This window comes from Gemmata obscuriglobus, from assembly GCF_008065095.1.
In the GTDB taxonomy this organism is placed as follows: Bacteria; Planctomycetota; Planctomycetia; order Gemmatales; family Gemmataceae; genus Gemmata; species Gemmata obscuriglobus.
Genome location: NZ_CP042911.1, coordinates 5400237 through 5515579, shown reverse-complemented (window position 1 = coordinate 5515579; position 115343 = coordinate 5400237). Strand labels below are relative to the sequence as shown.

General features: G+C 68.0%; 81 protein-coding genes and 1 pseudogene (1 of these 82 only partly in view). 53 read left to right on the top strand and 29 right to left on the bottom strand.

The window, feature by feature from the left end; all coding sequences use genetic code 11:
* A protein-coding gene (locus GobsT_RS23155; protein ID WP_010047208.1) for a hypothetical protein crosses the window boundary here: on the top strand, window positions 1-234 show its final stretch. 879 nt of this gene lie to the left of the window's left edge; only the last 234 of its 1113 coding nucleotides appear in the window; its start codon lies off the left edge, out of view; its stop codon occupies window positions 232-234.
* A gap of 109 nt (window positions 235-343) precedes the next feature.
* Here GobsT_RS23155 and GobsT_RS23150 read toward each other — a convergent pair whose 3' ends face one another.
* The 4 genes from GobsT_RS23150 to GobsT_RS23130 all read right to left on the bottom strand — a co-directional run bounded on the left by GobsT_RS23150 (window position 344) and on the right by GobsT_RS23130 (window position 4479).
* A complete protein-coding gene (locus GobsT_RS23150; protein ID WP_081471904.1) occupies window positions 344-637 on the bottom strand; it encodes a transposase in 294 nt (97 codons plus the stop codon).
* A gap of 121 nt (window positions 638-758) precedes the next feature.
* Window positions 759-2054 (bottom strand): IS66 family transposase, encoded by a 1296-nt coding sequence (gene tnpC, locus GobsT_RS23145; RefSeq protein WP_232068487.1) that lies wholly within the window; start codon window positions 2052-2054, stop codon window positions 759-761.
* Between the two features lie 84 nt (window positions 2055-2138).
* Complete coding sequence (locus GobsT_RS23140; RefSeq protein WP_232068452.1) at window positions 2139-3371, bottom strand: ISKra4-like element ISGob7 family transposase; 1233 nt, start codon at window positions 3369-3371, stop codon at window positions 2139-2141.
* A 175-nt stretch (window positions 3372-3546) separates the two neighbouring features.
* Window positions 3547-4479: a winged helix-turn-helix domain-containing protein gene (locus GobsT_RS23130; protein ID WP_010048226.1), complete on the bottom strand. Its 933-nt coding sequence runs from the start codon at window positions 4477-4479 to the stop codon at window positions 3547-3549.
* A gap of 263 nt (window positions 4480-4742) precedes the next feature.
* Here GobsT_RS23130 and GobsT_RS23125 point away from each other — a divergent pair, with 263 nt between their 5' ends.
* The 18 genes and pseudogenes from GobsT_RS23125 to GobsT_RS22930 all read left to right on the top strand — a co-directional run.
* Complete coding sequence (locus GobsT_RS23125; RefSeq protein WP_010048225.1) at window positions 4743-5030, top strand: hypothetical protein; 288 nt, start codon at window positions 4743-4745, stop codon at window positions 5028-5030.
* Between the two features lie 2178 nt (window positions 5031-7208).
* On the top strand, window positions 7209-7391 hold the full coding sequence (locus GobsT_RS38920; RefSeq protein WP_197905140.1) for a hypothetical protein: 183 nt from the start codon (window positions 7209-7211) through the stop codon (window positions 7389-7391).
* Window positions 7392-7818: 427 nt separating this feature from the next.
* Window positions 7819-8199 carry a hypothetical protein gene (locus GobsT_RS38075; RefSeq protein ID WP_157507002.1) on the top strand — a complete coding sequence of 127 codons (381 nt, stop codon included), beginning with the start codon at window positions 7819-7821 and terminating at the stop codon, window positions 8197-8199.
* A gap of 207 nt (window positions 8200-8406) precedes the next feature.
* Window positions 8407-8676: a hypothetical protein gene (locus GobsT_RS23105; protein ID WP_010036191.1), complete on the top strand. Its 270-nt coding sequence runs from the start codon at window positions 8407-8409 to the stop codon at window positions 8674-8676.
* 1372 nt (window positions 8677-10048) lie between these two features.
* Window positions 10049-10492 (top strand): SMI1/KNR4 family protein, encoded by a 444-nt coding sequence (locus tag GobsT_RS23090; protein WP_010036179.1) that lies wholly within the window; start codon window positions 10049-10051, stop codon window positions 10490-10492.
* Window positions 10493-11024: 532 nt separating this feature from the next.
* Window positions 11025-11369 carry a hypothetical protein gene (locus GobsT_RS23080; RefSeq protein WP_148087845.1) on the top strand — a complete coding sequence of 115 codons (345 nt, stop codon included), beginning with the start codon at window positions 11025-11027 and terminating at the stop codon, window positions 11367-11369.
* A gap of 900 nt (window positions 11370-12269) precedes the next feature.
* Window positions 12270-12641 (top strand): hypothetical protein, encoded by a 372-nt coding sequence (locus GobsT_RS23070; protein ID WP_109571479.1) that lies wholly within the window; start codon window positions 12270-12272, stop codon window positions 12639-12641.
* Between the two features lie 517 nt (window positions 12642-13158).
* On the top strand, window positions 13159-13527 hold the full coding sequence (locus tag GobsT_RS23055; protein WP_010043916.1) for a hypothetical protein: 369 nt from the start codon (window positions 13159-13161) through the stop codon (window positions 13525-13527).
* A 137-nt stretch (window positions 13528-13664) separates the two neighbouring features.
* A complete protein-coding gene (locus tag GobsT_RS23050) occupies window positions 13665-14108 on the top strand; it encodes an SMI1/KNR4 family protein (protein ID WP_010036179.1) in 444 nt (147 codons plus the stop codon).
* 494 nt (window positions 14109-14602) lie between these two features.
* On the top strand, window positions 14603-14983 hold the full coding sequence (locus GobsT_RS23040; RefSeq protein WP_010043914.1) for a hypothetical protein: 381 nt from the start codon (window positions 14603-14605) through the stop codon (window positions 14981-14983).
* 461 nt (window positions 14984-15444) lie between these two features.
* Window positions 15445-15603 carry a hypothetical protein gene (locus tag GobsT_RS38915; protein ID WP_197905139.1) on the top strand — a complete coding sequence of 53 codons (159 nt, stop codon included), beginning with the start codon at window positions 15445-15447 and terminating at the stop codon, window positions 15601-15603.
* Between the two features lie 899 nt (window positions 15604-16502).
* Window positions 16503-16952 (top strand): hypothetical protein, encoded by a 450-nt coding sequence (locus tag GobsT_RS23025; RefSeq protein ID WP_010038110.1) that lies wholly within the window; start codon window positions 16503-16505, stop codon window positions 16950-16952.
* A gap of 558 nt (window positions 16953-17510) precedes the next feature.
* The gene (locus GobsT_RS23015) at window positions 17511-17954 is read left to right on the top strand and encodes an SMI1/KNR4 family protein (RefSeq protein ID WP_010036179.1); all 444 of its coding nucleotides are present in this window, start codon (window positions 17511-17513) and stop codon (window positions 17952-17954) included.
* Window positions 17955-18034: 80 nt separating this feature from the next.
* A complete protein-coding gene (locus tag GobsT_RS38070) occupies window positions 18035-18301 on the top strand; it encodes a hypothetical protein (protein WP_010043908.1) in 267 nt (88 codons plus the stop codon).
* Window positions 18302-21880: 3579 nt separating this feature from the next.
* Entirely contained in the window at window positions 21881-22036 is a 156-nt protein-coding gene (locus GobsT_RS22970) for a hypothetical protein (protein WP_232068411.1), read from the top strand.
* Window positions 22037-22100: 64 nt separating this feature from the next.
* A complete protein-coding gene (locus GobsT_RS22965) occupies window positions 22101-22505 on the top strand; it encodes a hypothetical protein (protein WP_010043904.1) in 405 nt (134 codons plus the stop codon).
* 1044 nt (window positions 22506-23549) lie between these two features.
* Window positions 23550-23891, top strand: coding sequence for a hypothetical protein (locus GobsT_RS22955; protein WP_010043902.1), 342 nt, complete (start codon window positions 23550-23552; stop codon window positions 23889-23891).
* A 2926-nt stretch (window positions 23892-26817) separates the two neighbouring features.
* Window positions 26818-26919, top strand: a pseudogene (locus tag GobsT_RS22930) (IS5 family transposase); the annotation flags it as partial.
* Between the two features lie 288 nt (window positions 26920-27207).
* On the opposite strand, the gene mutS reads toward GobsT_RS22930, so the two are convergent.
* Together mutS and GobsT_RS22920 are read right to left on the bottom strand one after the other, a co-directional pair.
* Window positions 27208-29793 (bottom strand): DNA mismatch repair protein MutS, encoded by a 2586-nt coding sequence (gene mutS / locus GobsT_RS22925; protein WP_010043898.1) that lies wholly within the window; start codon window positions 29791-29793, stop codon window positions 27208-27210.
* A gap of 353 nt (window positions 29794-30146) precedes the next feature.
* Window positions 30147-32249, bottom strand: a complete 2103-nt coding sequence (locus GobsT_RS22920) for a tetratricopeptide repeat protein (RefSeq protein WP_010052579.1) — start codon at window positions 32247-32249, stop codon at window positions 30147-30149.
* 173 nt (window positions 32250-32422) lie between these two features.
* Between GobsT_RS22920 and GobsT_RS22915 the strand changes: the two genes are divergently transcribed.
* From GobsT_RS22915 to GobsT_RS22825, 19 genes are all read left to right on the top strand, one after another.
* Window positions 32423-32710, top strand: a complete 288-nt coding sequence (locus GobsT_RS22915) for a hypothetical protein (RefSeq protein WP_010052577.1) — start codon at window positions 32423-32425, stop codon at window positions 32708-32710.
* A 220-nt stretch (window positions 32711-32930) separates the two neighbouring features.
* Complete coding sequence (locus GobsT_RS22910) at window positions 32931-34772, top strand: flagellin N-terminal helical domain-containing protein (protein ID WP_010050844.1); 1842 nt, start codon at window positions 32931-32933, stop codon at window positions 34770-34772.
* Window positions 34773-34925: 153 nt separating this feature from the next.
* Window positions 34926-36926 (top strand): flagellar filament capping protein FliD, encoded by a 2001-nt coding sequence (gene fliD / locus GobsT_RS22905; protein ID WP_010050843.1) that lies wholly within the window; start codon window positions 34926-34928, stop codon window positions 36924-36926.
* 24 nt (window positions 36927-36950) lie between these two features.
* Window positions 36951-37376, top strand: a complete 426-nt coding sequence (locus GobsT_RS22900) for a flagellar export chaperone FliS (protein ID WP_010050842.1) — start codon at window positions 36951-36953, stop codon at window positions 37374-37376.
* Between the two features lie 183 nt (window positions 37377-37559).
* Window positions 37560-38285: a flagellar hook-basal body protein gene (locus GobsT_RS22895; RefSeq protein ID WP_109570913.1), complete on the top strand. Its 726-nt coding sequence runs from the start codon at window positions 37560-37562 to the stop codon at window positions 38283-38285.
* Window positions 38286-38343: 58 nt separating this feature from the next.
* Window positions 38344-39135: a flagellar basal-body rod protein FlgG gene (flgG, locus tag GobsT_RS22890; RefSeq protein WP_010037640.1), complete on the top strand. Its 792-nt coding sequence runs from the start codon at window positions 38344-38346 to the stop codon at window positions 39133-39135.
* Window positions 39136-39220: 85 nt separating this feature from the next.
* Window positions 39221-40069 (top strand): flagella basal body P-ring formation protein FlgA, encoded by an 849-nt coding sequence (locus GobsT_RS22885; protein ID WP_010037638.1) that lies wholly within the window; start codon window positions 39221-39223, stop codon window positions 40067-40069.
* On the top strand, window positions 40066-40719 hold the full coding sequence (locus tag GobsT_RS22880) for a flagellar basal body L-ring protein FlgH (protein WP_081471552.1): 654 nt from the start codon (window positions 40066-40068) through the stop codon (window positions 40717-40719). The genes GobsT_RS22885 and GobsT_RS22880 overlap by 4 nt, the downstream gene beginning before the upstream one ends.
* 190 nt (window positions 40720-40909) lie before the next feature.
* Window positions 40910-42016, top strand: coding sequence for a flagellar basal body P-ring protein FlgI (locus GobsT_RS22875; RefSeq protein WP_010037636.1), 1107 nt, complete (start codon window positions 40910-40912; stop codon window positions 42014-42016).
* 82 nt (window positions 42017-42098) lie between these two features.
* Window positions 42099-42503: a rod-binding protein gene (locus GobsT_RS22870; RefSeq protein ID WP_010037634.1), complete on the top strand. Its 405-nt coding sequence runs from the start codon at window positions 42099-42101 to the stop codon at window positions 42501-42503.
* Window positions 42442-42963 carry a flagellar export chaperone FlgN gene (flgN, locus tag GobsT_RS22865; protein WP_010037632.1) on the top strand — a complete coding sequence of 174 codons (522 nt, stop codon included), beginning with the start codon at window positions 42442-42444 and terminating at the stop codon, window positions 42961-42963. Before GobsT_RS22870 ends, flgN begins: the two co-directional genes overlap by 62 nt.
* Complete coding sequence (flgK, locus tag GobsT_RS22860) at window positions 42960-44648, top strand: flagellar hook-associated protein FlgK (protein WP_010037630.1); 1689 nt, start codon at window positions 42960-42962, stop codon at window positions 44646-44648. The genes flgN and flgK overlap by 4 nt, the downstream gene beginning before the upstream one ends.
* A 91-nt stretch (window positions 44649-44739) precedes the next feature.
* Window positions 44740-45675 carry a flagellin N-terminal helical domain-containing protein gene (locus tag GobsT_RS22855; protein WP_010037627.1) on the top strand — a complete coding sequence of 312 codons (936 nt, stop codon included), beginning with the start codon at window positions 44740-44742 and terminating at the stop codon, window positions 45673-45675.
* A 120-nt stretch (window positions 45676-45795) separates the two neighbouring features.
* Window positions 45796-46005: a hypothetical protein gene (locus GobsT_RS22850; RefSeq protein WP_010037624.1), complete on the top strand. Its 210-nt coding sequence runs from the start codon at window positions 45796-45798 to the stop codon at window positions 46003-46005.
* Between the two features lie 37 nt (window positions 46006-46042).
* The gene (locus tag GobsT_RS22845) at window positions 46043-46861 is read left to right on the top strand and encodes a hypothetical protein (RefSeq protein WP_010037622.1); all 819 of its coding nucleotides are present in this window, start codon (window positions 46043-46045) and stop codon (window positions 46859-46861) included.
* Window positions 46858-47769: a hypothetical protein gene (locus tag GobsT_RS22840; RefSeq protein ID WP_010037620.1), complete on the top strand. Its 912-nt coding sequence runs from the start codon at window positions 46858-46860 to the stop codon at window positions 47767-47769. The genes GobsT_RS22845 and GobsT_RS22840 overlap by 4 nt, the downstream gene beginning before the upstream one ends.
* 211 nt (window positions 47770-47980) lie before the next feature.
* Complete coding sequence (locus GobsT_RS22835) at window positions 47981-48493, top strand: flagellar basal body-associated FliL family protein (RefSeq protein WP_010037616.1); 513 nt, start codon at window positions 47981-47983, stop codon at window positions 48491-48493.
* The gene (locus tag GobsT_RS22830; protein ID WP_010037615.1) at window positions 48490-49341 is read left to right on the top strand and encodes a FliM/FliN family flagellar motor switch protein; all 852 of its coding nucleotides are present in this window, start codon (window positions 48490-48492) and stop codon (window positions 49339-49341) included. The genes GobsT_RS22835 and GobsT_RS22830 overlap by 4 nt, the downstream gene beginning before the upstream one ends.
* A 23-nt stretch (window positions 49342-49364) precedes the next feature.
* Window positions 49365-49718, top strand: coding sequence for a FliM/FliN family flagellar motor switch protein (locus GobsT_RS22825; RefSeq protein ID WP_010037614.1), 354 nt, complete (start codon window positions 49365-49367; stop codon window positions 49716-49718).
* 199 nt (window positions 49719-49917) lie between these two features.
* On the opposite strand, the gene GobsT_RS22820 is transcribed toward GobsT_RS22825, so the two are convergent.
* The 5 genes from GobsT_RS22820 to GobsT_RS22800 form a co-directional block, all read right to left on the bottom strand.
* Window positions 49918-50403: a hypothetical protein gene (locus GobsT_RS22820; RefSeq protein WP_010037613.1), complete on the bottom strand. Its 486-nt coding sequence runs from the start codon at window positions 50401-50403 to the stop codon at window positions 49918-49920.
* A complete protein-coding gene (locus GobsT_RS22815; protein WP_010037612.1) occupies window positions 50400-50939 on the bottom strand; it encodes a PepSY domain-containing protein in 540 nt (179 codons plus the stop codon). The genes GobsT_RS22820 and GobsT_RS22815 overlap by 4 nt, the downstream gene beginning before the upstream one ends.
* Window positions 50940-50954: 15 nt before the next feature.
* A complete protein-coding gene (locus tag GobsT_RS22810; protein ID WP_010037609.1) occupies window positions 50955-52454 on the bottom strand; it encodes a sulfatase family protein in 1500 nt (499 codons plus the stop codon).
* Window positions 52455-52795: 341 nt separating this feature from the next.
* Complete coding sequence (locus tag GobsT_RS22805) at window positions 52796-57589, bottom strand: DUF4347 domain-containing protein (RefSeq protein WP_162542140.1); 4794 nt, start codon at window positions 57587-57589, stop codon at window positions 52796-52798.
* 346 nt (window positions 57590-57935) lie between these two features.
* A complete protein-coding gene (locus tag GobsT_RS22800) occupies window positions 57936-60458 on the bottom strand; it encodes a DUF1549 and DUF1553 domain-containing protein (RefSeq protein ID WP_010037606.1) in 2523 nt (840 codons plus the stop codon).
* A 160-nt stretch (window positions 60459-60618) separates the two neighbouring features.
* Between GobsT_RS22800 and GobsT_RS22795 the strand changes: the two genes are divergently transcribed.
* Both GobsT_RS22795 and GobsT_RS22790 read left to right on the top strand, forming a co-directional pair.
* Window positions 60619-60936, top strand: a complete 318-nt coding sequence (locus GobsT_RS22795; protein WP_010037603.1) for a hypothetical protein — start codon at window positions 60619-60621, stop codon at window positions 60934-60936.
* Window positions 60937-61091: 155 nt separating this feature from the next.
* On the top strand, window positions 61092-63125 hold the full coding sequence (locus tag GobsT_RS22790) for a bifunctional serine/threonine-protein kinase/formylglycine-generating enzyme family protein (protein WP_010037601.1): 2034 nt from the start codon (window positions 61092-61094) through the stop codon (window positions 63123-63125).
* Between the two features lie 14 nt (window positions 63126-63139).
* Here GobsT_RS22790 and GobsT_RS22785 read toward each other — a convergent pair whose 3' ends face one another.
* Window positions 63140-64588 (bottom strand): DMP19 family protein, encoded by a 1449-nt coding sequence (locus GobsT_RS22785; RefSeq protein ID WP_010037599.1) that lies wholly within the window; start codon window positions 64586-64588, stop codon window positions 63140-63142.
* 207 nt (window positions 64589-64795) lie between these two features.
* On the opposite strand from GobsT_RS22785, the gene GobsT_RS22780 reads away from it, so the two are divergent.
* Both GobsT_RS22780 and GobsT_RS22775 read left to right on the top strand, forming a co-directional pair.
* On the top strand, window positions 64796-65941 hold the full coding sequence (locus GobsT_RS22780) for a serine/threonine-protein kinase (RefSeq protein WP_010037595.1): 1146 nt from the start codon (window positions 64796-64798) through the stop codon (window positions 65939-65941).
* Window positions 65942-66065: 124 nt separating this feature from the next.
* On the top strand, window positions 66066-67544 hold the full coding sequence (locus GobsT_RS22775; RefSeq protein WP_010037591.1) for a serine/threonine-protein kinase: 1479 nt from the start codon (window positions 66066-66068) through the stop codon (window positions 67542-67544).
* A 19-nt stretch (window positions 67545-67563) separates the two neighbouring features.
* Here GobsT_RS22775 and GobsT_RS22770 read toward each other — a convergent pair whose 3' ends face one another.
* The gene (locus GobsT_RS22770; protein ID WP_010037534.1) at window positions 67564-69456 is read right to left on the bottom strand and encodes a UbiD family decarboxylase; all 1893 of its coding nucleotides are present in this window, start codon (window positions 69454-69456) and stop codon (window positions 67564-67566) included.
* Between the two features lie 318 nt (window positions 69457-69774).
* Here GobsT_RS22770 and GobsT_RS22765 point away from each other — a divergent pair, with 318 nt between their 5' ends.
* The gene (locus tag GobsT_RS22765) at window positions 69775-72669 is read left to right on the top strand and encodes a hybrid sensor histidine kinase/response regulator (protein WP_010037530.1); all 2895 of its coding nucleotides are present in this window, start codon (window positions 69775-69777) and stop codon (window positions 72667-72669) included.
* A gap of 55 nt (window positions 72670-72724) precedes the next feature.
* Here GobsT_RS22765 and GobsT_RS22760 read toward each other — a convergent pair whose 3' ends face one another.
* From GobsT_RS22760 to GobsT_RS22745, 4 genes are all read right to left on the bottom strand, one after another.
* Complete coding sequence (locus GobsT_RS22760) at window positions 72725-73654, bottom strand: glycosyltransferase family 2 protein (RefSeq protein ID WP_063744575.1); 930 nt, start codon at window positions 73652-73654, stop codon at window positions 72725-72727.
* Window positions 73655-73709: 55 nt separating this feature from the next.
* Window positions 73710-74798: a glycosyltransferase family 2 protein gene (locus tag GobsT_RS22755; RefSeq protein ID WP_010037526.1), complete on the bottom strand. Its 1089-nt coding sequence runs from the start codon at window positions 74796-74798 to the stop codon at window positions 73710-73712.
* A gap of 842 nt (window positions 74799-75640) precedes the next feature.
* The gene (locus GobsT_RS22750) at window positions 75641-76225 is read right to left on the bottom strand and encodes a dual specificity protein phosphatase family protein (protein WP_010037523.1); all 585 of its coding nucleotides are present in this window, start codon (window positions 76223-76225) and stop codon (window positions 75641-75643) included.
* A 61-nt stretch (window positions 76226-76286) separates the two neighbouring features.
* On the bottom strand, window positions 76287-77651 hold the full coding sequence (locus GobsT_RS22745; RefSeq protein WP_010037521.1) for a hypothetical protein: 1365 nt from the start codon (window positions 77649-77651) through the stop codon (window positions 76287-76289).
* Between the two features lie 224 nt (window positions 77652-77875).
* On the opposite strand from GobsT_RS22745, the gene surE reads away from it, so the two are divergent.
* A complete protein-coding gene (gene surE, locus GobsT_RS22740) occupies window positions 77876-78649 on the top strand; it encodes a 5'/3'-nucleotidase SurE (protein WP_010037518.1) in 774 nt (257 codons plus the stop codon).
* Window positions 78650-78909: 260 nt separating this feature from the next.
* The gene (locus GobsT_RS22735; protein WP_010037511.1) at window positions 78910-79371 is read left to right on the top strand and encodes an NADAR family protein; all 462 of its coding nucleotides are present in this window, start codon (window positions 78910-78912) and stop codon (window positions 79369-79371) included.
* 75 nt (window positions 79372-79446) lie between these two features.
* On the opposite strand, the gene GobsT_RS22730 is transcribed toward GobsT_RS22735, so the two are convergent.
* On the bottom strand, window positions 79447-80718 hold the full coding sequence (locus GobsT_RS22730) for a hypothetical protein (RefSeq protein WP_029601288.1): 1272 nt from the start codon (window positions 80716-80718) through the stop codon (window positions 79447-79449).
* 478 nt (window positions 80719-81196) lie between these two features.
* On the opposite strand from GobsT_RS22730, the gene GobsT_RS22725 reads away from it, so the two are divergent.
* Entirely contained in the window at window positions 81197-83353 is a 2157-nt protein-coding gene (locus GobsT_RS22725; protein ID WP_109570915.1) for a S8 family serine peptidase, read from the top strand.
* 130 nt (window positions 83354-83483) lie between these two features.
* Here GobsT_RS22725 and GobsT_RS22720 read toward each other — a convergent pair whose 3' ends face one another.
* On the bottom strand, window positions 83484-84044 hold the full coding sequence (locus GobsT_RS22720; RefSeq protein ID WP_010050036.1) for an inorganic diphosphatase: 561 nt from the start codon (window positions 84042-84044) through the stop codon (window positions 83484-83486).
* A 231-nt stretch (window positions 84045-84275) separates the two neighbouring features.
* Between GobsT_RS22720 and GobsT_RS22715 the strand changes: the two genes are divergently transcribed.
* The gene (locus GobsT_RS22715) at window positions 84276-87623 is read left to right on the top strand and encodes a protein kinase domain-containing protein (RefSeq protein ID WP_109570916.1); all 3348 of its coding nucleotides are present in this window, start codon (window positions 84276-84278) and stop codon (window positions 87621-87623) included.
* Window positions 87624-87723: 100 nt separating this feature from the next.
* On the opposite strand, the gene GobsT_RS22710 is transcribed toward GobsT_RS22715, so the two are convergent.
* From GobsT_RS22710 to GobsT_RS22690, 5 genes are all read right to left on the bottom strand, one after another.
* Window positions 87724-88080 carry an Hsp20/alpha crystallin family protein gene (locus tag GobsT_RS22710; protein ID WP_029601024.1) on the bottom strand — a complete coding sequence of 119 codons (357 nt, stop codon included), beginning with the start codon at window positions 88078-88080 and terminating at the stop codon, window positions 87724-87726.
* Window positions 88081-88134: 54 nt separating this feature from the next.
* The gene (locus GobsT_RS22705) at window positions 88135-88569 is read right to left on the bottom strand and encodes an Hsp20/alpha crystallin family protein (protein WP_010043057.1); all 435 of its coding nucleotides are present in this window, start codon (window positions 88567-88569) and stop codon (window positions 88135-88137) included.
* 601 nt (window positions 88570-89170) lie between these two features.
* Window positions 89171-89593 carry an ATP-binding protein gene (locus GobsT_RS22700; protein WP_010043056.1) on the bottom strand — a complete coding sequence of 141 codons (423 nt, stop codon included), beginning with the start codon at window positions 89591-89593 and terminating at the stop codon, window positions 89171-89173.
* A gap of 75 nt (window positions 89594-89668) precedes the next feature.
* Window positions 89669-90034, bottom strand: coding sequence for an STAS domain-containing protein (locus GobsT_RS22695; protein ID WP_010043054.1), 366 nt, complete (start codon window positions 90032-90034; stop codon window positions 89669-89671).
* A gap of 594 nt (window positions 90035-90628) precedes the next feature.
* Window positions 90629-91948, bottom strand: a complete 1320-nt coding sequence (locus GobsT_RS22690; protein WP_010043049.1) for a PQQ-binding-like beta-propeller repeat protein — start codon at window positions 91946-91948, stop codon at window positions 90629-90631.
* A 128-nt stretch (window positions 91949-92076) separates the two neighbouring features.
* On the opposite strand from GobsT_RS22690, the gene GobsT_RS22685 reads away from it, so the two are divergent.
* From GobsT_RS22685 to GobsT_RS22675, 3 genes are read left to right on the top strand one after another with little or no spacing between them, the layout of a single operon-like run.
* On the top strand, window positions 92077-92697 hold the full coding sequence (locus GobsT_RS22685) for an ATPase (protein ID WP_010043048.1): 621 nt from the start codon (window positions 92077-92079) through the stop codon (window positions 92695-92697).
* Entirely contained in the window at window positions 92666-92878 is a 213-nt protein-coding gene (locus tag GobsT_RS22680; protein WP_148087841.1) for a hypothetical protein, read from the top strand. Before GobsT_RS22685 ends, GobsT_RS22680 begins: the two co-directional genes overlap by 32 nt.
* Window positions 92879-92920: 42 nt before the next feature.
* Entirely contained in the window at window positions 92921-95302 is a 2382-nt protein-coding gene (locus tag GobsT_RS22675; RefSeq protein WP_010043045.1) for a BatA domain-containing protein, read from the top strand.
* Window positions 95303-95350: 48 nt separating this feature from the next.
* Here the strand turns inward: GobsT_RS22675 and GobsT_RS22670 are convergent, their stop codons facing one another.
* Together GobsT_RS22670 and GobsT_RS22665 are read right to left on the bottom strand one after the other, a co-directional pair.
* On the bottom strand, window positions 95351-98485 hold the full coding sequence (locus GobsT_RS22670) for an AAA family ATPase (protein ID WP_010043043.1): 3135 nt from the start codon (window positions 98483-98485) through the stop codon (window positions 95351-95353).
* Between the two features lie 130 nt (window positions 98486-98615).
* A complete protein-coding gene (locus tag GobsT_RS22665) occupies window positions 98616-99851 on the bottom strand; it encodes a metallophosphoesterase family protein (RefSeq protein WP_010043040.1) in 1236 nt (411 codons plus the stop codon).
* A 126-nt stretch (window positions 99852-99977) separates the two neighbouring features.
* Here GobsT_RS22665 and GobsT_RS22660 point away from each other — a divergent pair, with 126 nt between their 5' ends.
* The 3 genes from GobsT_RS22660 (at window position 99978) to GobsT_RS22650 (ending at window position 106694) form a co-directional block, all read left to right on the top strand.
* Entirely contained in the window at window positions 99978-101357 is a 1380-nt protein-coding gene (locus GobsT_RS22660) for an OprO/OprP family phosphate-selective porin (RefSeq protein ID WP_010043038.1), read from the top strand.
* 167 nt (window positions 101358-101524) lie between these two features.
* On the top strand, window positions 101525-102835 hold the full coding sequence (locus tag GobsT_RS22655; RefSeq protein WP_010043035.1) for an efflux RND transporter periplasmic adaptor subunit: 1311 nt from the start codon (window positions 101525-101527) through the stop codon (window positions 102833-102835).
* Between the two features lie 100 nt (window positions 102836-102935).
* The gene (locus GobsT_RS22650; protein WP_010043032.1) at window positions 102936-106694 is read left to right on the top strand and encodes an efflux RND transporter permease subunit; all 3759 of its coding nucleotides are present in this window, start codon (window positions 102936-102938) and stop codon (window positions 106692-106694) included.
* A 108-nt stretch (window positions 106695-106802) separates the two neighbouring features.
* Here GobsT_RS22650 and GobsT_RS22645 read toward each other — a convergent pair whose 3' ends face one another.
* The 3 genes from GobsT_RS22645 to GobsT_RS22635 form a co-directional block, all read right to left on the bottom strand.
* Window positions 106803-111398, bottom strand: coding sequence for a beta strand repeat-containing protein (locus tag GobsT_RS22645; RefSeq protein WP_010038699.1), 4596 nt, complete (start codon window positions 111396-111398; stop codon window positions 106803-106805).
* Between the two features lie 832 nt (window positions 111399-112230).
* Window positions 112231-113601: a type IV secretory system conjugative DNA transfer family protein gene (locus GobsT_RS22640; protein WP_148087840.1), complete on the bottom strand. Its 1371-nt coding sequence runs from the start codon at window positions 113599-113601 to the stop codon at window positions 112231-112233.
* A 256-nt stretch (window positions 113602-113857) separates the two neighbouring features.
* A complete protein-coding gene (locus GobsT_RS22635) occupies window positions 113858-114283 on the bottom strand; it encodes a hypothetical protein (RefSeq protein WP_010038695.1) in 426 nt (141 codons plus the stop codon).
* Between the last annotated feature and the right edge of the window lie 1060 nt (window positions 114284-115343).

The window sequence follows — 115343 nt, the reverse complement described above, 5'->3', positions numbered from 1 at the left end:
ACCAGCAGTTTGGTCGAGTCGTTGGTGGGCGAGGCCAACGCACGGGTGAAGAGCACGCAGAAGCACTGGAACCGTCCCGACGGTGCCGAATCGATCCTCCAACTGCGGGCCGCGGTGCTCAGCCAAGACGACCGGCTCCCACGGTTCTTCACCGAACGGCCGGGATGCCCGTTCCGCAAACGAGATACATGCTGCCATAAACCAGAGGATGTCACGGCGCAAACCGTGGCGTGACCTCCAAAGCACCGACGCTCATCCCGGGCCAGGCCCAACAGTCACCGATCGTGAGCCCACTCCTCGCCAACTGTTGATATGCACCTGCATCACTTGTGAACGCTTACCTTTACGCGGTCAGAAATGAGTCACTGTCGAACGTCTGGAACTTCCGCGTCATGAGTGAGGCGAGAGCCTCGCGGTGGTCCGTTGGGATGCGATCGAGGCACTCGTCGATGGCCGCCCGGAAGGTCGCGAAGTCGGCGTAGTGCTTACCCCGCATGGCCTTCTTCTTGGTGAACCGCCACAGCTGCTCGATCACGTTCAGGTTGGGCGAGTACGAGGGCAGGGACAGCAACACGATCCCCAACCGCTTGGCTTCGGCCTCTACCGCCGCGCACCGCTGATACCGCGCGTTATACAGTAGACTCGTTGCGCATTAGGCAGCAAGCCCTTGTCCAGAAAGAGTTTGCGGCGAATTCACATTCAATGTCGCAACTCGTTTTCAAGCAAGGGCCTACGGCGAAAACCGGCCCGGTACTTGTTTAGCGCGCCGGTAGTAGCACAGGGCGAGGTAGGAGCCGGTTTCCGAAGCATCGCAACGTGTGGCTGACGTGATCCACGACCGAGAGGGTCCGGCGGCGGCACGTCTCGAACACGGACATCAACACGCCTTGCGCCTTCGCGCCCGCGGCGGTCCGGTTCCCGCCCCACACCTTGCGGTTCACAACCGCGGGGCGAATCGCCTGCTCGGCCTTCCAGTTGGTGGGCTCGACCCGCGGGTCGAACACGAACGTAAACCACTGCTCGAAATGGTTCCACAGGTGCTTCGCCAGCGTCACGTACGCCGGCACCGCCCGCGGTCGCGTCACCAACTCCAGCAGGCGGTCGTCGAACTGCGACCGGTGCGCGTCCCGTTGGTCGTCGGTCCACGTCCCCGGCGCGTACTCATTCCGCCAGTGGATCGCCTCGGTGAACCGCGCGATCACCTGGCGCGGGAACCGCACGGCCCCGCGGGTCGCCCGCTCCAGCAGTTCCCGCGCGCGGCGGAGCACATGGGCCAGGCACTGCTGGTGGATCGCCCCCTCGAATCGCTCGTAGGAGGCGAACCCGTCGTGGCTCAGGACGCCCGACCAGTCCGCCCCGATCACCCGCTCCAGGGCGTCGGCACTGCGTTTCGAGTCGACGCCGTAAGCCGTGGCCCGGTCGGCGACCCACGCGTGGAGCCAGGCCGGGTGCCCTCCGATCCGCCAACCCGTCTCGTCGGCCGCAATCTGCTCGGACGCCCGCACCTCGCCGAGGATCAGGTGGTAGTCCGGCTCCAGCCGCGTGGCGGCCCGTAGGCCGATCTGGGCGCTGGCCCCGCGCGTCAGCGTGATGCCGAACAGGGTCTCGAAGACCGACGCGACCTTGCCGTGCGACAGCCCCATCTGGGTGTGCAGGAGCGCCGCCGCGGTCTGAGCGTCCGGGCCGACCTGGCTGGCCGCCGCGCCCAGGGCGTCGGACGTCTGGAGCGGGTGCCGGCCCTGGGTCCGCTTCCCGCACGCCTCACAGTGCCCGATGTGGATACGGAACTTGCGGATCAGCGGCTGGCGTGGGATCTCGGTCTGGAACTGTTCGGCCGTGCCGGTCTCGACGAGCCGGCCCCGGCAGTGCGGGCACGCGTCGGGGAGGTCGGCCTCGTGGCACTCGGCGACCTGTTCGGGTGGGGGCGGCGAGCGGTGACCGTGCTTGCCGTGGACATCGCCCGACTTGCGGCCGGGTGGCTTCGGGTTCGGCTTGGGCGGGCCCTTGCGGAACGGAGCGGCCTGCCGCTTGCCGGCGCGCGTGGCCTCGTCCAGCCGCCGGGTCAGTTCGGCGACCTGGGCCGTGAGTTCGGCGACTTGCTTGGAGAGGTCCCGGGTGCCCCTCTGGATTTTGGCCCGTTATTGGTTTTCCCAAAACCCCTTCCACTCCGGCCCCGCTGCTAATGCCCCCAGTTCGACAAACGGTGCCACATGCCCCAGATTCCATCTCGCCCCAGTTTGTTTCATTCTGATGTTGAGCAATTGCTTAACCGTTCCCTCCACCAACCCGCTTCCAATCGACTGCCCCCGCCGCAAACGCACCGCATAATTCAACCGCCCCTGTTGGCCACAAAAGTAATTCAATACGCCGCCCAAGGCGGCTCCGTCGCCTCCGGCGGGCATCTGCCCGGTCAGTTCTCCGATCCAGTCCACCAACCCGGGATATCCGTCTTCCAGCAGCTTCGACTTGCCCCGGACAAACGCCGTCGCGGCTTGGACCCCGGGACCGAACACCGCCTTCGCCCCGCTGGCGAGGTACTCCGCCCCATGCCAGAAGTCGAGGACCTGGGTCGCGTCACGGAAGTGCTGCTCGGACACGTTCCACAACCACTCGGCCCCATCCCCCAGTACCGTCATTTGGCTCGAATCGGTCCACTCCAGTCGCGTGGCCTCGTCGTGACACCGCTTCCCGAACAGGCTCGCCTCCTCCACGGCCGCGATCACCGACCGCGCCAACGGGGTTGGCAGGTCGCGTCCCTCCCAGTCCATCGCCGTGGTCGGCGCACTTCGCTCGCGCCGGGCAAAAACGGCCATCTTGAGATCCCGCCAACCGTCCTCCACAGTGTTGACCTTGCCCGCGTCGATGTGCAACTCGCTGTCCACCGGCCGCTCGGTCCTGGCCGCGGCTTGGGCTCGGGTGAAGACTTCAGCGGTCGAGCGGTGTTGCCGGGTGGCGGTGGCCTGGGCCGCCGTGGCGTGGCAGAGTTGCCGGATGGTGTTGTCGTCCAATTCCCAGCCGACCACCTCGGCCAGAGTCACTTCGGCTTTGGCGAAGGACTGTTGGACGCCCAGCAAGACGGCCATCCGACAGGCGCCCGGGGTGACGTAGCCGCTGAGGCCCAGCCCGCGATCGGCTCCGAACTCGCCTTGCCCGCAAGTGGGGCAGTGGAAATACCTCCGCTCCAGCTCAATCGGACCAACGGCGGTCACAACCGTTCGGGTGTGCGGTCCTTTGGAGCGCCCGGGGTGCGTCTTCGCGCAGGTGCGGGCGCGCCCCCTTTTTGCTCGTCCTTCTCGATCCGTGAACCCAAGGCGGCACCGAGTGTGGTCCGCAACAGTTTGCGCCCTTGATCGAGTGCATGCTTCTCGCAGGCGGCCAGGACCGTGCCGTCGGGAGCTTCTTGGGCCAGACGATTCAGGTCCGTGAAATAGCCCAGCAGTTGTTCCAAGGCCAACCGTTCGGATTCGGTACTGTATTCTATAGTCAGCGTCGGCATCAGTATCCCTCCCAGATTGCCACGGCTTCCCCAGCCGGCTCCCATACCGTTCACAAATGCCAAAATCCAGAGGGGCACCCGGCAGGCGGTGCAGTAGGCCGACGGTTCGCTCCACTCCGCTTCCCCGACCCGCGTGGTGAGGATGCGTGGTTCGGGATCACCGGGTGATGGCGTCTGTCGGCACCCCGGGCATTGTTGTCTCTCGGCGGGTATGGTGCCGGCCGCTTGTTTCTGGAGAGCTTGGCGGAGCAGTTCGCGTGACACCGTTTGGCCCAACTGGACGACCAGTTCTTCGAGTTCCTCGAACGTCGTGCCCCACGGCGGCCCATCGGGTCCGAACAGCCTCTCGACCAACGTTTTGGCCACCCCGTCCAGGTACGCCTTATTCGCTGCGACTTCGGGACGAGCGTTATTGGGGCGTGCCATACCTGATCTCCACCAACGACTTGTGTGGCTCGCACGGCCGTTATTTCTTCGAGCCGCGGTCTATCATGATACCCCAACTTGCAAACCGTGTCGTGGACCCAGGGGCACCCCTCGTCACCGACCCACCTCGCCACCTCCTTGTCGTTTCGCTCCCGGGCCTTCCGGCGGGGCTTCTGGCTGGTCCACCCGAGCCGCCGCTTGAGGATCTCCCGGACGTGTTCCGGGTGGTACCGGATGTGGAACTCGTGCTCGATCAACCGGGCAACCCGTGCCGCCGTCCAGAGCTGGTTGTGCCACCCGTGGGCCTTGGCCCCTTGGAGCAGCAACTCGGCCAATCGCTTGAGGTCGTCGTCCGTCAGGCCTGGGGTCGGACCCGGGTGGACCTTGGCCGCCACGCCGCCGGGCGTGCGTGCGGCCCGGACCCAGCGGGACACGGTCTTGACGTGAACCCCCAGGACCGTCGCGACCGTCTGGCGGGCCGGACCGTCCGCAACAGCTTGTACCGCCTGCTGACGGCGGCGTTCCAGTTCGACAGGCGTTCCGATGGGTCTGCTCATACCAGTTAGAGAGCATCCGTGACCAAAGGGTGCGTTAACTACCCGGGACGCAGTATTGTGCGAGCCATGAAGGGCGAGTCGAAGTTTCGCACGGCCCATTACCGTGTTATTGCGCATATTGTGAAGGCGACCTTCACACGGTAACGATAAGGCCGGTCAGGAGTTCGGTCCCCGGCGCGCGGTGCGGCGGGTGAAATCATCCCGTGTTATTGCGCGAAGCCTCGCACACTAAACACTGGTTCGGCAACCCGAGGGCGCAAAGGATGGCGGAGCCGAAGCTGACCCCGGTGTTCATGCCCGCTCTCGTCGTTCTGCTCGTCCACTCCGAGCGGGAGAAGGGTCGCCCGCTGACCGAGGCCGAGGTGCTGGCCATCCGGGACAACGGGGTATGCATGATGATGCGGGAGGAGCACGCCATCGCGCTGGACGAGAAGCGGGGGTACAACGACCTCGACCCAGAGCGGGTCTGGCCCCAATGGCAGGAGGCGCGGGTGCAACTCGCCCAGCAAAGGCCGGCCGAACCCGGCGCTGCACCTGACACCGCCCGCTAGTTTGTGACGCATCGCTCTTCCGATGATGGCGGTGCAGGTGAGCTTTTCGTTCGGCAACCCCGAGGGCATGAGGGCGCGTGCGGCGGCGCTGAGCGTGTGGTCCGCGGTGGTGAGTCTCGCGTGTCGGGCTTCGCGTGGTGCCGGTCGGTGCTGGCGCGGCTCGTCGCCGCGAGGTGCGGTTGGGCGTGGCCGGCGGTGTGTGGGGACACGGCGGTTCGGGTCGGTGGCGCTCCGCGTGGTGCCCGTGGGTAGGGGCGCGGCTCGTCGCCGCGTGTAGCGGTGGGCGTGGCCCTCGATGGGCCGGGACACGGCGCATCGAGTCGGTAGCACTCCGCCCGGTCGCACCGGTGCCGCGGGCATCCGCAGATGCGCGGCGCTCGGCGTGTCGCCCGGAACCGCGGACGGCAGCGAGCCGAACCCGGCGCTGCACCTGACACCGCCCGCTGTATTGTGACGCACCGCTCATCGTGTGATGGCGGTGCAGGTGAGCTGTTCGTTCGGCCGCCGCCGTGAGGTGGTTGCAAGCGCCGCGGATCGGCGGGCGGTCGTAAGGTTGTCGCCACCTCCCCCCTGGTGAAGGCGACCGGCGAGGGCCCGCCGATCCGAGCGGCCCGAGGTCGCATGGTGTTCTCCCGCCGTGCGATGTCCCCGGTGGGCTGAGCTCATCCGGCGGCGGCCGAACCAGGAGCTGAGCTGCAACGCTCACTCACCCTCTGGCGGAAGGAGGCGGCCGTCGGCCGAACCCCCCGCTGGAGCTGACAAGCCGCCGCGGGAGCAAGGGGAGACCGTCCTGAGAGGGGCGGCTTGCAGCTCAGCTCCTGGTTCGGCAACCCGAGCGTGCATGAATGCGCGTGCGGCGGAGCTGGGCGTGTGGTCCGCGACGGTGACCCCCGCGCATCGGGCTCCGCGTGGTGCCGGTGGTCGCGGGCGCGGCTCACCGCCGCGAGGTGCGGTTGGGCGTGGCCGGGGTGCGGGTGGGGACACGGCGGTTCGGGTCGGTAGTGCTCCGCCGAGACCGATCGGTTGCGGGCGCGGCTCATCGCCGCGGGTGGCGGTGGGTGGGTGGCCTCCGATGTGTCGCGACACGGCGCGCGGGGTCGGTGGTGCTCCGCCCGCCCGCACCGGTGGGCGGGCTTCCGCGGATGCGCAGCGCTCGGCGTGTGCCCCGGACCCGCGGACGTGAGCGAGCCGAACCCGGCGCTGCACCTGACACCGCCATCGGGTTTGTGACGCACCGCTGACTGTATGATGGCGGTGCAGGTGAGCTGTTCGTTCGGCCACCCGAGTTGCTCGATCGCGCGTGCGGCGGTGGGCGTGTGGTCCGCGAAGGTGAATCCCGAGGGTCGGGCTCCGCGTGGTGCCCGTGGGTGTGTGGCGCGGCTCGTCGCCGCGAGGTGCGGTGGGCGCGGCCGGTGGCGGGTGCGGACACGGCGTGTCGGTTCGGTGGCGCTCCGCGTGGTGCCGATCGGGTCTGGCGCGGCTCGCCGCCGCGAGGTGTGGTTGGGCGTGGCCGGGCGCGGGTGGGGACACGGCGGTTCGTGTCGGTGGTGCTCCGCGTGGCGCCCGTGGGTGGCGGGCGCGGCTCATCGCCGCGGGTGGCGGTGGTGGGTGGCCTCCGATGTGTCGCGACACGGCGCATCGGGTTGGGGGTGCTCCGCCCGGCCGCACCGGTGGCACGGGCTCCGCGGAGCCGCGGTGCGGCGCGTGTCGCCCGGAACCGCGGAGGTCAGTGAGCCGAACCCGGCGCTGCACCTGACACCGCCCGCTGATTCGGGACGCACCGCTCCCTGGGAAGGGGCGGTGCAGGTGAGCTGTTCGTTCGGCCACCCCAAGCCGCTCGATCGCGCGTGCGGCGGTGCGGGGCGTGTTGTCCGCGTGGGTGCCCCCGCGTGTCGGTAGTGCTCCGCGTGGTGCCGGTCGGTGGTGGGCGCGGCTCGTCGCCGCGAGGTGCAGTGGTGCGTGGCCTCCGGTGTGCGACGGCACGGTGGTTCGGGTCGGTGGTGCTCCGCGTGGCCCCCGCCGGTGGCGGGCGCGGCTCATCGCCGCGAGGTGCGGTGGTGGGTGGCCTGCGGTGGGCCGGGACACGGCGGGTGGGGTCGGTGGTGCTCCGCTCGGCCGCGACGGTGGGCGGGCTTCCGCGGATGCGTGGCGCTCGGCGTGTGGCCCGGAACCGCGGACGTGAGCGAGCCGAACCCGGCGCTGCACCTGACACCGCCCGCTGATTCGGGACGCACCGCATCCTGCATCATGGCGGTGCAGGTGAGCTTTATGTTCGGCCGCCATCGCGTGCATGATCGCGCGGGCGGCGGTGCTGGGCGTGTGGTCCGCATGGGTGAACTCCGCGTGTCGGGCTCCGCATGATGCCGGTGGTCGCGGGCGCGGCTCATCGCCGCGAGCTTGCGGTGAGCGCGGCCAGCCGCGCATGGGGACACGGCGGTTCGGGTTGGTGGTGCTCCGCGTGGTGCCGTGGGTGGGCGGCGCGGCTCGTCGCCGCGCGGTGCGACGGTGCCGGCCTCCGCTGGGCCGCGACACGGCGCGTCGGGTCGGTGGTGCTCCGCTCGGCCGCACCGGTGGCCCGGGCTCTGCGGATCCGCGGTGCGGAGCGTGTCGCCCGGAACCGCCGAGGGCAGCGAGCCGAACCCGGCGCTGCACCTGACACCGCCGGCTGATTCGGGAACGCACCGCTCATCCGGTGATGGCGGTGCAGGTGAGCTGTATGTTCGGCGGGGAAAGCGAAGGGGGCCGGGGCGGCGTGCTACAGTTGGGTGCGCACCGCCGAGGGTACATTGTGCTGACCGGACTGTTCTGCGCCGCCCTCGGGGCGGTCAACATCGTACTTTCCCTGCCACTGATCCCCCGGTGGGTGCGCGCCCGCCGCGGGGTCCGGGCGACCGGGACGGTGACCGGGGCGACGCGGGCCTCGTGGTGGGGCGGGCGGGCCGCGGTCGTCCGGTTGGAGACGGAGGGGCGGTCGGTCGAGGTCGAGGCGCTGCCCGCCTCGGCCGATGAGTGGCCGGTCGGGGAGGTCGCATCCATCCGCTACCCGCCCGGGCGGCCCGAGTGTGGCGTCCTGTGGACCCCCGGTGAGGCATTCCGGACGTGGGGCGGGCTCGCGGTCGGGGGCACCCTAGTCGGGTTCGCGGCCGCGATTGTCGTACAGGTCCGGTAGTGGGTGTGGGCCCGCCGAACCCGGCGCTGCACCGGACTTGCCCCTGCTGATTACATCCGCGGAACTCACCTGAGCGGGGGCAAGCCGGTGAGCTTCATTGTTCGGCTACAGAGGCGCAGACTTCAGATGTGCCGTTCGCCACGAAGTCGCGGTAAGGGCGCCCGACGTTGGCCCGGCCGCCCCGGCGGAGCCCGCAAGAAGAGGCCGGTGGGCGCGTGGCAGCGCCGCGCGCAACACATGGTCGGGTCGGTCGCTGAGTTGCCCCAGCCGGTTGGGGCTGTCGAGTACGCAGGCGTGTTCCGCGAGACCGCAGAGCACAACATCTACCTGTTCGACCAAGAGATGGCCCGTATTGGGGTGCGATACTTCGCTGAGTTCCGCGGGCGGAGATATCGCACCACGCGGTTCACCATCTTCGTACCCACGGAGCAGGTCGGCGCGGTTGCGGCCATCGCGGCTCGCCTCTTCCGGGTGTAGGTGGCGAGGCCGAACCCGGCGCTGCACCTGACACCGCCCGCTTAACTGCGACGCACCGCATCCTGCATCATGGCGGTGCAGGTGAGCTTTATGTTCGGCCACCATCGCGTGCATGAGCGCGGGGGCGGCGGTGCGGGGCGTGTGGTCCGCGGTGGTGGCGCCGGTGTATCGGGCTCCGCGTGGTGCCCCGCCGGTGGCCCGCGCGGCTCGTCGCCGCGAGTGGCGGTGGGCGTGGCCGGCGGCGCGAGGGGACACGGTGCATCGGGTCGGTGGTGCTCCGCGTGGTGCCGGTGGGTGGCGGGCGCGGCTCGTCGCCGCGCGGTCCAGTGGTGGGTGGCCTCCGGTGTGCCGCGACACGGTGCGTGGGGCCGGTGGTGCTCCGCCCGCCCGCACCGGTGGCACGGGCTCCGCGGATGCGCGGTGCTGGGCGCATGGCTCGGAACCGCGGACGTGAGCGCGCCGAACCCGGCGCTGCACCTGACACCGCCATCGGCCATAGTTGTGGTGCTCACTTCACCCTGGCGGTGCAGGTGAGCTGTTCGTTCGGCCACCCGACCGTGCATGAGGGCGCGTGCGGCGGTGGTGGGCGCGTGGTCCGCGTGGGTGAACCCCGCGCGTCGGGCTCCGCGTCGGGCTCCGCGTGGTGCCCGTGGGTGTGTGGCGCGGCTCACCGCCGCGAGCTTGCGGTGAGCGTGGCGGGTGGTGCATCGGGACACGGCGGTGCGGGTCGGTGGTGCTCCGCGTGGTGCCCGTGGGTGGCGGGCGCGGCTCACCGCCGCGGGTGGCCGTGGTGGGTGGCCACGGTGGGCCGCGACACGGCGCGCGGAGTCGGTGATGCTCCGCAGGGCCGCACCGGTGCCGCGGGCATCCGCAGATGCGCGGCGCCGAGCGTGTGGCCCGGAACCGCGGACGGCCGCGAGCCGAACCCGGCGCTGCACCTGACACCGCCCGCTGATTTGTGACGCACCGCTCATCCGGTGATGGCGGTGCAGGTGAGCTGTTCGTTCGGCCGCCCTCGCGTGCATGAGTGTGCGTGCGGCGGTAGGCGTGTGGTCCGCAGGGCATCAAGCGGCGGTGTGGCGCTCCGCGTGGTGCCCGTGGTAGCTGGCGCGGCTCATCGCCGCGAGGTACGGTTGGGCGTGGCCGGAGGCGCGTGGGGACACGGCGCGCGGAGTCGGTGGTGCTCCGCGTGTGGTCCGTGGGTGGCCCGGGCTCCGCGGAGCCGCGGTGCGGGGCGTGCCGCCCGGAACCGCGGACGTGAGCGAGCCGAACCCGGCGCTGCACCTGACACCGCCCGCTGCATTGTGACGCACTGCTGATCCGATGATGGCGGTGCAGGTGAGCTTTATGTTCGGCCACAGAGGGCTTGCATGTGAACGAGCGACTGCGGCAACTCCTTGTCGCGGCGTGGCACGCCTGCCCTGAGGAGGAACGCCACCCGCCGGCCGCCGAGGGCGACCTGCGGGCGTTCGAGGTCGAGTTCGGGACGATCCCGCCAGCGTTCCGCGAGTACCTGACGGTGTGCGGCGGGCGCGTGGGCGGTGACGGCGAGTGGATCGACGGGCTGCCCGAGTTGGCCGATTCGCACCGCCAGTTCCGAGCGGACAACGAGTTCTGGCACATGCGAGGAGTGTTCATCATCGGTTGGGATGGCGGCGGCAACCCGTTCGGCATCGAGCTCTCGTCCGGGCGAGTGCTGGTCGAGGATCACGACTTTGGCGGCATCCACGAGATGGCCCCTTCGTTCCCCGCGTTCCTGGCCGCCGGGTTATCCCCAAACGCCGAACCCGGCGCTGCACCTGACACCGCCGGCTGATTCGGGACGCACCGCTCATCCGGTGAGGGCGGTGCAGGTGAGCTTTATGTTCGGCAACCCCAAGGCGCTCGATCGCGCGTGCGGCGGCGCTGAACGTATGGTCCGCAAAGGTGAACAGTGCGTGTCGGGCTCCGCGTGGTGCCCGCGAGTGGCCGGCGCGGCTCATCGCCGCGAGGTGCGGTTGGGCGTGGCGGGCAGTGAGTGGGGACACGGTGGCGCGAGTCGGTGGGGCTCCGCGTGGTGCCGATCAGGGCTGGCGCGGCTCGTCGCCGCGGGTGGCGGTTGGTGCCGGCCTCCGGTGGGCCGCGGCACGGTACGTCGGATCGGTGGTGCTCCGCACGCTCGCATTGGTGGCACGCGCACAGCGGATGCGCGGCGCTCAGCGTGAGGCCCGGAACCGCCGAGGTAAGCGAGCCGAACCCGGCGCTGCACCTGACACCGCCATCTGATTCGGGACGCACCGCTCACTGTATCATGGCGGTGCAGGTGAGCTTTCTGTTCGGCCACCCGAGGGCGCACGGTGGGCGAGGCGGTGATCGGCCCCTGTGACCAGTTACCCGCCGGGGCGGAATTGATCCTCACTGCCGAGCACGTGATGCGGGCGAAGGGCACCATCCTCGTCGGCCGCGTCGAGTGCGAGGTGCTGCGGGTCGGCGATCGTGTCGTCGCGGTGGCAGACCGCCTGATCTGCCGGGGCGTCGCGGTTGCAATCGAGCGGTGGATGCAGACCCTAGATGAGGTGCGCCGGGGCGACGAGGTTGGAGTACTGGTGCGAGGGTGGGCCGATTTTCCGATCACCCCTGGGACACGCCTCTACCGCGTGCCCCGGCCGCAAGACGCCGAACCAGGTAGCGAGTCGCCCGACCGGGTAGTATAGCCGCGCCGAACCCGGCGCTGCACCTGACACCGCCGGCTAATTTGGAACGCATCGCTCATCCGATGGTGGCGGTGCAGGTGAGCTGTTCGTTCGGCCGCCGCCGTGAGGTGGTTGCAAGCGCCGCGGATCGGCGGGCGGTCGTAAGGTTGTCGCCACCTCCCCCCTGGTGAAGGCGACCGACGAGGGCCCGCCGATCCGAGCGGCCTGAGGTCGCATGGTGATCTCCCGCCGTGCGATGTCCCCGGTGGGCTGAGCTCATCCGGCGGCGGCCGAACCAGGAGCTGAGCTGCAACGCTCACTCATCCTCTGGCGGAAGGAGGCGGCCGTCGGCCGAACCCCCCGCTGGAGCTGACCAGCCGTCGCGGGAGCAAGGGGAGACCGCCCTGAGAGGGGCGGCTTGCAGCTCAGCTCCTGGTTCGGCCACCCTCGCGTTCTGGATCGCGCGTGCGGCGGTGTGCGTGTGGTCCGCGTGGGTGAACCCTACGTGTCGGGCTCCGCGTGGTGCCCGAGTGCGACGGGCGCGGCTCGTCGCCGCGAGCTTGCGGTGAGCGTGGCTGGTGGTATCGTGGGACACGGTGGTTCGGGTCGGTGGTGCTCCGCGTGGTGCCCGTGGGTGGTGGGCGCGGCTCATCGCCGCGAGGTGCGGTGGTGGGTGGCCCTCGGTGTGCCGGGACACGGCGCGGGGAGCCGGTGGTGCTCCGCCGGGTCGCACCGGTGGCCCGGGCTCCGCGGAGCCGCATCGCTCGGCGCGTGACCCGGAACCGCGGACGTGAGCGAGCCGAACCCGGCGCTGCACCTGACACCGCCCGCTGCTCTGTAACGCATTGCGGCTTGCATCATGGCGGTGCAGGTGAGCTTTATGTTCGGCGGCGGAAGGCAGACATCAGCGGAGGCTCGTCCATGAGCGATGCGGCTCCCGGCAATCACCCAGCTATGTGCTGCGGGATCGTGGAGGGGTTCCACCGGGACGACCTCGTCGCCCCCATCCTGCAGCGGCGCCCCGAGCAGCGCGGCGAGTGGCTGCTCTCGGACGAGCCGCCGGCCGTGCGGCACCGCGTCAAGGTCCAGGTGTGGACGGAGGACGGCGGATGGGCCATCCTGACGGGGCGCGTGGTCGAGGTCGGCGACGGCGTCGTGGTGGCGACCGCCGAACGCACCACCGACGACGAGGACGCGTTGCCGGGCGGCCCGTACCGGCTCACGCTCCGTCACGATGCACGGATGGAGTGCTCCTGGGTGCTGACCCATGCCGAGCTGTCCAGTTTCCCCTGATGTTCGTCGTCGCCGGGAGTAAAGGCACGCCGAACCCGGCGCTGCACCTGACACCGCCGGCTGATTCGGAGCGCATCGCTCATCCGATGATGGCGGTGCAGGTGAGCTTTATGTTCGGCAACCCGAGGTCGCAGGAGCGCGCGTGCGGCGGCAGTAGGCGTGTGGCCCGCGGTGGTGAAACCCGTGTGTCGGGCTCCGCCTGGTGCCGGTCGGTGCTGGCGCGGCTCATCGCCGCGAGGTGCAGTGGTGGGTGGCCCTCGGTGGGCCGCGACACGGCGCATCGAGGCGGTGATGCTCCGCCCGCACGCACCGGTGCCGCGGGCTCCGCGGAGGCGCGGCGCTCGGCGTGCAACCCGGAAACGCCGAGGGCATCGAGCCGAACCCAGCGCTGCACCTGACACCGCCATCGGACTTGGGACGCACCGCTCATCCGGTGATGGCGGTGCAGGTGAGCTCATTGTTCGGCGGCGGAAGCCTGCGGGAGTGAACCGGCAGATTTCGCTTCCTGAGGTCGTCCATGAGCGACGTTGATGCCGACCCACCCCCAACGATGGCGTGCGGAATCGTCGAGGGGTTCCATAGGGACGACCTCGTCGCCCACATCCTCCAAGTGCGCCCCGAGCAGCGCGGCGAGTGGCTACTGCCAGGCGAACCGCCGGCCGTGCGGCACCGCGTCAAGGTGCAGGTGTGGACAGAGGACGGGGGATGGGCCATCCTCACGGGGCGCGTCGTCGAAGTCGGCGACGGCTTCGTGGTCGCAACCGCCGAGCGCACGACCGAGAGCGACACGTTGCCCGGCGGCCCATACCGGCTCACGCTCCGTCACGACGCGAGCATGGAGTGCCCGTGGGTGCTGACCCACGCCGAGTTGTCCGGTTCCACTTGATGCTTACGGAGTCACAGTGCCCGAAGGCAAGCCGAACCCGGCGCTGCACCTGACACCGCCCGCTGATCTGGAACGCATCGCTTGTCCGATGATGGCGGTGCAGGTGAGCTTTATGTTCGGCCACAGAGGGCTTGCATGTGAACGAGCGACTGCGGCAACTCCTTGTCGCGGCGTGGCACGCCTGCCCTGAGGAGGAACGCCACCCGCCGGCCGCCGAGGGCGACCTGCGGGCGTTCGAGGTCGAGTTCGGGACGATCCCGCCAGCGTTCCGCGAGTACCTGACGGTGTGCGGCGGGCGCGTGGGCGGTGACGGCGAGTGGATCGACGGGCTGCCCGAGTTGGCCGATTCGCACCGCCAGTTCCGAGCGGACAACGAGTTCTGGCACATGCGAGGAGTGTTCATCATCGGTTGGGATGGCGGCGGCAACCCGTTCGGCATCGAGCTCTCGTCCGGGCGAGTGCTGGTCGAGGATCACGACTTTGGCGGCATCCACGAGATGGCCCCTTCGTTCCCCGCGTTCCTGGCCGCCGGGTTATCCCCAAACGCCGAACCCGGCGCTGCACCTGACACCGCCGGCTGATTGGGGGCGCACCGCTCATCCGGTGATGGCGGTGCAGGTGAGCTTTATGTTCGGCAACCATCGCGTGCAGGAGCGCGCGTGCGGCGGTAGTGGGCGTGTGGTCCGCGTGGGTGAACCCCGGGTGTCGGGCTCCGCGTGTGGCCTGCTGGTGGTTGGCGCGGCTCGCCGCCGCGAGGTGCGGGTGGTCGTGGCCCGGTGTGGGTGGGGACACGGTGGTGCGGGTCGGTGGTGCTCCGCGTGGTGCCCGTGGTTGGCGGGCGCGGCTCACCGCCGCGGGTGTCGGTGGTGGGCGGCCACCGGTGTGCCGCGGCACGGTGGTGCGGGTCGGTGGTGGCTCCGCGGATGCGCGGCGCGGGCGCGGGCTCCGCGGAACCGCGACGGTGGGCGCAGAAGCCGAACCCGGCGCTGCACCTGACACCGCCGGCTGATTCGGGAGGCATCGCTCATCGGGACGGGCGGTGCAGGTGAGCTGTTTGTTCGGCGGCGGAGGCGCGATGCTGTTTCCTCTCGCAACGCTGAAGTCGGACGTGGCGCGGCGTGTGAGCCTGTGGGAGCGCGAGGTGGTGACCGCGACCGAGACAAGCGGCTGGCTGCTGGATCGGTTTGCCTTCGCGGTGCTGGACTTTCCCACCGATCTGCCGTCGGTGGTAGAGGCGTTGGACGCCGTTCCTCAGGCACTCATGGCCGGCTTGTCCGGGCGGCTGACCGGCTGCCGGATCGCGGGCGGAGGGTGGCATTGGCCGCCGAGCGGCATGGGCCTGCCCAACCCCGGCCCCATCCCTCCGTGGGGCGTGGCCGACTCAGCCCAGGCGTCTGCCCTGGAGGTGTTGGACGGCTGGATTCGCGATCGGGCCGGCACAGGCTGGGACGGGTAGGTGATTGGCAGCGCCAAGACGCCGAACCCGGCGCTGCACCTGACACCGCCATCGGACTTGGGACGCATCGCTCATCGTGTGATGGCGGTGCAGGTGAGCTTGTTGTTCGGCACGCCCGAGCGTGCAGGAGCGCGCGTGCGGCGGTGGTGTGCGTGTGGTCCGCGTGAGTGAATCTCGCGTGTCGGGCTCCGCGTGGTGCCGGTCGGGTCTGGCGCGGCTCGCCGCCGCGAGGTGCGGTTGAGCGCGGCTGGCGGTGCGTGGGGACACGGCGGGTCGGGTCGGTGGTGCTCCGCGTGGTGCGCGTCAGGGCGGGCGCGGCTCGTCGCCGCGAAGTGCGGTGGTGGGTGGCCTCCGGCGTGCCGCGACACGGCGCGTGGGGTCGGTGGTGGCTCCGCTCGGCCGCACCGGTGGGCGGGCTCCGCGGATGCGCGGCGTGGGGCGTGTGCCCCGGAACCGCGGACGTGAGCGAGCCGAACCCGGCGCTGCACCTGACACCGCCATCTGACTTGGGGCGCACCGCTGATCCGGTGATGGCGTTGCAGGTGAGCTCATTGTTCGGCCACCCCGAGGCGCTCGATCACGCGTGCGGCGGCGGTGTGCGTGTGGTCCGCGGCGCGTGAGACGGTGCAGTGGGGCTTCGCGTGGTGCCGGTTGGGTCTGGCGCGGCTCGTCGCCGCGAGGTGCGGGTGGGCGCGGCCCGGTGCGGATAGGGACACGGTGGTGCGGGTCGGTGGTGCTCCGCGTGGCGCCCGCCGGTGGTCGGCGCGGCTCACCGCCGCGTGTGGCGGTGGTGGGTGGCCTCCGGTGGGCCGGGACACGGCGCGCGGAGTCGGTGGTGCTCCGCCCGGTCGCACCGGTGGCCCGGGCTCCGCGGATGCGCGGCGCGGAGCGTGTCGCCCGGAACCGCGGACGGCAGCGAGCCGAACCCGGCGCTGCACCTGACACCGCCCGCTGTATTGTGACGCACCGCTCGTCCGATGATGGCGGTGCAGGTGAGCTTGTTGTTCGGCAACCAGAGGGGCGCGCGGCGAATGTCGAAACACCTCCTGACCCGAGACTGTGGTTTGCTCGTCGGGCGAACGGTCGGCGAAGTGCTGGTGGCACTGGGCCTGGAGCCCAACGAGTGTCAAGTGTTTGACGAACCGCCCGCGGTCGGGCGTGGGTTGCGGTGGAACGGGTTGGGCGGTCCGAGCGTTCAAGTCTGGGTCACCAGACAGGCGGGCATCTTTCGGTCATCCCGGAACTGGGCCACGACGGAGTTCCTCTCCTTTCGCGCCGTGGGTATCATCGTGGTTCAGAACCAAGCACCGTGCCCGGGAGCCGCCTCCGGTCAACCGCCCAACGTTGTACCGCCTCAGTTCCGTGAGTGGTGGGCGGGAGGCAGTCGGTTCAGTCCAGACTCCCAGCGCGAAGCCGCCGAACCCGGCGCTGCACCTGACACCGCCGGCTGATTCGGAACGCACTGCTCATCGAGACGGGCGGTGCAGGTGAGCTCATTGTTCGGCCGCCCGAGGTAAGCGTGGACGATAGCCTGATCCGCGACGGAACGCTCGGGCCGGTCCTCTGGGATGAGGAATGGCGGTGGTGGAGATTTCGTGTCGGGGCATTTGGTGGGCGGCGTGTGATGGGGTACATCTTCCCCACCGATCAGGCGGTGCCGATGTCCGGCGTCGAGTTCGAAACGATTCGAGGGCACGTCGCGTGGATCTGCGAGAACGAGCCCACAATGCTGAAACTCGTAGTAGATCGGATGTACTCTTGGTGGGAGCGGACAGAATGGGCTGAGGAGTTAAGATCGTCCATCACCAACCCGGAATTGTTCCGAGAGCAGCTCCAATTGGAATGCGTCCACTTCAAAGGTGACGTGGCCGAGGTGGGTTATGGCACGGGCGACCTGATGAATGCGCACTCGTTCTGGATCATCTTCAACCAGCCCGGCTTGCTGCCAGAAAAAGTAATGTGGGGTTAAAGCGCGCCGAACCCGGCGCTGCACCTGACACCGCCATCTGATCTGCGTTGTGTTGCTCACTCGATCCTGGCAGTGCAGGTGAGCTTTATGTTCGGCCACCCGGGCGTTCAGGAACACGCGGGCGGCGGTGCGAGGCGTGTGGTCCGCGTGGGTGAACCGTGCGTGTGGTGCTCCGCGTGGTGCCGTGGGTAGCGGTCGCGGCTCGTCGCCGCGAGGTGCGGTTGGGCGCGGCCAGCCGCGCATGGGGACACGGCGGTTCGGATCGGTGGTGCTCCGCGTGGCGCCCGCCGGTGGCGGGCGCGGCTCGTCGCCGCGTGTGGCGGTGGTACGCGGCCTCCGGTGTGCCGCGACACGGCGCATCGGGTCGGTGCTCCGCACGCCCGCACCGGTGGCCCGGGCTCTGCGGAGCCGCGGTGCGAGGCGGGTCGCCCGGAACCGCCGAGGTCAGCGAGCCGAACCCGGCGCTGCACCTGACACCGCCGGCTGATCCGGAACGCACCGCTCATCCGATGATGGCGGTGCAGGTGAGCTTTATGTTCGGCCACAGAGGGCTTGCATGTGAACGAGCGACTGCGGCAACTCCTTGTCGCGGCGTGGCACGCCTGCCCTGAGGAGGAACGCCACCCGCCGGCCGCCGAGGGCGACCTGCGGGCGTTCGAGGTCGAGTTCGGGACGATCCCGCCAGCGTTCCGCGAGTACCTGACGGTGTGCGGCGGGCGCGTGGGCGGTGACGGCGAGTGGATCGACGGGCTGCCCGAGTTGGCCGATTCGCACCGCCAGTTCCGAGCGGACAACGAGTTCTGGCACATGCGAGGAGTGTTCATCATCGGTTGGGATGGCGGCGGCAACCCGTTCGGCATCGAGCTCTCGTCCGGGCGAGTGCTGGTCGAGGATCACGACTTTGGCGGCATCCACGAGATGGCCCCTTCGTTCCCCGCGTTCCTGGCCGCCGGGTTATCCCCAAACGCCGAACCCGGCGCTGCACCTGACACCGCCGGCTGATTGGGGGCGCACCGCTCATCCGGTGATGGCGGTGCAGGTGAGCTTTATGTTCGGCGGCAGAAGGAGACGGAGGCGCGAAGGTGGCGATAGACGGCAACCTCTTATCTCTCCTGCACGAGTTAGATCGCTCATCCGCGGATGCAGTGATCCGCTTCTACGACGGCGAGGCGTATGGGGTGCGGGTCATCTCGACGGCTCACGCGGATGCCGGCGGCGATGTCATTGCCGAGATCCTGACTGTCGCGGCGGGTTCCATCCCGGTTGGGGCGTTCATGAACTTCGCGCTCACGGATGTGGCCGAGGTCAGGGTGGGTGGGACCTGTGCATTCGCTGCTCCGAGCGGCTGAGTTATTATGGCCGGGGACTCACACCGGCGTGCCGGTCCCGCTCCGCGGATGCGCGGCGGTGGGCGCGGTCGCTGCGGATGCGCCATGCGGGCGCGGGCTACGCAGATGCGCGACGGTGAGCGAAGAAGCCGAACCCGGCGCTGCACCGGACCGCGGTCAAATACGTACTTTCCCGACCGTGTCGCGTGGTCCCGCGGCCGGTGAGCTGTATGTTCGGCCACCCTCGCGTGCATGAGTGCGCGTGCGGCGCGCGTGCGTGTGGTCCGCGGGGCACCAGACGGTGGTGGCTCCGCGTGCTGCCGGTCGGTGGTTGGCGCGGCTCACCGCCGCGAGTTGCGGTTGGGCGTGGCCGGGGGCGCGTGGGGACACGGCCGTTCGGGTCGGTGGCGCTCCGCCGAGACCGGTCGGTGGTCGGCGCGGCTCATCGCCGCGAGGTGCCGTGTTGGGTGGCCCCCGATGTGCCGCGGCACGGTGGTGCGTGTCGGTGGTGGCTCCGCGGATGCGCGGTGCGGGTGCGGGCTCCGCGGAACCGCAAATGCCAGCGCAGAAGCCGAACCCGGCGCTGCACCTGACACCGCCCGCGGGTTTGTGACGCACCCCTCATCCGGTGGTGGCGGTGCAGGTGAGCTGTTCGTTCGGCCACCCTCGCGTTCTGGAGCGCGCGTGCGGCGGCGCTGAGCGTGTGGTCCGCATGGGTGAACCTCGCGTGTGGTGCTCCGCGTGGTGCCGGTCGTGTCTGGCGCGGCTCATCGCCGCGAGGTGCGGTTGGGCGTGGGCGGAGGCGCGTGGGGACACGGCGCGTCGAATCGGTGGTGCTCCGCCGATACCGGTCGGTGGGCGGCGCGGCTCATCGCCGCGCGGTGCCGTGGTGGGTGGCCCCCGGTGTGCCGCGGCATGGTGGTGCGGGTCGGTGGTGGCTCCGCGGATGCGCGGTGCAAGCGCGGGCTCCGCGGAACCGCACATGCCAGCGCAGAAGCCGAACCCGGCGCTGCACCTGACACCGCCATCGGCCGCAGTTGTGATGCTCACTTCATCCTGGCGGTGCAGGTGAGCTGTTCGTTCGGCCACCCAAAGCCGCGCGAGCGCCCGTGCGGTGGTGCTGGGCGTGTGGTCCGCGTGGGTGACGCCCGCGCGCCGGGCTCCGCGTGGTGCTCGTGGGTGTCTGGCGCGGCTCGCCGCCGCGAGTGGCGGTTGGGCGTGGCCGGGTGCGGGTGGGGACACGGTGGTGCGGGTCGGTGGCGCTCCGCGTGGTGCCCGTGGGTGGTTGGCGCGGCTCGTCGCCGCGTGTGGCGGTGGGCGTGGCCTCCGGTGTGCCGGGACACGGCGGGTCGTGTCGGTGGTGCTCCGCGTGGCGCCGTTGGTGGCGGGCGCGGCTCACCGCCGCGAGGTGTCGGTGGTGGGTGGCCCTCGGTGGGCCGGGACACGGGGCGCGGAGTCGGTGATGCTCCGCAGGGCCGCACCGGTGCCGCGGGCATCCACGGAGCCGCGGTGCTCGGCGTGTGCCCCCGAACCGCGGTGGTCAGGGAGCCGAACCCGGCGCTGCACCTGACACCGCCGGCTGATTGGGGGCGCACCGCTCATCCGGTGATGGCGGTGCAGGTGAGCTTTATGTTCGGCAACCATCGCGTGCAGGAGCGCGCGTGCGGCGGTAGTGGGCGTGTGGTCCGCGTGGGTGAACCCCGGGTGTCGGGCTCCGCGTGTGGCCTGCTGGTGGTTGGCGCGGCTCGCCGCCGCGAGGTGCGGGTGGTCGTGGCCCGGTGTGGGTGGGGACACGGTGGTGCGGGTCGGTGGTGCTCCGCGTGGTGCCCGTGGTTGGCGGGCGCGGCTCACCGCCGCGGGTGTCGGTGGTGGGCGGCCACCGGTGTGCCGCGGCACGGTGGTGCGGGTCGGTGGTGGCTCCGCGGATGCGCGGCGCGGGCGCGGGCTCCGCGGAACCGCGACGGTGGGCGCAGAAGCCGAACCCGGCGCTGCACCTGACACCGCCGGCTGATTCGGGAGGCATCGCTCATCGGGACGGGCGGTGCAGGTGAGCTGTTTGTTCGGCTACCATCGCGTGCCGTGAGCGCACGTGCGGCGGTGGTGGGCGTGTGGTCCGCGTGGGTGAACCGCGCGCGTCGGGCTCCGCGTGGTGCCCGTGGGTGCGGGCGCGGCTCACCGCCGCGAGGTGCGAGTGGGCGTGGCCGGCAGCGCGTGGGGACACGGTGGTGCGTGTCAGTGGTGGCTTCGCGTGTGGCCCGTGGGTGGGTGGCGCGGCTCACCGCCGCGAGGTGCGGTGGTGGGTGGCCACCGGTGTGCCGCGGCCCGGTGGCGCGTGTCGGTGGCGGAACCGCGACGCGGGCGCGGGCTCCGCGGAACCGCACATGCCCGCGCAGAAGCCGAACCGGGCGCTGCACCGGACCGCTGTATAATGCGCTGTTTGTAGACCGTGTCGCTCACACCGCGGCCGGTGAGCTATTTGTTCGGCCGCCCTCGCGTGCAGGAGCGCGCGTGCGGCGGTGGGTGTGTGGTCCGCGTGGGTGAACGGCGCGTGTGGTGCTCCGCGTGGTGCCGGCGGTGGCGGGCGCGGCTCGTCGCCGCGAGCTTGCGGTGAGCGTGGCCGGCGGTGTCGTGGGACACGGCGGTTCGGGTCGGTGGCGCTCCGCGTGGTGCCCGGGGGGGGGCGGCGCGGCTCGTCGCCGCGAGGTGCGGTGGTGGGTGGCCCCCGATGTGTCGGGACACGGCGCCGTGGTTCGGTGGTGCTCCGCCCGGTCGCACCGGTGGGCGGGCATCCGCGGATGCGCGGCGCGGATGTGAGCGAGCCGAACCCGGCGCTGCACCTGACACCGCCGGCTGATCAGGAGCGCATCGCTCATCCGGTGATGGCGGTGCAGGTGAGCTTTACGTTCGGCAACCCCAAGGCGCTCGATCGCGCGTGCGGCGGCGCTGAACGTATGGTCCGCAAAGGTGAACAGTGCGTGTCGGGCTCCGCGTGGTGCCCGCGAGTGGCCGGCGCGGCTCATCGCCGCGAGGTGCGGTTGGGCGTGGCGGGCAGTGAGTGGGGACACGGTGGCGCGAGTCGGTGGGGCTCCGCGTGGTGCCGATCAGGGCTGGCGCGGCTCGTCGCCGCGGGTGGCGGTTGGTGCCGGCCTCCGGTGGGCCGCGGCACGGTACGTCGGATCGGTGGTGCTCCGCACGCTCGCATTGGTGGCACGCGCACAGCGGATGCGCGGCGCTCAGCGTGAGGCCCGGAACCGCCGAGGTAAGCGAGCTGAACCCGGCGCTGCACCTGACACCGCCGGCTGACTTGTGACGCATCGCTCCTCGGGACGGGCGGTGCAGGTGAGCTTTATGTTCGGCAACCATCGCGTGCATGATCGCCCGTGCGGCGGCGCTGACGGTATGGTCCGCGTGGGTGAACCCCGTGCGTCGTGCTCCGCGTGGTGCCGGTCGGGGCGGGCGCGGCTCATCGCCGCGAGCTGCGGTTGGGCGTGGCTGGTGGTATCGTGGGACACGGCGGTTCGGGTCGGTGGTGCTCCGCGTGGCGCCCGCCGGTGGTGGGCGCGGCTCATCGCCGCGAGGTGCGGTGTTGGGCGGCCTCCGATGGGTCGGGATACGGTGGTGCGGGTCGGTGGTGCTCCGCTCGGCCGCACCGGTGCCGCGGGCATCCGCAGATGCGCGACACTGAGCGCGCCCGGAACCGCCGAGGGCATTGAGCCGAACCCGGCGCTGCACCTGACACCGCCGGCTGCTCTGTAACGCATTGCGGCCTGCATCATGGCGGTGCAGGTGAGCTTTATGTTCGGCACAAGAGGGTTCACGGATGGCGAAGCCCACCAAGCAAGACCTCCTCCGGCTTCGGAAGGCTGCCATTGACGGCATGGTCAGTTACATGAAGTTCGGCGCGGCCGAGAGCGAGGCCGACCCGGACTTCGACGAGGATTTCGACGCGGGGTACACGCAGGCCGACATCGACAGGTGTGCAAAGATCGTCGATGAGTTGCTTGCCGCGCTGGAGGGAGTGCCGGAAACCAAGAAGAACGAGGCCATCCTCAAGGCTGTGAAGACGGCGGTCATCAAGCTGAACAAGTTGAACGACCGATGCGATGGCTCTCTCATCGAGACCGACCAGCGTGAGCAGCTCTGCGAGTTAATCATTGCTGCGGCACAACGAGCCGGGCTGGTTTCGAGCGTGCATGACATCACGGAGGAATGGCGAGAGTGGTGAGTATCGGCGTCGCGCGCAACTGATTGTGCAGCAGAGTCACGCCGAACCCGGCGCTGCACCGGACCCGGCCATCTGCCCGGTTTTTCAGTGCTCATCCGTTTGTCGTTCAGGCCGCGGGTGTCGCGGCCGGGCCGGTGAGCTTCATCGTTCGGCAACCATCGCGTGCATGAGTGCGCGTGCGGCGCTGAACGTGTGGTCCGCGGTGGTAAACGGCGAGTGTCGGGCTCCGCGTGGTGCCCGAGTGCGACGGGCGCGGCTCACCGCCGCGAGTGGTGGGTGGGCGTGGCCGGGAGCGGGTGCGGACACGGTGATTGCGGGTCGGTGGTGCTCCGCGTGGTGCCGGTGGTAACGGGCGCGGCTCATCGCCGCGAGTGGCGGTGGTGGGCGGCCTCCAGTGAGCCGCGACACGGCGGTGCGTGTCGGTGGTGCTCCGCGTAGTGCCCGGGTGTGGTCGGCGCGGCTCGTCGCCGCGAGGTGCGGTGGTGGGCGGCCCTCGGTGGGCCGGGACACGGCGGTTCGGGTCGGTGGTGCTCCGCCTGCCCGCACCGGTGGCCCGGGCTCCGCGGATGCGCGGTGCGGGGCGCGTGCCCCGGAACCGCAGAGGTCAGCGAGCCGAACCCGGCGCTGCACCTGACACCGCCCGCTGATTTATGACGCATCGCTGCTCGGGATGTGGCGGTGCAGGTGAGCTATTTGTTCGGCCGCCGCCGTGAGGTGGTTGCAAGCGCCGCGGATCGGCGGGCGGTCGTAAGGTTGTCGCCACCTCCCCCCTGGTGAAGGCGACCGACGAGGGCCCGCCGATCCGAGCGGCCTGAGGTCGCATGGTGATCTCCCGCCGTGCGATGTCCCCGGTGGGCTGAGCTCATCCGGCGGCGGCCGAACCAGGAGCTGAGCTGCAACGCTCACTCATCCTCTGGCGGAAGGAGGCGGCCGTCGGCCGAACCCCCCGCTGGAGCTGACCAGCCGTCGCGGGAGCAAGGGGAGACCGCCCTGAGAGGGGCGGCTTGCAGCTCAGCTCCTGGTTCGGCCAACCGAGGGCTTCGGATGGCGCTTGGCCTTCTCAACTGCGTAGACGTTCGGAACCTTGGCGACCTCGCTGCGAGCCTCGCCGGGGCTGAGTTCCTGTTCGCAGCGTTCGCCGAGTCCCACGGCGACGCTGTTCGGTACTCTCTGACGGTCATTAAGAGCCGTGGCCAGTTGGCGGACGAACTGTGCGATGGGGACAAGTTGGCGGCCGTCACAGGAGGCGTGTACACCGTGGTGTGGGTCCAGGTCCGCTATGATCCCGTGCGGACATCGGCCGAGGCGCTCACCCGACTCGTCGAGGGGCATGGCTGGTCTGTGTTCGAGCAGATAGTGAGCCAACGGCACCGGTTGATCGCGTGAGGGCCGAGGCCGAACCCGGCGCTGCACCTGACACCGCCATCGGCCATAGTTGTGGTGCTCACGTCACCCAGGCGGTGCAGGTGAGCTCATTGTTCGGCCACCAGAAGGGCGCGGGGTGCGCGTGCGGCGGTAGGCGTGTGGTCCGCGTGGGTGAACGGCGCGTGTGGTGCTCCGCGTGGTGCCGGTCTGTGGCGGGCGCGGCTCGCCGCCGCGAGGTGCGGTTGGGCATGGCCAGCGGTGCATGGGGACACGATAGTGCGTATCGGTGTTGGCTTCGCTGATACGGGTCGGGGCTGGCGCGGCTCATCGCCGCGAGGGGCGGTGGTGGGTGGCCTCCAGTGGGCCGCGACACGGCGCGTCGGGTCGGTGCTGCTCCGCAGAGCCGCACCGGTGCCGCGGGCTCCGCGGACGCGCGGCGCGGGGCGCGTGCCCCGGAACCGCCGAGGTCAGCGAGCCGAACCCGGCGCTGCACCTGACACCGCCATGCGATATTGCGACGCACCGCTCATCCGATGATGGCGGTGCAGGTGAGCTGTATGTTCGGCAACCCGAGCGTGCATGAATGCGCGTGCGGCGGAGCTGGGCGTGTGGTCCGCGACGGTGACCCCCGCGCATCGGGCTCCGCGTGGTGCCGGTGGTCGCGGGCGCGGCTCACCGCCGCGAGGTGCGGTTGGGCGTGGCCGGGGTGCGGGTGGGGACACGGCGGTTCGGGTCGGTAGTGCTCCGCCGAGACCGATCGGTTGCGGGCGCGGCTCATCGCCGCGGGTGGCGGTGGGTGGGTGGCCTCCGATGTGTCGCGACACGGTGCTCCGGGTCGGCGGTGCTCCGCGTGGCCGCACCGGTGGGCGGGCTTCCGCGGATGCGCAGCGCTCGGCGTGTGCCCCGGACCCGCGGACGTGAGCGAGCCGAACCCGGCGCTGCACCTGACACCGCCATCGGGTTTGTGACGCACCGCTGACGGTATGATGGCGGTGCAGGTGAGCTGTTCGTTCGGCAACCATCGCGTGCATGAGTGCGCGTGCGGCGGTGCGAGGCGTGTGGTCCGCGGTGGTGAAACCCTTGTGTCGGGTTCCGCGGGGTGCCGGTCGTGTCTGGCGCGGCTCGCCGCCGCGAGGTGCGGGTGCGCGTGGCCGGCGGCGCGTGGGGACACGGTGGTTCGGGTCGGTGGTGCTCCGCGTGGCGCCCGCTGGTGGTTGGCGCGGCTCGTCGCCGCCAGGTGCGGTTGGTGCCAGCCTCCAATGGGCCGGGACACGGCGGGTGGGTCGGTGGTGCTCCGCTCGGCCGCGACGGTGGGCGGGCTTCCGCGGAGCCGCGATGCTGAGCGTGCCACCTCGGAACCGCCGAGGGCATCGAGCCGAACCCGGCGCTGCACCTGACACCGCCCGCGAGTTTGTGACGCATCGCTCCCTGGGAGGGGGCGGTGCAGGTGAGCTTTATGTTCGGTCACCCTCGCGTTCTGGAGCGCGCGTGCGGTGGCGGTGTGCGTGTGGTCCGCGTGGGTGACGCCCGCGGGTCGGGCTCCGCGTGGTGCCGGTGGTCGCTGGCGCGGCTCACCGCCGCGAGGTGCGGTTGGGCGTGGCGGGCGGCGGGTGGGGATACGGCGGTTCGGGTCGGTTGCGCTCCGCCAACACCGGTCGGTGGTCGGCGCGGCTCGTCGCCGCGAGTGGGGGTGGTGGGTGGCCTCCGACGTGCGGCGACACGGTGCTCCGGGTCGGCGGTGCTCCGCGTGGCCGCATCGGTGGCGCGGGCATCCGCGGATGCGCGGCGCGGACGTGAGCGAGCCGAACCCGGCGCTGCACCTGACACCGCCATCGGCCACCGTTGTCATGCGCACTTCATCCTGGCGGTGCAGGTGAGCTATTTGTTCGGCCACCCGAGTTGCTCGATCGCGCGTGCGGCGGTGGGCGTGTGGTCCGCGAAGGTGAATCCCGAGGGTCGGGCTCCGCGTGGTGCCCGTGGGTGTGTGGCGCGGCTCGTCGCCGCGAGGTGCGGTGGGCGCGGCCGGTGGCGGGTGCGGACACGGCGTGTCGGTTCGGTGGCGCTCCGCGTGGTGCCGATCGGGTCTGGCGCGGCTCGCCGCCGCGAGGTGTGGTTGGGCGTGGCCGGGCGCGGGTGGGGACACGGCGGTTCGTGTCGGTGGTGCTCCGCGTGGCGCCCGTGGGTGGCGGGCGCGGCTCATCGCCGCGGGTGGCGGTGGTGGGTGGCCTCCGATGTGTCGCGACACGGCGCATCGGGTTGGGGGTGCTCCGCCCGGCCGCACCGGTGGCACGGGCTCCGCGGAGCCGCGGTGCGGCGCGTGTCGCCCGGAACCGCGGAGGTCAGTGAGCCGAACCCGGCGCTGCACCTGACACCGCCCGCGGATTCGGGACGCACCGCTCATCGTGTGATGGCGGTGCAGGTGAGCTTTACGTTCGGCCAGGGAGGGCGCCAGGGTGTATGTCGTAGCTTGTGCGGTCGTCGTACTGGTGGCGGTTCCGAACGTTCGCGAGAACCGGGAACTCGAAGAGCTGTGGGTACGAGAGGTGGCAACTCACTTCCTTGATGCCGCACTTGCCGAGAACTTCAAGGAGGCACTTGCGTCGGCAACCGGCGAGTTTCGCCAGCGACTCAAGCAATCATCGAAGTTGTTTTACCCCGAGGACGAATTCTCTGGGCTTAATACTACTCCGTTACCTCGCCACAACTGCTTATTTTACGACGTGTTATGCACACGCCTCTGGAATGCACCTTGACGGAACATCTTGTAGGATCTGGACTTGAGTCAAATGGAATGCTCACTGCCAAGGCGGAATGTTTGCTGCTCTCGTGAACGGACTAGCCAGAATCGCTGGGATTTGAACCCATTGCGGGGGCACGGACCTGTAGGTGTAGCTCGCCATAAATCGCGACAATTTAATTAGTTGTGGCGAAGTAACGGAGTAGTACTAAGGCCAAACAATACCGACGGGTTGCGACACGGTACGACAAAACCGCGCGCAACTCCCTCGCATTCGTTCACATTGCATCCATTATGATCTTGCTACGGTAACTGTCCACACGCCCTAAAGACTCTTGAAAACGTTGCTTTCCGCGAGAGCCCGGCCGGTTACACCCTTTTGAAATTGCGCCACCCAGTAGGCGAGCGGCTTCCCCTCGTACTTCGGTTCGGGTCGATCTCCCGCGAAGACTGGCGCCACTGTAAGTACAACCAGTGGGAGCAGAGAAACGCGCACCGGCCATCCTCCGAACACAGGATCGGGCTGAGGCGGCATTGTGTGATACCGGCACCATCGTTGTCAATCACAACTGGACACCGGTTCGCCGCTCACGGCGCCGATCAGAACGGCACGTCGTCGCCGTCCCCGAACAGGCTCGGGCCGGTCGCCGCTTGGGGCTTGGACTTGCGCCGCGGCGCCTCGGGCGGCTGAACGATCTTCGGCTTCGGCGGCTCGATCCGCGGCGGTGTCGCCGGGGTCGGTAGGGGGATAGGTCTCGTCACATCGGGCGCGGCGACGGGCGCTGCCGGCACGTTCGACAGGTCGTGGCCTTTCTCCAGCGTTCCGAGCACGGCGGTCGCGCGGGCGAGTACGCTCCCCGGAACTCCCGCCAGCCGCGCGACGTGGATGCCGTAGCTGCGCTCCGCGTTCCCCGGCGCGATCTTGTGCAAGAAGACGATCTCGTCGGCCAGCTCGCGCACCAGCACGTTGTAGTTCCGGAGCCGGGGCAGCGACGCCGCGAGCTGAGCCAGTTCGTGGTAGTGCGTCGCGAACAGTGTGCGGCACGCGAGCGTGTCGTGCAGGTACTCGGTCATCGCCCACGCCAGCGAAACGCCGTCGTATGTACTCGTCCCGCGGCCGATCTCGTCGAGAATGACCAGGCTCCGCGCCGTCGCGTTGTTCAGGATGTTGGCGGCTTCGGTCATTTCCACCATGAACGTGGACTGCCCGCGGCTCAACTCGTCGCTCGCGCCGACGCGGGTGAAGATGCGGTCGGTCAGCCCCACCTTCGCGCTCTTCGCGGGTACGAAGCTCCCGACGTGCGCCATCAAGGTGATGAGCGCCGCCTGGCGTAGGAACGTCGATTTGCCGGCCATGTTCGGCCCGGTGACGAGCCAGAACATGCCGTCGTCGGGGCCGAACGCGACGTCGTTGGGCACGAACGTGCCAGGCGGCAGGATCTGGTCAAGAACCGGGTGCCGGCCGTCCCGAATGTCGAGAACGGGTTCCTCCACGAACGCCGGGCGCACGTAGTTCCGAGCCGCCGCCAGTTCCGCCAGCGCCGCCAGCATGTCGAGCGCCGCGAGCACCTCTGCGGTGTTCAGCAACCGCGGCGTCTGGACCGCGACTTGGTCCCGCAGCGTCACGAAGAGCTGGAGTTCCAGCGCGCGGCTCTTGTCCTGCGCGGTGACGACCTTCTCCTCGTACTCGCGGAGGGCCGGCGTGTAGTACCGCTTCGCGTTCTTGAGCGTCTTCTGGTGCTTGTACTCCGGCGGCGTTTTCGTCTCGTTCGCGTTGGTGATTTCGAGGTAGTAGCCGTCGATCTCGTTGTAGCCGACCTTCAGGCTGCCGATGCCCGTGCGTGTGATCTCCTGCGCCTGGTAGCGGGCGATCCAGTTCTTCCCGTCTGTGGTGAGGGCGCGAAGCTCGTCGAGTTCGGCGCTGAACCCGGGGCGGATCACGCCGCCCTCTTTGGCGATGTGCGGCGGATCGTCCTCAATCGCCTTATCCAGCAACTCGCGGATGTCGGGGCACAGCTCGAGTCGCTTTTCGAGGTCTTGCAGCAGCTTCGACCGCCGGCCGGTGAGCTTGGCCTTCACCGCGGGGAGGTGGCGCAGGGTGCGGGCGATCGCGGCCAGGTCGCGCGGCCCCGCCTTCGCCGTGGATACGCGCGTGGTGAGGCGCTGCATGTCGGAGCACGCGTCGAGCTGGTCGCGCACGGACTGCCGGAGCGCGTGATCCTTCAGAAGTTCTTCCACCGCATCAAGGCGGGCGCTGATTGCGGTCGCGTCCGTGAGGGGGGCCAGAACGCTGTCGTGCAGGAGCCGGGCGCCCATCGGGGTGACGGTCCGGTCGAGCACCGAGAGCAGGGAGCCGTCGCGCTGGTTGTCGCGCAGGGTGCGGGTCAGCTCCAGGCTGCGCCGGGTGACCTCGTCGAGGGTGAGCAGGGCATCGGGGCGGTGCGGGCGCAGCCGGCGGATGTGTTGGAGGCTCGCCTTGAGCGTTTCCTGAAGGTAGATCACGACCGCACCCGCAGCGACGAGGCATGACTGTGCGTCGTCGAAGCCGAAGCCGGTGAGCGTGCCGACCGCGAAATGCGTTTTGAGCGCCGCCAGCGCGGTAGCCGGGTCGAACGTCCAGTCCGGACGGGCCACGCGACTCTTCGGCAGGTACGTGCCCGCCGCCTGCGAGACGGCGTTCGTCAGCCCTTCGGCGTACAGGCACTCGACGGCACTTAGCCGGGACAGTTCGTCTTGGAGGCGCGGCGCCGGAACGTCGGTAGCCGCAAAATGGCCGGTGGAGAGATCCACCCACGCGAGGCCAAAGAACCCGGGCTTGCCGGGCGCAACGGCAACAAGATGGTTCGGCGCGCGGGGGTCGAGCAACCCGTCGTCGGTCACCGTACCGGGGGTGACGATCCGGTTCACCTCGCGGTGGATGATCTTCTTCTTGGGGTCCGGGTCCTCCATCTGCTCGCACACCGCGACGCGGTGGCCGGCCCGGAGCAGCAGCCCGAGGTAGTGTTCGAGCTTGTGGACCGGCACCCCGGCCATCGGGATCGAGCCGTCGCGCTTGGTGAGCGTGATGCCGAGCACCCGCGACCCCAGTTCCGCGTCGTCCTCGAACAGTTCGTAGAAGTCGCCGTTGCGGAACAGGACGATCATGCCCGGGTGCTGGTTCTTCGCGTCGTGGTACTGCTGCATCATGCGGGACATGGCATCGCCCGGTCGGGGGTCGGAAGTCCGGCGTCGGAACGTAACAGGGGCCGCTCAGAAGTTTATCGGACCGCGCTGCGGATGGGAATCAACGAAGTGGGCGCCGTGCGCCGAAGTGTGTGCGGTTCTTCCGGTTGAACCCGCCGCTGGGACGTGAGTGACGATAACCGGCCACGCACCCTAGGAATCACACGGGGCGGGGGAAAGCACCTTCTCGCGCACCAACGCGGGCGGTTATCACACGTGCCCACTCCCATCGGCAAAAGCTATCACCACACCCCACGCGGAAAACGGAACGGGCCGCGACCGTTGTTGGTCGCGGCCCGTTCCGTTCGTGCGTTCGGTTACTCCGGCAGTCGCCCGGCGAAGCAGTCCGCCGCGGCGCGGTACATGCCTTGCAACTCGTACCCGTGCCCCATGACACGGAGCACATCCTCGAGCGGCACGTCCTTGCTCTTCGTCAGCACCCAGCAGCGGCGGACGGCGTCTTCCCCGTTCCCGTCGCGGGCGTCGAGCGCGGCCAGCCGCAACTCGGCCCGCGCGCGCAGGCCGTACTGGTCCACTGCGGCCACCGAAAGGTACCGAGCACGGGCTGCGGACCGGGCGTCGAGCCGGTCGTACCGCTCCGCCACTTCGTACAGCATCCGGAGTGCGAGCGGGCCGCGGGCCGTTTCGACCTCGCGCTCGTACAGCGAGCACATTTCCCGTGTGAGCCCGAGTTCGGTGTACACGCGGCCCGTGAGGTACACCCCGCCCGGCCCCAAGGCACGACCCTCGTCCGCGGCATCGATCGCCCGGAACAACAGCTCTTTGCGGCTCTCGCTCGGGGCGGTGCGGTACCGGAGCAGCGCCGTGTAGTAGTTCGTGATCATCGCGTGCGGCTCGCGGGTGCTGAGCTTGGCGTCCGCCATCAGCTCCCGCACCGCGCCCTCGTTGCCGGTGAGCAGGTCGCACATACACACGCCCAGCGCGGCCGCGGAAACGGCCTCCTTGTTGTTGCCGTTGTACGCCGTCACGTAAGCCCGGCGGGCCGCCTCGGGGGCATCGTCCTCAAGGTGCGAGCGGCCGATCCAGCACCACGCGAACTCCGCGAAGGTCGTGCCGGGAGCCCGGTCGATCACCTCAAAGAACCGGGCCACCGCGCTCTTACGGTTCCCGGCCTTCATTTCCATCAGCCCGAGGTTGTACGCCGCGTGCGGGGCCGCGGGCGCGTGCCCGACGGTCTCGAACACCTGTCGGTACCCCAGGGTCGCGACCCGGAACCGGCCCGCCCGAGCGTCCAAGTTGGCGAGCGTCACCCGCATCGGGGCCGCGGCCGGGTGCTCCGCCGCCACTTCAAGTGCTTGGCGCAGCGCCTGCACGGTGAGTTCCGGCCCAGTACCGTACGGCGCCGGCGCGAGGAGCAGTTCGCGCCCTTTAATCTCCCATTTCACGCGCGCCCGCTCGGTCAGCGCGGTCAGCACGACACCGAGCGGCAACCGCTCGACCTCGACCGGGCCGACCGGATCGGCGAGCAGTTTTGCAACCGTGTCATCTTCCGACACTTCCAGTTGTGCGGCCGACGCCAGCGCGTGGACCGCGTCCAGGGCGGGTTGCTTCGCGAGCCGCAGCGTGACGGTCGGGTTTTGCGGGTCCTTGTCGGCGTGGACCTCGACCACGTCGCGCCCGGTGTCCGGACTCGGGCTGGCGGCCGACTCCGCGCTGGCGAGCCAATCGAGGTACACATCGGGTTCCACCTGCATGGCCGGCCAGGCGAGCGCGCCGGCGTTGAGCGGGTCCAGCGGGGCAGGGGACCCGAGTTCCAGAACGCACACGCGGGCACGCAGGTAAGCGACCTCTTCGCGGAACTTGCTGCCCCGGCACTCCTGGTGGCCGGAGCGGAGCAGCACGCGGTCCATCAGCGCGCGCGCTTCGGTCAGCGTGCCCGCGTCGATCGCGCAGCGGGCGCGGCCGAGCGTGGCCCGCGCCCACCCGCCCACGTTGGGGTCCTGTTCGGCCTTCTGGTACGCCGCGTCGGCCTCCTTTAACCGGTTGAGCCCTTCCAGGCACAGCCCCTCGCGATACGCGGCCTGGTGCTCGTCGCCGAACGCGCCCGGTGCCGCACCCCGGATCAGCTTGAGCGCGTATGAGTAGCTCGCGGCGCGGATGCTGTTGTTGACCCGACCCGCGGTTGCCCGATCCGCCGGGGTGGGGGGCGCGTTCGGGGCGGGATGCGCGTCCGGGGCGGGGGGCGCGTCCGCGTCGGTGTGCGGCTCCGCGGTTTCGGGGGCCGGTTTGGGGCGGAGCTGCTGGCTCAGGGCCGCGCCACCGGTGACGCACGCCAGTACGATGGCCGGAGTCACGAGCCGACGGATCAAACCGCGGCGCGGTCGCGGGGCGGCGGGCTGGGCGCTGGCGCCGTCGGCCGGCACTTCGGGGGAGGGGAGGGAGGCGGAGGAGTCGCTCATGACGGTGTCCAGCCCGGTTGAGGTGGGGTAGCAGATTCCAACCGTATGATCGAAAATGTCTCCGCGCGGTTGCGGGCGCTTTTTTGACGCAATTTTATTTGAATCCGCTCGATACATATTCTCGTAGGCCGCGAACATCGGCCCCAACACCTGAAAACTGTGAGTACCGAGCCATGCGTATCGAACCTACAGGAGTCCAGCCGCCCGCTCCGCAAACCCCGGCCACCCGCTCCACCCCGGCACCGGCCGTCGAATCGGGCAGCGCGAAAGAGTTCGTCCTGACCGGCAAACTGGCCACCCTGCTGGCCGGCGTCCGCCAGGCTCCTGACGTCCGCCCGAACGTGGTTTCCGAAGCCGCGGCCCGGCTCGCGGCCGGCGACTTCAACACCGCCGAGGCGGCCGCCGCTGCCGCCGCCGCCGCCGCTCAAACGCTCCCGGATAACGACGGCCCGGTAAGCTGACACCTTAAGTCCGATAATAACGCCCGCGGCCCCCGCCGAGCACCAGCTCGGCGGGGGCCGCGGGCGTTTTGGGGCCGCGCGGCGTGCACCCACTGTGGGCCGCGCGGCGCCGCAAAGTCGCTGAAAACGCAGGCAAATCTCCCCCACCCAGTTCGATAACCTCAGCAGACGGGAAGGACTCACCGACCCGCAAACTGAACCCTAAGCTGGAGTGCTCGCAATGGCTCTGTCCGTCGTCAACAACGGCGCCTCTCTCAACGCCCAGGCGAACCTGAGCAAGACCAACTCGGCCCTGTCGAAGTCGCTCGAGCGGCTCTCGACCGGTCTGAAAATCAACCGCGGTGCGGACGGCCCCGCCGGCCTCGTGATCTCCGAGCAGCAGCGTGCCCAGATCGCCGGTCTCCAGACCGCGATCGCCAACACCAACAAGGCCGTGTCCCTGGTGCAGACCGGCGAAGGCGCGCTGAACGAAATCAGCTCGCTGCTCACCAAGATCCGCAGCCTGGCCCTCGACTCGGCCAACGCCGGCGTGAACGACGCGACCGCCCTGGCCGCGAACCAGGCCGAAATCGCGAACGCCCTCGGGACCATCACCCAGATCGCCACGACCACCCAGTTCGGTAGCAAGAAGCTGCTCGACGGCAGCGCGTCGCTGGGGGCTAGCACCGCGGTCGCGAACATCGGCGTGGCGGTCGACCCGACCGCGGTCGCCGGCGACTACAACATCAACATCACCCAGTCGGCCCGCCGGGCCAACGTGGTGGGTAGTGCGAACTTCACCGCCTTCACGAACGGCACCCTGAACGGCGTCGTGGCGGCGGCCGACGTGACCGCGGTCACCGGCGGGTTCACCGTTGACGCCCGCGACAACGTGGGTGCGGCGTCCGCGGCCGGCGACGACCTTCAGGTGACCGGGAACTACACCGGGGTCACCAACCGCACCTACACGGTCGAAGTCCTCTCCGGCGGTGACATCGGGACCAACGTCGTCAACCTCAAGGTGACCGACACCTCGACCAACACGTTCAAGAACATCTCGATCCCGACGACCTACACGTCGGGCGACCTGATCACCGATCCGGTCCTCCAGGGCCTGCAACTGAAGTTCACGACCGGCGACACGTACACCGCCAACGACGTGTACACGTTCGAGGCACAGGGGACCGGCAAGCTGACGCTCAACGGGACCGACATCGCCCTGAACGGTAACAACGCCGGCAGCCTGACCGACGCGATCGCCACGATCAACTCGTACACCGGCACGACCGGGGTGCGGGCCTCGGTGGACCCGACCAACTCCGCCCGGATCGCGTTCTCCTCGGCCACCTACGGGACCGGCGGCGACTTCACGATCCGCACCGACACGTTCACGGAGACGAAGCTCGGGTTGAACTCCGCCGGGAACTTCGACACCACCACGGTGTCCACGACCGGGGCCGCGGCGAACGGGGTGACGGGCGGGCGGGAAGCGACCGGCACGATCTCCAACGACGGCGGGATCACCACCAGCACGTTGCAGATCGACGGCAACGTCGCCAGCGGGTTCGGCCTGGCGATCACCCTCAAGGACGACCCGGCGTCCACGACCTTCACGTCGGCCGCCCCGACCACGGGCACCATCACGGTGGCCGACAACGGCCTGGTGTTCCAGATCGGTGCGAACGCGGGCCAGACTTCGAACCTGCGGTTCAGCGACGTGCGGGCCACGGCCCTGGCCCAGAACTTGGTCGGCAACCAGTTCAGCAGCTTGGCAGCGGTTGATGTGACCACCGCGTCGGGCGCCCAGGACACGCTCAAGGCGGTCGACCAAGCGATCGCGGACATCTCGGCCCTTCGCGGTAAGCTGGGTGCGTTCCAGACCAACACCCTGGAGTCGAACGCCAACAACCTCCAGAGCACCCTGGAGAACACGACGGCGGCCGAGTCGGTGGTCCGTGACACCGACTTCGCGGAAGAGATCGCGACCTTCACCCGCCTCCAGACCCAGCTCCAGGCCGGGGCGACGGTGCTCGGCAACGCCAACCAGACGACCCAGCTCGTCGCCCAGCTCCTCCGGGGCTAATCGCGAGCGAGTCCTTCGATAATACCTGAGGGGCGCGGGCAGAGGAGATCTCTGCCCGCGCCCGCTCCCGCACTCACGGCGGGTCGCACCACCCCACAACCGGAATCCTAACCCCTTCAAGCGTATGAGCTTGGAACACTCGGAGGTGCTCTGATGGCTGTCAGCGGCGTTAGCACGAGCGGCTTGAACTTCACCGGCCTGGCCACGGGCATCGACACCCAGAAGGTCATCGACGGGCTGAACAAAATCAACCAGCAGCGGATCGACCGGCTGAACAGCCAGAAAACCGCGCTCACCACCAAGCAGACGGCGTTCGTCACCCTCCAGGCGCAACTGTTCGACCTCCAATCCAAGACGAACGCCCTCGCCCGCTCGGCCGGCAGCGCGTTCGACGGCCGCACCGCGACCTCGTCCGACAGCACCGCGGCGACCGCCGTGGCCGGGACGGCCGCGGTCCCCGGCACATACACGGTTAACGTGGTCAAACTGGCCCGGGGCGCCCAGGTGGCGTCGGCCGGGTTCGCCGACCCGAACACCGCCCTCAAAACGGGCACCCTCAAGATCACCGTCGGCAGCGGCACGACCACGACCGTCACGGTCGGGAGCCAGAACAACACGCTCCAAGGGGTCGCCGACAGCATCAACGCGGCCGGCGGCGACGTGCGCGCGACCGTCGTCACCGACAGCGGCACGTCGGAAGCGAAGCTGCTGGTCACGTCGAGCAAGACGGGCGCGGCGAACGCGATCAGCGTGGACGCCAGCGGGCTCACCGGCGGCTCCGGGCAGGACCTGTTCACCGGCGGCGTGCCGACCGTCCTTCAGGCGGCCCAGGACGCCCAGGTGACCGTCGGGGGCGGCGCGCTGAGCGTGTCCAGCCCGACCAACCAGATCAACAACGTGATCGCCGGGGTCAGCCTGAACCTCCTCAAAGAGGGACAGACGGTCACCGTGTCGGTAGCCGCCGACACCAGCGGGGCGGTCAAAGCGGTGCAAGACTTTGTCACCTCGTACAACGCGGTGAAGGACCTCATCGCCTCCCAGACGCAGTACAACTCCGAGACGCAAACGGCCGGTACGCTGCTCGGGAACCGCGACGTGACCGCCCTGTCGGACGCGCTCGCCAGCGCCCTGACCGACGCGGTCCCGGGCCTCACCGGCAGCACCAACCGGTTGTCGGTGGCCGGCCTGTCGTTCAACGACTCCGGGAAGCTGGTGTTCGATTCCAGCAAACTGACCTCCGCCCTCAACGACCCGTCGGGCACCGCCGCGGCCGGGTTCAAGAAGCTGTTCGGGCTGTCCGGCTCCACGAGCAACGCCGACATCACCTTCCTCGCCGGCGGGACCAAGACCCAGTCGACGGCCGGGAAGTCCGTGCAGGTGAACGTCACGGCGGCGGCCACGCAGGCGGTGGTGGTGGCGTCCGCCACCCCCGGGTCCGTCGCGCTCATCCCCGCGAACCCGACCCTCCAATTCAAACTGAACAGCCTGCTCAGCAGCAGCGTGAGCCTGCCGGCCGGTCCGTACAACAGCACCGGCGAACTGCTCGCCGCGGTCCAAAAGGCGATCAACTCTGCGCAGAGTTCGAGCGATAATTATGTGACGGTTGGTCTAGACGGTGGCGGCAAGGTCCAAATCTCCACCCAGAAGTACGGTTCGGGGGCCAACATCGCGATCACCGGCGGCTCGGCGGAGGTGCTCGCGGCTCTCGGGTTCAACGGCGCGGAAAGCTCCGTCGGCACCAACGTGGCCGGCAACTTCGTGGTGAACGGGACGACGGAAACCGCCATCGGCAGCGGGCAGATCCTCACCGGCGCGAGCGGGAACGCCACCACCGCCGGGCTCCAACTGACCTCCAAACTGACCGCCCCCGGGACGGGCACCGTGACGGTCACCCAGGGGGTCGCGAGCCGCCTGTCGCAGGTGCTGAACAGCTACCTGGATCCGGTCGCCGGCCGGTTCAAGGCGATCACCGACACGTACAACCAGCAGACCGCGAACATCGACAAGACGATCGTCAAGCAGCAGGCGGTCCTGGACGATAAGACGGCCCAGCTCCAGAAGCAGTTCGCCGCGATGGAAACGGCCGTGAACAACCTGAAGGGCCTTCAGACGCAGCTCGCGTCGCTGGCCACTTCGACGAACAGCAACAACTAACTTTCAGACATTCAAGGTGCACCGATGAACCCGTACCGCCGCTACCAGCAGCAGTCCGAACCCGCGACCGGGTGGACTCGCATGGACCTGCTCCTCGCGCTGTACGACAAGGCTCTGGAGCGGCTCGATAAGGCGGAGGCCGCGCTGCAGGCACGCGACCAGGCCGGGGCGGTGACGCTGCTGCTCAAAGCCCAGCAGATCGTGATGGCGCTGGCCGAAGGGGTACGGGTAGAGGTGAACCCGGAGGTGAACGGCAACATCCTCCGGTTGTACGAGTACGCCGCCCACGAACTGGCCCGCGCCGATCTGGAGGGTGTGGGTAACGTGCGGAAGGTGCTGCGCACCCTCCGGGAAGGGTTCGAGGCGGTCCGCGCGGAGGGGAACGCAATGGAGCGCGACGGGCGCCTCACGCCTATGAGTCACGCGGCGGTGGTGGCGGCTACTGCCTGAGCCCAACCGGCCCCGGAAACGCGCGGCGGCCCGGCGACCTTCGCCGGGCCGCCGCGCGTTTCCGGGGCCGGTTGTGTGCATCCGGGCGGCGGGGCCGGATTCGCAAGAACGGGCAAAAGGAGTGAACGCGCCGGTTGTGCCGGGTCGATGAATCCTCCGGTCTCAAACCGGGGGCGATAGCTCATGATCCGCGGCCTCTACAGCGCCGGTTCCGCGCTGGTCATCGCGTCGGAACAGCAGGAAGTGACAGCGCACAACCTGGCCCACTCCACCACACCCGGGTATCGCGAGCGCGGGCTGGTGTTCGAGAGCCTGGACCGCCACATCGGCCACGCCGAGGAGCCGACCGGCGACATCACCGGGGCTCGCACGGTCCAGGCTTACAACGACTTCCGCCCGGGACCGATCCAACAGACCGGACACCCCTACGACCTCGCGATCGGCGAGGCCGACCGGTTCTTCGTCCTCAACGGCCCCAACGGGCCGCTCTACACGCGCAACGGCTGCTTCCGCGTCGACCCCCAGGGGCGTCTGGTAAGCCAGGCCGGCTACGCGCTTCAGACCGACCAGGGTAACGTTACCATTCCCGAAGGCACCAGCCGCGTGGTGATCGCCAGCGACGGCAGCATCACCGCCGACGGCCAGCCCCTCGGGACGGTTCGGCTCGCGCGGTTCGCCGACACGAAGCAGCTCACCGCCGCAGGGCCGACGCTATACACCGCCTCCCCGCAGGCGGGCCGCCAGGACGCCCCGGGGCGCGTGATCCAGGGCTCGCGCGAGGGCTCCAACGTCGAGCCCGCGGCGGCGATGGTCCGGCTCATCATCGGCGCCCGGTACTACGACGCCGCCCAGCGCGCGCTCCGCGCCCAGGCCGAATCGCTGCAACTGAACACCCGGCCGCAGACCTGAGGCGCTCGGGCACGAGGCCCGGGACGCCGGCCGCCGCTTTCTCTCACGGAGGGGACCCATGATCAAGGCACTGTTCACCAGCGCCACCGGGATGAACGTCCAGACCACCGCGATCGACAATACGTCGAACAACATCGCGAACGTCAACACCAACGGGTTCAAGAAAGGGCAGGCCGACTTCCAGGACCTGTTGTACGTGAGCCAGCGGGCGCCGGGGTCCGACGCGGCCGCCGGGCTCCAGGTGCCCACGGGGCTCCAGATCGGCAGCGGGGCGCGGGTCGCGGGCATCACGAAGGTGTTCACGCCGGGCGCGCTGGTCAACACCCAGAACCCGTTCGACGTGGCCGTCGAGGGGGAGGGGTTCTTCCAGGTGACGCTCCCGAGCGGCGAACTCCGCTACACCCGCGACGGCGCGCTGCGGCTGAACGCGCAGGGGAACCTGGTCACCAGCGACGGGTTCCTGATCTCCCCGCAGGTGACCATCCCGACCCAGGCCGTGTCCGTGTCGGTCGGCTCCGACGGCACGATCTCGGTGCAGAACGCAGGCGCGCTGAACGCCTCGACGGTGCTGGGCCAGCTCACCCTGGTGCGGTTCCAGAACCCCGCCGGGTTGAGCGCCGAGGGGCGCAACCTGTTCGCCGAAACGGCGTCGTCGGGCACCCCGCTCATCGCCACCCCGGGCCAGAACGGCGTCGGGTTCACCCGCCAGGGGTTTCTGGAGCGGTCGAACGTGGATGTGGTGACGGAACTGATCAACCTGATCCTGGCGCAGCGGGCCTACGAGTTCAACACCCGGGCCGTGCGCACCGCCGACAACATGCTGGCCTCGACTACGGACCTGATCCGTTAACGGCTTCTCCCTGCGGGGCACTCGGTGCGGCCGCCAGGGCGGCCGCGCCCCTCGCACGCCCTTCACGTTCCTGCGGAGCGCACGGATGCGGAGCTTCCGATACCTGCTGGCGGCCGCCGTTGCGGCCCTCGCGCCGCTCGCGGCGCGGGCCGGCGATCCGGTGGTGGTCGAATTGAACCCGTCCGCGACCGTCGGCACGAACCTCATCACCGTGGGGGACGTGGCGCTCATTTCCGGCGGCGACGCCGGCACCCGGGCGCGGGTGGCGAAGGTGGACCTCTTCGAACTCAAAGCCCGCAGCGCGGGTACCGTGGTGGGAAGGCTGTCCGTCTGCTACCGGCTGGAACTGGCCGGCTTCGACGCGGGCGCGGTGCGAGTGACCGGTGCGGACCGCGTCACGGTCACACCGGCCCGGCGCTCGGTTACGGCCGACGAGGTGCTCGCCGCGGCCCGGGCCGAACTGCTCCGCCAACTGCCCCCGGGCTCGGGGGCCACGGTCGAACTCGCGCAGCCGGTCGTGGTGAAGCTCCCGGAGGTGCCCGCGGACGAGCGGGTGACGATCACCGCGAAGCCGCGCGGGCGCACCACCGGCCGGGTGCAGATGGACGTGACGATCGCGTGCGGGGGCGAGACCCTGCTCGGCATGGCCCTGCACGTGAACGTGACGGACGGCCCGCGGGCCGACCCGCAGGTGCAACAGGCAGGGGGCACGACCCCCGCCAACCCGAACGAGGTGCTGGTGCGGGCCCGGCAGCGGGTCGAGGTGAGCGTCAGCAGCGTCGGGCTGAAGATGATCATGACCGGCGAGGCCCAGAGCGACGGGCTCCTCGGCCAGACCGTGATGGTGCAGAACAGCGAGTCGAAGAAACTGGTGCCCGCGAAGGTCACCGGGGCCGGGAAGCTCGTGATCGAACTGGGAGGTACCACGCCGTGAGGCGATTAGCACTGGCAGCGCTCCTTGCGGCGGTGGCGGCGGTCGCCACCAGCCGGGCGGACTCCCTGTGGGAGCGCCGCGACCCGCGGTACGCCTACCTGTTCCAGGACAACCGGGCCCGCGCCGTCGGCGACGTGCTCGTCGTGACCATCACCGAGAACACGGTGTCCAACGAGCAGGACGCGCGACAGCTCAACCGCACGGCCACGTCGGGCGGCAACGTGCAGTTCTTCGGCGGCGGCAACGTCACCCCGAACAACAACGGCGGGGGCGGCGGCACCGGGCTGGGCACGGTGAACTCCAGCGGCGTCGGGTTCACGCTCCCCGGCGGCTCGACCAGCCTGAACTTCAACGGCGCCGCCCAGAGCACCGTGACCCACACGTTCACCGACCGCATGGCGGTGACGGTGGTGGACATCATGCCGAACGGGAACCTGGTGGTCGAGGGGTACAAGAGCCGGGTGGTGCAGGGCGAGGAGCGGGTGCTCCGCCTCACCGGGATCGTGCGCCAGCAGGACATCGGCGTGGGCAACGTGGTCGGGTCCGGGAACGTGGCCAACTTCCGCGTCAGCTACCTGGGCCGAGGCCCCGGCAGCCGCACCACGCGGCAGAGCTACCTCGGGCGGCTCGGCAACCTGCTGCGCCCGTAAGGTCAGAACACAGGGGTCAGAAGACAGAGGTCAGAGGACAGAGGCCGGGGGCAAAAGACGGCGGCCGGGGCGGACCAGGTGGCGAACAGGTGCCGAGTGCCCTTCGATTCGGGCAGCTCCCCCTGTGCTTCCGTCTTCCGCCCTCTGACCGCCGCCCTCCGTTCGCTGCCCTCTTCTTCCTGGGGGACACATGTACCGGCTTCTCATCGCGGCGGTGGTCTCGCTGGCGGCGGTCTCGCAGGCGTCCGCGCAGGCGCGGATCAAGGACATCACCGACGTGTCCGGCGCGCGGGCAAACCAGTTGTACGGGTTCGGCCTGGTGGTCGGCCTCGACGGCACCGGGAGCCGCAGCACCTTCACGCAGCAGGTGGCGGTCGACCTGCTCCAGCGCATGGGCACCAGCACGCAGATCTTCAGCCAGCTCCCGGCCGAGTCGGTGATCCGCTCCACCAGCATCTCGGCGGTGCTGGTGACGGCCGAGATCGGGCCGTTCGCGCGGAAGGGGTCGCGGGTGGACGTGACCGTGTCCGCGATCGACGACGCCCGCAGCCTCCAGGGCGGCACCCTGATCTTCACGCCCCTGCGCGGGGCGGACGGGAACGTGTACGCGCTGGCCCAGGGGCCGCTGTCGGTCGGCGGGTTCTCGGTCACCGTCGGCGGCGGCGGCGTGCAGAAGAACCACGTCAACGTCGGCCGGGTCCCGAGCGGCGGGATCATCGAGAAGGAGGCGCCGGGCGAACTCGTTCGCGACGGCAAGGCCACCCTCCTGCTGAAGGACCCCGACCCGAACACGGCGCGGATGATCGCGAAGACGATCAACGACCGGTACCCGGGCACCGCGGTCGCCACCGACCCGGGGGCCGTGGCCTTGTGCCAGCCGACCGACCTGAGTAAGACCGCGACCCAGTTCATCGCCGAGGTGGGGCTGTTCGAGGTGCGCCCCGACACGACCGCCCGGGTGGTCATCAACGAGCGCACCGGGACGGTGGTGGCGGGCGAGAACGTGACCATCTCCCCGACGGCCATCGCGCACGGGAACCTGTACATCGGGGTGTCGATCACGCCGCTGATCTCGCAGCCCCCGCCGTTCTCGGGCGGCGGCACGGTGGTGGTGCCGCGGACCCAGGTGACCGGCAGCGAGCAGCAGGCCCGCCTGCTGCCGCTGCCGAAATCGACCACCGTAGCGGACGTGGCCCGCTCGATGAACGCGCTGGGGGTCACACCGCGCGACCTGATAGCCGTGTTCCAGATGATGAAGAAGGCCGGCGCGCTGCACGCGGAAGTGGTCATCGAGTGAGCCCGCGCCGGGTCCGGGGCGGCCCCGCGGCGCGCCCCGAACCCGGCACCCCGGAACGCACTTAAACCCGCGGAGGAAAACTATGATCGGGGCGGAAAGTATTGTGTCCTCGGCCTCAATTTCGGCCCCCGCGCTGGGCAAGCCGGGTGCTACGGTTACGGACAAGGCCGTCGCGCGTGTCAAGGACATGGCCGGCGAGATGGAAGCCACCTTCCTCTCGATGTTGCTCAAAGAGATGCGCCAGACCCTGGACGAGGGCGAGGGCGGGGGGATGTTCCCCGGCGACACCGGCGACGTGCAGGGCGGCCTGTTCGACCTTTACCTGGGGCGCCACCTCGCGGGGGCCGGCGGGATCGGCCTCGCGTCCGCGCTCGTTCGCCAGATGCAGGAGACCGGCGCCGCACCCAAGCCGGTAACGCACACCGATGCTCACGCTCTCAGCGCCGTCGGCTCCGGTCGAGCCGTTTCTGCACCACCTGGCGGCTGAGGAACAGCTCCTCACCGCCGCCATTGAAAAGGGCCAGGAGCTGTACGCCGCGCTGCGGCGCGGCGCGGTCCCCGAGGCCCACGGGCTGGGTGCCGAACAGGAGCGGATCGCGGCCGGGCTGAGGGCCGCGTCCGCGGCCCGGCTCGGGGCGACCGGCGCCCTGGCCGCGGCCCTGGAACTCGCGCCCGAACAGGTCACCCTCGCGGCCCTCGCCGAGCGGCTCCCGGAGCCCCAGGCGGAACCGGTCCGGGCCGCCCGCGCGAGGCTCGCGGCGCTCGCCGCCGAGCTGAACCGGATTCAGACGCGGAACGCAAATCTTCTCGGTCACCTCCGATCATTCTTTCGGGACGTGCTCGCCGAATGCGGCGCGGACGACACCCCAATCCGGTACGGCCCCTCTGGTCAGTGGCTGCCGCCGGCGCCGAATCAGCCCCTCCTGAGACGCGGAACCATCACATGACGAACAGCTACGCCATCGGCACCTCGGCGATCGCCACGGCGCAAAAGGCGCTCGACCTGATCGGCCAGAACGTCGCGAACGCGACCACCCCCGGGTACCACCGCGTGGACCCGCAACTCGTGAGCCGCACCACCGGCCCGAACGTGACCGGTGTCGACATCGGCTCGGTCACCCGGTACTCGCTCCCCGCGGTGCGGACCGCGGTCCTGACCGGCAACGGTGATCAGGGGCGGTACACCGCGCTGCTTGACACCAACCGGCAGATCGAGACCGCGCTGGCCACCGGCCAGGGCGGGGTCGGCGACAAACTGGAGAGCTTCTTCAACCAGGTCGAGGAGCTGACCGCCCGCCCGGACAGCCTCGCCTCCCGCCGGACCATCCTCACCGCCGCGACCGACCTGTCGAACCAACTCAACGCGACCGCCGGAGACATCGACCGGCTCCGGTCCGACCTCGGCCGTAAGATCGGGGCCACGGTGGACCAGGTGAACACCCTGGCCACCCGCATCGCGAGCCTGAACACGCAGATCCTCACGAAAGAGAACCGGGGCCTGACGGCCAACGACCTCCGCGACCAGCGTGACGTGGCCATCGACGACCTGTCGAAGCTCATCGATGTCAAAATCGTCGAGGTGCCGAACGGGCAGATCAACGTCATCTCGGGCGACTCCGCGGTGGTGGTCGGCGAGTTCGCGAACCGGTTCACGGTGTCGCAGAACGCCAACGACGACATCGTCATCACCGACACGAGTGCGGCCGCCACCCGCACGTTCCGCTCCGGCTCGCTGGCGGGGGACGTGCAGTCCTTTAACACCGACATCCCGGCCCTGCGGGCCCGGCTCGACACGCTCGCCGGTCAACTGATCCAAAAGGTGAACCAGGTGCAGGCGACCGGGCTCGGCTCGACGCCGATCACCAGCCTGAGCGGCACCAACCAGGCGTCGTCGGTGACCGCGCCGCTGAACGCGGCCGGGCTGCCGTTCTCGGTCCAGGCCGGGACGCTCACGGTGAGCGTGACGAACAACAACGTCTCCCCCGCGACCCGCACCAACACGGCCGTCGCCATCAACCCCGCCACGCAGAGCCTGACGGACATCGCCACCGCGCTGAGCGCGGTGCCCGGGCTGACGGCGACGGTCAACGCGACCTCCAACACGCTGGACATCCAGGCCCAGGCCGGGTTCTCGTTCGACTTCGCCGGGCGCGACACGCTGCCGGCCGGGCCGGGGGCTGTGGCGAACACCGACACCTCGGGGCTGCTCGTCGCCCTGGGGGTCAACGGGCTGTTCGTCGGGAGCAGTGCGGCCAGCATCCGGGTCAGCCCCACGATCTCCGCCGACCCGACGCTGCTGGCGGCCGGGCGGACCGGCGAGGTGGGCGACGGCACGAACCTCGAGCGGCTCGGCGCGGTCCGCGACGTCCAGGCGGTCGCCACCCGCACGCTCACCCAGGATTTCGCGGACATCGCGGCCACCTTGGGGAGCAGCATCAACTCGTTCGACGACCTGCAGACCACCCAGACCAGCGCGCTCCGCGAACTGGCCACTCAGGAGCAGGCTACCGTCGGCGTGGACACGAACGAGGAGCTGCTCAAGCTGCTCGCGTTCCAGCGCATGATCCAGGGCGCGTCCAAGTACCTGTCCGTCGTGAACACCTCGATGGACGCCCTGTTCAACATCATCTAACTGTCACGGCCCGCACCCCTGGCCCCGCCGGCGCGACCGGCACCGGGGCCTGATGCGCCGGCCCGCGCCCCAAACTAAGAGGAACTTCCCAATGAACCTGCGCGTCACGGCCCTTACCCAAAACAGCAACGCGATCGCGAACATCCGGCTCCGCAGCGCCGACCTGGCCAAGTTCTACGACCAGGTGTCCTCCGGCGTGCGGATCGAGAAGGCGTCCGACGACCCGAGCAAGTACCCCGCGCTGACGGAGGCGAAGGCCGCGTCGAACCGGCTCAAGAGCTATGCGGGTACGGTCAGCGAGTCGACCGCGGTTCTGAACTCGGGCGTCTCCACCCTTCAGGACGTGAACGACATCCTGGTGCGGGCCAAGAACATCGCCCTGGAGGCGAACGACGCGAGCACCCAACCGGAGAGCCGCGAGGCGCTCGCCTCCGAGGTCGACAGCCTCATCTCCCGCGCCCTGATCACGGTCAACAGCCGGCCCGACGGCTCCTCCCTGTTCTCGGGCACCGCGCTGGACACCAACGCGTTCCGGGTGGCGACCACCGACGCCCAGGGGCGCCCCGCGACGGTCGTGTACGACGGCGCCGACCAGCGCGCCCGGGTGGTGACCGGGCGCGGCACCACCGTCGACACCCGCTACGTCGGCAGCGAGGTGTTCCAGCAGCCCGGGGCGGACGTGTTCGCGAGCCTGATCGCACTGCGGGACGACTTGCGCGGCACGTCCGGTTCGAGCGCCACGTTCAACCAGGCCCTGGACCAGCGGATCACGGACCTGACCGCGGCCCGCGACTCGATCAGCGCGACGATCGGCGAGCAGGCCGGGAACCTGGCCACGCTGAGCACTCTGTCCAACGTGATCAGCGATTCGAAGCTGGACTTCGACAGCCGGGTGGGCGACCTGGAGGGGACCGATTACGCCGAGGCGGTCGTGAAGATGCAAGAGGCGAGCACCGCGCTGCAAGCGATTTACGCGGTGACCGCGCAGCTCGCCGACCCGGGCCTGCTCGACTTCATCGGCCGCTGAGCCGGCCCGTTCGCGCCCCGCGGCAACAGCCGTTGACACGGCGCGGGCGCCCGCTTATAGCACGTGCCTTCAACGCACAAGGGATCGCGTCTTCGCGGGCGCAGTTCGCAGGAGGCAGGCATGGACGAGGGACCAGCCGGGGGCGGCGGCCCGGTCGTGCGGGCCGCCCGCGTTCGGGTCACGGGGGAGCCGGTTCGGATCGGCGCCCCCGCCCCGACGGGCGGGGGCCACGAGCCGACGGTGCGGGTCGTCCGCGAGGGCGACCTGATCCAGGCGCTAGAGGTAACTTGCACCTGTGGGGAACGGATCCGCATCCGGTGCGAGTACTGACGGCCGATTCCAGAATTTTTGCTCCAGGGAGGGAGCCGTGAACCGACGGAACATCATCCTGTCGGGCCTGTGCGCGCTCGCCGCGGTCGCGACGGGGTGTATGCCTCTGAGCGGATTGCGGCCCGCCGCACCGGTACCGCCGCCGCTCGGCAAATCCACCCCGCCCGGCCTCGATAATGGCGGGGGCGGGGCCGGCGGGATCGTACAGGCCGGCGGGACCCAGACCGCGGACCCGGCAGGGGGCGGGCGCGGCGATCTGGCCGGCGGCAAGACGGTCGGGGCTTACCAGCCGCCGCAGCCGCCCGCCGGGACACTACCACCGCCCGGGATGTTGCCCCCCGGGACGCAGCCGCCTCGCACGGCGGCGGCCTCGCCGGTACCCGCCGCGCCTCCGGGCGCGGCCGGGCTAACGGCACCAGGCACACCGGCGCCCGCGCCGCTCGGGCCGGGGCTCGCCGCGCCGGGCGACGGGGCCGGGCCGAACAGCCGGTTCGATCCGACGTGGCGCGGCGGGCGGCTGGATCTCCGGCCGGGCGAGGTGCCCGCCGACCGGGTATTCGAGCTGACGCGGCAACTGGAGCTGGTGCTGGCCCAGAACCGCGAGCTGTCGAGCCGGATCGTCGAGTTGGAGCGCCAGGGGGCGGCCCGCGAGCAGGCCCTGATGGAGGCGCTCCGCGAGGTCGAGTCCGCGCAGGCGGAGGTGGACAAGGCGCGGGGCATCATCTCCACGCAGAAGTCCGAATTGGCCCTGCTGCAGGACAAGATCCGCCAGATGGAGCGCGAGGACATCGAGCTGCTCCAACTGGTGATCCGGGCGCTGGAGAAGGCGCTGCCTCCGGCGGGGGGCAAGCCATGACGACGCGCCTGATGGGGTCGCTCGCGGTGCTCGCGGTGGTCGTTCTCGCCGGGTGCGAGCTGATCCACAAGCACCGCGACAAGGACAAGCCGCTGCCCGGCCCGCCGACGTTCAGTCAGTACCACCTGGAGGGGTGGCAGTGGGACCGGGTCGCACGGGTGGTCGTGCTCCCGTTCCGCAACGAGACCGGGTTCACGCGGAACGAGCCCGGGTACACGCGGGTCGGGGAAGAGGCCCGCGAGGCGTTCATCGCCGAGCTAAACAAGGTGGGGCGGTTCGAGGTGATCCCGACCGCCCTGGACGACCGGGCCTACTTGGCCGCGCTGTCGCGGTGCGGCGGGCGGTTCGACGAGCCGCTGCTGTACGACATCGCCAAGGCCACCAACGCCGACGTGGTGGTGTACGGGGTGGTGACCAACTACTCACCGTACCCGCGCCCGCGGATGGGGCTGGTGCTGCAAGCGGTCGGGCCCGAGGAAGCGAAGGTCGTCGCCTCGGTGGACGGGCTGTGGGACACGACTGACCAGGCGATCGCCGACCGCATCCGGGTGTACTACCGGCAGCGCTCGCGTGAGCGCCCGGCGTGGGTGCGGAACCACGTGATCGCCAGCGACGACAGCTTCGCGGGCGAGTTGGCCCTGGATTCGCCAAACTTGTTCCGTCGCTTCGTGAGCCGCGAAGCGGTGCTAAGCTTGCTCGGGTACCCGGTTCCCGGCGTGGTGATGGGCGCCGACGGGGCTCTGATCGACCCGGCGGCGACGTTCCCGGCCCGGCACTCGCACCTCGGGTGCCTTGACTGCCAGCGGCTCGGCCGCGGCAAGAGCTGTACCCACCTGGGGGCCACCGGCCAAGTGGTCCCGACCGTCGGGACCGGCCCGACCAGCCAGGTGGTCCCGGCGGCCCCGTAGGGCGCCGGCGCAAAGTTCAGACCGGGCGTGCGACCGGTTGCGGTGCCGCCCGAAACCGCACGCAGAATCGAACCGTTTCACCGCCCCGGACTTCGGCCCGGGGCGATCCGGCGAACCAAAATTACACGAAGTACGGATACTTCGGGAGCGGTCACGCTCCACCCCGCCGCACGGACGCGACCCTGAGCATCACGCACCAGGAGATCGCACCATGGCCACAGCCGCAACCGAAGCCGCACCGAAGAAAAAGGGCGGCAAACTGATCCTCATCATCGTGTGTCTGGTCGCTTTGGGCGGCGGGGCCGTCGTCCCGATGGCGATGGGCGGGGTGCCCCCGTTCGGCAAGAAGGCCGAAGGGGAGAAGGACAAGGACAAGGCCCCGAAGAAGAAGCCGGCCGAGAGTAAGACCGCGATCGTGCCGTTCGGCGACGTGGTGGTTAACCTTGTCGAAGAGCGGCAGCAACGGTATCTCCGCCTGAAGATCGCCGTTCTCGTCGACGCCGAGGCCGAGAAAGAGGTCACCGCCATGGTGACCGCGAAGAAGGCCGCGGTGAAAAGCGCCCTGATCGGCCACCTGGCCGGGAAGAGCACCAAAGACGTGAGCGGGTCGGTCGGAGTTCAGCGGATGCAGCGGGAGCTCCTCGAACGGATCGAGGAGGTCCTTTATCCCGACGGCAGCAGCCGCATCCGGGCCGTCCTGTTCGAAGAGTACGTCGTGCAATGACGCCGGCCGAGTACGACTTTCGCAAACCGCCGCCCGGTGACATCGAGCGCAACGTCACCGCGTGGTTGACGCTCGCCTGCCGCCGCACCAACGAGGCGGCGGTGCAAGCCCTGAGGTACCCCGCCACCCTCCAGATCGCGAAGGTGGAGACGCCCAGCGCGGCGTACTGCCTCGCGTTCTTCCCTGAGGGGGCGATCAGCGTGCCGCTGGCGCCGCCCGACGCGCCCGGCGGGGGGGCGCTGCTGGTGTTCCCGAACCCCGTGCTGATCGCGCTGCTGTCCGGGCTGATCGGCGAGGCCCCCGAGGCCCTGCCGGCCGACCGCGAGCCGACCCCGATGGAGTCGGCCCTGATCCCGCACCTGGTGCGCGAGTTCTTCGTAACCCCGTTCCTCAAAAGCTGGCCCGGTGTCGAGCCGCTCGTGGTCGACATCGGCGCGCCCGCGGCCCCGGCCGCGGTGTGGACCGGGGGCAACGAGCACAACATCTTCGTCACGTTCACCCTCTCCGCGCCGTACGGCGAGCACCCTATCTACCTGCTGCTGACCCGCTCGGGCCGCTGGGAGCAGTTGGCCGCGATCGGTTTGTCGCCGCCGGTGACGCCCGCACCCAAGTCCGAGATCGAGTCCGTGGTGCGGGCGATGAGCGTCGAAATGAGCGTGATCCTCGGGCGCGCCGACCTCACAATGCGGGATGTGTCGGATCTAACGACCGGCGACGTGATCGTGTTCGACCAGAAGGTGACCGAGCCGCTTGACGGATTGGTCAGCGGTGCGAGAAAATTCCGGGTCTGGCCTGGGGTCGTCGGTGACCGGGCAGCCGTTGTTGTCGATACCATTACCGGCGACTGACCACCGCAAGCGCGAGACGCGACATGGCCGAAACCACTCCGACCGATCCCGCCGACCCCGGCGTCGTGGCCCGCCAGGCCGAGTTCCCGCGGCTAGAGCCCCGCGCCGGCACCGGCCCCGGGAGCACCCTGGAGTCGCTGCGCGACGTGCCGATCACGATCACCGCGCGGCTGGGGCGCGCGGTGCTGCCCATCGGCGAGATCCTCACCCTCGGCCCTGGTTCTGTCGTGGAACTGGAGGAGGTCATCAGCGCGCCGGTCGAACTGACGGTGCGCGGTGTGCCCTTCGCGGTGGGCGAAGTTGTGGTTGTCGGCGAACACTTCGCGGTGCGGATCAAGAACCTGCTCCCGCCGACCGGTGCGAAGCCCGAGGCCTGATCTGCGCACTTGGCCCGGTTGCTGTCGGCTGGTGCCGTATGCGCGCCCCGTGCGCGCCTGCGGCTCTCTTCCTTAGCGGGTCAAGTGCACCCGCGCTGACGCGACGGTATTTAGCGATCCCGCACGCAAGTAGATCGCGGCCAACTGGATCACTTGTGTCCCGATCTGCTGCCGTTCTCTTCGGTGGCCAAAACCGGAATCATGCCCTCGCTTTGGTCGCAGCACTCTTCACGTCTTGCGCGCGCCAGGCCCGGAGCGTGAGCCACGCGAACAGCAGGCACGCGGCCCACTGTACGGTACTGGTCCACAGGTACACGCGGTGCGTCGGGTAGAATGGCTGGATCACCATCACCACCCGGCGGTCCGGGTCCATGTAGGATTCCAGCACCGCGTGCAGGTAAAAGAGGCCGCCCTGGCATACCGCGGCGAGCACCCACAGGGCCCACCGCGACGCCGCCCGGCGCCGGGACGGGTCGGAGGTCAGTAGCAGGTCCAGCGCCAGTGTGGCGAGCGCGACCACGCCGACCGCGTTGAGCGCGTCGGTGACGCGGGCGGTGATCGAGCCTTGCCCGACCTTTCCCAGGAGTTCGGTCCCCACCGGCACGACCGCCGACGTGTAGAACAGGAACCCGCCCTGCCACACCATCAGGAGCTGAACGACGACGAATCGGCGGAGTGAGGTCATTTCGGCCCCGGCGCGTCGGGCGCGGGTCTCTTGCGCCGCCAGCGCACCGCGAGCGGCAGAACGAACAGGTACATCCCGGTGGCCCAGAGTGTCACGACCACCAGCGCCACCGGGAAGAACACGTACACCTTGAACGAGTCGTGAAAAAAGCTGCCGTCGTGCAAGCTCTCGATGAGGTCCGAGCGCCGGTACTCGACCTGGAGCACCTGGGCGGTCTGGAAATCGACCTGCACCTCGTACCGGTTCTTGCACTGCACCTTCACGACGCCGTCTTTGGGCCGCACGTCCATGCGCTCGATGTCGGCCCAGCCGTTCACGCGCGCCTCGGGCACACCTTTCACGGCCGTGAGGACGGCGTCGAAGGGCGCCGTCGGCTCCTTCCCGGTGCCTTTTTTTGTGGGCGGTTGGACCCACGCGATTTCCTTCTTGAGTTGCAGCAGGCAGCCCGTGACGAGGACGAGCAGGAAGGGCGCCGCCGCGACGACGGCGCCCCACCGGTGGGCCTTGCGGAAGAAGACGCGGGGGTTCAACGGCATCGGAACGCCTTCGGCTTACGGCCGGGAGGTGGGGTTCTCTTGAACCGACTTCAGCAGTGCGGCGAGTTCTTTCACCACCTCCGGCTTGTCGGCGGCGAGGTTCTTTTGTTCGGTCGGATCGGCGGCGAGGTTGAACAGCTCCGGCCCGACTTTCTTTTTCCCTTCGTTGGGGATGAGCTTCCACTCGCCTTTGCGGATCGCGAGGGCGTTCGGGTTGCCGCTCTGGTGAATCAGTGTCGATCGGCACGGCTTCGTCGGCCGGTCGGCCGTGAGAGTCGGGAAGATGTCGACGCTGTCCGGCCCGGCACCGCTCGGGAGCAGCTTTCCGAGGATCGCCGCACAGGTCCTGAGGAGATCGACGTGACAGACCAACCCGTCCGACACCTTCCCGGCCGCGACGTGGACGGGCCATTTCGCGATAAACGGAACGCGGTGCCCGCCCTCGTACAGCCCGCCCTTGAAGCCGCGTAACGCCCCGTTACACTTGTGACCGCTCGTGTCGGTTGCGGTGCCGTCGATGTAGCCGTCGTCCATGACGCCGCCGTTGTCGCTGGTGAAGACGACGAGCGTGTTGTCGGTGAGCTTGTACCTGTCGAGCGCCGCGACGATCTCGCCGACGCACCAGTCGAGTTCCTCGATGCAGTCGCCGCGCAGCCCGTGCCCGCTCTTGCCTTTGAACCGCGGGTGCGGCACGCGGGGGACGTGCGCGTCGTGCGTGGCGAAGTACAGGAAGAACGGCTTGTCCTTGGCTTTGCCGATGAACTCGACCGCTTTCTTGGTGATGTCGTCGGCGATGTCTTCGTCCTTCCAGCGCGCCGCTTTGCCGCCGGACATCCAGCCGATGCGGCTGATCCCGTTCACGATGGTCATGTCGTGACCGAGGCTCGGCTTCTGAACGGTGAGGAGTTCCGGGTTCTCCTTCCCGGTCGGCTCGGTGCCCACCTTTTTCGTGTAGCTGACGGTGATCGGGTCTTTGGGGTCGTAGTTCACGACGCGCCCGTTCTCGACGAACACGCACGGCGTGCGGTCGCCGGTCGCGGGGATGAGGAACGAGTAATCGAACCCGACCTCGCGCGCCCCCGGCTTGATCTCGCCGTTGTAATCCGTTTCCTTCTCGCCGAGGCCCAGGTGCCACTTCCCGACCGCGGCGGTGGTGTAGCCGTTTTGTTTCAGGAACGCGGGCACGGTGAGCGTGTCGGGCTTGATGCTGAGGGGGGCGACTCCGCTGAGGATGCGCGACCCGGGCGCATGGCGCCACGCGTACTGACCCGTGAGGAGCGCGTACCGGGTGGGCGTGCAGACGGCGGCGGGGCTGTGCGCGTCGGTGAGCCGCGTGCCCTGCTTCGCGAGGGTGTCGAGGTTCGGCGTGCGCACCTTGGTGGAGCCGTAGCACCCGAGGTCGCCGTACCCGACATCGTCGGCGAGGATGAACACGATGTTCGGGGGCTTCGGATCGGCCGCCGCGCCAGGAAGCGCGAGCGCAGCGACCGCAACGAACGCGGAGAGGGAACGCATACGATCCTCCGGAAGCGACAGCGGTGATTGTCGGTGCGGAACGGCCACAGGTCAACGTTCGCGCCGCAGGATCGCAGTGGACGGCACCGGTTGATTTTCCGCATAACGCAGTTCACGGCGCGGCCGACCCTGCAAGCGGGCGTTGACTCGCGCCTCGTTGACGGTCACCGGTGAGATCGTAAAGACGTGCGATCAGAGCGAGGGGCGACTCGGAGAACGGGACTTCCGGCTTGCCAAACACGTGCTCGGGCTGTTGAGATCGGGTTGCGAGCGCGCGGGCCGCTCGCAACTGCGTGAATGGTTTACCGGGTGCTACTATCGTGCGGTGAGCGGGTCCCTACTCATGGGGAAAAGTAACTCTGGATGATTTCGCCCGTCAGCGTGTCGAAGGCTTTTACGTGCGTGCGGCCGGCGACGGTGGCTTCCGTTATGATGTCCGGCAACCCGTCCGCGTTGACATCGCGAATCGAGACCCGGACGCCGCCGAAGAAGTCCCTGTCGTACGCGAAGAAGCTCATCAACTCATCGCCGAACCGGCCCGAGAACACTTTGACGTGGGGCGCGGTGCCCGGCCCGGCGGCCGTAACGATGTCCGCAAACCCGTCGCGCGTCACGTCTCCGACCGCGACCGACACGCCGCCCCGGAACCGGCTGTCGTAGGCGAAGAAACTGGCCCGCTCGGCCCCGGTCACGCCGTCGAACACCTTCACGTGCGGGCCGGCACCGGGGCCGGCGCCGATGATGAAGTCGGCGACCCCGTCTCCGGTCACGTCCCCGCAGGCCACCGAAACCCCTCCGATGAACCCGGCGGAGAACGGGGACCACGTGAGCAACTCGGCGCCGGTCGCGCCGTCGAAGATCCCGACACGGGAGCCGATCCCCGATCCCGCCCCCACGAGCAGGTCGTCGATCCCGTCGCCGGTCCGGTCCGGCACGATCGCGACCTGGAACGAGCCGTAACCGGCCGGCGGTGCGACCGTCCGAACCAGTTGTCCGGCCGAGTTCTGGAAGCCGATTCGTCCGTCGGCGAACCGCACGGGTGTTAGCCCGTTCCGCGGCACCGCCCGGTCGGCGCCGCCCACCTCAACTCCCAAGGTGATCGTCTGATCGCGGGCCGTGCCGTTTGAACCGGTGGTGCGCACGGTCAGGTTGTACGCTCCCGGGTTCTGGCTGCCGAACACCGCTCCGGGCGCGACGGCGATCTGGCCGCTCGAATCGATCGTAAACAGCCCGTTGGCGCTGGTCACCAGGGCGTAACCGACTGTGGCCCCCGCGTCGGCGATCGGAGCGGCCACCTGGCCCACGACCGTCCCGGCCACGGCGTTCAGCGGGACCGTGCCCCCGGCAACGAGAACGGCAGCCCCGGGGGCGTCGGCGGCCCCCTGGATCGTGACGGTCACCTGGGCGGTCACGGTGAGGTCGCCCAGGTCGGCCGCGGTGTAGGTGAACGTGTCCGTTACGGAATTACCGGCCCGCAGGGCCTGAACGGACGCGCTGGCGTTATCGACCGTGTAGACAAACGTGCCGTCCGCGCGGACCGTGAGCGAGCCGTACGCGCCGGCCACCGGTGAGCCGACCGCGCCCGACGCCGAACCCACGACGCCGGCAGTGACCCCGGTGACGGTGAAGGTGTCGCCGTTGTCCACGTCCAAAATGTTCGTGAACACGGTGCCGGTCGGGTTCAGGCCGGGAGTCAGGTTGTCGAGCCCACCGGCTTCGGCCGCGGTCGCCGCGACCGCGCCACCGGTCGGGGTGTCGTTGGCGCCGTGGATGGTGACCGTCAGTTGTGCGGTGCTCGTGAGCCCGCCCCCGTCGGTGATCGTGTAGGTAAATGTGTCGGTCAGTGTGTCGGACGACGTGCGGAGTGCCTGGACGGCCGCATCGACGTTGTTGACGGTGTAGGCGAACGAGCCGTCCGCGTTAATTACGACGGAACCGTAGGTGCCAGCTACGGCGACGCCCACGCTGCCCGACGCGCTGCCCGCGTTCCCCGCCACCACGCCGGTCACGACCTTCGTGTCCCCGACATCCGGGTCCGTGTCGTTGGCGAGGACATCGCCGGTGGGATCGGTGCCCGGCGTGCCGTTATTCGTGCCGCCCGCTTCGACCGCCGCGCCCGCGTCCGCGACCGCGACGGGCTCACCGTTGACATCGAAGTTTGTGCCGAACTCGGACGTGTTGCCGCCGGCGTCGGTGGCCGTCGCCGTGACGCTGTCGGCGACCGTCAGGCCGAGCCCGGTTACATTCAGCGAGCCGCTGAAGTTGCCGCTCGCGTCGGTCGTCAGGAAGCCGATGTAGGTCCGGCCGCTCCCGTTGGCGGAACTGGTGTCGCTGATGAACACCTCGACGCGGTTGTTCGCGAACTCGACTTGCCCGGCCGCGCTGCCGACGTAGCCGGCGACGGTGAGCGTGCTCCCGACCAAGTTCGCGGTGGTGAATACCGGGAAATCGGTGAGCAGGTTCGGCTGCCCAGCGGATGCCGCGCCGTCGTTTGAGTTAGCCCCGTTGTTGCCCAGATCGATGCCCAGCGAGGTGTTCCCAAATATGCTGTTCTGAAGGACCGATTGCCCCAACCCCGACTCAACGCTCACCCCGCTGCCGTTGTTGAAGGCGATCACGTTGCCGGTTCCGGGCGTCGAGCCGCCAACCGTGTTGTTAGTGCCGATCAACCGGACCCCGTTGCCCCCGTTGCCGAAGCCGGTCGCGGACGAACCCGCCGGGTCGGTACCAATGTAGTTGCCCTGAATGAGGTTACCGGACGTTGACGAACCGAACACGCGGAACCCTTCACCGAGGTTGCCGCTGATAACGTTCCGCGCCCCCGCGGTGGTTCCGCCGATGGTGTTGCTCAGCGCGTTGATGATCGTGATGCCTGTCCCGTTCGGGAGAGGCGCGGTGCCGGCGGCGTTCAGGCCGATGACGTTGCCCGCGATGAGGGTGCTGTCGGCTTGCAACAGTATGCCGTCGGAGTTATTGCCCGAAATGAGATTCCCGGCACCGGCGGTGGTGCCGCCAATCGTGAGCCCCGTCGACCGCGAACCGGACAACGTGTCGATGCTGATTCCCGCTCCCCCATTACTGACAGCGGCCGTGCCGGCCGCGTTGGTGCCGATGTAGTTGCCCTGAATGCGCGTGCCAGAGATCCCTTCGCCGATGGTGGCAATTCCGTTCTGCGTGTTCCCACTGATGACGTTTCTTTCCCCGGCGGCCGAACCGCCGATGACGGTGTTCGGAGCGTCGATCAGCATGACACCTTGTAAGTTCGGTAACGCAGACGTTCCTGACGCATCGAGGCCGATGAAGTTGCCGAGAAGCGTGTTGCCGGGAGCGTTATTCATATCCACGCCGTTGCCCGAGTGTCCCGAGACGACGTTTCCCGCTCCGGCAGCCGCGCCGCCCAACGTGTTGCCGGACGCCCCGCTGCTCAGAAGGACGCCGCTGGCGTTGCCGAACCCGGTGGCCGCGGAACCGGCGGTGTCGGTTCCGATGTAGTTGCCCAGAAGCACGTTCCCGGTTGCCCCGCTGGTTTGCAGGTGGACGCCGGCACCGCCGTTCCCGCTGATGACGTTTCCCGCGGACGCCGCGCCGATGGCGTTGTTTGCCGACGAGACGACGACCCCGCCGATGTGGTTACCCGAACTCGCCGAGACGCTTCCGTCCGCGAACAGGCCGATGACGTTGCCCTCGACGGTCGTGTTGTCCGCCTCGATCCGGACCCCGTACTCCGCGTTACCGGAAATGAAGTTGCCCGCGCCGGCGGCGGTTCCGCCGATCGCTGTGCCCGTCGCGCCGGCCGTGGTGAGTACGCCGCTGGCGCCGTTACCGATCGGAGCCGCGCCGGTGTGATCGAGCCCGATGTAGTTGCCCAGGATCGTGTTTCCGGTTGCCATCGCTCCGGAAACGGAGACGCCGTTTTGTGAGTTACCGGAGATCACGTTCCGGTCGGCCGCGGTGGCGCCGCCCACGGTGTTCCCGCCGGCGTTGTCTAGTAACACTCCGGTCCCGTTGGCCGCCGCGGCCGTTCCGCTGGCGTTCAACCCGATCCAGTTGCCCTGAACGAAGTTGTTCGCGCTGGCGATGTGAACGCCCGCGCCGGAAAAGCCGTTGATAACGAGGCCCCGAACCGTACTGCCGGAGGAACCGCTCCCCAGATCGATGCCGTTGCTGTTGATGCCGCTGCCGTTCACGACGACGAGCGGCGCCCCGGCGTAACCGGCCTGCGTGCGTCCGTCGATTAACACCTGCTCGGTGACCACATCCAGCGCCGAAGCGAGCGTAATCGTCCACTTGCCGGTCATGGCGTTAAAATTGGGATCGGCATTGGACAAGTTGAACTCGATTGTGTCCGCCTCGTCGGCCGCGTTGGCGTCCGCAATCGCCTGTCGCAACGAGCCGGCGCCGCTGTCGCCGGTGTTCGTCACTGTGAACGTGGCAAACGTCCCCGCGTACGCGCCTTGCTCCGCGGCGGTAAGAGGGGAGCCGGTTTCGATCGCACCCCGTTGGTACTCGAGCACCCAGTCCCCGCCGAGCGCGGCGGCCCCGGTGACGTTCGTACTCGCGGCCACGTCCGCACCGGTCCACGCGCGGAAGTCGTCCAGAAGAGACCGCCCCGCGCTCCCGCCGGCGAGATCGCACTCATAAAAGAGCAGGTCCGCACCAGAAGCGAGGGACCCGCGCCACTGCCGGACCTCGTCCGCATAAGACCCGATCCGGGCGCGGTCGATTTGCGACCCGCCAAGCTGGAACCCGTCGGCGCTGCCGTGCGAGAAGAAGTGAACCCCGGTCCAATCTGAGCCGGCCGCCAGCGCGGCGCCCACCTGGGCGATGCCGTCTTGTTCGGCGTTCAGAACGAGAACCGCGCGCCCTTGGGTCTTCGCGCTGGCGGCCAGAAACTGCCAGTCGGCAACGTGGGGATCGACCACCACCAGTTCGTGCTGGGTAGCAACACGTTCCGCAGCGGCCGGCCCGAAGTGCGAGGTGATGCCGCTGGCGTGACTCAAAACCGTTCGGGCCTCGAGCACCTCAATGCGAGACGAGAGAACGGGGACGCTGCGCGACCGCGACGACCCGCCCCCGTGGGCGCACGCGCGAACCAAAGACGTCAGCCCCCGCAGCCACAATCGTTGTTTCGACACGGTTAGCGCCCTTGTGTCAGGATCTCGTTCGCGCATCAAAAAACGGTCCGCTCCTGTAAAGGATCGTTACCACTTAACACTTTTTGCGTGCTCGCTTTGCGCCGCGATGATATGGTCTCAATTCGGCTTGCTGATTGCTTGCGAACTTGTGCGTTGCTGAGTGTGCCGTTCGTGTGTCGGTTACGGTTTTGTGGCGGGGCCGCAAAAGGTGGCGGCAGATTCATGAGTTGTTTGGCGGAATGTTGCGGCAACGTTGCGCATGTCTCATGCAGCTCGTGCGAGCGAAACGAAAATGCCCGCGGGTTTCGGCCCGCGGACACAAGAGGACTCGACAACGCTCTGGGCGTTACTGGTTGAACCAAAACTCCTTGGTGTTCACCAGCGCCCAGAGGATGTTCTCGTAAGCGGTCTTCTTGCCGGCCGCTCCGCTCTTGGCCTCCAACTTCTTGATGTGCTCGATCGCCGTCGCGAGGTCGTCCGCCGTCGGCTTCCGTGAGAACGCCGACAGGAATAGCTCCGTCACCTTCTCCTCGTCGGGGCGCTTGTCGTCGGCCTTCGCGAGCCGGTCCGCCCGACCACCGCCGCGACTGATCTTGCCCTGCACCTCGTCGCTGTTGAGCATGTGCAGCACGGCCGCCAGGTTCGCCTCGCTCACCCGTTCGCACTCGCACGCGCTGATCCGCTGCGGGCGCCCGTTCACGTCCAGGAAGTACGACTGGAACGACTCGTCCGGCAGCATGATCGCGCGGTTCGGGGCGTTCTTATCGGCCGGCAGCCCGTTGTACCGCGATGGGCTGTCGGTCACCTGGCACAGCGCGTCCAGCAGCACTTCCGCCTGGAGCCGCCGCGGGTAGTACCGGGCGTAGGCCTGCTTGTCGTGCTTGTTGAACTCGTTCGGCGCGCTCGAGAGCTGGTACGTCCGGCTCTTGCAGATCGTCTTAATGAGCGCCTTCAAGCTGTACTTGCTGTCGATCACGCTCTGCGTGAGTGCGTCGAGCAGCTCCGGGTTGCTCGGCGGGTTGGTGATCCGCATGTCGTCGAGCGGGTCGACGATGCCGCGGCCGAAGAAGTGCGCCCAGTACCGGTTCGCCACCGTCTTCGCGAAGAACGGGTTCTTGGGCGACACCATCCAGTCCACCAACTTCTGGCGCGGGTCCTCGTCCACGGGAATGGTCATCGGGTCGCCGTCGAGCGGCTTCGCCTCGGCCGGCTTCTGGGTCCGCTTGTTGGTCACGTTCCCGATGGTGCGGATGTAGACCGTCTGGACGCGGTTGTCTTGTCGGTTCGGGTCCGCGCTCGGGAGCCGCGCCTCTTTCCGCCCCACGCGGGCGTAGAACGCCGCCAGACTCCAGTAATCGTCCTGCGACCACTTCTCGTAGGGGTGATGGTGGCAGTTCGCGCACGACAGTCGCTGGCCCAGGAACACCTGGCTCACGTCGTCCACGAACTGCTCGGCCTTATCGATTTCCTTGTACCACACGGTCGGCGGGGACTTCCGCTCGTCGCCGGTGCTGGCGACGATGGCCCGGACGAACTCGCTGTACGGCGTGTCCGCGGCCACCTGCTCGCGGATCCACTCGTGGAACGCGAACGTGCCCTGTGCCCGGTTTTGCTCCTGGCGCCGCTTCACGCGGAGGATGTCAGCCCACTTGTTCGCGAAGTAGTAGGCGTACTCCGGGGTCTCCACCAGCGCGTCCACGAGCTTGTCACGCTTCGCCGGGTCCTTGTCCGCAACGAAGTCGGTGACCTGTTTCGCCGTGGGGAACGTCCCGGTGATGTCGATGAACACGCGGCGGACGAACTGCTCGTCACCGCACAGGTCTGATGGGACCAGCCCGAGTTCGCGCCACTTTTTGGCGGTGAACTTGTCAACAACGGTCTTTTCGGCGAACTCCCACGCGGGAGTTTTCACCCCCAGCGGGACCGTGGCGCGGAACACCGCGACCATGCCCTGATACCGCGCCATGATGGCCGCCTCGCCGCTCATGCCGAGCGTGCGGACCTGTGCCCGCTCGTCGACGGTCGCGATCTCGGTGTCGTTGCTCTCGTACTGCGCCCGGCGGGTGATGTCCTCGACGGCGCCGTTGGTGTAGTGCGCGTACACCGCGAACTGCTGCTTGCCGTGCCGGCTCAGTACCCGGTGTTCGGGGTAGACGCTGATCCGCGTGACCTTCGGGTCCTTCTCCTCGCCCCACGGCATCCCGGCGGCGATCCAGCGCCGCACCAGCTTGTACTCGTCGCTGTCGGGCTCCATCTTCTTGCCGCCGCCGTGCGGGGCGCGCCCCGTGGCCTTCGTCAGGAAGAGGGAGGCGTCCGGGCTGGCCGGGAACAGGCGCCGCCCGCGGGCTTCCTTCACAAGTGTGGCGTAATCGAGGTCCGGCTCGAACCCGAGGAGCGAGAGCCGGAAACCGTTCTGCCCGGCGAGCTTTCCGTGGCACCCGCCCGAGTTACACCCGAGCTTCGTGAACACCGGCACGACCTGGTTCGTAAAGTTGAGCGGCAGGCTCTCACCCACGCTTTTCACGCTCAGCGGAACCCGCACGGCCCGACCGCCGAAGGTGATCGCGATGTCCGTGGTGCCGTCGGCCTTGGGCACGAGGCGCCCGGCGGTCACCGTGGCCGATTTGCCGTCCGCAATGAGGTACTGCGCTTCGGCGGTGAGGTCCACCGTTTGCCCGCTCGCAAGCGTTCCGGTCACAATCAGTTGCGCCGCGTCGTCGGCACCGACCAGCGTCACCTTCGCGGGGTAAACGGCGATGCTCTTTACGTCGGCGGAGTTGATCTCGGCGGCGTCGGTTCGGGAGGCAAGGGCGCAAGGAGCAACCAGTGCGGCGACAAATAGCGACCAGAGGCGGGATCGCGTCTGCATGGAAGAGACCCTCTGATAGGGTTAGCTCGGCGGGGCGGGTGGATCAGCAGCGAGAGTTTCGGCAGGTGGTGTGATTGTCGCTCACGCCCGACCGAAGTGCAAGGGGGAGCAATACAAACAGTGGTGAGGGCGCCCGCCATCTCACCCGGGGACCTGAGCGATGACCGAATACCTGTGCCTGACGCTGCTCGCCAACGCCGACGAACCGGCACCGGCGTTCAAGTCTCGCCTGACGGCCTTCTGGTCGCACCTGCTTCGCACGCAACCCGACACCTACGAAGCACTTTACGCCGAGGCGGTGACGTTCGAACTCGTGGGCGGGCGGGTGTCGCGTCAGTACATGGTGGAGGTCGCGGCGGCCGAGCCGCTGGCCGATGCACTTCGCGCGGGTGGCGTCGAAGTGGCACCCGTTGACACCGACGACACTTACACCAAGTATGAGGCCAGTGGGAGCGAGTGGTTTCAGGTCGAACACTAACTTCGTGATTCGTCCCGGCCCGCGCGTGGGCAGTCAATCGCGTTCTAGATGATGCTTGTGTGGTTACGCCCTCACCCGAGCGGCCCATGAGCAGTACTTTCGAAAACACCACCCGCGCGCGCACCCCATTCGACGCACCCCGATTAGCGCCTGGTGTGCTCCCAGTGTTCGCGAGCGGGAGCCCGGTTCCGGGGCTCAACAGTTGGGTACTTGAGCAGAAACTCGGCGGCGGCGGGTTCGGTGAGGTGTGGCTGGCCCGGCACGCCTGGGACGCCGAACAGCCCCCGCGTGCGGTCAAGTTCTGTACCGACCCCGGTGCGCGGCACCAACTCGTGACGCACGAGCAAAACGTCGTGCGCCGGGTGATGAAGTACGCCGGCAAGCACCCGAACATCGTGCCGCTGTTGGAGTGCAATCTGGACGGCGACGTGCCGTGGCTGATGTACGAGTTCGTGCCGGGCGGCACCCTCGCGAGCACGCTCGCAAAGTGGCGTCGCATGTCGCCGCGCCGGCGCATCGATCTCGCGGTTCAGACGCTCTACGAGCTGACGGCCGCGCTGGGCGCGTGCCACCGGTTCGACCCGCCGCTGGTCCACCGCGACCTGAAGCCGCACAACGTGCTGATGGCCGGCGGGAAGGTGCCGCGGATCACTGATTTCGGCATCGGCGGCATCGCACTACACCCGTCGGGCAAGACCGATTTCGGGTCCTCCACGGCCGTAGCGGCGCGCCTGCCATCGGAACTGCGGGCAGCGGGGACGCGCATCTACGCCCCGCAGGAACAGTTGCTCGGCAGCGAGCCTCATCCGCGCGACGACGTGTACGCGCTCGGGATCATCGCTTACCAACTCGTGACGGCCGACATCAACACAGCGCCGGGTACAGACGCGGCCTACGAGCTCCGAAAGCTGCACGCGCCCGAAGTGCTCGTCGAGCTGGTTTTGCGCAGCGCGTCGATCAACCCCGAAAGCCGCCCGCACAGCGCGACGGAGTGGGAAGATGCGCTCGGGGCGCTGCTGTGTAAAACGCACCCCGACATTGAACACGACGACCCGCCGGCCCCCGAAACGGTTGACGTGTCCCCGTCAACCGCCACGTTGGCCGCGCGCACGGAAACGTTTCGGGCGTCTTCTTTGCCAGAACCGCCCGCACCGCTGCCGGAACCGTCCGTGCCGTCGAAACGGACCGATGCGTCCCGAATCAAAGCGAACTGGCGCGTGGGGCCGACCGTTTCTTCGGGCCGCGGCCGGGTCCGTCAGGTGACGAACGCCTGGGTGGCGGTCGCGGCGCTGCTGGTGTTCGGGGTGCTGGTGGCGGGCGTTGTGTACGTCGTTTCGGGCGGCCCCGGGCGGTTCCGCGGCACCGCGGGCACGTACCCCGGCGAGGTGCGCGCGGTGCCGCTGCCGGGCGGGTCGGAAATGACGTTCTGCTGGGTGCCACCCGGCGAACGCCAGCTCGGTTCGCCCGCGTCCGAGCGCGAGGCCGTCCTCAAGCAGTTCAACCAGAGCCCGCTTCGCATCAGTGCTGAGGCCGAAGACACGCGGGGCCGGTTCCGCACGCCGGGGTTCTGGCTGGGGCGGTACGAGGTGACGCAGGCAGAATGGGCGGCGGTGATGGCCGACACGCCGTTCGCACAGCCGAGCCACTTCCGGCCCGGCAGGAGCCACGCGGACAAACTCGGCTCGAGCGCCGATACAATTCGGTTCCCGGTCGAGGGGGTGACGTGGAACGAGTGCCAGGAGTTCGTTGCGCGGCTCAACGGGATCGCCGCGCGGGCGAGCGCCCGGGGCCGGTTCGCGCTGCCGACCGAGGACATGTGGGAGTACGCGTGTCGCGGCACCGATTCCGGTTCGCATCCGTTCCACTTCGGCCGCGAGTTGAACGGGACGCAGGCGAACGTGGACGGCACCGCGCCCTTCGGCACCGCGTCCAAAGGGCCGAATTTGGACCGCCCGGCTGTGGTCGGCAGCTACGCGGGCCAGCACCCGCACCCGTGGGGCCTGTGCGACATGCACGGGAACGTGTGGGAGTGGTGTGAGAACAAGTACGACGGGACGATCGCGCGGGTGGTGCGCGGCGGCTCGTGGTTCAACCAGCCGCACGACGCCCGGTCCGCGAACCGCAACTGGCACTCGCCCGAGGCCCGGCGGCCAGACATCGGGGTTCGCGTGTGCTGGATACCCGAGTAACGCAATACAGACAGCTACCGCTCCCGGGCCGCGCGAAGCCGGGCGAAGAGCTCCCGGTGACGCAACATGAACCGGAGCCGCGGCACGTCCGACCAGAACAGCGGGCTCAATTTGTCCAGGCGCTTTTCCTGGCGCTCCGATAGGGCGGCGTACTGAGCGATGCGTGTGCCGCGGTTGGTACTCGCGCCGTCCGGGTGGATCACCCGCGCCGCTTCTTCGAGGGCCGCCGCCCCCGCCTCGAACCCGATCGCCCGTAGCGCCGCCGCGTGCCGGCGCCAATTGGCCCCGGCGGAGTTGAAGAAGTACTGACTGAGTCCGCCGTTGCACACCTCCCAGTAGAGCACCCGGCAGTCGGTCAGGTGCCCCAGGGTCGTCCGTTCGCCTTCGGTTAGTTCCATCCCAACCGGTAGCTCGAGATCGTCCGATGCGGGTAGTCCGGCTGTCTCCCGAACGAAGTCGATCGCTTCGCGGTGGTACGGGTGGTCGGGGCGATCGAGGTACTCTTCGGCAGTGCGGAGGGCGGCCTCCGGCTCCGTGGCCGCCAGCGCGCGCAGCGCCGGGCCGAACGTGCAGTTCCAGGGCCAGATGGCCGTGCGGGTGAGCGCGGCATCGAGCAGCGGGCGCACCACTTTCGCATCGAGTTTTACGCCGTGCTCGTTCAGTTGCTTGAGCGCGGCATGAACGGTTCGGTCGTTCGCAACCGACAGTACCTGCGGGCTGCTGAGGGCTTCGAGAGCGGCTGCCCCACCGTACCGCGCGTGGAACCCGACTGCCCAGTACGAGAACGGCAGCGCGGGATCGAGGGCGGTTCGCTCGGCCCATACCCGTATCCCGTCGAGGAACTCCGGTTCCGCCCAGCCCTGCTCAATGGCCAGTTCGACCCCCTCTTGGGCCGGTCGGGACTGCTTGGCGAGTTGCTCTAGCACAAAGGGGAGCTGGTCGGCGCGGCCCAGCGCGGTGCGGGCTTTGATTGCGGGGTTGGAGACGTACCATTCGGGGCGACCGACCAGGTGGCCGATGCGGTCGCCCAGTGCCCGCGAGGGGAGCTCGGCGAGCAGGCGGACCACCCGCTCGGCCGAGGCCGTCGGTACGCCCTGGCTTTCGTCTCTGTCCCAGGTGGCTCGGGGGGCGTCGATGGCCGCGAGCAGCTGAGGTTCAGCCGTCGCCAGTACCTTCTTGATGCGAATCTCGGCCGCGTCGCAGCGGATCGGGTCTGCGTCAAGCAGATCGGCGATCGCGGCGGGCAGTTCCGCCGGAGTGAGCAACGGTGCGGCTTCGGCGGCGTTCCGGAGCGCGTAGCGCCGCTCGTACTCTTCGTCGAGTTCCCGGTGACCGTCCGGGTCCGCGACGAGCGAGCGGGCGTACTGCTTCATGGCGCGTGCTTTGGGGCGGAACCGTTTCCGGGCGGCCCAGACGCCCCAGACGGTTGCCAGCGTGGCCGCGACGAGGACGGATTGAAGCAACGGTCGGCCCTTCCTTGTGCCGAGGTCAGAAGTGCGGGCGCGCGTGTGCCCCAGAGGAGTATACGGGCTGTCGTGCCGTCCGACGGCTACCTGCGCCGCACCCCCGAGAGAGCGAAAGTCGCGCTCCCGAACGGTCGGGTCAGGGGATACAATTCAGGCGTTACCCGTTCACATCGAGTCGCGGTCCCGCACCGAGATCGAGCTTTCATGAGCGAGCGTGCCGAAGGCGTTCCCCAGCAAACTTCGAACGGTGCCGCCGCTCCCCTCACGGCCGGAGCACCGGTTCCCGGGTTGAGCAGTTGGGTGCTGGAAGGCCGGCTCGGGGTTGGCGGGTTCGGCGAGGTGTGGCTCGCCCGGCACGCCTGGAACGCGAAGGAACCGCCCCGGGCGGTCAAGTTTTGCACCGATTCCGGCGCGCGGCTCCGGCTCGTCACCCACGAAAAGAACGTGGTGCTCCGCGTGATGCGCTACGCCGGCGCGCACCCGAACATCGTTCCGCTGCTGGAGTGCAACCTGGACGGCGACGTGCCGTGGCTGATGTACGAGTTCGTGGAGGGCGGCACCCTCGCGAGCGCCCTCGCCCAGTGGCGCTCCCTGCCACTCACGAAGCGCATGGGGCGCACCGTGCGCACGCTCTACGCTCTCGCCAGCGCCCTTGCGGTGTTCCACCGGCTGCGCCCCCCGTTGATTCATCGCGACCTGAAGCCGCAGAACGTGCTGATGGCCGGCGGGAAGGTGCCGCGGATCATTGATTTCGGCATCGGCGGGGTCCCCGTGCCCCGGGACGTGGAAGCGGCCGGCACCGCGCTCGCCGCCCGCGTTCCGACCGGGCTTCAGGCCGCGGGTAGCGCCAATTACGCTCCGGTCGAGCAGCGGCTCGGCAGCCCTCCGGACCCGCGCGACGACGTTCACGCGCTCGGGGTGATAGCGTATCAGGCCCTTGTCGGCGACGTGACCGTTGCCCCCGGCCCCGATGTCAAGGACGAGCTGCGTCAGTTGCGCGTGCCGGGTGAACTGGTGGCCTTGATCGTGAGCAGCGTGGCGACGAACCCGGACCGGCGCCCGAAGGACGCGGGCGAGTGGGAGGTGGCTCTGGCGGAACTGATGCAACGGGCGCAGAGGCCCTCCGAAGCGGTTCCGCTGAGCGTGTCCGAACTCGGTGCGGTGCCGGTCGTGCCGCCGGCCCCGGAGCGGGAACTGGTCGCGGCGGACGAGTCGGCGCTCACCACTGCTCTGCGCGCCCACCACTTCACGGGCGGGTGGTGGTGGGCGCAACCCCTGTTGGGGCTGCTCGTGATGATGCTCCTGCTGGCGAGCGCGCTCCTGTACCTCGCGACGGCCGGGCGCGGGTGACGCGCGTTCCGACGTTTCTTTCTGGGGAGAGGGGTTGAGTGGGGCGCGCCCGCGCGGGCTCCCGGACGCCGTTCCAATTCTCGTCCTGCGGCGGTATCCTAACCACCATCTTCCGGGAACCGTCATGGGCCACAGCGACCACGAACACACGCAAGCGCAGTCGCGGGACGACATCTCGCGCCAGACCCCGCCCCCGAAGTTCGCGCCCGGCGACCAGCTCCCGAACCTTGAAATGTGGACCCTGGAGCGCCGGCTCGGCGGAGGCGGGTTCGGCGAGGTGTGGCTCGCCCGGCACGAGCGCAAGGGGGCCGCTGCGGTCAAGTTCTGCACCGACCCGGTCGCCAAGCACCAACTGGTCCACCACGAACGGGCGGTGGTCGCGCGCGTCATGAAGTACGGGGGCGACCACCCGAACATCGTGCCGCTGTTGGAGTGCAACCTGAGCGGCGACATCCCGTGGCTGATGTACGAGTACGTCGAGGGCGGGACGCTGGCGGAGGCGGTCGCGCAGTGGGCGGCGCTGCCGCCCCCGCGGCGGCTCGGGCGCGCGGTCCGGGTGCTGCACGCGGTCACCGGCGCGCTCGCGCAATTCCACCACCTGCGGCCGCCGCTGGTTCACCGGGACCTGAAACCCCAGAATGTGTTGATGGCCGGGACCGTGCCGCGGATCACGGACTTCGGCATCGGCGGGATGGCGGTCGAGGCCGGGCGCGCCGACAAGTCCGCGGAGTCGTCCGGCTCGGGCCTCAACGTCCGCGTGCCGACCATGCTTCAATCTGTCGGCAGCGCGCGGTACGCGCCGCAGGAACAGTTCCTGGGCAGCCCGCCGGACCCGCGCGACGACGTGTACGCGATCGGCGTGCTGGCGTATCAGATGATGTTCGGCGACCTGAACGTGCTGCCCGGTCCGGACGTGCTGGACGCCCTCCGCGCGTTGAAAGTTCCGTCCGAATTGGCGGCTCTGACGGCCCGCAGCGTGGCCCTGGACCCGGCCCGCCGGCCCCGCGACGCCGGCTCGTGGGAGCGGGTACTCGGCACGCTGCTCAGCAAGAAGACCGTGCCGCAAGCATCGGCCCCGAAGGCGGCGGAGGACTCGCGCGACGAGCCGACCGAGACGATGGACGTGCTCGGCTCATCGGTTTCCGCGTCCGCCGCGCTCGTCACGCAAACGCTGGACATCGGCGCACGCGGGCGGTGGTACTCGCGCGCTATCACCCGGGGCGCCGAGTGGCGCCTCGTCGCGGCGACGCCGGGCGAGGTGCGGGTAGTGCCGGGCGAGTTGTACCGGTTCTCGATCAACTCCGCAGCCACCGAGGACGACACCCGCGCCTTGGGGCGGCTCGCCGGGCTCGACGCACTGGTTTACCTGAACCTCTCGTATTGCGAGGGCGTCACCGACGCGGGCGTGGCGCTACTGAAGGGCTTCCGGGGGGTGCGGCAACTGTACCTGCGAGCGTGCCCGCGGCTCACCGACCGCGGGCTGGCGCATCTGCGGGCGCTTGTCTCTCTGCGCATCCTGGAGCTGACCGACTCCGGCGGCATAACCGCTGCGGCGGTTGCCGCCCTTCAGCAGGCGCTGCCGGCGTGCAAGATCATTCGCTGAGCAGCACCGTCGCACTCGATCACTTCTCAACACCCGCCAGCGGCCCGCCCTTCGCGAACAGCGTGTCTACTTTCCGTGTCACCTCCGGCGGCACTTCGAGCGGGGGCGGCATGTGCGGCTTCAAGCGCGCGTCGATCACCACCGGCCCGCGACAGCCCCAGTGCTTCCGGTGGGTGAACGACCCCACCCCGTACACGTCGTTTGCCGGGTCCGACCGTGTGAACACCGCCCACAGGAAGTTGTTCAGCGTGCGAGCTACGAACTCGCTGTCGTCAACAACCACGATCAGCGGGAAGCCGGCGAGTTGCGGTTCCTGTTGCGCGAGCTGCGAACAGAGCCACGTCACGTCCGCGTCGTCGATCTGGCACCGCGAGCCCGATTTCCGAATCGGCGGGCCTTTCACCGCGAGAACCCCCGGCAGCACGACACACGGGTCGGCGAAACCGTCCGGCAGCGTCAAACCCGGCGGTGTCGCGGTTGCCAGCTCGCGCCGCTTCGGACCCGCGGCGGCCAGCACCAGTTTCGACCCCGCGTTGAGCCCCAGCCCCGGCGAATAGTCGAGCGTGTCTACCGTGGTGCGGGTTTGAAAGTGCAGGTCGCTTTCCGGATCGAAACGCTCCAGCAGGTGCCGCAGGAAGGCGCTGATGTCGTGGATGTCGAGGTCCGGGGCGTCCTCTTTTGCCACGATGAGCAGGTATTTGGCCAGCGAGAGCTGGCCCTGGCCCAGGACCGCGTTCGCGAGCGTGAGTAACTCCTGCGGTCGTCGGGTTTCGGCGTACGGAACGTATCGCTCGGACCCGATCGCCAGGAGCAGCGGGTGTACTCCGGCGGCGTCGACGGCGTGGACCGCGTGTAAACCAGGCATCACCGTCGGGATCACCGGACCGGTCAACTCGTGAATCAACTCGCCGAACGTCGTGTCCTCCTGGGGCGGGCGGCCGACCACCGTGAACGGCCAGATGGCGCCGGGGCGGTGGTACACCGTTTCCACCGTCATCACCGGGAAGTCGTGGGTGAGACTGTAGTAGCCGAGGTGGTCGCCGAACGGCCCCTCCGGCTTCGTGCGCGTCGGGTCGATCCAGCCCGAGAGGACGAAATCCGCTTCCGCGGGCATCGGCAGGCCGGACGCCCCCGGTTTGTCCCCTGCCGTGGGGACCGGTTTGCCGCGCACCAGCTCCAGCCGTCTGCCGCCGAGTGCGGCGGCAAACGCCAGTTCCGGCAGGCCCTCGGGGAGCGGCATCACCGCCGCCACCGCCAGCGCCGGCGGCCCGCCCACGATCACGTTCACCCGCAACCGCTCCCCGCGCCGCACGGCCGCGGCGTGGTGAACCCCGATCCCGCGGTGGATCTGGTAGTGCAGCCCCGCTTCGCGGTCCGGGACGTACTCGTTCCCGCCGAATTGGACCCGGTACATACCAAGGTTCGATTTCATCCACCCGGGCGTGTCCGGGTGCTCGGTGTACACCTGCGGGAGCGTCACGAACGGTCCGCCGTCGAGCGGCCAGCACTTCAGTTGAGGCAGTTGCGAAAGACGTGTCGTGTGTCCTAAAATAGGTCCGCTGCGCACGAACTTGGGGCGCAGCCTCCACCCGAGGAACGGGAGGTTCCAGTACCGCCAAGGGCGTTTGCGGATGGCTGCCGGGTCGGTTTTCAGCTCCACGAGTTTGCGCACGTCTTCCAGCGCGTCGCGGAATAGAAACTTCGCCCGGTCCAGTGTGCCGAACACGTTCGACACCATCGGGAACGGGCTCCCCTTCACCCGTGTGAACAGCAGCGCCGGGCCGCCGGCTTGGTACGCGCGCCGGTGTATCTCGGCCGCTTCGAGGTACGGATCGATTTCCGGCTCGATGCGAACGAGCCGGCCCGCGCGTTCGAGGTCGGTGACGGCGGCGGCGAGGTTGCGGTGGCCCATTAGTGAGTTCTGTCGTGTTCGAGTTCAGGCCGGTTTTTGAAGAAACCGTGTCGGGACCACGCGGGACAACCGCGACCTGTTCGCGCGTGGCGCGGATATTCGGGGCTGCCGCGAATCGGTTCGCACCGCTCCCGAAACTTCGAGCGCCGGCGTCAAACCGGCGGGCGGCATTATCGGCGGTGCGTTTGGAACCGTCCGGGATCGGGTTTATGGTAGCTTGGGAGCCTCCGAACGGTGGCCCCGCCCCGGCGGCTCGTGCCGCCGGTCCTCGTTGGATCGCTTGTGACACACGCACCTCAGAAACCACCGTTCCCATGGATGTCGGCCGCCCTCGCGGTCGTCGGGGCCGGGGCCGCGGCCGCTATCACCGTCGCCGCTCCGGCGGCGGCGGCGCCGCTGGTGGCCGTACTGGTTCTGGGGGCGGCGGTCGTCGGATGGCGTGCCCGCTCCGCCGCCCCGGCGCGCCCGGCGCCGCGCGGCGCCACGCAGGACTCGCTCCCGGAGTCCGACGTGCGGCTCCGGTTGCTCGAATCGGCAGTCATCCACGCGCACGACGCGGTCGCCATCGTCGAAGCGGTGCCTGGACCCGTCCGCCCGGGCCGGTCCGTTATGTATGTGAACGACGCGTTCTGCCGGCTCACCGGGTACTCGCGCGCCGACGTCATCGGGCGGTCGCTGTACATGCTCCGCGGGGCCAGCACCGACCCCGAGACGCTGGCCCGGCTCGCGACCGCGATGGACGCCGGCACCTCGCTGCGTGTGGAGTTGCGCAACTACCGAAAGGACGGCACCCCGTTTTGGGTGGACCTCAGCGCGGTGCCGGTGCCGGACCCGGACGGCACGCTGTCGCACTGGGTGCTGATCCAGCGGGACATCGACCGCCGCAAGTCGGCCGAGCGCCGCGCGCGCCAGACCGGGCAGTTGCTCCGCGCCATCATCGACGCGTTCCCGGGGCCGATCAGCGCCAAGGACCGGGACGGCCGGTATCTCGTGATGAACCAGTTCCAGGCGGAGCTGCTCGGGGTCACCCCGGAGGCCGCGGTCGGGCGCACCGCGACCGAACTGGTCGGCCCGGCGCACGGCGCGAAGACCGCCGAGCGGGACCGCGAGGTGATGGCCACCTGCCGCCCGACCCAGTTCGAGACCCGGTACCCGGCGCCGAACGGGGACGAGCGCCCGTGGCTCGCCAGTAAGGCGCCGCTGTGGATGCCCGACGGGATCGACAGCGAACCGGCCGGCGCCCGCGGGGTGGTGACCGTGGCCCTGGACATCTCGGCGCTGAAGGCCGCCGAGGACGCGCTGCGCAAGAGCGAGGAGCGGTACCGGCAACTGTTCCGCGCGGTGCCGCACCCGGTGTTCGTGTACGACACGCAGACGCTCCGCGTCCTGGCGATCAACGAGGCGGCGCTGCGCAAGTACGGGTACACGCGCGACGAGTTCCTGACGCTCACCGTGTCCGACATCCGGGTGCTGGACGCGGAGCCGCCGCTCGCGCCCGGCGACAGCAGCCGCCCGGACGGCCCGCCGGCGCTGCGCCGGCACCGCACCCGCAGCGGCGCGCTCCTGGACGTCGAGGTGTCGTCGTTCGCGCTCAGCCTGGAGGGCCGCGGGGTGAAGCTGGCGCTGGTCAACGACGTGACCGAGCGGCGCAAGGCCGAGGAGGAGCTGCGCCGCAGCGAGGGGATGTTCCGCGGCATCTTCGAGAGCACCTCGGCGGGGGTGTCCCTGACCAACGCGGCCGGGCTGTTCGTGTCGTGCAACCCGGCGTTCGCCGCGATGCTCGGGCGCTCGGTCGAGGAGGTGCTCCAGCTCACCCCGGCGAGCGTCACGCACCCCGAGGACCTGGCCGCGCAGCAGGCGCTGATGGACGAGGTGCGGGCCGGGGCCCGCGACCGGTTCGCGTACTCCCTGCGGTACCTGCGGCCCGACGGCCAGGTGGTGTGGGCCGAGCTCTCGTTCGCGGCCATCCGCGACGCGCGGGGGGCTTACGAGTACGGCCTGGGCGTGTCGGTCAACGTCACCGAGCGCCGGCTGCTCGAGGACCAGCTCCGGCAGGCGCACAAGATGGAGGCCATCGGGCAGATGGCCGGCGGGGTGGCGCACGACTTCAACAACCTGCTCACCGCTGTGCTGGGCAACCTGTCGCTGGTGCGGCTCGGCCCCGACGACCCGAACGGGGAACTGGTCTGCGCGGCGGAGCAGGCCGCGACCCGGGCCGCCGACCTGACCCGCAAGCTGCTCGGGTACGCGCGGCGCAACCAGCTCGTGTTCGCGCCGGTCGAGCCGCTCGCGGCGCTCAACGAGGTGGTCGGACTGATGCGGTGTACGGTGGGGCCGCGGGTCGGCTTGACGGTGGACGTGCCGCCCGACTGCCCACCGGTCCACGCAGACCCGACGCTGCTCGTCCAGGCCATCATGAACCTCGGGCTGAACGCGCGCGACGCGATGCCCGACGGCGGGGTGGTGGTGTTCACCGCGCGGCCCGTGGACCTGCGGCCCGACGACCCGGTGCCGGCCGGGTGGGACGACGTGCCGCCCGGCCGGTACGTGCGGTTCACGGTCGCGGACACCGGGTGCGGGATGTCCGACGAGGTGAAGACGCGGCTGTTCGAGCCGTTCTTCACCACCAAGGGCATCGGTAAGGGCACCGGCCTGGGGCTGCCGATGGTTCACGGCATCGTGAAGCAGCACCACGGGTGGATCGAGGTCCATTCCGCGCCCGGCACCGGCACCCGGATGGAGCTGAACCTGCCGGTGTCGGAACTGATCGCGACGCCGTCGCGGTCGCAGGCGCCGACCCCGCTGCCGGTGCCGTTCCCGCCCCCGCACGGTCACACCCCGACCACGATCCTGTTGGTGGACGACGAGCAGATGATCCGCGACCTCGGGTTCGCGGTGCTCTCCCGGGCCGGGTACCACGTCCTGTTGGCCGAAGACGGGCAAGAGGCGGTCGAGGTGTTTACCCGCGAGTGGCAGGACATTGCGCTGGTGATTCTGGACGTGACGATGCCGCGGATGTCGGGGAGCGAGGCATCACGGCACATGATTCGCATTGACCCGAACGTGCGGGTGCTGTTCTCGACCGGGTATGCGGCCGACGACCTGAGCGAGCTGGACGGGTCGCAGGGGCTGTTGAGCAAGCCGTACCGGCCGCAGGAACTCGTGACCGCGGTGCGGGCCGCGCTGACCATCACGCCGCAACCTGTGGGGTGACGGCCTGAGCGGGCCGTCTGGTGAACGGACGCCCGCCCGGCGTCAAAGGCCGTCCTTACGAGGCGGACGTTACCGCCGCCCGCACCCGCCCGAGGAACCACGGGAGCAGTGAGCCTTCCTGCCAGCGGCGCAGTGCCTTGCCTGCGAGCACGGCGGCGTGTCGTGGCAGGTGCTTTGCGAGTTCGCGCCCGCGCACGTTGCGCCAGAACACCCGCTCTTCGTTACAGGACTGACGCTCCAGCGTTCGGCGCGACGGCCGGCGCCCGTAACTGCCCGACACGCGGTGCCATACAACCGAACGCGGCTCGAAAACGATTCCGCCGCCGCGCCGGCGGAGCCGGAACGACAGGTCCACGTCCTCGAAGTACGCTCCGAAGTGTTCCGGGAACCCGCCCGCGGCGCGCAGGGCCTCGGCGCGGTAAAACGCCGCGCATGCGCTGGCGCCCCAGACCGGGTGAGGTGTATGGGTTGAGCCGCGAGCCACCGACCACTCAGTTCCGACTTCCGGCTCACCACTTCTCGCTTCCCACATACTCCCGTGCCCGCGCTTCCGTGCGAACCCGCCCATGTCGTACTCGTCACCGGCTGTATCGATCAGCGGCGGCAGCCCCTGTGCGCGCCGCTCGGGGCGGTTCTGTAATACCAGCGGCGCCACCGCGCTGAGTTGTGGGTCGGCGAACCACCGCAGTGCCGCATCGGCCCAACCGTCCGTTACCTCGGCGTCGTCGTTGAGTAACTCGATAACCGTTCCACTCGCGGCCGCAATGCCCGCGTTGGCTGCGACGCAGAACCCCCCCGCCCGCGGCCGGCGCACCACTTTTACGCCCGCGAACGCTGCCGCCGCGCGTGACACCGTCGCGTCGCGGGAGCCGTCGTCCACGACGATCACTTCCGTTCCGGGAGGGGCGTAGTCACGCACACTGGCGAGGCACAACGTGAGGAGGTCGGGTCGCGAGTGCGAAGGGATAACGATTGAGAGTTCCAAGTTCCCGGCTCCGGTTCCAAGTTAAAGACAGAAGCCTGGGCTTCGCAACTTGAAACTAGCTGGTGCGCCCGTCCTGTTCGGCCGCTATCGGGTGTAGGAACGCCGCCGCATAGCGGATGCGGGCCGCCGCCTCACGCGTCCGCCCGGATGTGATGTCGCCGACAAGGCGCCGGAGCTGGCCGAAGCACCGCGCGGCCTCGGTTTCGCCCCGAACCGTTGCCGCCAGCTCGCGCGCGCCGGCTTCGAGCCATACCGCGCCGGAGAGCAGGTTAGCCTGCCAGGCGGCCCAGTGGCGGCGGGCGTAGGTTAAGAGCGCGTGCCGCGTGACCAGACGTAGCGGAGGCGGCACCCGCCGCGCGTGCAGTGGCCAGTGGTGCGTCACCTCGAGCGCCGGGTCGAACCACACCCGCCACCCGCGGTCCGCGGCGCGGCGGCAAAAGTCGACATCCTCGTAGTAGAGGAAAAACGATTCGTCCAACCCGCTGAGTTGCTCGAAGCACTCGCGCCGCACCAGGAAACACCCCCCGGTGGCCCACTCGACCGCTCGCTTATCACCCCCCGGGTTGAGGTCACACTTGCGTCTGGCGCGTGCCAGGAACAGTCCCGCGACCGTTCGGCCGAACGACGGAAACGACCCGGCCGAGGGCTGAGGCGTACCGTCCCGATTCAGCAGTCGGAACCCGACCACGCCGACGTCCACGGGCAGATCGTTGCGGGTTGCCAGACCGAGGACGTCGTCGAGGAAGCCGTCGGTGACCGTGGTGTCGGGGTTGAGGAGCAGCACCCACGGGCCGGTGGTTAGTTTGCACCCGCGGTTGACGGCCGCGGCGAACCCGAGGTTGGCGTTGACTTTGCGGACCGTGACGCCACGCATCCGGGCGAGCCGGTTGGCGAGCGGGTGCGACGGTGACCCGTTGTCCACAACCTGGATCGTCGCGACCCCGGTCTTGACCGCCGCGGAGCGGCGGAGCTGTTGGACCAGGCGTGCCGTGTTGCGCCACTGGCAGAAGTTGACGACGACGACCGCCAGCCGCGCCGCAGGCGCGGAGGCGCGCCGGTGGGCGAGTGTGAGTTCGTGCCCGCGGCTCAGTGCGGCGGCGGGCGCGTGCGGCGGGGTGCCGTCTGGCGGGATAGCCAGGGCCATGCGGGTTCCTTCCCAGTGGCGGCCGCGGGTCCGCCCGCGGTCGGGAGATGATACGCACAGAACGAAACCCAATGCAAGCGGAACCTTCGGACGGATTTTCCGAACCGTAACGGCCCGTTTCTCCAGGCGGAAATGTTGAGTTCCACGGCGGGTTAATGCGCCATCGAAGTGGTGGCACAGGCGCGGGTGATGAACCCGTATTCGCCGGCCCGAATCAAACGCGCCTGGCCCGGCAAAGCGGGCGACAGAACCTGCGGCCGCGCAGCGGGGCGTGGGACATTGAGGCCACCGATGCCGGCATTGCACGCCCGCGGGATGAGTTTTTCCAAATACAGTTTGGGCGTGTTCGAGGGCTGCAATTGATCTGGTCAAAGCTGTCGCCAACTTGAAACCACTGGGCTTCGCGTGAGCGACGAGCCCGCGCTGGCGATCTCGCATGATGTGGTTGCTGGGTGAGGAGATCCCTTGCGGCTGTGGTGAAGGTCCGGGTGGGCGGCGCGCGAAAGGTAGTGCGAAGTGGGGAAACGAAAGTCAACAACTCGGACGGCCCCCGGCACCCGCAGCACTTCAACGCTCGCACGCGTTGTACGGTGTGTCCGCCCCCTAGCGTCTCCGGTGTTCACTTGGTCATGTGTGGTGCGGCACATTTTCGAGTGGCTGCCCGCGCCCCCACAAGTCCTAACGGACTCGATCCGGTGCCCGTGATAAGCGACAACGCTGTCGAGTATCAGGTTATCGTGCAATGATGATTTTGATGCTGTTGCGACTGTTAGGAACCCAGACGCCGGCCAAAAGGCTACAAAACACGGCGGTTGCGGCGGAAAATAGCGGACAACACCGCTCTATTTCATTCCCTTTCCGCGGGGCTTGTAATCGCGCAGATACACCGAAATGTGTTCGTGCAAATCCTCGGGGGCGAACCCGTATAGCTGCATCTCAGTCATCGCTCGTTCGGCGGTCCACCTGTGGTGCTCCATGCGAAAGATCGCGCACATGGTTCCGGTGCGATGAATGCCCGCGAAGCAGTGAACCAGAACGGGATGATTTTCCTTCTTTTCCATCACCGTCAGGAACTCTTGTACCGCTTGTTCCGCTGGAATCTCTCCCTTCTCGTCCGCTCCCCAAACACGCGGCACAATGCGAACGTGGTTGAGCCCTTTCGCCGCGCACACCCCTTCTTCCCAACTGTCGGGTGGTGGGGCGGCCGTTCGAGAGGTGCGGAGCGACACTACGGTCCGGATGCTGTGGTCGCGGACCACGCTGTCGAGTCCCGCGGGTGTAAGCTGCCCGCTCCGGTACAACACGCCCTCCTCGACCACACGAAAGTTACGTCGGTGCGTGTTCTCGTTAGCTGAGTAGACCAGTGGGGCCGCGATGACCAGAGCGGCCGCCGTTAAGCTGAGAACGAACCGCAAACGATCGCGCATAAGTGCCCCCCACCGAAGGTCACGGGAGGTTACCAGTCGGACGGGATTTGTGGAAGGCAGATCACACGGCCAGAGGCTTCTCGGTCGCCGCACCCGGGCGCACGCGGCGCCACGCCGCACCCGCCAGCCGGGTCAGCACGCTGCCGGGCGCAATCGGGGGCGGCTCCGCGGCCGTCAAATTGGGTCGCAGCACCATAAGCAGTACCAGCGGCAAATACCACAACACGTACAGTCCGCCGTGGTCCGCGTGCCAGAACTGGACACCAATCAGGATCGCCGCGGACTGCGCCACAAGGTGCGACAGGTTCTTCCGAGTCGGCCAAATGGTTGTGCTGACCACGAAGCCCACGAACAACACGAAAAGTGGCAAGCGGTACGCCCAGTGCGTCCCGCTCCACACGCTCTCGGTCGTCGGCGGCGTCCACGGCTTCCAGTAAGCAAGGTTCAGCGCCTCCACCGCCCCGCGCCCGGTCGGGCCTGCGAGCCACAGGACAAGTGCTGTCACCCCGATGCTGACGGCACTGGCCGTCAAAAACGCGAACCCGAATCGCATCGCGCCGCGGCGGCTGAAGAAGCCGAACCACAACGGGAACAGCAACGCTGGGAACACCCCACACCCCACCGCCAACCCGAGGAGCCAGCCGGCAAGGGTCGGCCGGCGGTAACAGAAGATCGCCCACACCAAGAACGCCGTGGGTAGGACGTGGTGAAACTGCCCCACGTTGTAGGCCGTGTACGGTAGTAGCGTGTACAGCGCCGCGGCGGCTACTCCGGTCGTGATGTCGCCGAAGTGGCGCCAGCCGATCATCAGCAACCCGATCAGGACCGAAGCGTGACCGAGCATCGCCAAACTGCGCTCGGCCCAAAAACGCACGGCCTCACGCGACGCGTGCCCGCCGTTAGTGTCTTGAGCCTGCTGCACGACTGCGGTGGCGGTGTCTTGCACCTGATCGATGGTCGCGGACTTCTTGCCCACAGGCTGCTGGTTCGCCTGATCGGGGGTCGGGCGCGTGGCCACCGCGGTGAGGCCCACGAACAGGGCGATCCCGAGCCACGCGAGCCCCGGTGTGTTCAGGTTGGTGGCGAGCGGCGGCCGGCGCACGAGCACCGAGTCGAGAATGGCGCGTAGAAACCAGAACAGCGACCCGGCCAGTAGCCAGAGGTAACCCAAAGTGCGTTCGCGGCCGGCGCGGCGTGCCAGGTCCCCACCGGGATCACCACTCTCCCGCACGGCGGCTTCGAGATCGGCAACTTCTCGCAAAATCAAAAATCCCGGCACCAGCAAGAACAGCATCAATAGGTCTAAATTTCGGACGGACAACAGGCGGTTGAACTGGAAAAACAGCGCGACGGTCAGGAACAGCGAGAAGTAGAACCACGTCGCTGCGTTGGGGAGTCGGAAATCAAGAAATATGGACGCTTCCACGGCATCAAATCCCGGTCGGACGTTTTTCGAGTCGCGATGCGGGCAGCGCGCCGAACAGTTAGTTGATAGGCGCACCACAGGCGGCTGTCAACTCGCACGCGCGGCCCTCCGGGCCTGGACAAACGTAACCATCAGTAAGTTCAATACAATCGCCCCGGTCGGACAACGGGCTGCGTAGAATTTCTTCTTTGTATGGCGCCAGCAATTCGCGAAGGTTGAACGCAATGCGGATCCTGCTCACCAATGATGACGGCATTTACGCCCCCGGCTTGCGCGCGCTCCGTTTAGAGCTAATGAAACTCGGGACCGTCACAGTCGTGGCACCGGCAACCGAACAGAGCGCTGCGGGTCACTCGGTGACGCTCCTCACACCACTCCTCGTGAACGAGGTGTTCGAGGACGACGCGAGGACGTTCGTGGGTTGGGCGGTCGAGGGGCGCCCGGCCGATTGCGTCAAACTCGCGCTGCTGGAACTGCTCCCGGAACCCCCGGACGTCATCATCAGCGGCATGAACGCGGGCAGCAATGCCGGCATCAACGTGCTCTACTCGGGTACGGTCGCGGCGGCGATTGAGGGCGCGTTCTACAAGCAGACCGCAATCGCGGTGTCACTCGAGTACGACAAGAAAATTTACGACTACCAGGCCGGCGCGCGTTACGCCCGCCAAGTGATCGAGCAAATCCTGGCGCAAAAGCCTGGCGCCGGGAGCCTGTTCAACGTCAACATCCCTGTGCTGGAACGTGGCCCCGTCCGCGGCGTGAAGGTGCTACCACAAAACGTGTCGCCGTACGTGGAGAAGTTCGACCGGCGGGTGAACCAGCGCGGACGGACTTACTTCTGGGCCAGTCCGGAGTTCACCTGCCCGGAACCGCACCCGGACACCGATGTTGACGCACTGCGTGAGAGCTTCATCACTGTGACGCCGCTCCAGTTCGATCTCACCGATCATGTCCGCATGGCGCAACTGAAAAAATGGGAGTGGAGAATAGAAAAATAACCATAGCTGCACGGTGCGATTAAGACATCAAATTCGCAAGCGGGATATTTATAAACGGGCGGCGAGACGGATTTGCAAGCGTCACAGGGTCAATAAGTCGCCCGTCGGTGAGTGGGCTGGGAATCGAAGTGGTCCGGTCACTTGGCCGTTGCCACTCTCCAGCGCCCGAATCTGTGTGCAGCCCGGGCTGTGGCCGGCGCGCGAACCAAGTCGCGGCCGCGTGCCTCCAACACAACACTCCAAACGCCCGAGGCTTACCAATGTCCGAACCTGTTCCCCGGGTCATCAACTTCTATTCTGTTGCCGCCGAGTACGGCTGCTTCTCGAATTTCTCCCGCCACCCAGTCTTCCTGCGGGGAAAGCGGTGGCCGACCACGGAACACTTCTTCCAGGCGATGAAGTTCGAAGGCACCGAGCATGAGGAGCAGGTGCGGCTCGCCAAGCGGCCGATGGACGCCGCTAGCATGGGGCGGGACCGGAAGCGCCCACTCCGGCGCGACTGGGAAAGTGTGAAAGAGCGGATAATGATGGACGGCTTGCGCGCCAAGTTTACCCAGCACGAGGAACTCAAGGCGGTCTTACTTGGGACCGGCGACGCAACCCTGGTCGAGCAAACCGCCAACGACTCGTACTGGGGAGACGGCGGAGATGGGAGCGGCAAAAACCGACTGGGATACCTTTTGATGCGGCTCCGCGAGGAACTGCGAGCCGAGCAAGTGTGAACCCAAAAGATGTCACGGCCGCGGGCCACCCGTATTATCGGGCGGCCCGCGGCCGTGACATCTTTGAAAAGCGAATCACGGACCGAACCCGCCAGCGGGTACACCACCGGTCCCGATCCCGACGTAGAACCGTGGCTCCTGGAAGAACGCGCCGTCGCCTGCCACCAGGGCAAGGTCCTGGAGCACGAAGTCCGGGTTCCCATCAGGAAGGAACCCGAAAATCGATGAATCGTCGTCTTCCGGATCGTAGTAGGACGGTCCGCGGCTCTCCGGAGTGAGATACGCCACGACCATGTTGACCACCCGCGAATACCCAACCGGGTAGGGGTTGAATGCGAGTTCGAGAAGGCCACGCCCGTCGTACACACGGACTTGGGGAGCGGTGTTCAGCCCTGCTGTGATTTGGCCCACATAGATCTCTGCACCGCGGGTCCCGTCAGTACTCCCGGCTGCGAGTGTCACGCCCTGGGACGTAGACGGGTCGAACGCGAAGAACGAGAGCCGCTGGTTGATCTCTCCGGTAAATACGCTGAACGCTTTCACGTGCGCGCTACTGGTCGCGGAGCCGACGATCACCTCGTCATAAGCGTTCGTGTCCACGCTGCTCGCGCCGAAGGTATCCGACCGGGTGGTGTCGATGCTGCCGGCGGCGACGACCACCCCGCCCCGGTATCCCAGGTCGAACGCCAAGAAGCTGCGGAGGATGGTCCCCTCTGCGTCGGTCACCACCACGTGCGGGCTGCCGCCCGATGCGGCCCCAACAATAATTTCTTGCTTGAAATTTTCGCTCACGGTGCCGCCGGCGTACCCGCCGCCCGCGATTCCACCCAGAACGTTACCGACTGCGATGTTCACCCCGCCCCGGAAACCCGGATCGAACGCGTAGAAGCTACCCAACTCGGTCCCGTTCGCGGAGAACACCTTTACGTGCGGCGGGCCGTTGCCCGCAACGGCGGCGATAATCTCCATGTCGCCGTCGCCGGTCACGTCTCCGACGGCGACATTTATCCCACCGGTGAAACCGGCGAAGGGAACGAACGAAAGAAGCGGCTCGGCCTGTCCGGCGGTGGCGCCGTTAAGCCGCCACACCCGAACCGTCCCCAGCGTACCGGGACCGGTTCCTGTTACGTACTCGTTCTGGGCCGTGTAAATGGTGCTGGTCGGGAAGTCTGGGAGCAAATCGCCAGCGGCGATGCTGAGCCCACCGGCGGGCACGGTCACACCGTTCACCGAGATCTGCTGCACGCCGCCGGGGCGTGACAGAAACGTTGGGGTGGTCCGGTCCTCAAGGTTCTCGACTAACAACCGGGCCGAACGGGCTCCGGACGGTTGGGACAGGGCTGACATATCTCCCTCCGTGAGAGCCGCTGCGGCCGCCTTTGGTCGTTCCATCGGTCCGCCAGCGAGATACCGTTATAACTCTACCCTGGAAGCCCTTCACCACAATTAAGATTTGGTGAGGGCAGTACCTCTTTTGCACAGCCGGGCGTTAGAATCGGAGACAAGAAAGAGGTTTGCCAGAAAACCCGGACCGCTCCGGCCCGCGGGGCCAGCAGATGTCGCAGGGGCGGCGGAACAGGACCAAGGACACATACCAGTTCCGCGCCGTTTTTCCCAAAGCGCTCTAGTACCCGCCTTTTTACGGCGATACACTTCTTACCAATTGGATTCGCAAGTTTTTAGTTCCGTTTTTTAGTTCTGCACCGCAAGCAGAACCCGTCAGCGGTGATTGGCGCTGACCACAAGTGATTCGGAACTCGAAACCGTTTGAGCCGCACTGCCGAACACCCAGTATCCATCACTGCCGTACCGATAGAGGTTCCTCATGGCATTTTCGCGTGGCCCGCGCGCCGGTCGTGCGTTCCTCCAAATGGAATCCCTCGAGGACCGGCTAACACCCGTATACGACCCGAGCCTGCCGCTTGGCCCGCAGGTCGCTGCCGGGGATATTCTGGGCGACCGCGTCACCGTCGTCATGAACAGCGGTGCCAGTTCTGCAGTCCTTTCGGCGGCGCCGTTCGCTACGGAAGCGAGATCTCTCGGGTTCAACATTTACAGCGTTCGGCTGGCTGCTGGAACAGATCTGACTAACGCGATCGCGTATTTGGCCGCACAGCCCGGTGTTCAAGCGGCTGAGCCGGACCTGGTCGTCCGCGCCGATCGCCGGCCCAATGATACGGACTACAAGTCGCTCTACGGCATCCCGCTGACGGGCACCAACCTCGCTTGGAACGTTAGTACCGGCAACCCGGATTTTGTGATCGCCGTGATCGACAGTGGTGTGGACTACACGCACCCGGATTTGGCGGCCAACATCTGGACCAATCTGGGCGAAATTCCGGACAACGGGGTTGACGACGACGGCAACGGTTACGTTGACGACGTGCACGGATACAACTTCTCGAACAACACCGGTGACCCGCTTGACGTGGACCCCCACGGGACGCACGTCGCGGGTACGATCGGGGCCGTCGGGAACAACGGCGATGGGGTGACGGGGATCAACTGGAATGTCAAGATCATGGCCCTCAACTTCTTGGGGACCGGACCCGATTCCGGCGCCCTCAGTGGGGCCATTGCCTCGCTCAACTACGCGGTGACCATGGGGGCGAAGGTATCGAACAACAGTTGGGGTAGTGACGGTGGAGGCCGAAGCGCGGCGTTCACCGCCGCGCTCACCGCCGCGCGAGACGCCGGGCACATTTTCGTGAGTTCGGCTGGGAACGGTGGCTTCGACGGGGTCGGGGACAACAACGACCAGAACCCGCTCCGCATGCCGTCGAACTATTCCACACAGTTCGACAACGTGATCGCGGTGGCGGCGATCGACAACAACAACCAGTTGGGCTCGTTCTCGAACTACGGCGTCCGGACCGTCACCCTGGCCGCACCGGGCGTCCAAATCCTCAGCACCGTCCCGGGGGGCGGCTACGACACCTACGACGGCACCTCAATGGCGACCCCGCACGTTGCGGGTGCCATCGCGTTGTACTGGGGGGCCAACCCCACACTCACTTACCAACAGGTAATTGACAAACTGAAGAGTTCGGTGGACGTGTACCCGAACCTGATCGGCAAGGTCGCAACCGGCGGGCGGTTAAACGTCGCCAATATGTTCGACTACGTGCCAACCATTCCGCCGGTCGTGGTTCCAGCGCCGGTCGGCTCCGATGTCGTGCGTGTTCTGGCGCCCGGCGGCACTACAGAACTAGCGCTGACCCCGCACCCGGGGTACATGGGCGGCGTAACGATTGCGTCCGGCGATGTGACCGGCGACGGGGTTGCTGACGCCGTCACCGCCGCTTCGTTCGGCGGGCACGTGAAGGTCTTTGACGGCGCGACCGGTGCCGAACTCCGGAGCTTCTACGCGTTCGCCGGTTACCGGGGGCCGATCGACCTCGCGGTCGGTGATGTGAACGGTGACGGGATCGGCGATATTATCGTCGCGGCCAACCTGAACGGTCACATCAAGGTGTTCGACGGCCGCACCGGCGCAATGACGTTCAGCCAGTTCGTGTACGCGGGGTACGCGGGCGCGATCAAGGTTTCTGTGGCCGATACCAACGGGGATGGGGTCAGCGAGTTGATCACCGCTGCCGAAGGTGGGTTGGGCGTTCACGTGAAGACCTTTGCTGCCGGAACCCAGACACTTCGTGACTCGTTCCTGGCGACCCCGCCGGGCTTCTGGAAGGATTTCAGCCTCTCGGCTTTTGATATGGACGGTGACGAAGTCGCAGAACTGCTCGTTTCTCAAGGACCCCGGGTGCGGGTCGTGAACGCGGAAACCAAAGCCGTGCGAGCCGATTTTCTAGCGTTCGATCCGCTTTCGAACGTGCCGGTTGTGGTTCAAGCTGGGCAATTTAAAGGGAACAACAAGCCCCAACTTGTCGTGATTGCCGAACCCCAAGGGAAGTCGCACGTGAAGGTGTTCGACGGACCCGACTTCACGCTGTACGACTCCTTCTACGCAGGTACGCGCTGATCCCGTTACCGGAGCGACCGAATAGCGGTCGCTCCGGTAACGCTTCGGCAAACAGTATCAGATCCGATTAAATGGCACGGGCCGCGAGTTGCACTCGCGGCCCGTATGCTGCGCGAAACCCGGCGCGCCCTCAGTCGTGGACGCTTCCAAGCGACGACCGGAACCGGTCCACCGATAACCGCACCTCTGCGGTCCCTTCTTCCCCGGACGCCCATCCCAGCGCTTCCACGGACACCCCTTCAAGGTGCTTGTAGGTGGTGAAGAAGAACTCGACCTCACGGACGAAGTGAGTCGGCACGTCTTCGAGCTTTCGGATGTGTGCGAAAAGCGGGTCCTTGTGCGGCACCGCCAGCACCTTAAAGTCGTTCGAGCCCTTGTCTTTCATGCGAAAGATGCCCACTACACGGGCCTCGATCAAGCACCCGGAAAACGTCGCCTCGTTCACCATGACCAGTGCGTCGAGCGGGTCGCCGTCTTCGGCGAGCGTCTGCGGGATGAACCCGTAATCGCCCGGGTACACAGCGGAACTGTAGAGGTAGCGGTCGAGCTTGATGAGCCCGGTCACCTTATCGACCTCGTACTTGTTCCGCTTGCCTTTGGGGATCTCGACGATCACGTTCACGACCGCGGCCTCGCCGGTCCCGGGTGGGATCATCATGTAATCGCGAATGTAGTCGCGGCGCGCGAACATACGGGGTTCCTGTGTGGCGTCGGCGGTCTGTGCCGAATGATAGGGTACGGCCGAACCATGCAGAAGTCAGGTCCAGAACACTTCAGGCCGAGTTGCGATTTTGAGGTGCGGTCGGACGGGGCGTTCGGTTCGCACCGGGACCGAGCAATCGGTGGCCGCGCCGGCGGGAGTGCCCCCAAGATTGGTGCTAACGTTTGTGTCGGACCCTGCCGCTGAACGTGGAGCTCGCGCATGGCCGGCCCCGCCGACGCCCAACACGTGATCGAACCCGACCACACTCAGGACTCGCTCGGCCGCGCCGAACCGACCGTCGTCGGCGGCCCGTCTTATGGGCCGCACCGGTACGGGTTCGGCCCGCCGACGGAAGCGGGCGACACCGGCTCCTTCGGGCCGTACCGGATTCTCAAACTGCTCGGCAAGGGGGGAATGGGGGCCGTGTACGCGGCCATCGACACGCGCCTGGACCGCAGACTGGCCCTCAAGGTGATGCTCCCGGAGGCCGCGGCCGATTCCGGCTGCAAGGAGCGGTTCCTGCGCGAGGCCCGAGCCGCCGCGCAGGTCGAGCACGACAACGTGGTCACCGTGTACGAGGCGGACGAGCGCCACGGCGTTCCGTACATCGCCATGCAGTTCCTCCAGGGGTACCCGCTCGACGCGTTCCTTAAGAAGAAGGGGGCGCCCACCCTCGCGCAGACCCTGCGCCTGGCCCGGGAGACCGCCGCGGGGCTCGCCGCGGCCCACCGGATCGGGCTCGTTCACCGTGACATCAAGCCCGGGAACCTGTGGCTCGAGGCGCCCAACGGACGGGTGAAGGTGCTCGACTTCGGGTTGGCCAAGCCGCTCCACGCGGACGTCGAGTTGACCCAGAGCGGTATGGTGGTGGGCACCCCGGCGTACATGTCACCCGAACAGGCCCGCGGGGCGAAGGTGGATGCGCGGAGCGACCTCTTCAGCCTCGGAGCCGTGCTGTACCGGCTCTGCACCAACCGGTTACCGTTTGACGGTCCGACGACAATGGCGGTGCTAATGGCCCTCGGGGCCGACGCACCGCTCCCGGTGCGCGACCTGAACCCGCAGGTGCCCGACCCGCTCGCGACCCTGATCCACCAGTTGCTCGCCAAGGAGCCCGACGAGCGGCCGCAGTCGGCGGGGGAGGTGGTGAAGCGGCTCCTGGCGATCGCGAACAGCACCGGGGCGTCACAAGTGGTGGTCACCCCTGAGCCTAGGGTGGTGTACGTGCCGGTGTCGGTGACCGCCGTGTCCGAGGAGAACCCGTTCGCGGACCTCGACGCGACCGAAGTCGAGCGCAACACGCCGCCGCCGGCCGCGATGCAGAAGGCCGGTCCGAAGCGCCGGTCGCTGGTGCGGCCGGCGGTCGGTGTTGTGGGGCTGCTCGCGCTCGCGGGCGCCGGTGCGGCGCTGCTCGGTCAGGCCGGGAGCCGACCGGAGCTGAAAGCCGAGGCGCCGGCGCCCGCGAGCGCGGCCCCAAAGGGCAAGCCGGTCGCGGCGCCCGCGAAGGCCGCCGCAACCGATCCGGACCGATCCGCCGCCGAGTGGGTGCTGTCGCTCAACGGAGCTGTTCAGGTGAACGGGGAGGAGCGCGAGATCCGCTCCGCGGCCGATCTGCCTGCGGACCGTTTTGCGCTGACGGCAGCCGACCTTACCGACCGCGCGGTTGCGGACGCCGACCTCGCCCGGCTCAAGGACTGTCAGGCTCTGACGCGCATCATCCTCCACGGCACGAAAGTGACCGACGCCGGGCTGGCTCACCTGAAGGGCCTGTCCAACTTGGCGCACCTGAACCTCGCCTACTCCGGCGTCACGGACGCAGGTCTGGCCGACCTCAACGCGTTCCCGCTGCTGACTTCGCTATGGGTCCAGGGCACCACGGTTTCCGACGCCGGCCTGGCCGTGGCGCGGGAACTCCCCGCGCTCACGCACATCGACCTGTCGGGCACCAAGGTGACCGGCCCCGGGCTCGCTCACCTGAAAGGGTTGAAGGGGCTGACGCTGCTGCTCAGCGGCACCGCACTGACGGACGCGAACCTTTGTTATCTGAAGGGCCTTACCGGGGTGGTCGAGCTGTCGCTGAGCGACACGCCGCTCACGGACGCGGGCCTGTCGCACCTCCACGACCTCAAGGCGCTGGGCACGCTGGACGTGCGCAAGACCCGGGCAACGCCGGCCTCGCTGGCCGAGTTGCACAAGTCTGTGCCGGGGTGCCGGATTCGGGACAGTGCGGGAGACCGGCCGCCGCTCGACGTGAACCGGCTGGCGGCCGAGTGGGTGCTGTCCGTCGGCGGTTCGGTGGGCGTGAGCGGACAGCCGCGCGACATCCGGGCCGCGGCCGACCTGCCCCAAGGTCCGCTCGCACTGGCGCGGGTGAACCTGTCGGACCGGTCGGTCAAGGACGACGACCTCGGGCGCCTGGCGGGTTGCACCGGTCTGACCGAACTTGTCCTGCACGAGACCCGCGTTACTGACGCCGCGTTGGGGTACTTGAAGAATCTCGCCCGGCTCCAGTTCCTGAGCCTGACCGGCACCGACGTGACGGACGCCGGACTGGCCCGCATCAGAGAACGCAAATCCCTGACGACCCTCCACCTCAGCAGCACGAAAGTAACGAACGCCGGGCTGGTGCACCTCGCGGGCCTCGCCGGCTTGAGCCACATTCACCTCGACGGGACGGGGGTGTCGGACGCCGGGCTGGTGCACCTGAAGGGGCTCACGGACCTCAAGACCCTGGGCCTTTCTCGGACCCGGGTGCTCGGCCCGGGGCTGGCCCACACGCACAGTTGGAAGCGACTCGACGCGCTGTACCTCACGAACACGGGGGTGACGGACGAGGCGTTCGCCCACCTGTCCCCGCATCACACCCTCCGGCACCTGGGCGCCGACGGCACCGGGCTGACGGACGCGGGCATGGCCCACGTTCGCCACCTCACCGGTCTGATCTCGTTGAACCTGAGTGACACCGCGGTCGGGGACGCCGGGCTGATGCAACTCGGCAGCAACGCGGGGCCGACACACCTGACGGTGCGCAACACGAAGGTGACGCTGCGCGGGCTGCACGCGTTCCACGCGACCGGTCCGTGGCGCACGGTGACCTGGGACGGCGGCCAGCTCGGTCCCACCGAAGCGGATCGGTCGGCCGCGCGGTGGGCGCTGGCCGCGGGCGGAAGGCTACGGGTGAGCGGTGTGCCTAACGAAATCGTGGCCGCCGGTGAGCTGCCGAAGCGCAAGTTCGTGGTGACCGAACTGGCACTCAACGGGCTCGCGGTCTCCGACACCGAACTGGCCGCCCTGAAATACCTCACGGGAATGTCGCGCCTCGACCTCGCCGGGTCCGCGATCACGAACGACGGTCTCGCGCACCTCAAAGGACTAACCGGTCTCCGACGCCTTGGGCTTTCGGAGACACGCGTCACCGACGCCGGCCTCGACGCGATTAAAGCCCTGCCGCTGACAGAGCTCGATCTGCTGGGTACGGCGGTCACGCAGAAGGGGGCGGAGGGATTCCGTGCTGCCCAGCCCGGCTGCAAAGTCGAACGCACTAGGGAGGCCGAGCCGAAAAAGTAGTGTTCGAATCGTTCATGGTTCCGAGTCGTTCCCAGACCGTTGCTGCCCCAAAACGAAAACGGCCGGGCCACAAGGCCCGGCCGTCCCCACCTACAAACCCTTACCCGCGGACCGCAATCCGCCTGGGCTTGATGGCCTCGGTCTTCGGCAGCTTAACGGTCAGAACGCCGTCCTTAAGTTCGGCACTGATCCTGTCCGCTGCGATCGTGTCCGCTACTGCGAACGACCGATGGTAAGCGATCGGGGCCGTGTCTCGGGACGTTTGCCGGCGCCCGTGGATCGTCATCTCTCCCTGCTCAAAGCGGATGTCCACATCGTCCGGGTTGAGCCCAGGGGCGTCCGCAAGCACCAAGAACTCGTGTTCGGTTTCCAGAATGTCCACTCGCGGAGATACGGTAGCCGCACGCGATGATTCCGTGGCCGCCGGTGCGGCCGGCGTTTGCACCAGATTCGACATCGTTTGAAACCTCCTCGGGGCTTTAAGGATGTACTACGGGTTCAGTTTTCGCACTCAGACGCCCTTTACCTGAATCTTTCGGGGCTTCGCCGCTTCGTGTTTGGGCAGCGTCAGCCGCAGCACTCCGGATTCGTACTTCGCATCGACCTTGTCGGCATCGACCAGGGTCGGCAAGGTTACCGTTCGCGCGAACTTGCCGAACGGGCGCTCCTGACGGAGCCAGGACGCCCCGTCAAGTTTCGGGGCCGCTCGCTCGCCCTGGACGGTCAGTTGGTTGCCGCCGGTAACGGTAATTTCGAGTTTCGCGGCGTCGATGCCGGGCAGGTCCGCTTCTGCATACACCGTGTGTTCGTCTTCCCACACGTTCAGTTCCGGACCGGTCACCAACTGCGAGCCGCTGAAGCGGTTCACCCAGCGGGCGAACTCGTCCTGCGCCTGGGTGAGTTCGCTCCACAGCGAGCCGAACGGGTGCTGACGGTTACGGGTCATGTGTCCCTCTCCTCGTCTGTTGTTGGAGTTGTCTCGGGGTGGGACCCCGGTCATCGAATCTGAGTGCCGAACCCGAGAAAAAGATTCACCGTTTTCTGCGGTTCCGCGCGATCGAAGGTGCAACGGTCGTGTCACGTAGTGCACGGGGGACACCGCGTCGAACGTCAGCCAGTGAGCGGACGGTAAGCCCTGCGAAAAGCCACTACCGAAACAGAGCAAGAGAGTGCTACGCCGTTTGCGACAGGCGCCCCAGGAGCAGGGGCACCGATCCACCCCTCCGGAAAACAAGCGTTAGCCATTCGGACACAACCGGTTGCGCTGCGAGCCCTCCCGCAGCGCAACCGTTGCGGAGTTTGGGGTAGGGACGCCCAAGGGCTCGGGCTCAAACTGAGCAACTTGGTGTGTCCGTTGATCTGCTCAATGACGTGACGAGGGGGAAAGCAGAGAGTTAAGACGTTTCGCTTCTGTTATCGTTCAACCGATTTGGACCACCCATTAAATGGGAGATCACTGAACAGTTGTGATGCTCTTAAACGAGCAACAACGGTCCGTATGCTAGGTTCACACAGATTCCGGAAGCCGTGGTCGCGAAGAACTCGCATCAGGCGGGGATGTCGCGGACCTTTGCCATGCGGACCACGTTCCCGCGGCCGTGATACTCGACCTCGGTCATGAACCCGCGCATCAGGAGCAATCCGCGACCGCACGGCCGTTCCAGGTTCTCGATGGCGGTCGGGTCCGGAACGTCGTCGGGGTTGAACCCGGCCCCCTCGTCGGTGATGCGAATGTCGAACCGCTCAGGGGTCACGTTAAACACGATGAACACCCGCTTGTCGGGGTCCAACTGGTTCCCGTGCTTGATCGCGTTCACCAGCGCCTCTTCCAGCGCCAGCTTGATGGCAAAAATGTTGTGTTCCGTGTACCCCGCAGAGTGGAGCGCGCCCTCGATCAATTCCTGAACGCGCCGGGCCTCCGCCAAGTCGCTCGGAATCGAAAGCTCGGTAGCGGTGCTGGTCGCGCTCATGCTCGGGTGCCGGAACCGGCGAATCGAAGGAGGGGCCGGACTCGCCCGGCCCCATACGTGGCGAACGCACGCGGCTCAGAAGCCCTGGAGCCCGGCCTGCTCATCCGGGTAGATCGTCAGGATCTTGTCCAGTTTCGTGATCTTGAACACGTCCAGAATGTCCTTGGCGATCTTGCACAGCACGAGCTTACCCTGCACCGCCTGTAGCTTACGGTGCAACGTGATGAGCTTACCGAGAGCCGCCGAGGACATGAACTCAACGTTCCCGAAGTTCAACAACACTTTGCGACGCCCCAGTTCGTCGACGAGCCGGAACAGATCATCGCCGATCATTTGGATGTTCTGTTCGTCCAGGATCTTCTTATCGACGAAGTTGACGACCGCGATGTCCCCAATGTCTTCGACTTCGAGCCGGCGCTTGCGGGACGGTTGCGACGCCATGACGGTCACCCTTTGCGGGGAGTTTAGAACGGGGGCACGGAACGCGCAGCGACGTGCACGAGCCGATCGATTTATGGGAAATCATTCTGGGTACGGCCCTGTCTGTCAAGTAGCTCGGGCCGAATTTACTGGCGCCGCATGCGGTTCCGGCCGCCTGACCGGCGCGTTTACCCCACCAAGTTCCGCCGGCAGTTGATCTTTTCTTGGGTCACGGGATTGGATCAGCATTTGGCTCTGGCGGGTCGGAACTCCCCGACCCGGATCGGAGTCACGACTGCCCGTGTCGTTACGCCCTACGCTATCGGCTAACGAGCGGGTCCAGGTGTTGGCTGACCGAGAACGCGCAGGGCATCTGCGACGACTCGTCGCGTTCGTCGAGTTCGTCGAGAAACTCCGCAGCAACGTTCACACGGAACGCGGTTCGGCGAACATCAATCAGCCGTAAAGTACACGTCCGTGGGGTTTGACAACACGCGGATGGAACACTTGGTCCGGCGTCAGCGACGATTCAGGTGAAAGGGAGATCCGCGGGGGGCCGAAGATCGCAAGTCGAACATGTCTCATATTTTCGACTTGCGCACCCGCAGACGTTATCTACTTCGCCAGATCGAGGCAGACGAGTTCCTTGTCGTTGCGGACGTACATCTTTTTGTCCGCAAACGCAGGCGCGCACCACACGACCTTACGGCCGAACGCCGCCCCCGTCTGCTCGATCACCTTCGCGCGGTCAACTTCTTCGTACCCTTTCTCGGTGAGCTTTCCGATCACCAACTCGCCGCTCTCGGCGAAGAAGAAGAACCGGTCCCCGTTTTTCACGATGAACGACGTGTCCGAGCCCCGCGGGTCACCGGATAGCGGGCCGGGCGAGTCCCACAGCCGCTTCCCGCTGGGCACCGCGACGGCCATCAGCGCCCCGCCCTCGTCGTGCCCGTAGATCACGCCGTCTTGCACGAACGGTTGCACGTTCACCGGCGACAGACCCGCGCCCTTCTTGTCCTTGAACACGACCTCGACCCCGGGCTTGTCGGCGGTCAGTTTGAGCATCAGGTTTTTGGTCCGGTAGCCCCCGACGAACAGATAATCCCCGCTCCGCACCGGGGTCATGATGATGGACGTGTTATCCGCGTTGTACGGAGTGGTCCAGAGCCGCTTCCCGGTGTCGGGGTCAACCGCGTACACCGACTTGGGCGCCGCGACGATCATCTGCCGCACCCCGCCGGCTTCGGTGAACAGCGGCGGGGCGTACCCGATCTCCTTATCGTCCCCGGCTTTCCAGAGCTCTTTGCCAGTATCCTTGTCGAACGCGACGACGTGGGCGCCCTCGCCGCCAACCAAGGTGATGAGTTTCTTGCCGTCGATGATCGGGTGCGCGGCATAGCCCCAAATCGCGGGCTTGGCCTTGTACGCCTCTTTAAAGTCGAGGTTCCAGACGACCTTACCGGACCCGACCTCGAAACAGTACAGGTCGCCCATCGCACCGAGCGTGTACAGCTTCCCGTCGCTCACCAGCGGCGTGCAGCGTGGCCCGGCCGGATAGCTGATCTGGTAAGCACACGGGTACTCGTACTTCCACAGTTCCTTACCAGTCTTCTGGTCGAGGCAGAGGACCCGCTCCGAACTGGCGACTTTGTTCTTCGTGTCGAACGGGTCTTCGGGGTTCGCGGCCCCCTTCGCGAGTACGCGGTCGGTCACGTACACCTTGCCGTCGGCGATCGCCGGCCCGCTGTACCCAGCGGCCACCGGCGCGCGCCAAACTACCTTCGGCCCGCCGGCCGGGAACTTCTCCAGGACGCCGATCTCGCGCCACACGTTGTCACGCTTCGGCCCCATCCACTGCGGCCAGTCGTCCGCGGTGACAAATGGGGACGTGCCCACGGCGACCGTGAGCACCACGAACAGGGTGCGGAGCTTCATGCGAGTTTCTCCGAAGTGTGGGCAAAGTCACCTTCGACGGTGTACCGAACGCGGGCCGGTTCGGAAACGAACTGGCTTCACGGCAGTGCCCCTGTGTATAGTAGGCACGCCAAGAGAAGGAGCCACCCGTGAACGCCCACGCTATCGCCCGCCCGCAGGTCGCGGTTCTCGCCGGCATCAACGGGGCCGGTAAAACGACCGCCTCACAGCACCTGCTGCGCGACGCGATGCGAATCCCGTCCTTCACGAACGCCGACGCCATCGCCCGCGGGCTGAACGCGTTCGATGGCGAATCGGTCGCGGCCAAGGCCGGGCGCGTGATGCTCGATCACCTGCACGAACTGGCCGCGGCGCGCCGGAACTTCGCCTTCGAGACCACGCTCTCGGGCCGGGCCTACGCCCGCTGGCTCCGCGAACTGGCCCAGAGCGGTTACGCCATCCACCTGCTGTACTACTGGTTGCGAAGTCCCGATATGGCAATCGACCGGGTCGCGGAGCGCGTTCGCGCCGGCGGGCACCACGTCCCGGACGACACGGTCCGCCGACGGTACTCACGCAGCGTACGCAACTTCCTTGAGCTCTACCGGCCTGTCGTAACAACGTGGCAGGTGTATGATAATAGCTACGGGGTGCGGCACCTGATCGCCTTCAATAATAGCTTCTTTGATACTGTTCTTGACCCCGAAACATGGGACCTATTCCAGCGGAGTGCCGACGATGGCGGAGCAAATGATCCTTCCGGCGATTGAGATGCCCGACCTGTCCGCAATCGCCCGCGCGCACGCCGCGGCCAACCAGGAGGCGCTGCTCGAGCACGCGCGCATGGGCCGCTCCGTGTGCGAGTGGCGCGACGGCAAAGTTGTGTGGATCGCGCCGGCCGAGATCTTCGCCCGGTACGGGCTCGACGAGTTCGGCCGCCCGAAGGCGTGAATCGCGCCAACACGCACCGTCCGCGGTGGTTAGAATGGCACCATGAACGCCATTCTTCTCGCGGGAGCGGCCCTCGTCGGGTTGCCGGTCCTGCTGCACCTGATCATGAAGCAGGAGCCCAAGCGGCTCTCGTTCCCGGCGTACCGCTTTCTCAAGCAGAAGCTCAAGACCAACCAGCGCAAGCTGCGCCTGCGGCACTTCATCCTGCTCGCGCTGCGGATGCTCATCATCGCGCTGTTCACGCTCACCCTGTACCAGCCCTCGCTCAAAAGCGACCAGTTCAACATCCGCGGTGAGCAACCGGTCGCCGCGGTCATCGTGATCGACACCAGCCCGAGCATGGGGTACGCCCCGGACAAGCTGTCCCGGCTCGACGAGGCCCGTCAGCGCGCGATCGAACTGCTGAACGACCTGCCCGACCGGTCACCGGTCGCGGTGCTCGACACCGCCGACCTCTCCGCGGTGTGGCTCCAGGACACCGGGGCCGCCCAGCGCCGCATCGAGGACCTCAAGGAAACCCGCGGCGGGGGGCACAACGTCAGCGCCGCCATCGCCGCGGCCTACCAACTGCTCGCGAAGGTGGACCAGGAAACCGACGCGGCCGACCCGCTTCAGAAGTTGGTCGCTGTGTTCACCGACCGCACCGCGTCGTCGTGGGACGGCACCCGCACCGAAGACCTCAAGAAGCTCCGCGAGCAGGTCCCCGATCCGAAGCCGACGCACGTTGTGTTCGATTTCGGCCCGGACCAGCCGGTGAACGTGTCCATCCTCGCCGTGGAAATGAAGCCGCAAATCGTCCCGGCGAACCAAACCGTCACGGTTGATGTGACCGTGGGGGCCGTCGGCGCGGCGGGCGAAGCGATTGAGGCGGTTGTTACCCCGAAGCTCACCGGCGCGGCGAAGGCCGACGGCTCGCTGGCGAAGCCGGTGAAGGTCGTCAGCGGCCAAACGCAGCGGCTGTCGTTCGAGCTGCGGAACCTCAAACCCGGGCTCAATCAGTGGGAGTTCGCCCTCTCCAAACCGGACAACCTCGCGGCCGACAACGTCCGGTACCTGACGTTCAAGGTCGGCGCGGCCCGGCGCATCCTCACCATCACCGACGACCCGAAGGGGGCCACGTTCTGGCAGGTGGCGCACCTCACCAAGGAAGAGTTCGACTGCCTCGTGGTGACGCCGAGCCAAATCGAAACCGCCGAGGGCGGACAGGCGGTGGTGAAATTCGCCCCGGACCCGAAGAAGCCCGCGGAACTCGTCACCGAAGACCTGCGCAGCTTCGAGACGGTGTGCCTGCTGGCCGTGAACAACCCGAACCTGCCGGCTGGCAGCACCCTCTGGGACAAGCTGCGCCCGATGCTGCGCGCGGGCGGCAAGCTCATCGTGATCCCGGGCCGCGACGGCTGGACCGATCCCGCCGGTTATAACGACGTGGCGAGCGACCTGATGCCCGGCACCCTCGGCAAGGTGATCGACACGCGGCGCGTGACCCCGCCGCCGCCGCCGCAGACGGCCTCAACCTGGGAGGAACCCCGCGAGGGCAAGAACGGTGTGACATGGGTTCTGGACGAGAAGGCTCTCGCGCACCCGCTGTTGAAGCCGATCGACGCCTGGCGGCAGCAACGGACCGAGCGGCTGAACGTGATCTCTAACCCCCGCGTGACCTGGAAGTTCTGGGACGTGACGCCCGCTGCCGGCGCAACCGTGGCGGTGCGGTACCGCGACGCCGAGAAGCCCGAGCAGCAGCACCCGGCGGTGTTGGAGCGAACGGTAACGGATCCGAACGACGGGAACAAGCCGAAAGGCAAGGTTGTGCTGCTCACGACGCGGATGGACGTGGGCGACGACCGCGACAACTGGCACAACTACTGGGCGCAGGACGGGTCCTGGTTCGTGGTGTTTCCGAACCTGCTGGTGCGGTACCTCGCCGGCGACACCGAGGACGCAAACTTCAACTACCCGACCGGCGCAACGGTGACGGTCCCGCTGCCGCGCGGGAAGTTACAGCGGGAGAGCGTGGTGCTGTTCGAGGGGCCGCCTAACGTGATCGTGGGGAACGATGCCACGATCCGCCCGGGCGACAAACAAACGGAGCTGCGCATCAGTCCGCCGAAGACGAACGCCCCCGGCAACTACGCGCTGTCCGTGCGTCCGGGGGCGACGGAGGTGTGGCGCGACGGGTTCAGCCTGAATGTGCCGGCCGACGAGAGCAATCTTGCGAAGGTCGATGTGAAGGATGTGGAAGAGTTGGTCGGCGAGGGGCGCGTGATCGCGGTGACGCCCGCGACGAAAAACGTGTCACTGGCCGACCTGTTGACAACCACCCTGGGCGGGCTGATCGACCTGTTCCCGTGGCTGCTGATCGCTGTACTCGGGCTGCTTGTGGGCGAGAGCTTCATCGCGAACCGGTTCTACCGCCGGGTGCGATAGGACCGGTTCGCGATCCCGGCGGGCGGCAAGCGTGAAACGCGATACCGCTTACCGCACCAGCCGGCTCACCCGCGTCGCGCCGTCCTGCAACTCGAACTTGTACCCGTCAGGGAACGCGTCCGCGAACTCCTCCTGGTGCGACACGAGCAGAATGCAGTGCAGGTGCCCGCGGAGGTTCTGAAGTTCCTGGATCATCACCTGCCGGCCGGCCCGGTCCAGGCAACCGAACCCCTCGTCGATGATGACGCTCTCGATCGGCCGGTGCTGCTTGCTCGCGTACTGGCCGATCCCCAGCGCGAGCGCCACCGCCACCCGGAACCGCTGGCTCCCGCTCAGGAACGCGACGTTGATCGCCCCCCCGCCGGTCACGCGGTTCGCGCACTCCAGGTCCAGCGCCTTGTCGGTCCCGGCCTCGGACTCGACCAGCCGCATGAACAGTTGTCCGCCGCTCAGCCGGTCCAGAACCGCGTTCGCGTAGTCCACGATCTGACGCTCGGCCTGGCGCACCAAGTGGCGCTGCAAGCGGTCGCGGCCCAGCAGCTCCGCCAGCACCTTGTGGCGGTTGTGGTCGGCGTCCACCGCGCGGAACCGCTCCGCCAGCTCGAAGCGCTGCCGCCGGTAGTCGTCCAGCACGCGCCGGCGCCCCAGCGCGTCGAGGTGCTGTTGGTTCCGAAGGTCCAGCTCCTTTCGCGCCGCGGCCACCTCGTTCCGCACGTCGTCCGGCGAGCGGCGTTCCTCTTCCGGGAACGCATCGGCCTCACCTTCGAGCTGCTTGATTTCGGCCCGGAGCGGGTCCAACCCGCCCCGCGCGGCCTGGAGCTGCGTGTACCGCGCTTCCGTATTTTTGGTCACCAACTCGTCGAGTTCGTCCTGCCACCGCGCGCGGTCCGTGAGCCCCGCAGTTTCGAGCGGCTTCTGCCACGCGGCCGGGAGCGCCTTCTTCGCGCGTTCGATCGACTCACCGCTCTGCCGGCGGCTCGACTCCTCAAGCTCCAGTTTGCCCGCGATGGTGACCAGTTCTTGCTCCGCGTTGTTCACGGCGCGCTGGTAACGTTCGATGTCGCCCTCGGTCGCGGTGATCTCTTTCTTACCCGCTTCCAGCGCCGCCTTAACGCTCTTCTCTTCGCTCTGCTTCGCGACGTATTCCTGACGTAGCGCACCCGGGTCGCCCCCGGGCAACGCGCGCTGCGCCCGCGCGAGCCGCTCGCGCGCCGAGTCGAGTTTCGCCCGCAGAGCCTCGGCCTTTTTTGCCTCTTCCTGCGCGGCCTTCAACCTCCGGCGGGTGAGTTCGATCCCGCGGGCCTCGTCGTTGAGTGCGGCGAGATCTTGCCGGTTCGGGTACGTCACCGCCGACCAGTCGGCCGGCTCCGACGGGCCGAGCTTCTGCTTGAACTCGTCGGGCAGCGCGAAGTACGTTTGCCGGCACGCCTCGGTCAGGCGCTTGATGTCGGCGGTCGTCTGCTTGAGCGCCGCGTCGGCGTCCTTCCACCGGTCGCGAAGGTCGGTGAGCCGCTTCCGTTCACTGACTTCTTTCGCGGCAAGTTCGTCCTCGCGCGTGCGGGCCTTTTCCGCCCCAACGGTCAGCGTCTTGAGCCGCTCCTCGGCCTTTTTCGCCTCGGTCTCGCGGGCCTTCTTCTCGTCCGCAAAATGCTCCGGCGTCAGCTTCTGGCCGCACGCGCGACACTTCGTGACGCCGGTCATGCTCTTGAACTCGTCGGCGAGTTCGCGTGCCTGCCGGGCGAGCGCGCGGGCCTCGGCCGTAGCCTGGTCCTTTGCGGCCCGGTCCTCGCGGGCGGCCTTCGCATCGGCCTCGAGTTGCGTGAAGTCCTCTTTCGCCTTGATGCCCTCGGCCTTGAGCCGCGACTCGTCGGCGCGGACCTGCCGCTCGGCCGTGACCGCCTTCGTGAGTTCGGAGCGGTCCTGGTGCAGGCGGTCCAAAAGCGCGACGTGCTGGGCCAGCAGCGCGAGCCGCTCGTGTTCGGTCTGGAACTCGCGCACCCTCGCGTCCGTGTCCTTCGGGAACGGCTTCAGCTCGTCGTCCAGGCGCGCGATCTCGGACTCCGCGTCCTCGACCTGTTTAACCTTTTCGAGGACCGCGGTCAGTTCGCGCAAGCGCGTTTCGAGGTGCCCCTTTTTGGCCTCGTTCTCGGTCTGCGTGGTTTTGAGCGCGGCGAGCTTCTTCCGGAGCTGCGAGAGCGTGTTATCGGTCTTACGCCGGGTCTCCGTCACCTCCTCGCGCTCCTTGGTGAGGCGGTCGGTGTTGCGCTCCGACGCGTTGACCCGGCCGCGCTCGGTGACGATCGTGTTGACCGCCGGAAGCACGTCGCGCAGCTCGCGCAGCCGGGTGTGGTCCTTCTCGATCGCGACCGCGGTGCCGAGCAGCTTTTCGGCGCCCTGGAGCTTCGCCCGCACCCCCTGGAGCTTGGCCTGCGTGTCGGTCCAGCGCCGCGCCCGCAGCTCCAGTGCGTTGAGGTGGTCGATGCGCTCCTGCACGCGCAGCCGCGCCTCATCCAGCTCCAGAATCTGCGCCTCCACCTCGGCGTACTCCTCGTTGGTGACCTCCTTCACGCCGAGCAGTTGATTCGTGAGGCCCTCCAGCTCGCTCTTGAGCGCGCGGCGCTTGTCGTCGGCTTTTCCGTGAAGTTTCTGGTAGCGCTCCAGGTCCACGATCCGCGCGAGCACCCCCGCGCGCCCCGCCGGGGTGCTGTCGAGCAGCTTTTCCGATTTGCCCTGGAGCAACAGCACCGACGACGTGAACGTCTCGTAATCGAGCCCGATCTTGTCCTTCACCCAGGCGTCGAACTTCGCCCTGTATTCGGTCCCCGCCACCGCCTCCCACGTCTCGCCGGTGATCTCGCTGTGCGTGTGCTTCAACACCTGCTGCGTGCTGGCGACGCCGCTCTGGCGCTTGCGCACGGTCCGCTTGATCCGGTACAGTTGTCGCTCGCTGGTGAAGTCGAACTCGACGCTGAGGGTGGTGGCTTCCTTGTTGATGAGTTCGGCGGCGCTCTGGCTCCCGCCACGGTGGTGGCCGAACAGTGCGAACGTGACCGCGTCGAAGATGCTCGACTTGCCGCTCCCGTTGGTGCCCGACAGCATCCACAGGGGCGCGCCGTCGAAACGAATCTCCTGCTCGTCCTTGTACGAGAGGAACCCGGACAGCTTCACTCGTTGCGGGATCATTTCGCCGTCTCAATCCAGAAGGCAGTAACGGCCGCAAAAAAGCACGAAAGACTCAAAAGAGACTAAAGAACATCCGCTCTCAATTTGTGTTCTTCTGCTTCCTCTTGTGCCTTTTTGCGGCCATTACTGCTTAGTTTTCCAGTTCCTTCAGCAGCCCTTCCGCGATCTTCAGGATCGCGTCCCGTTCGCCCTCGTCGTGCTGAACGAGTTCTTGTCCGAGGTACTCGCGCACCGTTTCGCCGAACCCTTTTCCGCCGGCGCCCTCCGCGGGGTTCACCAGCGTCGGGCCGAGTGCGCCGGTTTCCTGCCAGTCGCGGGCGTACCAGCGCGGGAAAATGCGGTCCAGGTCGCGCAGCACGTCTTCGAGCTGGTCCTTGCCCGAGGTGTAGCGGATCTGAAGGTTCACGAGGTCGTTCTGCGCGTCCGGGAACTCCTCCCGCAGCCGCGGGATGTCCTGCGCCGGGTCCAACACGACCACTTCGTAAATCGGAGTGGAGGGGAGCGACAGCACCTCTGGCTCTCCGTTCCGCCCGGTTCGGCCGATGTCGACCAAAACGACGCCCTTCTGGTCGCCCTGTTCGCCCAGGTCCATGCGTTCGATGCTGCCGCAGTAGCGCATGTGCGGGGCGCCAACGACTTGCGGCTTGTGAATGTGCCCCAGCGCAACGTAATCGAACTGCTGCGGCAGGTCCGCGCCCTCGACCACCACGTCCTCTTCGATCGTGATCCGGAACAGGCTCGGCCCCACCGTCGAACCGTGAATGTGAACGTGCGCGCTCAGCACGGCGGGCGCGGTTGGGTCGTATTTGGGGTGCGCGCGGATCTCGCGCAGCGCGTCGGCCCACGCCGACACCAGCAGCGCATTTTTCTCCTCAGGGCTGCCATACTTCAGGGCGGCGTCGCCGCGGAAGAACCGGTGCGGGGTCGGGAACGGCATCAGCACGAACTGCACCGGGAACCCGTCCGTGCGGTCTTCGAGGCGCAGGAACGTGGGCTCGGCCGCGAGGTAGAGCCGCCCCGGGGGAACCACCTCTCCGGGGCGCCCGATCGTGGGCGACGCGAGCGACATCGCGCTCACGAGCGTCTGGCAGAAGTTCTCGTTGTCGTGGTTGCCGGTGAGTGTGAGGATCGTGCCGCCGGTTTCGAGAAACTCGCGGAACACCTCCTGCCAGTGCCGGATCGTTTCGCGCAGCCCGTCCGGGCGTGCCAGCTCGCTGAACAGGTCGCCGGCGACCAGGAGCACGTCCACGTTCTGCTCTTTGCAGTGCGCGGCGACGCGCTCGACCGCTCGGCGGAGGTCGTCGGTCCGGTCGATCCGGCCGAGCCGGTCCCCCAGGTGCCAGTCGGCGGTGTGGAGTATTCTCATACCCGCGTATTGTGCCGCCGCGCCCCGCGCCGCGAAAGGTCAGATAGCGCCTCGGGTTCCCGTTGATTCACCCCGCGCATGTCGTTAAAGGACCGCAACCTCCGATGCTAGACGGAACTCCGATCGATGTTGCGCTCCCCGTTCGCGCTGGCTCTTTGCGCCGTTTGCCTCATTTGCGCGCGCCTCGGCGCTCAGGAGCGGCCGGCCGTCACAAATGCACCGGTCCAACCGGTCGAGGCCACCTCCCCCGCGGAACTGGTGCCGGTGGCGGACGGACCGAAGGACAAGCTCACGGAACTGATGCAGCGCGTCTCCCACCTGGAAGACGAGCTCAAAAAGTCCAAGCAGAAGGCCGCCGACGCCGCCAAGAAGCCCACACTCAACTGGTCCTTCCAAATTCAGGCGGACTCGATCTGGTCCGATCAGGACGCGGTGAACCGGGCCGCCGTCGGTAGCATCCCCGACGGGGCGGCGTTTCGCCGTGCCCGCTTCAACATGTTCGGTGAATACGGCCAGGTCGAGTACCGACTCGGCTTGGACTTTGCGCTCCCGGGCCGGCCGTCGTTCATCGACGTGTTCGTCGGCCTCAACGACGTGCCGTGGCTCGGTCACGTCCGCGCCGGGCACTTCTTCGAACCGTTCGGGCTCGAGCAGTACAGCCAGAACCGGTTCATCACGTTCATGGAGCGGAGCCTCCCGACGGAGCCGATCAGCCCCGGCCGCAACACCGGGGTGATGGCGTTCGACACCTACGCGGACCAGCGCGGGACGTGGGCCGTCGGGGCGTTCCACACCGACAGCGACGTGTTCGGCGACGACACCGGTAACGATTTCCGCTCCGCCGCGACGGGGCGTGTGACGTACCTGCCGTGGTACGACGAAGCAACCGACGGTCGCGACCTGCTCCACCTGGGGCTCGCGTACTCGGCCCGGGCCACGAAGGGGGGCCAGGTGCGGTTCGCCGTGCGCCCGGAGTTGCGTTCCGGGTCCGCCGCGCCCAACGTGCCCAACTTTGTGGACACCGGGGCCGTCGGGGCCGGGTTCTATCAGCTCATCGGGGCGGAAGCGCTGCTAATCCGCGGCCCCTTTTCGGCTCAAGGCGAGTACGTCCTCGTCCCCATCGACACCTACGCCAGCGGCGCGGTCTACCTTCAGTCCTGGTACGTGTACGGCAGCGTGTTCTTGACGGGTGAGAACCGGACGTACCGGCGCAGCACCGGCATGCTCGACCGGATTTCGCCGCGCCGCGATTTCGTCGGCCGGGAGTCGCGGAGCTTGGGCCGCGGTCCCGGCGCGTGGGAACTGGCACTACGGCTTTCGCACCTCGACCTGAACAACGGCGGCGTCCGCGGCGGCCGGCTCACCGACCTGACCGCCGGCCTCAACTGGTACTTGAATCCGTATCTGCGCATCACGGCGAACTACATTCGCGCGTTTCAGACCACCCGAACCGGGCAGCACGGCGCCGCGGACCTCTACGGCGTGCGCGTCGGTTTCGATTTTTAAACCGCCCCCAAACACTTCGTGCAAGCATAGTCCAGCGGACTAATGCCCAACACTTTTCTCCATCCGTAAGGGGCGGCGTCGGCGCCAGTAATACAGGTAAAACGGTGCGCGGGCCGGCGCGCCGCTTGCACTATTGCACCCCGTTCAACCTCGCAAGGAACGTCGCGATGCCCCGAATCTGGCTGGGCACTTTCCTGGTCGCGGCCGTTAGTGCCCTGGCCGGGTGCCGCGCGCAGAAGCCCGCCCCTCCCGCCCCCCCTCCCCCCCGCGTGACCGTCGTCCGACCCGCCACAACGCCCGTGCGCGACTACTGGGTGTACAACGGGTACCTGAACACCACCGAATCGGTCGAGGTGCGCTCGAAGATCCGCGGGTTCCTCACCGAGGTGCTGTTCAAGGAAGGGACCGAGGTCGCCGAGGACGCGCCACTCTATACGATCGACAAGCGCGAGTACAACACGGCGGTGCGGAAGGCGGAGGCGGAGCTGCTCAAGGCCGACGCCGAGATCAAAACGTGGGAAGCCCAGATCGAGCAGTCGAAAGCCGACCTGGAGCGGGTCAGCGGGCTCATCAAGGTCGCGTCCGCCTCGAAAGCGGACCTCGATCTCGCTAAGGCAACGCTCGGGGTTCGGGTCGCCGAGTTAAAGGCGGCCGAAGCGAACCGCGACGCCGCGAAGGAAGCTCTGCACTCCGCGAATCTGATCCTGAGCTACACGGACATTAAGGCGCGGATCCCGGGTCGCATCGGCCGCACGCACGTCCACCGCGGGAACCTGATCCAGGCCGACACGACGCTCATGGCCACGATCGTTCGCGTGGACAAGTTGTACGTCGAGTTCGACGCCCCGGAGGCGGACTACTTTGCGGCCCAAAAGGCGCGGATCCGGGCGCACCCGTCCGGGGATGTGGCCGACATCGAAATCGGCGTCGGCGACGAGCGCGACTTTCCGCACCGCGGCACCCTCGACTTCCGGGACAACCGCGTCGAAACGGCGACCGGCACGATTCACGTGCGCGGGACGCTCGACAACCCCCTGCTGGCCAACAACGTCCGGCTCCTCTACCCCGGCATGTACGCCCGGGTGCGCGTGCCAAAATCCGACTACACGCAGCAAACCGTAATCCCCGAAGATTGCCTGCTGAGCGGCCAGGAGGGGCGGTTCCTGTTCGTGGTGGCCGCCAACAACGCGGTCGAGAAGCGAATCGTCACCGTGGGGGCGCCGGTGTGGAAAGCGCCGCCGCCCGAGCCCGGCAAGGCGCCGCCCAGTTGGATCGCGGTCAACCCGACCCCGGCGCCGCCCGCGGAGGGCCAGCCGCCCGCCCCGAGCCGCCGCCCGATCAAGTCGATCGTGGCGATCACCGCCGGGCTCTTCCCACAGGACCGTGTTATCCTCGACGGCCTCCAGCAGGCCCGCCCCGGCGCCCCGGTGGCGCCGGAGGAGTGGAACCTGATCCCGCCCGCCGAGCCCAAGAAATAACCTCCGCAGCCTGTTGATCCGGGCAGCCGCGCTCACTCCTGGCCGCCGCGGATCAACACGTGCTCCTCGTCTCGCCCCTCCCAATACACACACCCGCCGCATGATTTCGAACTTCTTCATCGACCGGCCGATTTTTGCGAACGTGCTGGCGGTCATCACGCTCCTGTTCGGCGCGGTGGCGCTGTACCGGCTCCCGGTCGAGCGCTACCCACCGATCACCCCGCCCACGGTGGTGGTGAGCGGGCTGTACCCCGGGGCCAACGCCAAGGTGGTGACCGAGACGGTCGCCGCCCCGATCGAGCAGGAAGTGAACGGCGTCGAGAACATGATGTACATGTCCTCCACGTCCTCGGCCGACGGCTCGTACTCCCTGACCATCACGTTCGAGATCGGCACCAACCTGGACGCCGCCCAGGTGCTCGTGCAGAACCGGCTCAGCATCGCCGAGCCGCGGCTGCCGGAGGAGGTCCGCCGCCAGGGCCTCCAGGTGCGCAAGCAGTCGTCGGCGATTATCCTGGCGATTTCGCTGACCGCGCCGCCGCCGAAGGATCGGTACGATCTGACGCTCGACCCGAACTCCCTGAAGGCCACCGGCGCGGCCCCCGAGCACGTGTTCGAGGCGGTCCGCGCCGCCGGGGCACAGGTCGAACCGCATCTGTCGCACGTTACCGAGATCGCGGCCGGGGTGATCGCGGCCGGGGCGACCGGCACCGCACCCGCAACCGACTTCCCGCTGTACTACCGCATCGCCGTTGCAGACGACTTCGCCAACGACGGCCCCGCAGGCGCGGACAAGCTTCGCGCGCTGACCGTCCGCCCTCCGGGCCGCCCGCCGGTGCCGCTGACGGACGCGGCCCGCGTGGACACCCTCCCGGACCCCTACGACGGGCTGTTCCTCTCGAACTACGCGACCCTCAAGCTGCGCGACGAGCTGAGCCGCGTGCCCGGCGTCGGGGACGTGCTGGTGCGCGGGGTGGGCGCTTACTCGATGCGGGTGTGGCTGAACCCGGACAAGCTCGCCGCCCGGCAGCTCACGACCGAGGACGTGCTGGCCGCGCTCCAGCGCCAGAACGTGCAGGTCGCGGCGGGTCAGGTGGGGCAGCCGCCGAACCCGTCCGGGCAGCGGTTCCAGTATACGGTGACCACGCTCGGCCGGCTGCAGGATCCGGAGCAGTTCAAGAACATCATCGTGAAGTCCGGCGCGGCCGGGCAGATCGTGTACCTGCGCGAGATCGCGGACGTCGAGCTGGGGGGCCAGTCCTACGACTCGTTCGCGTCCCGCAGCGCGTTTCCGGCGGCCAACATCTTGATCTACCAACTCCCCGGCTCCAACGCACTGAACGTGGCCAAGGGCATACGGGCGGCGATGGAGAAAGTGAAGCCGACGCTCCCGCCCGGGGTGGAGTACAGCATCCCGTTCGACACCACCAAGTTCGTCGAGGCCGCTATCGACGAGGTGTACACCACACTGTTCGAGGCCGGGGTGCTGGTGCTGGTGGTGATCCTGGTGTTCCTCCAGAGCTGGCGCGCGCTGTTCGTCCCCGCGACCACCGTGCCCATCACCATCATCGGCGCGTTCGCGTTCATGCCGTTCCTCGGGTTCTCGGTGAACCTGCTCACGCTGTTCGGGCTGATCCTCGCCATCGGCATCGTGGTGGACGACGCGATCGTGATCGTGGAGAACGCGAGCCACCACATCGAGAAGGGGATGACGCCGCGGGCGGCGACGATCCAGGCGATGAGCGAGGTGACCGGGCCGATCATCTCGATCACCTTCGTGCTGATCGCGGTGTTCCTGCCGACCGCGTTCCTGGGGGGCATCACCGGACAGCTCTACAAGCAGTTCGCGCTCACCATCGCGGCCACCGCAATCATCAGCGCGGTGAACGCCCTCACGCTGAAGCCCGCACAGTGCGCCGTGTGGCTCAAGCCGGTGAAGAAGAAGGGGCTGTTCTCGCGCGCCTTCGACGCGGTGTACGGGCCGGTCGAGGGCGCGTACGCGTGGAGCGTGAAGTGGCTGCTCCGCGCGTGGCCGGTGACTCTGCTGGGGTTCCTGGCGCTGGCGGTGGGCACCGGCGTGTGGTATCAGCAGACCCCGCAAGGGTTCTTGCCGGACGAGGACCAGGGGTACATCGTCATCGCGGTACAGTTGCCGGACGCGGCCAGTATCGACCGCACCCGCGAGGTGACGGACCGGATGAACACCGCCCTGCGGAACACGCCCGGGGTGGAGAACTGGTTCGTGCTGGGCGGGTTCTCGCTGCTCGACGGCACCGCGGCGCCCAACAGCGCGACCGCGTTCGCGGCCTGGAAGGACTGGAAGTACCGTAAGGACCCGTCGCTCAGCCAGGAGGCGCTGGTGGCCCGGCTCCAGCGCGAGTTCGGCGCGTACCGCGACGCGATGATTCTGGTGCTGGTGCCGCCCTCGATCCAGGGGCTCGGGTTCGTGGGCGGGTTCCAGATCCAGATCGAGGACCGCGAGGGCGTCGGGACCGACGTGCTGCAGGAGCGGGCCAATGCGGTTGCGGCGGCAGCGGCTCAGCGGCCGGAGATTGAGGGCCGCCAGACCCGCAGCACGTTCCGCGCGGGCGTGCCGCAGATCTACCTCGACATCGACCGCGAGAAGGCGGAAAAGATGGGCGTGAAGGTGGACGACGTGTTCAGCACGCTCCAGGCGAACCTCGGGTCCGTGTACGTCAACGACTTCAACAAGTTCGGCCGCACCTACCAGGTGCGCATCCAGGCGGACGCCCGGTTCCGCGGCGACACGGACATCATCAAGCGCCTGGAGGTGCCCGGGCGCGAGGGCGGCGTGAACCCGGACGGCTCGGCGCGGACCGGCCCGCGCCCGCGGGTGCCGCTCGGCACGCTGCTCGCCGCGGACGTGGTGATCGGGCCGCAGTCGATCATCCGCTACAACCTGTACCCCACGGCCCAGATCCCGGGCCGGGCGAAAGAGGGCATCAGCTCCGGCGAGGCGATCGCCGCGATGGAAGAGGTGGCGAACAAGGAGCTGCCGCCGACGATGGGCTTCGAGTGGACGGCGCTCTCGTACCAGGAGAAGCGGTCGAGCGGGTCGGCGTTCGACCTGCTCGGCAAGCCCATCACCGAGTCGTTCATCGTGTTCGGTCTCGCGGTGCTGATGGTGTATCTGGTGCTCGCGGCCCTGTACGAGAGCTGGCTGCTGCCGTTCGCGGTGATCCTGGTGGTGCCGCTCGGGTTGCTGGGGGTGGTCGCGGCCGTTAACACGAAGGCGTGGCTGCACGACAAGTACCCGTCGATCGCGTCGATGGACAACAACATCTACACGCAGATCGGCGTGGTGCTCATCATCGCGCTAGCGTCGAAAAACGCGATTCTGATTGTGGAGTTCGCACGGGAACTGCGTCTGGCGGGCCGAAGTGTCCGGCAGGCGGCACTGGACGCCGCTAGGATGCGGTTCCGGCCCATCATCATGACCAGCTTCGCGTTCATTCTCGGCGTGGTGCCGCTGGTGTTTGCGACGGGTGCCGGGGCGGCGAGCCGGCAGTCGCTGGGCACCGCGGTGTTCGGTGGGATGATCACCTCGACGGTGCTGGCGGTGTTCTTCGTGCCGGTCTTTTACGTGGCGATCCAAGGGTTCATCGAGCTGATGAACGGACCGCCGAAGCCGCCGGGCGAAGAGCTGGCGGTCGCGGCCGGTCACCACAGCCACCAGAAGGCGACGGAGCCGGTCGCCGAGGTCCCGCCCGGGCCGCCCGAGGGCGCGCCGCACGAGCACCGGACCCCGCCCGACGCTCCGGCGGCACCACCGGTCGAACCAGTGGTGCCCGAGCCAGACGCCCCGGCGCCGGCCGGCAGCGTGCAGAAGCAGCCCTGACCGCGGCCGACCGGTCGAAGCGAATGCCAGTGAGCCCGCGCGACGAGTAAAACGCTCGTCGCGCGGGCTCACTGGCATATCGGAGCTTGGGTCGGCACCCATGACCGATCAGCCGACGTAAACGCCGCCGGTAAAGCTGGCGCTGCCGGCGAACAGGCTGCTCACTTCCAAGCCGTTCACGAACACCTTGACGTGCGGTCCGGCGCCGGGGCCGGCACCGGTGAGCACCGCCGTCTGACCGTTTACGACTGTGGTGCCCACGCGGACCCCGCCACGGAACCCGGCGTCGTAGGCGAAGAAGCTCTGAAGCAGCGACCCGTCCGACGCGCTGAACACCTTCACGTGCGCCCGGGTGCCCGGGCCGGTGCCGGTGACGATGTCATCGCGGCCATCACCGTTCACGTCTCCGGACGCCACGTACACCCCGCCCCGGAACCCGGCATCGTATGCGAGGAAGCTCCGGAGCAGGACCCCATCGTTGCCGCTGAGCACTTTCACGTGTGGTGTGGACCCGGGGCCCGAGCCGGTGATGATGTCGTCGAACCCGTCCCCGTTCACGTCGCCGGTCGAGACCCGCACCCCGCCCCGGAACCCGGCGTCGTAGGCGAGGAAGCTCTGGAGCAGGGCCCCGTCCTTGCCGCTGAACACCTTCACGTGCGGGGCCGCCCCGGCATCCGCGGCGACGACGATGTCTTCGAACCCGTCACCGTTCACGTCACCCGTCGACACGAACACCCCGCCCGAGAACCCGGTGAACGCCAGGAAGCTGTACAGCAGGGTGCCGTCGGCGGCGAACACCTTCACGTGCCCGCCCGCGGCGCCCGCGCCCGCCCCGGTGACCGTGTCCGCCAGGCCGTCGCCGTTCACGTCCCCGGCCGCCACCCGGATTTCCCCGCCGAACCCGGCGAACGCGGTGATCGGCGTCCCGGGCGCGCCGGTCGTCGGGTCGATCGGCCGCACCGTGCCGGGCGTGCCGGGCGTGCCGATGCTGACCACCGCCGGACTGGTTCTGTCGTCGTTGGTGATGGTGCCGGTGCCGGTGCCGGTCGCGATCGTCGCGTTGATGGGGTTCGACAGGACCACCGTGAACGTCTCGTCGGGCTCGATCACCGTGTCGCCGATGACGGTGACGGTGACGGTCTTCGAGGTCTCGCCCGGGGCGAACGTGAGCGTGCCCGAAATGCTCACGAAATCGTCGGTCGCGGTGCCGGGGGCGGTCGCGTAGTTGACGGTCACGGTCTGGCTGCTGGGGACCGACAGCGTGACCGTGAAGGTGAACGGCGTCCCGCCCGTGTTCCCCTCGGCGGCCGTCACGTTGCTGATGGACAGCGTCGGAGGTGCGGTCGAGATGACCACGTCGTTCCCGGTACCGCCGACGTAGCTGATCGTGAAGGTCACGCCGCCGCTGGTGAAGGTCGCGCCCTCGGCCAGCCCGTTGAAGGTGCCGGTCACCGCGTCGGCGCCGTCGTTGGCGATGAGGGTGAAACTGGTGCCTGCGACAGGCGTAAACCCGAGCGTTACGGCCAGGGTCGCGCCGGTCACGTCCACCGTGCCGGTAACGGCCGCCTGGTCGTACCCTGAGCCGACCGTTGCGCCGTTGATCTCGGGGCTGAACGTGGCCCCGGTCGGAAGGATCAGGGCGCCGGTGTTGATCACGCCTGGGGACGTGCCCGGGGCCAACGTCGCGCCGGACAGCGCCGTCACCGCCGGAACCGTACCGGTCCCGCCTAATGTGGCCCCGTTACTCACTTGCACGCCCGAACTGGTAGCGATACTCCCGGTGACGAGTGTTGTGCCCGCGGACACGACGGTGGAGCCGGTGAACGTGTTCGTGCCGGTCAGGGTGAGCGTGCCGGTCCCGGCCTTGGTGAGGCCGCCGGTGCCGGAGATGACGCCCGAGGCGGTGACCGCGGCCGAGGTGTCGACGGTGGCGGCGCCGGTCAGGGCGATGTCGTTGTCGATGGTGGTGGCCCCGGTCACGGCCAGGGTGCTGCCGGCCGCCAGGGTCACGGCCCCGGTGCCCAGGTTCCCGTCGCCAGCCACGCTCAGCGTGCCGGCGCTCACGGTGGTGGTGCCGGTGTACGTGTTGGCGCCCGACAGGGTCAGGGTCCCGGTCCCGACCTTGGTGAGCCCGTTGGCCCCGGAGATCACCCCCGAGAGGGTGACCGCGGCCGAGGTGTCGACGGTCGCGGCGCCCGAGAGCGCGACGGCGTTGTCGATGGTGGTGGCCCCGGTCACCGCCAGCGTGGTGCCGGCCGCCAGCGTCACCGTACCGACGCCCAGGTTGGCGTCCGCGGCCACGCTCAGCGTGCCGGCGCTCACCGTGGTCGTGCCGGTGTACGTGTTGGCGCCCGACAGGGTCAGGGTCCCGGTGCCGTCCTTGGTCAGGGCTCCCGTGCCGCTGATCACGCCGGAGAACGTGGTGCTCGTGTTGTCGCCCCCGGCCGTGAGGAAGTTCACACCGAGCGTCACGTTCCCGGCGCCCGCGAGCGAGCCAATGCCCTCGTCGGCGCTCAGAGCCAGTGTGGCCCCGGCGCTGACGGTAACGGGGGCCGTGTCCGCGATCGCCGAGTTGCCCGCGAGTGTCAGGGTGCCGCTGGACACGGTGGTGGCGCCGGTGTACGTGTTGGCGCCCGACAGGGTCAGGGTCCCGGTGCCGGCCTTGGCGAGCCCGCCGGTACCGCTGGCCACGCCCGAGAACGTGGTGCTCGTGTTGTCCCCGCCGGCGGTCAGAGTGAACGCGCTCAGCGTCAGGTTCCCGGCCCCGGCCAGCGACCCGACGGTCTCGTTCGCCCCCAGGGCCAGTATCGCCCCGCCGCTCACCGACACCGCGCTCCCGTCGTCCAGCGCCGCCCCGCCCGACACGCTCAGGGTCCCGCCCGATACCGTGGTGGCGCCGGTGAACGTGTTCGTGCCGGTCAGGGTGAGTGTGCCGGTCCCGGCCTTGGTGAGGCCGCCGGTGCCGGAGATGACGCCCGAGGCGGTGACCGCGGCCGAGGTGTCGACGGTGGCGGCGCCGGTCAGGGCGATGTCGTTGTCGATGGTGGTGGCCCCGGTCACGGCCAGGGTGCTGCCGGCCGCCAGGGTCACGGCCCCGGTGCCCAGGTTCCCGTCCCCGGCCACGCTCAGCGTGCCGGCGCTCACCGTGGTCGTGCCCGTGTATGTGTTGGCGCCCGACAGGGTCAGGGTCCCGGTGCTGCTCTTGGTGAACGTGCTTGCGCCCGAGATCACACCGGACAGCGTGACGGCAACCGGGGTGTCGACCGTACCCGGGACGCCGAGCAGGATGGCGTTGTCGATGGTGCCGGCGCCGGTGATCACCAGGGTCGGCGTCGACTGGTTGAAGTTGATCGTCCCGGCGCCCAGGTTCGAGTCGCCGGCCACGCTCACCGTACCCCCGTTGAGGTTGGTGTTGCCGGTGTACGTGTTGGTCCCGGTGAGCACGAGCGTCCCAGCGCCCGACTTGTCGATCGCCCGCGCGCCGCCAGTCTCGGAAATGACTCCGGACAGCGTGACTGTGAGGCCGGTGCCCACGTCGATCGGTGTGGTGGGGGCGTTGAGGACGATGTCGTTGTCGACCGTGGTGGTCCCAGTGATGGTGAAGGACCCGCCGCTGAACGTGAGCGCGCCGCTGCCGAGGGCGTTGTCGTTCGCCACGGCCAGGGTGCCGCTGGCTGCGGTGATGGTGCCGCTGAAGGCCGCCTCGTTATTGGTGTTGGTCAGGGTCAGGGTGCCGGCCCCGAACTTGGTGAGTCCGGCGCTACCGGAGAGGATGCCCGAGGCGGTGACGGCGACCGAGGTGTCGACGGTGGCGGCACCGGCCAGCGCGATGTCGTTGTCGATGGTGGTGGCCCCGGTCACGGCCAGGGTGGTGCCGGTCGCCAGGATCACGGCCCCGGTGCCCAGGTTCCCGTCGCCCGTCACGCTCAGGGTGCCGCCCGACACCGCGGTCGTGCCCGCGTACGTGTTGGCGCCCGACAGGGTGAACGTCCCGCTGCCCGCCTTGATCAGGTCGCCGAGGTCGCTGATGACCCCGGAGAACGCGGTGCTGCTGTTGTTCGCCCCGGTCGTCAGAATGAACGTGGCGAGCATCAGGTTCCCGGCCCCGGCGAGCGACCCGATGGTCTCGCTCGCCACCAGGGTCAGGGCCGCCCCGGCGCCCACCGTAACCGCGGTCGCGTCCCCCAGCGCCGCCCCGCCAGCGAGTTGCAACTCGCCGCCCGAAACGGTGGTGGCGCCGGTGAACGTGTTCGTCCCTGACAGGATCAAGGTCGACCCGCCGGACTTCGTCAGCGTGGCCGCACCAGCAATGTCCAGCGAAACCGCGCTCGAGCCCGTGGCCGTCGTATCCGTAACCGCGGTCGTCACCGTGACCGGTTGTGTGCCGGTGATCGTGTAACCCGGGTTCGTGATCTGGATCTCGCTCACCGTCAGCGCCGCGATGTCGTTGTTGCTCGTTAAATTCGCGCCGGCGGTGCTGTCGAACACCAGAACGTCGGTCGGCGAACTCGGGACGGTCGTGTTGGCTGCCCCGTCGTTCCAGTTGCCGGAGGTGTTCCAATTCGTGTCCACCGCCCCGGTCCACGTGAACGTCGCGGGGACCGTGCGGTCTTCGAGGAGCGCCAGTCGCAACAGCGCCCGGGCACGGGCGGGAGAGGAGCGGAGCGATTGCGGCCGCCGGAGCAACGCGGAAAGGAGCGCCATTTCTGACCTCGAGCTTGGGAGTGGGGGGCGGCCGCTCGGGCCGCTAGCAACGGATAGACGATCGCACTCACAACAGGCGACAATATCGCGGATGTGAGATGTATTGATCGTTTTTTATCGCGGCCTGAATCATACTCCTGAGCGCGAGTCCGGTTCCGAAGAGCGAATGGGCGCGCGGCATCGGCGCTGGACAATTGATTGCGAGTCGGGAATGGTGATTCAGTATCCGCGAGAAATGTGTTTTAAGCTGAGTAAATACGGTGAGCAAGTAAAATGGGTAAAATTTCATGTTGTGCAAGGAAATCGTCAGCGGGTTGAAATGATCGTGATCTGGGGTTGGCCGCGTGTGCCCGTTCGGCGCAGAGCTTCCCGCACCCTCGCGGCCGCTTGCTCACACGCCCGCGGCAGTGACGGAACCGGTAGAGAAGGTACAAGGTGAAGCACCCGCGCCGCAACCGGCCGCAGACTCTTGCCACTCAGAACGGCAGGCCGGGAAACGAAGCGGCCCCGCACGAAAACGGCAAACCGGCTGACGGCACGGACGCAACGCCGGCCGGACCAAAGGAGCCACCCGCCACACAGTGCGGGTGACAAGCAAATCGCGTTTCAAACAGACGTGTGCCGCGGAGTGGTCCGCGGCACGGCCATTTTCTGGGTGGTGATTCGACTGACAGTAATGACTACACAGCCGCACGAAGTGTCAACGTGCGTTGAGGTGATTTCTGGGAGACGTGGAGAACGTCACGAAACGTTGAGTGCTCTGTGTGGGGATCGTTCGATAGGAACCTCAATGATTACGAACTCGCGCGGTACACCGGCGCCTCTTGCCCTGCTATTTCTCTAAACTCAAGAACCGCTGGTTTTTGTCGAATCGTCCGGTGAAGGCCTTATCCTTCAGGTAGTTCGCGCGGGTGTGTCGCGCGACGCCCTTACCGGTGACCGCCACCAGCATTTCATCCGGGTGCAGTTCCGAGGCGAGTTGAGCATCCTCGCCCAGGATGACCCGCCAACTGTTCCGCGAGGCGTGCCCCGGCACACCGAACGCTTGGAGCACCGCGGCGTTGTTCACCAGCGCCTCCCAGTTGTTCGGGTACAGCTTCATCATCTGGCTCAGGTCCTGCCAGAACGTCCAGAGCTGTAGCCCGTATCCGCGCAGCAGGGACACGGCTTGCGGGAGCAGGTCGAGCGAGCCCAGTTGCGCCGCCTCGTCCAGCAAGAACAGCGTTCGCCGCTTCGGCAGGCGCGTGCGCCGCATCACCACTGTGAGCAGCGTCACGACCCACAGCCGCAGGAGCGCGCGGTGGCTGTGCAACTTCTCAGGCGGCAGCACCAAGTAAATGGTCATCGGCTTATTGTGAAGCAGATCGTTCAGATCGAAAGTCGACCGCTCCAGGCACCGCGACACGGCGGTGCTGCCGAGGCACTTTACGAAGGTGGTTGCGGTGGTGCGGATGCACGGGCGCGTCTTGTCCGACGGGGCGGCTAGGTACGCGATGAACTCGTCCCGCGCGAGGGGGGACATGGTCTTCTTGCGCGTGTCGAGCGCCACCGCGAGCGTGTAGTCGAGGTCGTCGTTGTAGAGCAACTCGCGAAGGGTGCAGAGGTTCCGCTTGTCCGGCGGTGAACTGGTCGCGACATCGGCCACGAGGCCGGACACGAGGCCGCGCCCGGTGTCCTCCCAGTAGCGGTCGGTGCTGAACTCGTGCCCGACCGCGAGTTGGGCGGCCAGCATCTCGGCATCGGACTCGGGATCGGACCCCGGCACGCCGAAGAGGTCAAAAGGGTTGAGCTTGTCCCCCCTGTCTTTCGCCGTGACGAGCCCGAACGGGTCGAGAACGACCACCTGCTGACCCAACTCACGCCGGTACCGCGCCGTGACCTGATAGTTCTCGCCCTTGATGTCCGTAACGATAACCGAGCCGGGGTACGTCAGCAGCGCGGGGATGATCGCCCCGACCCCTTTGCCGGCCCCCGTGGGGGCGATGGTGAGCAGGTGCCCGTCGCCGGCGTAACTCAGCGCTTTCTCGACTTGTCCCGAACCGGTCCCGGATTTGAACCCGAGGGTGGGCTTGTAGCTGGTGCCTTCCCAACCGAGAAACACGGCGGACCCGTCGTCCGGTAGCGGGGAGGCCGTGCGGCGCCTTTTCCGGGCCGGCCGCACGGCCGGTGTGGGACCGTCGGTCGGTTCGGTGGGTTCGAACATGGGCTGCTCCTGCTTGAGCGGCACGGCGGCTCTCCGGGTCCGGGTGACGTTAGTTGCGCGGCTCACCCATCATACGCCCGCGGGGCGCTCGATTTGACCTCATTCCGTGGCGGCAGTGAGTTCAGGTGTCGGCATCGTCGGCATCCGGGCTCGTACCGCTGTCAATGATGCCATTCCAATGCCATTGTCGCGGTGATAGAAGGAGCACGGCCCGGCGAGTCGAAAACCGCCGGGTCGTGCCGCACCGGCCGCTTGGTTATTTCGGTTTGTGCTTGCTGTGGCACCCGCCGCACGACATGCTGATCGTGCTGATGGCCGCGTTAGTGGCCTTAGCGTCTTTGTCTTCGGTCCCCTTCAGGATCTTTTGGGTCGTATCGGCATACTTGTCGGTCAGGGCCTTCCACGACTTGTCGTCGCCCTTCGGCGGCTTGTTCTTGCCGATCGCGGCGCCCAAGATGTTCATGTCCTTGGCGTACTTCTGGGCGTCCTCCCACTTGCCGCCCTTGACCGCTTCCTTGACCTTGGTGATGTAACCGTCCGTCTTGGCGTGCCCCTTCTTCATAATCTCCGCGATTTCCGGCAGTTTGTCGTCGGCCGGGGCCGCGGTGACGCTCCCGAACGCGAACAGGACCGCTGCCGCGCCGAGGGCGGCGAACAGGCTCGCCCGAATCAGCTTCTGCATTGAAACACTCCTGACAGACACGGCCGCCGACCGGTTCGGGCGACCGTCACCCGGGCCGATCGGCGGAGTGTATTGGCTCCCGTGGGTGCGCCCCACGGGGCAAACGCTCTCGGCTCGGACCCCGCTCGGGGTCCGAGCCGAGATGCGGACAAACTTCATTTTCAGGGTAGCCAGTGGCTCGCGGCAGGGATCGAACCTGCCGCCGACTGGACCGCCGTCGCGGCGCCCGGTCGGATCGTTTCCAATCACCGAGAGTGTGGGGTTCCTCTCACAGAATCACCTCTCGCGATCCGTTCGCAACGTCGGTGGCCGTGAACATCGGCCTCTCGCCGGTTGAGACGCGAGCCGTTCGTGTGGTATTCACGGGAACCCGCGCGAACAGCGAGAGCGCTCCGTGCGGGAGCGGCGTCACCGGTTCGGCGGGAGTGTCGGGCACCGCGGGGGAGGGAAGGGCGGTGCGTGGAGAACGGCGGTGGGCGTGGCGGACCACCGCGCCGCTTGCACAACGGGGGCGAGCGAGAGTACCACGATCACGCCGCTCGGGGGCGGTGCGGTTGGCTCGCTCGTGGCGGCTTTCGCTGGCTTCTCGCAACGGCAGTTGTTGCCGGCGGTGATGCGGAGCGGTTCTCGTGCGGCTGGTTTGACGGTGGGGCGGGGTGATTCGTCTTTTGCTGATGCGCAACACGAGGACTTCTTGACCTTCGGGGCGGCCTCCCCGCAACGTTTGGCCGCCGGCACTGGCGGGAGTGCTTTGGAACAGCAGCACCCTGAAAGGGCCTTCTCGACCGCACCGCAGGCGCACGACCCGGCCGCGCACCCGCCAGCGCCACCGGTCCGCAACTGCGCTGCCAATGGGTGCGCGACCGACGGCGCCACCTGGCCCAAAAGGGCCAGGGCCGTCAGCACGAACCGCAGGGTGGGGGAGCGCAGGCGCACGAGGGTTCCCGTCGGGAAAGTCGGGACGAGTCTAGGGCCGCGGCGCAGCAGAGTCAAGCACCAATTCGCGTTGCGCCGGCCCCACCCCTACCACCACCGCTCGGGGCGCGATATGGTGACACCG

Coding starts and splice junctions, on each gene's coding strand:
- GobsT_RS23130 (WP_010048226.1), bottom strand. CDS start 4,479: ATGAGCAGACCCATCGGAACGCCTGTCGAACTGGAACGCCGCCGTCAG.
- GobsT_RS23125 (WP_010048225.1), top strand. CDS start 4,743: ATGGCGGAGCCGAAGCTGACCCCGGTGTTCATGCCCGCTCTCGTCGTT.
- GobsT_RS23070 (WP_109571479.1), top strand. CDS start 12,270: ATGAGCGATGCGGCTCCCGGCAATCACCCAGCTATGTGCTGCGGGATC.
- GobsT_RS23055 (WP_010043916.1), top strand. CDS start 13,159: ATGAGCGACGTTGATGCCGACCCACCCCCAACGATGGCGTGCGGAATC.
- GobsT_RS23040 (WP_010043914.1), top strand. CDS start 14,603: ATGCTGTTTCCTCTCGCAACGCTGAAGTCGGACGTGGCGCGGCGTGTG.
- GobsT_RS22970 (WP_232068411.1), top strand. CDS start 21,881: ATGGGTCGGGATACGGTGGTGCGGGTCGGTGGTGCTCCGCTCGGCCGC.
- GobsT_RS22965 (WP_010043904.1), top strand. CDS start 22,101: ATGGCGAAGCCCACCAAGCAAGACCTCCTCCGGCTTCGGAAGGCTGCC.
- GobsT_RS22955 (WP_010043902.1), top strand. CDS start 23,550: ATGGCGCTTGGCCTTCTCAACTGCGTAGACGTTCGGAACCTTGGCGAC.
- mutS (WP_010043898.1), bottom strand. CDS start 29,793: ATGATGCAGCAGTACCACGACGCGAAGAACCAGCACCCGGGCATGATC.
- GobsT_RS22920 (WP_010052579.1), bottom strand. CDS start 32,249: ATGAGCGACTCCTCCGCCTCCCTCCCCTCCCCCGAAGTGCCGGCCGAC.
- GobsT_RS22915 (WP_010052577.1), top strand. CDS start 32,423: ATGCGTATCGAACCTACAGGAGTCCAGCCGCCCGCTCCGCAAACCCCG.
- GobsT_RS22910 (WP_010050844.1), top strand. CDS start 32,931: ATGGCTCTGTCCGTCGTCAACAACGGCGCCTCTCTCAACGCCCAGGCG.
- fliD (WP_010050843.1), top strand. CDS start 34,926: ATGGCTGTCAGCGGCGTTAGCACGAGCGGCTTGAACTTCACCGGCCTG.
- GobsT_RS22900 (WP_010050842.1), top strand. CDS start 36,951: ATGAACCCGTACCGCCGCTACCAGCAGCAGTCCGAACCCGCGACCGGG.
- GobsT_RS22895 (WP_109570913.1), top strand. CDS start 37,560: ATGATCCGCGGCCTCTACAGCGCCGGTTCCGCGCTGGTCATCGCGTCG.
- flgG (WP_010037640.1), top strand. CDS start 38,344: ATGATCAAGGCACTGTTCACCAGCGCCACCGGGATGAACGTCCAGACC.
- GobsT_RS22885 (WP_010037638.1), top strand. CDS start 39,221: ATGCGGAGCTTCCGATACCTGCTGGCGGCCGCCGTTGCGGCCCTCGCG.
- GobsT_RS22875 (WP_010037636.1), top strand. CDS start 40,910: ATGTACCGGCTTCTCATCGCGGCGGTGGTCTCGCTGGCGGCGGTCTCG.
- GobsT_RS22870 (WP_010037634.1), top strand. CDS start 42,099: ATGATCGGGGCGGAAAGTATTGTGTCCTCGGCCTCAATTTCGGCCCCC.
- flgN (WP_010037632.1), top strand. CDS start 42,442: ATGCTCACGCTCTCAGCGCCGTCGGCTCCGGTCGAGCCGTTTCTGCAC.
- flgK (WP_010037630.1), top strand. CDS start 42,960: ATGACGAACAGCTACGCCATCGGCACCTCGGCGATCGCCACGGCGCAA.
- GobsT_RS22855 (WP_010037627.1), top strand. CDS start 44,740: ATGAACCTGCGCGTCACGGCCCTTACCCAAAACAGCAACGCGATCGCG.
- GobsT_RS22850 (WP_010037624.1), top strand. CDS start 45,796: ATGGACGAGGGACCAGCCGGGGGCGGCGGCCCGGTCGTGCGGGCCGCC.
- GobsT_RS22840 (WP_010037620.1), top strand. CDS start 46,858: ATGACGACGCGCCTGATGGGGTCGCTCGCGGTGCTCGCGGTGGTCGTT.
- GobsT_RS22835 (WP_010037616.1), top strand. CDS start 47,981: ATGGCCACAGCCGCAACCGAAGCCGCACCGAAGAAAAAGGGCGGCAAA.
- GobsT_RS22830 (WP_010037615.1), top strand. CDS start 48,490: ATGACGCCGGCCGAGTACGACTTTCGCAAACCGCCGCCCGGTGACATC.
- GobsT_RS22825 (WP_010037614.1), top strand. CDS start 49,365: ATGGCCGAAACCACTCCGACCGATCCCGCCGACCCCGGCGTCGTGGCC.
- GobsT_RS22820 (WP_010037613.1), bottom strand. CDS start 50,403: ATGACCTCACTCCGCCGATTCGTCGTCGTTCAGCTCCTGATGGTGTGG.
- GobsT_RS22815 (WP_010037612.1), bottom strand. CDS start 50,939: ATGCCGTTGAACCCCCGCGTCTTCTTCCGCAAGGCCCACCGGTGGGGC.
- GobsT_RS22810 (WP_010037609.1), bottom strand. CDS start 52,454: ATGCGTTCCCTCTCCGCGTTCGTTGCGGTCGCTGCGCTCGCGCTTCCT.
- GobsT_RS22800 (WP_010037606.1), bottom strand. CDS start 60,458: ATGCAGACGCGATCCCGCCTCTGGTCGCTATTTGTCGCCGCACTGGTT.
- GobsT_RS22795 (WP_010037603.1), top strand. CDS start 60,619: ATGACCGAATACCTGTGCCTGACGCTGCTCGCCAACGCCGACGAACCG.
- GobsT_RS22780 (WP_010037595.1), top strand. CDS start 64,796: ATGAGCGAGCGTGCCGAAGGCGTTCCCCAGCAAACTTCGAACGGTGCC.
- GobsT_RS22775 (WP_010037591.1), top strand. CDS start 66,066: ATGGGCCACAGCGACCACGAACACACGCAAGCGCAGTCGCGGGACGAC.
- GobsT_RS22770 (WP_010037534.1), bottom strand. CDS start 69,456: ATGGGCCACCGCAACCTCGCCGCCGCCGTCACCGACCTCGAACGCGCG.
- GobsT_RS22765 (WP_010037530.1), top strand. CDS start 69,775: ATGTCGGCCGCCCTCGCGGTCGTCGGGGCCGGGGCCGCGGCCGCTATC.
- GobsT_RS22755 (WP_010037526.1), bottom strand. CDS start 74,798: ATGGCCCTGGCTATCCCGCCAGACGGCACCCCGCCGCACGCGCCCGCC.
- GobsT_RS22750 (WP_010037523.1), bottom strand. CDS start 76,225: ATGCGCGATCGTTTGCGGTTCGTTCTCAGCTTAACGGCGGCCGCTCTG.
- surE (WP_010037518.1), top strand. CDS start 77,876: ATGCGGATCCTGCTCACCAATGATGACGGCATTTACGCCCCCGGCTTG.
- GobsT_RS22735 (WP_010037511.1), top strand. CDS start 78,910: ATGTCCGAACCTGTTCCCCGGGTCATCAACTTCTATTCTGTTGCCGCC.
- GobsT_RS22730 (WP_029601288.1), bottom strand. CDS start 80,718: ATGTCAGCCCTGTCCCAACCGTCCGGAGCCCGTTCGGCCCGGTTGTTA.
- GobsT_RS22725 (WP_109570915.1), top strand. CDS start 81,197: ATGGCATTTTCGCGTGGCCCGCGCGCCGGTCGTGCGTTCCTCCAAATG.
- GobsT_RS22720 (WP_010050036.1), bottom strand. CDS start 84,044: ATGTTCGCGCGCCGCGACTACATTCGCGATTACATGATGATCCCACCC.
- GobsT_RS22715 (WP_109570916.1), top strand. CDS start 84,276: ATGGCCGGCCCCGCCGACGCCCAACACGTGATCGAACCCGACCACACT.
- GobsT_RS22710 (WP_029601024.1), bottom strand. CDS start 88,080: ATGTCGAATCTGGTGCAAACGCCGGCCGCACCGGCGGCCACGGAATCA.
- GobsT_RS22705 (WP_010043057.1), bottom strand. CDS start 88,569: ATGACCCGTAACCGTCAGCACCCGTTCGGCTCGCTGTGGAGCGAACTC.
- GobsT_RS22700 (WP_010043056.1), bottom strand. CDS start 89,593: ATGAGCGCGACCAGCACCGCTACCGAGCTTTCGATTCCGAGCGACTTG.
- GobsT_RS22695 (WP_010043054.1), bottom strand. CDS start 90,034: ATGGCGTCGCAACCGTCCCGCAAGCGCCGGCTCGAAGTCGAAGACATT.
- GobsT_RS22690 (WP_010043049.1), bottom strand. CDS start 91,948: ATGAAGCTCCGCACCCTGTTCGTGGTGCTCACGGTCGCCGTGGGCACG.
- GobsT_RS22680 (WP_148087841.1), top strand. CDS start 92,666: ATGGCGGAGCAAATGATCCTTCCGGCGATTGAGATGCCCGACCTGTCC.
- GobsT_RS22675 (WP_010043045.1), top strand. CDS start 92,921: ATGAACGCCATTCTTCTCGCGGGAGCGGCCCTCGTCGGGTTGCCGGTC.
- GobsT_RS22670 (WP_010043043.1), bottom strand. CDS start 98,485: ATGATCCCGCAACGAGTGAAGCTGTCCGGGTTCCTCTCGTACAAGGAC.
- GobsT_RS22665 (WP_010043040.1), bottom strand. CDS start 99,851: ATGAGAATACTCCACACCGCCGACTGGCACCTGGGGGACCGGCTCGGC.
- GobsT_RS22660 (WP_010043038.1), top strand. CDS start 99,978: ATGTTGCGCTCCCCGTTCGCGCTGGCTCTTTGCGCCGTTTGCCTCATT.
- GobsT_RS22655 (WP_010043035.1), top strand. CDS start 101,525: ATGCCCCGAATCTGGCTGGGCACTTTCCTGGTCGCGGCCGTTAGTGCC.
- GobsT_RS22650 (WP_010043032.1), top strand. CDS start 102,936: ATGATTTCGAACTTCTTCATCGACCGGCCGATTTTTGCGAACGTGCTG.
- GobsT_RS22645 (WP_010038699.1), bottom strand. CDS start 111,398: ATGGCGCTCCTTTCCGCGTTGCTCCGGCGGCCGCAATCGCTCCGCTCC.
- GobsT_RS22640 (WP_148087840.1), bottom strand. CDS start 113,601: ATGTTCGAACCCACCGAACCGACCGACGGTCCCACACCGGCCGTGCGG.
- GobsT_RS22635 (WP_010038695.1), bottom strand. CDS start 114,283: ATGCAGAAGCTGATTCGGGCGAGCCTGTTCGCCGCCCTCGGCGCGGCA.